This is a genomic window from Microbacterium sp. NPDC056234 (assembly GCF_042267585.1).
Taxonomy (GTDB): Bacteria; Actinomycetota; Actinomycetes; order Actinomycetales; family Microbacteriaceae; genus Microbacterium.
Map to the genome: position 1 here is coordinate 111549 of NZ_JBHJTE010000006.1, position 112382 is coordinate 223930.

The 112382-nt window shown below is 68.1% G+C and carries 113 protein-coding genes and 4 tRNA genes (2 of these 117 cut by a window edge); 80 read left to right on the plus strand and 37 right to left on the minus strand.

Annotation, left to right across the window (positions count from 1 at the left end; translation table 11 throughout):
- The 5 genes in view from glp to ACFCYE_RS16200 are tightly spaced (each overlapping or abutting the next) and all read left to right on the plus strand, a layout consistent with a single transcriptional unit that may run on beyond the window.
- On the plus strand, positions 1-884 hold the 3' portion of the coding sequence (gene glp / locus ACFCYE_RS16180; protein WP_376180378.1) for a gephyrin-like molybdotransferase Glp. Its footprint begins 349 nt before the window's first position; 884 of the gene's 1233 nt are visible here — the last part of the coding sequence; its start codon lies off the left edge, out of view; its stop codon occupies positions 882-884.
- Positions 881-1345, plus strand: coding sequence for a cyclic pyranopterin monophosphate synthase MoaC (gene moaC / locus ACFCYE_RS16185; RefSeq protein WP_376180380.1), 465 nt, complete (start codon positions 881-883; stop codon positions 1343-1345). Before glp ends, moaC begins: the two co-directional genes overlap by 4 nt.
- Positions 1342-1965, plus strand: coding sequence for a molybdenum cofactor guanylyltransferase (locus tag ACFCYE_RS16190; RefSeq protein ID WP_376180382.1), 624 nt, complete (start codon positions 1342-1344; stop codon positions 1963-1965). Before moaC ends, ACFCYE_RS16190 begins: the two co-directional genes overlap by 4 nt.
- Entirely contained in the window at positions 1962-2198 is a 237-nt protein-coding gene (locus ACFCYE_RS16195; protein WP_376180384.1) for a DUF6457 domain-containing protein, read from the plus strand. Before ACFCYE_RS16190 ends, ACFCYE_RS16195 begins: the two co-directional genes overlap by 4 nt.
- Positions 2195-2431, plus strand: a complete 237-nt coding sequence (locus tag ACFCYE_RS16200) for a MoaD/ThiS family protein (RefSeq protein ID WP_376180386.1) — start codon at positions 2195-2197, stop codon at positions 2429-2431. The genes ACFCYE_RS16195 and ACFCYE_RS16200 overlap by 4 nt, the downstream gene beginning before the upstream one ends.
- Before the next feature lie 44 nt (positions 2432-2475).
- On the opposite strand, the gene moaA is transcribed toward ACFCYE_RS16200, so the two are convergent.
- The 3 genes from moaA to ACFCYE_RS16215 are packed head-to-tail and all read right to left on the minus strand — an operon-like array spanning position 2476 to position 4366.
- Positions 2476-3483 (minus strand): GTP 3',8-cyclase MoaA, encoded by a 1008-nt coding sequence (gene moaA, locus ACFCYE_RS16205; RefSeq protein WP_376180388.1) that lies wholly within the window; start codon positions 3481-3483, stop codon positions 2476-2478.
- On the minus strand, positions 3480-3893 hold the full coding sequence (locus tag ACFCYE_RS16210) for a molybdenum cofactor biosynthesis protein MoaE (RefSeq protein WP_376180390.1): 414 nt from the start codon (positions 3891-3893) through the stop codon (positions 3480-3482). The genes moaA and ACFCYE_RS16210 overlap by 4 nt, the downstream gene beginning before the upstream one ends.
- Positions 3890-4366, minus strand: coding sequence for a molybdenum cofactor biosynthesis protein B (locus ACFCYE_RS16215; protein ID WP_376180392.1), 477 nt, complete (start codon positions 4364-4366; stop codon positions 3890-3892). Before ACFCYE_RS16215 ends, ACFCYE_RS16210 begins: the two co-directional genes overlap by 4 nt.
- A 159-nt stretch (positions 4367-4525) precedes the next feature.
- On the opposite strand from ACFCYE_RS16215, the gene coaE reads away from it, so the two are divergent.
- A complete protein-coding gene (gene coaE, locus ACFCYE_RS16220; RefSeq protein WP_376180394.1) occupies positions 4526-5125 on the plus strand; it encodes a dephospho-CoA kinase in 600 nt (199 codons plus the stop codon).
- A 3-nt stretch (positions 5126-5128) separates the two neighbouring features.
- Here coaE and ACFCYE_RS16225 read toward each other — a convergent pair whose 3' ends face one another.
- A complete protein-coding gene (locus ACFCYE_RS16225; protein ID WP_376180396.1) occupies positions 5129-5749 on the minus strand; it encodes a DUF4126 domain-containing protein in 621 nt (206 codons plus the stop codon).
- Positions 5750-5840: 91 nt separating this feature from the next.
- On the opposite strand from ACFCYE_RS16225, the gene uvrB reads away from it, so the two are divergent.
- Positions 5841-7919 carry an excinuclease ABC subunit UvrB gene (uvrB, locus tag ACFCYE_RS16230; RefSeq protein WP_376180398.1) on the plus strand — a complete coding sequence of 693 codons (2079 nt, stop codon included), beginning with the start codon at positions 5841-5843 and terminating at the stop codon, positions 7917-7919.
- 39 nt (positions 7920-7958) lie between these two features.
- On the opposite strand, the gene ACFCYE_RS16235 is transcribed toward uvrB, so the two are convergent.
- Positions 7959-8201: a hypothetical protein gene (locus tag ACFCYE_RS16235; protein ID WP_376180400.1), complete on the minus strand. Its 243-nt coding sequence runs from the start codon at positions 8199-8201 to the stop codon at positions 7959-7961.
- Positions 8202-8245: 44 nt separating this feature from the next.
- Between ACFCYE_RS16235 and ACFCYE_RS16240 the strand changes: the two genes are divergently transcribed.
- From ACFCYE_RS16240 to ACFCYE_RS16315, 16 genes are all read left to right on the plus strand, one after another.
- A complete protein-coding gene (locus tag ACFCYE_RS16240; protein WP_376180402.1) occupies positions 8246-8680 on the plus strand; it encodes a MarR family winged helix-turn-helix transcriptional regulator in 435 nt (144 codons plus the stop codon).
- A gap of 108 nt (positions 8681-8788) precedes the next feature.
- Positions 8789-9475, plus strand: coding sequence for a DUF4129 domain-containing protein (locus ACFCYE_RS16245; RefSeq protein ID WP_376180404.1), 687 nt, complete (start codon positions 8789-8791; stop codon positions 9473-9475).
- The gene (locus ACFCYE_RS16250) at positions 9472-9990 is read left to right on the plus strand and encodes a hypothetical protein (protein ID WP_376180406.1); all 519 of its coding nucleotides are present in this window, start codon (positions 9472-9474) and stop codon (positions 9988-9990) included. The genes ACFCYE_RS16245 and ACFCYE_RS16250 overlap by 4 nt, the downstream gene beginning before the upstream one ends.
- Positions 9987-10952, plus strand: coding sequence for an AAA family ATPase (locus ACFCYE_RS16255; protein ID WP_376180408.1), 966 nt, complete (start codon positions 9987-9989; stop codon positions 10950-10952). Before ACFCYE_RS16250 ends, ACFCYE_RS16255 begins: the two co-directional genes overlap by 4 nt.
- Positions 10949-12241 carry a DUF58 domain-containing protein gene (locus ACFCYE_RS16260; RefSeq protein WP_376180410.1) on the plus strand — a complete coding sequence of 431 codons (1293 nt, stop codon included), beginning with the start codon at positions 10949-10951 and terminating at the stop codon, positions 12239-12241. The genes ACFCYE_RS16255 and ACFCYE_RS16260 overlap by 4 nt, the downstream gene beginning before the upstream one ends.
- On the plus strand, positions 12238-12738 hold the full coding sequence (locus ACFCYE_RS16265; RefSeq protein ID WP_376180412.1) for a hypothetical protein: 501 nt from the start codon (positions 12238-12240) through the stop codon (positions 12736-12738). Before ACFCYE_RS16260 ends, ACFCYE_RS16265 begins: the two co-directional genes overlap by 4 nt.
- Positions 12739-12809: 71 nt before the next feature.
- The gene (gene uvrA / locus ACFCYE_RS16270) at positions 12810-15698 is read left to right on the plus strand and encodes an excinuclease ABC subunit UvrA (RefSeq protein WP_376180415.1); all 2889 of its coding nucleotides are present in this window, start codon (positions 12810-12812) and stop codon (positions 15696-15698) included.
- The gene (uvrC, locus tag ACFCYE_RS16275) at positions 15698-17593 is read left to right on the plus strand and encodes an excinuclease ABC subunit UvrC (protein WP_376180417.1); all 1896 of its coding nucleotides are present in this window, start codon (positions 15698-15700) and stop codon (positions 17591-17593) included. The genes uvrA and uvrC overlap by 1 nt, the downstream gene beginning before the upstream one ends.
- A gap of 25 nt (positions 17594-17618) precedes the next feature.
- Complete coding sequence (rapZ, locus tag ACFCYE_RS16280) at positions 17619-18491, plus strand: RNase adapter RapZ (protein ID WP_376180419.1); 873 nt, start codon at positions 17619-17621, stop codon at positions 18489-18491.
- A 68-nt stretch (positions 18492-18559) separates the two neighbouring features.
- A complete protein-coding gene (whiA, locus tag ACFCYE_RS16285) occupies positions 18560-19537 on the plus strand; it encodes a DNA-binding protein WhiA (protein ID WP_264155052.1) in 978 nt (325 codons plus the stop codon).
- Between the two features lie 142 nt (positions 19538-19679).
- A complete protein-coding gene (locus tag ACFCYE_RS16290) occupies positions 19680-20306 on the plus strand; it encodes a superoxide dismutase (RefSeq protein ID WP_376180422.1) in 627 nt (208 codons plus the stop codon).
- A 104-nt stretch (positions 20307-20410) separates the two neighbouring features.
- Positions 20411-21421: a type I glyceraldehyde-3-phosphate dehydrogenase gene (gene gap / locus ACFCYE_RS16295; RefSeq protein WP_376180424.1), complete on the plus strand. Its 1011-nt coding sequence runs from the start codon at positions 20411-20413 to the stop codon at positions 21419-21421.
- 9 nt (positions 21422-21430) lie between these two features.
- Complete coding sequence (locus ACFCYE_RS16300) at positions 21431-22645, plus strand: phosphoglycerate kinase (RefSeq protein ID WP_376180425.1); 1215 nt, start codon at positions 21431-21433, stop codon at positions 22643-22645.
- Complete coding sequence (tpiA, locus tag ACFCYE_RS16305) at positions 22636-23427, plus strand: triose-phosphate isomerase (protein ID WP_376180427.1); 792 nt, start codon at positions 22636-22638, stop codon at positions 23425-23427. The genes ACFCYE_RS16300 and tpiA overlap by 10 nt, the downstream gene beginning before the upstream one ends.
- 82 nt (positions 23428-23509) lie before the next feature.
- Entirely contained in the window at positions 23510-23758 is a 249-nt protein-coding gene (gene secG, locus ACFCYE_RS16310) for a preprotein translocase subunit SecG (RefSeq protein ID WP_376180429.1), read from the plus strand.
- Positions 23758-24111, plus strand: a complete 354-nt coding sequence (locus ACFCYE_RS16315) for an RNA polymerase-binding protein RbpA (RefSeq protein ID WP_376180431.1) — start codon at positions 23758-23760, stop codon at positions 24109-24111. Before secG ends, ACFCYE_RS16315 begins: the two co-directional genes overlap by 1 nt.
- A 36-nt stretch (positions 24112-24147) precedes the next feature.
- On the opposite strand, the gene ACFCYE_RS16320 is transcribed toward ACFCYE_RS16315, so the two are convergent.
- From ACFCYE_RS16320 to ACFCYE_RS16375, 12 genes are all read right to left on the minus strand, one after another.
- The gene (locus ACFCYE_RS16320; protein WP_376180433.1) at positions 24148-25296 is read right to left on the minus strand and encodes a signal peptidase I; all 1149 of its coding nucleotides are present in this window, start codon (positions 25294-25296) and stop codon (positions 24148-24150) included.
- On the minus strand, positions 25293-25787 hold the full coding sequence (locus ACFCYE_RS16325) for a hypothetical protein (protein WP_376180435.1): 495 nt from the start codon (positions 25785-25787) through the stop codon (positions 25293-25295). The genes ACFCYE_RS16320 and ACFCYE_RS16325 overlap by 4 nt, the downstream gene beginning before the upstream one ends.
- Positions 25784-26284 carry a hypothetical protein gene (locus ACFCYE_RS16330; RefSeq protein WP_376180436.1) on the minus strand — a complete coding sequence of 167 codons (501 nt, stop codon included), beginning with the start codon at positions 26282-26284 and terminating at the stop codon, positions 25784-25786. Before ACFCYE_RS16330 ends, ACFCYE_RS16325 begins: the two co-directional genes overlap by 4 nt.
- A 24-nt stretch (positions 26285-26308) precedes the next feature.
- Positions 26309-26881 carry an alternate-type signal peptide domain-containing protein gene (locus ACFCYE_RS16335; RefSeq protein ID WP_376180438.1) on the minus strand — a complete coding sequence of 191 codons (573 nt, stop codon included), beginning with the start codon at positions 26879-26881 and terminating at the stop codon, positions 26309-26311.
- A gap of 100 nt (positions 26882-26981) precedes the next feature.
- Positions 26982-28166, minus strand: coding sequence for a hypothetical protein (locus ACFCYE_RS16340; RefSeq protein WP_376180440.1), 1185 nt, complete (start codon positions 28164-28166; stop codon positions 26982-26984).
- Between the two features lie 27 nt (positions 28167-28193).
- Positions 28194-28252, minus strand: a tRNA-OTHER gene (locus tag ACFCYE_RS16345).
- A 541-nt stretch (positions 28253-28793) separates the two neighbouring features.
- Positions 28794-29117, minus strand: coding sequence for an HNH endonuclease (locus ACFCYE_RS16350; RefSeq protein ID WP_376180441.1), 324 nt, complete (start codon positions 29115-29117; stop codon positions 28794-28796).
- Positions 29110-29697, minus strand: a complete 588-nt coding sequence (locus ACFCYE_RS16355) for an HK97 family phage prohead protease (protein WP_376180442.1) — start codon at positions 29695-29697, stop codon at positions 29110-29112. The genes ACFCYE_RS16350 and ACFCYE_RS16355 overlap by 8 nt, the downstream gene beginning before the upstream one ends.
- Before the next feature lie 205 nt (positions 29698-29902).
- Positions 29903-30736 carry a hypothetical protein gene (locus ACFCYE_RS16360; RefSeq protein ID WP_376180443.1) on the minus strand — a complete coding sequence of 278 codons (834 nt, stop codon included), beginning with the start codon at positions 30734-30736 and terminating at the stop codon, positions 29903-29905.
- 13 nt (positions 30737-30749) lie between these two features.
- Positions 30750-31289 carry a hypothetical protein gene (locus ACFCYE_RS16365; RefSeq protein ID WP_376180444.1) on the minus strand — a complete coding sequence of 180 codons (540 nt, stop codon included), beginning with the start codon at positions 31287-31289 and terminating at the stop codon, positions 30750-30752.
- A 2174-nt stretch (positions 31290-33463) separates the two neighbouring features.
- Positions 33464-33670, minus strand: coding sequence for a helix-turn-helix domain-containing protein (locus ACFCYE_RS16370; RefSeq protein ID WP_376180445.1), 207 nt, complete (start codon positions 33668-33670; stop codon positions 33464-33466).
- The gene (locus ACFCYE_RS16375; RefSeq protein WP_376180447.1) at positions 33667-34092 is read right to left on the minus strand and encodes a helix-turn-helix transcriptional regulator; all 426 of its coding nucleotides are present in this window, start codon (positions 34090-34092) and stop codon (positions 33667-33669) included. Before ACFCYE_RS16375 ends, ACFCYE_RS16370 begins: the two co-directional genes overlap by 4 nt.
- A gap of 122 nt (positions 34093-34214) precedes the next feature.
- Here ACFCYE_RS16375 and ACFCYE_RS16380 point away from each other — a divergent pair, with 122 nt between their 5' ends.
- A complete protein-coding gene (locus ACFCYE_RS16380; protein ID WP_376180449.1) occupies positions 34215-34910 on the plus strand; it encodes a helix-turn-helix transcriptional regulator in 696 nt (231 codons plus the stop codon).
- Here the strand turns inward: ACFCYE_RS16380 and ACFCYE_RS16385 are convergent.
- Both ACFCYE_RS16385 and ACFCYE_RS16390 read right to left on the minus strand, forming a co-directional pair.
- The gene (locus ACFCYE_RS16385) at positions 34907-36352 is read right to left on the minus strand and encodes a tyrosine-type recombinase/integrase (protein WP_376180450.1); all 1446 of its coding nucleotides are present in this window, start codon (positions 36350-36352) and stop codon (positions 34907-34909) included. The two genes, ACFCYE_RS16380 and ACFCYE_RS16385, sit on opposite strands and share 4 nt — an antisense overlap.
- Positions 36353-36458: 106 nt before the next feature.
- A tRNA-Gly gene (locus ACFCYE_RS16390) sits at positions 36459-36529 on the minus strand.
- 109 nt (positions 36530-36638) lie between these two features.
- Between ACFCYE_RS16390 and ACFCYE_RS16395 the strand changes: the two genes are divergently transcribed.
- From ACFCYE_RS16395 to ACFCYE_RS16460, 14 genes are all read left to right on the plus strand, one after another.
- Positions 36639-36712 (plus strand) — tRNA-Pro (locus ACFCYE_RS16395).
- 59 nt (positions 36713-36771) lie between these two features.
- Positions 36772-38256, plus strand: coding sequence for a trigger factor (gene tig / locus ACFCYE_RS16400; protein ID WP_376180452.1), 1485 nt, complete (start codon positions 36772-36774; stop codon positions 38254-38256).
- Between the two features lie 67 nt (positions 38257-38323).
- Positions 38324-38818 carry a tetratricopeptide repeat protein gene (locus ACFCYE_RS16405; protein WP_376180453.1) on the plus strand — a complete coding sequence of 165 codons (495 nt, stop codon included), beginning with the start codon at positions 38324-38326 and terminating at the stop codon, positions 38816-38818.
- An 80-nt stretch (positions 38819-38898) separates the two neighbouring features.
- The gene (locus ACFCYE_RS16410; RefSeq protein WP_376180455.1) at positions 38899-39495 is read left to right on the plus strand and encodes an ATP-dependent Clp protease proteolytic subunit; all 597 of its coding nucleotides are present in this window, start codon (positions 38899-38901) and stop codon (positions 39493-39495) included.
- A 21-nt stretch (positions 39496-39516) separates the two neighbouring features.
- On the plus strand, positions 39517-40158 hold the full coding sequence (locus tag ACFCYE_RS16415) for an ATP-dependent Clp protease proteolytic subunit (RefSeq protein WP_376180456.1): 642 nt from the start codon (positions 39517-39519) through the stop codon (positions 40156-40158).
- Between the two features lie 103 nt (positions 40159-40261).
- On the plus strand, positions 40262-41257 hold the full coding sequence (locus tag ACFCYE_RS16420; RefSeq protein ID WP_376180457.1) for a sugar-binding transcriptional regulator: 996 nt from the start codon (positions 40262-40264) through the stop codon (positions 41255-41257).
- Between the two features lie 2 nt (positions 41258-41259).
- Positions 41260-42255 carry a deoxyribose-phosphate aldolase gene (deoC, locus tag ACFCYE_RS16425; RefSeq protein WP_376180459.1) on the plus strand — a complete coding sequence of 332 codons (996 nt, stop codon included), beginning with the start codon at positions 41260-41262 and terminating at the stop codon, positions 42253-42255.
- 14 nt (positions 42256-42269) lie between these two features.
- Positions 42270-43712 carry an aldehyde dehydrogenase family protein gene (locus tag ACFCYE_RS16430; protein WP_376180461.1) on the plus strand — a complete coding sequence of 481 codons (1443 nt, stop codon included), beginning with the start codon at positions 42270-42272 and terminating at the stop codon, positions 43710-43712.
- Positions 43709-44560 (plus strand): aldehyde dehydrogenase family protein, encoded by an 852-nt coding sequence (locus tag ACFCYE_RS16435; RefSeq protein WP_376180462.1) that lies wholly within the window; start codon positions 43709-43711, stop codon positions 44558-44560. Before ACFCYE_RS16430 ends, ACFCYE_RS16435 begins: the two co-directional genes overlap by 4 nt.
- A 97-nt stretch (positions 44561-44657) precedes the next feature.
- The gene (gene clpX, locus ACFCYE_RS16440) at positions 44658-45926 is read left to right on the plus strand and encodes an ATP-dependent Clp protease ATP-binding subunit ClpX (protein ID WP_376180464.1); all 1269 of its coding nucleotides are present in this window, start codon (positions 44658-44660) and stop codon (positions 45924-45926) included.
- A gap of 40 nt (positions 45927-45966) precedes the next feature.
- A complete protein-coding gene (locus tag ACFCYE_RS16445) occupies positions 45967-46770 on the plus strand; it encodes a hypothetical protein (protein ID WP_376180466.1) in 804 nt (267 codons plus the stop codon).
- A gap of 54 nt (positions 46771-46824) precedes the next feature.
- A complete protein-coding gene (locus ACFCYE_RS16450; protein ID WP_376180467.1) occupies positions 46825-47958 on the plus strand; it encodes an epoxide hydrolase family protein in 1134 nt (377 codons plus the stop codon).
- Between the two features lie 111 nt (positions 47959-48069).
- Positions 48070-49212 (plus strand): serine hydrolase domain-containing protein, encoded by a 1143-nt coding sequence (locus tag ACFCYE_RS16455; protein WP_376180468.1) that lies wholly within the window; start codon positions 48070-48072, stop codon positions 49210-49212.
- Between the two features lie 73 nt (positions 49213-49285).
- Positions 49286-50059 carry a MerR family transcriptional regulator gene (locus tag ACFCYE_RS16460; protein WP_376180470.1) on the plus strand — a complete coding sequence of 258 codons (774 nt, stop codon included), beginning with the start codon at positions 49286-49288 and terminating at the stop codon, positions 50057-50059.
- A gap of 36 nt (positions 50060-50095) precedes the next feature.
- Here ACFCYE_RS16460 and ACFCYE_RS16465 read toward each other — a convergent pair whose 3' ends face one another.
- Genes ACFCYE_RS16465 through ACFCYE_RS16475 form a run of 3 tightly spaced genes read right to left on the minus strand, consistent with a single transcriptional unit; the run spans position 50096 to position 53348 of the window.
- Positions 50096-50590, minus strand: coding sequence for a GyrI-like domain-containing protein (locus ACFCYE_RS16465; protein WP_376180472.1), 495 nt, complete (start codon positions 50588-50590; stop codon positions 50096-50098).
- Between the two features lie 38 nt (positions 50591-50628).
- Complete coding sequence (locus tag ACFCYE_RS16470; RefSeq protein ID WP_376180473.1) at positions 50629-51303, minus strand: class I SAM-dependent methyltransferase; 675 nt, start codon at positions 51301-51303, stop codon at positions 50629-50631.
- On the minus strand, positions 51300-53348 hold the full coding sequence (locus ACFCYE_RS16475; RefSeq protein ID WP_376180475.1) for a M3 family metallopeptidase: 2049 nt from the start codon (positions 53346-53348) through the stop codon (positions 51300-51302). The genes ACFCYE_RS16470 and ACFCYE_RS16475 overlap by 4 nt, the downstream gene beginning before the upstream one ends.
- A gap of 114 nt (positions 53349-53462) precedes the next feature.
- Between ACFCYE_RS16475 and ACFCYE_RS16480 the strand changes: the two genes are divergently transcribed.
- The 10 genes from ACFCYE_RS16480 to ACFCYE_RS16525 all read left to right on the plus strand — a co-directional run bounded on the left by ACFCYE_RS16480 (position 53463) and on the right by ACFCYE_RS16525 (position 64467).
- Complete coding sequence (locus ACFCYE_RS16480) at positions 53463-55811, plus strand: ROK family protein (RefSeq protein ID WP_376180477.1); 2349 nt, start codon at positions 53463-53465, stop codon at positions 55809-55811.
- Entirely contained in the window at positions 55811-56740 is a 930-nt protein-coding gene (locus tag ACFCYE_RS16485) for an ABC transporter permease (protein WP_376180478.1), read from the plus strand. Before ACFCYE_RS16480 ends, ACFCYE_RS16485 begins: the two co-directional genes overlap by 1 nt.
- A complete protein-coding gene (locus ACFCYE_RS16490; RefSeq protein ID WP_376180480.1) occupies positions 56733-57623 on the plus strand; it encodes an ABC transporter permease in 891 nt (296 codons plus the stop codon). Before ACFCYE_RS16485 ends, ACFCYE_RS16490 begins: the two co-directional genes overlap by 8 nt.
- The gene (locus ACFCYE_RS16495; protein ID WP_376180482.1) at positions 57620-58618 is read left to right on the plus strand and encodes an ABC transporter ATP-binding protein; all 999 of its coding nucleotides are present in this window, start codon (positions 57620-57622) and stop codon (positions 58616-58618) included. The genes ACFCYE_RS16490 and ACFCYE_RS16495 overlap by 4 nt, the downstream gene beginning before the upstream one ends.
- Entirely contained in the window at positions 58599-59651 is a 1053-nt protein-coding gene (locus ACFCYE_RS16500; protein ID WP_376180483.1) for an ABC transporter ATP-binding protein, read from the plus strand. Before ACFCYE_RS16495 ends, ACFCYE_RS16500 begins: the two co-directional genes overlap by 20 nt.
- A complete protein-coding gene (locus tag ACFCYE_RS16505) occupies positions 59651-61237 on the plus strand; it encodes an ABC transporter substrate-binding protein (protein WP_376180484.1) in 1587 nt (528 codons plus the stop codon). The genes ACFCYE_RS16500 and ACFCYE_RS16505 overlap by 1 nt, the downstream gene beginning before the upstream one ends.
- Positions 61238-61352: 115 nt before the next feature.
- Positions 61353-62396, plus strand: coding sequence for an L-threonine 3-dehydrogenase (tdh, locus tag ACFCYE_RS16510; RefSeq protein ID WP_376180486.1), 1044 nt, complete (start codon positions 61353-61355; stop codon positions 62394-62396).
- A gap of 22 nt (positions 62397-62418) precedes the next feature.
- Positions 62419-63597, plus strand: a complete 1179-nt coding sequence (locus tag ACFCYE_RS16515; RefSeq protein ID WP_376180487.1) for a glycine C-acetyltransferase — start codon at positions 62419-62421, stop codon at positions 63595-63597.
- A 49-nt stretch (positions 63598-63646) separates the two neighbouring features.
- Positions 63647-64255, plus strand: coding sequence for a helix-turn-helix domain-containing protein (locus ACFCYE_RS16520; RefSeq protein WP_376180489.1), 609 nt, complete (start codon positions 63647-63649; stop codon positions 64253-64255).
- A complete protein-coding gene (locus ACFCYE_RS16525) occupies positions 64252-64467 on the plus strand; it encodes a hypothetical protein (RefSeq protein ID WP_376180490.1) in 216 nt (71 codons plus the stop codon). Before ACFCYE_RS16520 ends, ACFCYE_RS16525 begins: the two co-directional genes overlap by 4 nt.
- A gap of 21 nt (positions 64468-64488) precedes the next feature.
- Here ACFCYE_RS16525 and ACFCYE_RS16530 read toward each other — a convergent pair whose 3' ends face one another.
- Complete coding sequence (locus tag ACFCYE_RS16530; RefSeq protein WP_376180491.1) at positions 64489-64704, minus strand: hypothetical protein; 216 nt, start codon at positions 64702-64704, stop codon at positions 64489-64491.
- Positions 64704-67277 carry a valine--tRNA ligase gene (gene valS / locus ACFCYE_RS16535; RefSeq protein ID WP_376180493.1) on the minus strand — a complete coding sequence of 858 codons (2574 nt, stop codon included), beginning with the start codon at positions 67275-67277 and terminating at the stop codon, positions 64704-64706. The genes ACFCYE_RS16530 and valS overlap by 1 nt, the downstream gene beginning before the upstream one ends.
- A 170-nt stretch (positions 67278-67447) precedes the next feature.
- On the opposite strand from valS, the gene ACFCYE_RS16540 reads away from it, so the two are divergent.
- From ACFCYE_RS16540 to ACFCYE_RS16555, 4 genes are read left to right on the plus strand one after another with little or no spacing between them, the layout of a single operon-like run.
- Positions 67448-69061 carry an ABC transporter substrate-binding protein gene (locus tag ACFCYE_RS16540; RefSeq protein WP_376180494.1) on the plus strand — a complete coding sequence of 538 codons (1614 nt, stop codon included), beginning with the start codon at positions 67448-67450 and terminating at the stop codon, positions 69059-69061.
- Between the two features lie 12 nt (positions 69062-69073).
- Positions 69074-70030 (plus strand): ABC transporter permease, encoded by a 957-nt coding sequence (locus tag ACFCYE_RS16545; protein WP_376180496.1) that lies wholly within the window; start codon positions 69074-69076, stop codon positions 70028-70030.
- Positions 70027-70839 carry an ABC transporter permease gene (locus ACFCYE_RS16550; RefSeq protein ID WP_376180498.1) on the plus strand — a complete coding sequence of 271 codons (813 nt, stop codon included), beginning with the start codon at positions 70027-70029 and terminating at the stop codon, positions 70837-70839. Before ACFCYE_RS16545 ends, ACFCYE_RS16550 begins: the two co-directional genes overlap by 4 nt.
- Positions 70836-72335: an ATP-binding cassette domain-containing protein gene (locus ACFCYE_RS16555; RefSeq protein WP_376180500.1), complete on the plus strand. Its 1500-nt coding sequence runs from the start codon at positions 70836-70838 to the stop codon at positions 72333-72335. The genes ACFCYE_RS16550 and ACFCYE_RS16555 overlap by 4 nt, the downstream gene beginning before the upstream one ends.
- Before the next feature lie 17 nt (positions 72336-72352).
- Here the strand turns inward: ACFCYE_RS16555 and ACFCYE_RS16560 are convergent, their stop codons facing one another.
- Entirely contained in the window at positions 72353-73003 is a 651-nt protein-coding gene (locus ACFCYE_RS16560) for a pentapeptide repeat-containing protein (RefSeq protein ID WP_376180502.1), read from the minus strand.
- Between the two features lie 65 nt (positions 73004-73068).
- On the opposite strand from ACFCYE_RS16560, the gene ACFCYE_RS16565 reads away from it, so the two are divergent.
- The 6 genes from ACFCYE_RS16565 (at position 73069) to ndk (ending at position 79642) form a co-directional block, all read left to right on the plus strand.
- Positions 73069-73218, plus strand: a complete 150-nt coding sequence (locus tag ACFCYE_RS16565) for a CopG family transcriptional regulator (RefSeq protein WP_376180504.1) — start codon at positions 73069-73071, stop codon at positions 73216-73218.
- Positions 73215-73898, plus strand: a complete 684-nt coding sequence (locus ACFCYE_RS16570) for a hypothetical protein (protein WP_376180506.1) — start codon at positions 73215-73217, stop codon at positions 73896-73898. The genes ACFCYE_RS16565 and ACFCYE_RS16570 overlap by 4 nt, the downstream gene beginning before the upstream one ends.
- Before the next feature lie 255 nt (positions 73899-74153).
- Positions 74154-77459 (plus strand): isoleucine--tRNA ligase, encoded by a 3306-nt coding sequence (gene ileS / locus ACFCYE_RS16575; RefSeq protein ID WP_376180508.1) that lies wholly within the window; start codon positions 74154-74156, stop codon positions 77457-77459.
- A gap of 2 nt (positions 77460-77461) precedes the next feature.
- Positions 77462-78814: a bifunctional folylpolyglutamate synthase/dihydrofolate synthase gene (locus ACFCYE_RS16580; protein WP_376180510.1), complete on the plus strand. Its 1353-nt coding sequence runs from the start codon at positions 77462-77464 to the stop codon at positions 78812-78814.
- On the plus strand, positions 78811-79224 hold the full coding sequence (locus ACFCYE_RS16585; protein WP_376180512.1) for a DUF4233 domain-containing protein: 414 nt from the start codon (positions 78811-78813) through the stop codon (positions 79222-79224). Before ACFCYE_RS16580 ends, ACFCYE_RS16585 begins: the two co-directional genes overlap by 4 nt.
- Position 79225: 1 nt before the next feature.
- Positions 79226-79642, plus strand: coding sequence for a nucleoside-diphosphate kinase (ndk, locus tag ACFCYE_RS16590; RefSeq protein ID WP_376180514.1), 417 nt, complete (start codon positions 79226-79228; stop codon positions 79640-79642).
- Between the two features lie 63 nt (positions 79643-79705).
- Here ndk and ACFCYE_RS16595 read toward each other — a convergent pair whose 3' ends face one another.
- Entirely contained in the window at positions 79706-80317 is a 612-nt protein-coding gene (locus tag ACFCYE_RS16595; RefSeq protein ID WP_376180516.1) for a vitamin K epoxide reductase family protein, read from the minus strand.
- A gap of 269 nt (positions 80318-80586) precedes the next feature.
- On the opposite strand from ACFCYE_RS16595, the gene ACFCYE_RS16600 reads away from it, so the two are divergent.
- Positions 80587-83214 (plus strand): Rne/Rng family ribonuclease, encoded by a 2628-nt coding sequence (locus ACFCYE_RS16600; RefSeq protein WP_376180518.1) that lies wholly within the window; start codon positions 80587-80589, stop codon positions 83212-83214.
- Here the strand turns inward: ACFCYE_RS16600 and ACFCYE_RS16605 are convergent.
- The gene (locus ACFCYE_RS16605; RefSeq protein WP_376180520.1) at positions 83170-83445 is read right to left on the minus strand and encodes a DUF4031 domain-containing protein; all 276 of its coding nucleotides are present in this window, start codon (positions 83443-83445) and stop codon (positions 83170-83172) included. The two genes, ACFCYE_RS16600 and ACFCYE_RS16605, sit on opposite strands and share 45 nt — an antisense overlap.
- A 226-nt stretch (positions 83446-83671) precedes the next feature.
- Here ACFCYE_RS16605 and rplU point away from each other — a divergent pair, with 226 nt between their 5' ends.
- The 12 genes from rplU (at position 83672) to ACFCYE_RS16665 (ending at position 93445) form a co-directional block, all read left to right on the plus strand.
- Positions 83672-83980 carry a 50S ribosomal protein L21 gene (rplU, locus tag ACFCYE_RS16610; protein ID WP_264155001.1) on the plus strand — a complete coding sequence of 103 codons (309 nt, stop codon included), beginning with the start codon at positions 83672-83674 and terminating at the stop codon, positions 83978-83980.
- 20 nt (positions 83981-84000) lie between these two features.
- Positions 84001-84258 carry a 50S ribosomal protein L27 gene (gene rpmA, locus ACFCYE_RS16615; RefSeq protein ID WP_243225898.1) on the plus strand — a complete coding sequence of 86 codons (258 nt, stop codon included), beginning with the start codon at positions 84001-84003 and terminating at the stop codon, positions 84256-84258.
- A 93-nt stretch (positions 84259-84351) separates the two neighbouring features.
- A complete protein-coding gene (gene obgE, locus ACFCYE_RS16620) occupies positions 84352-85863 on the plus strand; it encodes a GTPase ObgE (protein WP_376180522.1) in 1512 nt (503 codons plus the stop codon).
- The gene (gene proB / locus ACFCYE_RS16625) at positions 85860-86648 is read left to right on the plus strand and encodes a glutamate 5-kinase (protein WP_376180523.1); all 789 of its coding nucleotides are present in this window, start codon (positions 85860-85862) and stop codon (positions 86646-86648) included. Before obgE ends, proB begins: the two co-directional genes overlap by 4 nt.
- A 63-nt stretch (positions 86649-86711) precedes the next feature.
- Positions 86712-88007, plus strand: coding sequence for a glutamate-5-semialdehyde dehydrogenase (locus tag ACFCYE_RS16630; RefSeq protein WP_376180525.1), 1296 nt, complete (start codon positions 86712-86714; stop codon positions 88005-88007).
- Between the two features lie 52 nt (positions 88008-88059).
- On the plus strand, positions 88060-88284 hold the full coding sequence (locus tag ACFCYE_RS16635) for a hypothetical protein (RefSeq protein ID WP_376180527.1): 225 nt from the start codon (positions 88060-88062) through the stop codon (positions 88282-88284).
- A 7-nt stretch (positions 88285-88291) separates the two neighbouring features.
- Positions 88292-88894, plus strand: coding sequence for a nicotinate-nucleotide adenylyltransferase (nadD, locus tag ACFCYE_RS16640; RefSeq protein WP_376180529.1), 603 nt, complete (start codon positions 88292-88294; stop codon positions 88892-88894).
- Positions 88891-90090: a hypothetical protein gene (locus tag ACFCYE_RS16645; RefSeq protein ID WP_376180530.1), complete on the plus strand. Its 1200-nt coding sequence runs from the start codon at positions 88891-88893 to the stop codon at positions 90088-90090. Before nadD ends, ACFCYE_RS16645 begins: the two co-directional genes overlap by 4 nt.
- Positions 90090-90467 carry a ribosome silencing factor gene (rsfS, locus tag ACFCYE_RS16650; protein ID WP_376180532.1) on the plus strand — a complete coding sequence of 126 codons (378 nt, stop codon included), beginning with the start codon at positions 90090-90092 and terminating at the stop codon, positions 90465-90467. Before ACFCYE_RS16645 ends, rsfS begins: the two co-directional genes overlap by 1 nt.
- 1 nt (position 90468) lies before the next feature.
- Positions 90469-91158 (plus strand): SDR family oxidoreductase, encoded by a 690-nt coding sequence (locus ACFCYE_RS16655; RefSeq protein ID WP_376180534.1) that lies wholly within the window; start codon positions 90469-90471, stop codon positions 91156-91158.
- Positions 91159-91355: 197 nt separating this feature from the next.
- On the plus strand, positions 91356-92396 hold the full coding sequence (locus tag ACFCYE_RS16660; RefSeq protein ID WP_376180535.1) for an aromatic acid exporter family protein: 1041 nt from the start codon (positions 91356-91358) through the stop codon (positions 92394-92396).
- Between the two features lie 2 nt (positions 92397-92398).
- On the plus strand, positions 92399-93445 hold the full coding sequence (locus ACFCYE_RS16665; protein ID WP_376180536.1) for a YihY/virulence factor BrkB family protein: 1047 nt from the start codon (positions 92399-92401) through the stop codon (positions 93443-93445).
- On the opposite strand, the gene ACFCYE_RS16670 is transcribed toward ACFCYE_RS16665, so the two are convergent.
- Positions 93427-94110, minus strand: a complete 684-nt coding sequence (locus tag ACFCYE_RS16670) for a response regulator (protein ID WP_376180538.1) — start codon at positions 94108-94110, stop codon at positions 93427-93429. The genes ACFCYE_RS16665 and ACFCYE_RS16670 overlap by 19 nt on opposite strands.
- Entirely contained in the window at positions 94107-95699 is a 1593-nt protein-coding gene (locus tag ACFCYE_RS16675) for an ATP-binding protein (RefSeq protein WP_376180540.1), read from the minus strand. Before ACFCYE_RS16675 ends, ACFCYE_RS16670 begins: the two co-directional genes overlap by 4 nt.
- 158 nt (positions 95700-95857) lie before the next feature.
- Between ACFCYE_RS16675 and ACFCYE_RS16680 the strand changes: the two genes are divergently transcribed.
- The 3 genes from ACFCYE_RS16680 to ACFCYE_RS16690 are packed head-to-tail and all read left to right on the plus strand — an operon-like array spanning position 95858 to position 98998.
- On the plus strand, positions 95858-96886 hold the full coding sequence (locus ACFCYE_RS16680) for a Bug family tripartite tricarboxylate transporter substrate binding protein (RefSeq protein ID WP_376180542.1): 1029 nt from the start codon (positions 95858-95860) through the stop codon (positions 96884-96886).
- Positions 96883-97428, plus strand: a complete 546-nt coding sequence (locus tag ACFCYE_RS16685) for a tripartite tricarboxylate transporter TctB family protein (protein WP_376180543.1) — start codon at positions 96883-96885, stop codon at positions 97426-97428. The genes ACFCYE_RS16680 and ACFCYE_RS16685 overlap by 4 nt, the downstream gene beginning before the upstream one ends.
- Positions 97421-98998: a tripartite tricarboxylate transporter permease gene (locus ACFCYE_RS16690; protein ID WP_376180545.1), complete on the plus strand. Its 1578-nt coding sequence runs from the start codon at positions 97421-97423 to the stop codon at positions 98996-98998. The genes ACFCYE_RS16685 and ACFCYE_RS16690 overlap by 8 nt, the downstream gene beginning before the upstream one ends.
- A 12-nt stretch (positions 98999-99010) precedes the next feature.
- On the opposite strand, the gene ACFCYE_RS16695 is transcribed toward ACFCYE_RS16690, so the two are convergent.
- Positions 99011-99544, minus strand: a complete 534-nt coding sequence (locus ACFCYE_RS16695) for a hypothetical protein (RefSeq protein ID WP_376180546.1) — start codon at positions 99542-99544, stop codon at positions 99011-99013.
- Positions 99545-99618: 74 nt separating this feature from the next.
- Here ACFCYE_RS16695 and ACFCYE_RS16700 point away from each other — a divergent pair, with 74 nt between their 5' ends.
- Positions 99619-100458 (plus strand): transposase, encoded by an 840-nt coding sequence (locus ACFCYE_RS16700; RefSeq protein ID WP_376180548.1) that lies wholly within the window; start codon positions 99619-99621, stop codon positions 100456-100458.
- A gap of 1 nt (position 100459) precedes the next feature.
- Here ACFCYE_RS16700 and ACFCYE_RS16705 read toward each other — a convergent pair whose 3' ends face one another.
- Complete coding sequence (locus ACFCYE_RS16705; protein WP_376180550.1) at positions 100460-100816, minus strand: winged helix-turn-helix transcriptional regulator; 357 nt, start codon at positions 100814-100816, stop codon at positions 100460-100462.
- 90 nt (positions 100817-100906) lie between these two features.
- On the opposite strand from ACFCYE_RS16705, the gene ACFCYE_RS16710 reads away from it, so the two are divergent.
- Positions 100907-102253 (plus strand): MFS transporter, encoded by a 1347-nt coding sequence (locus ACFCYE_RS16710; protein ID WP_376180551.1) that lies wholly within the window; start codon positions 100907-100909, stop codon positions 102251-102253.
- A gap of 57 nt (positions 102254-102310) precedes the next feature.
- Here ACFCYE_RS16710 and ACFCYE_RS16715 read toward each other — a convergent pair whose 3' ends face one another.
- The 3 genes from ACFCYE_RS16715 to ACFCYE_RS16725 form a co-directional block, all read right to left on the minus strand.
- Positions 102311-103441 (minus strand): DUF4232 domain-containing protein, encoded by a 1131-nt coding sequence (locus tag ACFCYE_RS16715; RefSeq protein WP_376180553.1) that lies wholly within the window; start codon positions 103439-103441, stop codon positions 102311-102313.
- A gap of 180 nt (positions 103442-103621) precedes the next feature.
- Positions 103622-103697, minus strand: a tRNA-Ala gene (locus tag ACFCYE_RS16720).
- 97 nt (positions 103698-103794) lie between these two features.
- Positions 103795-104292, minus strand: a complete 498-nt coding sequence (locus ACFCYE_RS16725; protein WP_376180555.1) for a hypothetical protein — start codon at positions 104290-104292, stop codon at positions 103795-103797.
- An 85-nt stretch (positions 104293-104377) separates the two neighbouring features.
- Here ACFCYE_RS16725 and ACFCYE_RS16730 point away from each other — a divergent pair, with 85 nt between their 5' ends.
- On the plus strand, positions 104378-105445 hold the full coding sequence (locus ACFCYE_RS16730; RefSeq protein WP_376180557.1) for a flavin-containing monooxygenase: 1068 nt from the start codon (positions 104378-104380) through the stop codon (positions 105443-105445).
- Between the two features lie 87 nt (positions 105446-105532).
- The gene (locus ACFCYE_RS16735) at positions 105533-106189 is read left to right on the plus strand and encodes an SDR family oxidoreductase (protein ID WP_376180559.1); all 657 of its coding nucleotides are present in this window, start codon (positions 105533-105535) and stop codon (positions 106187-106189) included.
- 21 nt (positions 106190-106210) lie between these two features.
- Here ACFCYE_RS16735 and ACFCYE_RS16740 read toward each other — a convergent pair whose 3' ends face one another.
- From ACFCYE_RS16740 to ACFCYE_RS16750, 3 genes are read right to left on the minus strand one after another with little or no spacing between them, the layout of a single operon-like run.
- Positions 106211-107068, minus strand: a complete 858-nt coding sequence (locus tag ACFCYE_RS16740) for a 3-methyladenine DNA glycosylase (RefSeq protein WP_376180561.1) — start codon at positions 107066-107068, stop codon at positions 106211-106213.
- Positions 107068-108096 carry an App1 family protein gene (locus ACFCYE_RS16745; protein ID WP_376180563.1) on the minus strand — a complete coding sequence of 343 codons (1029 nt, stop codon included), beginning with the start codon at positions 108094-108096 and terminating at the stop codon, positions 107068-107070. The genes ACFCYE_RS16740 and ACFCYE_RS16745 overlap by 1 nt, the downstream gene beginning before the upstream one ends.
- 5 nt (positions 108097-108101) lie before the next feature.
- Positions 108102-108836 carry a DedA family protein gene (locus tag ACFCYE_RS16750; protein ID WP_376180564.1) on the minus strand — a complete coding sequence of 245 codons (735 nt, stop codon included), beginning with the start codon at positions 108834-108836 and terminating at the stop codon, positions 108102-108104.
- Between the two features lie 43 nt (positions 108837-108879).
- Between ACFCYE_RS16750 and ACFCYE_RS16755 the strand changes: the two genes are divergently transcribed.
- Both ACFCYE_RS16755 and leuS read left to right on the plus strand, forming a co-directional pair.
- A complete protein-coding gene (locus ACFCYE_RS16755; RefSeq protein ID WP_376180566.1) occupies positions 108880-110202 on the plus strand; it encodes an anthranilate synthase component I family protein in 1323 nt (440 codons plus the stop codon).
- A 62-nt stretch (positions 110203-110264) separates the two neighbouring features.
- A protein-coding gene (leuS, locus tag ACFCYE_RS16760; RefSeq protein WP_376180568.1) for a leucine--tRNA ligase crosses the window boundary here: on the plus strand, positions 110265-112382 show its 5' portion. The gene runs 453 nt beyond the window's last position; only the first 2118 of its 2571 coding nucleotides appear in the window; it begins with the start codon at positions 110265-110267; its stop codon lies beyond the right edge, outside the window.

Genomic DNA, 112382 nt, shown 5'->3' on the forward strand with positions numbered 1-112382 from the left:
GAGCCGTCCCGCCAGAGCGCATCACGATCACGCGCGCGCCCGCGCCGGCTGCGCACGTCCGGAGGCGCGGCGAGGACGCCGTCGCTGGCGCTGTCGTCGTCCGGGCCGGTGCGGTGCTCGGGCCATGGCAGCTAGCCACGATCGCCTCGGCCGGGCACGACCGCGTCCAGGCGCACCCGGCACCGCGGGCGGCCGTGATCTCCACGGGTTCCGAGCTCGTGGCCGCAGGAGACGAACCGCAGCGCGGCCAGATTCCCGAGTCGAACTCGCGGCTGATCGCGGCGGCGCTGCGAGATGCCGGGGCGATCGTCGTCCGAACGAGCACCGTCGCGGATGATGAGGCCGCGCTGCGAGCCGAGCTCGCGGTGATCGACGCGGATCTCGTGGTGATGTCCGGCGGTGCGAGCGTGGGGGCCTTCGACGTCGTGAAGGCGGTGCTGGACGCATCAGGGCCCGGCGGCGGGCCGGTGCGTTTCGACTCCGTGGCCATGCAGCCGGGCAAGCCCCAGGGCTTCGGCGTCGCGTCGGACGGGACACTGCTGTTCTGCCTGCCGGGGAACCCGGTCAGCGTCGCGGTTTCTTTCGAGATGTTCGTGCGGCCAGCCGTCAGGTCGTTGGCGGCGCGCACAGATCTGGATCGACCGCGGACGACGATGCGCGCTGCACAGGGCTGGCGATGTCCCCCCGGGCGCGTCCAGGTGCTTCCGGTCGTGATCGAGCGCGGCGAGGTCATCCCGGCATCCTCGGGCGGCAGCGGATCGCACCTGGTCGCGTCGCTCGCGCAGGCGACCGACTTCGCCATCGTTCCCGCCGACATCGAGCGAGTGGAGACCGGAGACGTCGTCGACGTGATGCTGGTCGCGACAGAGAGGGAGTGCTCGTGAGCTTCACACATCTGGATGAGCGGGGACACGCCCGCATGGTCGACGTCACCGAGAAGCAGCCGACGGTCAGGGGTGCGACGGCGACGGGGCTCGTGCGCTGCCCCGCGCACGTCGTCGCCGCCCTCAGAGACGGCGCCACGTCCAAGGGCGATGTGCTCGCGGTGGCCCGGATCGCCGGCATCCAAGGGGCGAAACGGACGGCCGAGCTCATCCCGCTCGCGCACATCATCGGCGTGCACGGGGCTGTGGTGGATCTTGAGGTCGTCGATGGGGGCGTCGAGATCACCGCGACCGTCCGCACGGCCGACCGCACCGGCGTCGAGATGGAGGCGCTCACGGCCGTCAGCGTCGCGGCGCTCACCGTGATCGACATGGTCAAGGGCTTGGACAAGACCGTCGAGATCGCGAACGTGCGCCTCGTGCGCAAGACCGGTGGGAAGAGCGGGGAGTGGGTGCGGTGACCGCGCACGTACCCCGTGCGGCCGTCGTGCTCGCCGGTGGACGGGCGACGCGGCTGGGCGGTGCGGAGAAGGCGCGGGTGGAGGTCGACGGGCGGATGCTGCTCGACGCCGTGCTCGACGCCGTCGCCGTGTGCGAGCCCGTCATCGTGGTGGGCCCTGCGCATCTCGCCAGGCCCGGTGTGCGCGTTGTGCGCGAAGAGCCGGCCTTCGGTGGTCCGGTCGCAGCGATCGAGGCCGCGCTGGCCGCACTGCCGGAAGCGACGGCGGAGACATGGGTGCTGGCGTGCGATCTTCCCCGCGCCGCAGGCGTCGTCGATGCGCTCGAAGGCGTGCGCATGCCGGACGACGCGGACGCTGTCGTGCTCCGCGATGCCGATGGTCGCAGCCAGCCGCTTGCCGGACGCTACCGCGTCGAGACCCTGCGTCGGGCGATCGGTGCGTTGTCGGTCGTCGAGGGCGTTGCGATGCGGCGGCTCACGGCGGCACTGCGCATGCACGAGATCGAGGATGCGCACGGCGTCTCGATCGATCTGGACACCTGGGAGGACGTTGCCGCCTATCGTGCGGCATCACGCCGCACGAGAGATGATGCCGATGCAGGACGAGAGGAGATGTCATGACCGAGACACCGCAGGAACTCGAGGACTGGACGACCGGACTGGCCGCTGCACTGGGCGTGCAGGACGACGTTCCCGTCGCGGAGCTGCTGAATGTGACGCGCGAGGTCGCCCACGGGGTGACTCGGCCGGCCGGTCCGATCACCACGTACCTGATCGGACGCGCCGTCGCCCAAGGTCTGCCGTTCGACCAGGCCGTCGCGGCGGTCCACGCGCGGATCGCGGACCACGCGTGAAGGTCCGCTACTTCGCCGCAGCCGCGGAGGCCGCGGGACGCGACGACCAGGATATGGTCATCGCGGGCACCCTCGGAGACCTGCTCGTGGCGCTTCGGCGGGAGCACGGCGCCACGTTCTCGAAGGTGCTCGATCGCTGTGCCATCCGGGTGGACGGTGCTGCGGTCGGTGACGATCATGCGCTCGCCGACACGGCGACCGTCGATGTGCTGCCGCCGTTCGCCGGAGGGTGAGCCGCCGGGCCTAGTGCCGATCGCGGCCGGGGCGTGGAGTGCGTTCAGCCGCCGATGGCGGACATCGGGCGCTGAGGCTGGAGGAATCCAGGGTCGTCGATGCCGTGTCCGGCGCGTTTCCCTTCGATGTTCTGACGCAGCATCCTGGCGATGGCCTCATCATCCGCGCCGCCGCGCAGCAGAGCCGTGAGATCCGACTCCTCGCGCGCGAAGAGGCAGTTGCGCACCTGTCCGTCGGCGGTGACGCGCACGCGATCGCACGAGCCGCAGAACGGGGCGGACACGGAGGCGATCACACCGACAGTCGTGGGTCCGCCGTCCACCGTGTAGATCTCGGCCGGACTCGACCCGCGGCCTGCGACCGGAGCCAGCGTGAACTCCGCGGACAGCTTCTCCAGGATCTCTTCGGCGGGAACCATGCTCTGGCGCGACCAGATGCGGCCGGCGTCCAGCGGCATCTGTTCGATGAAGCGCAGCTCCGCGTCGTGCGCCTGCGCGAAGCGCAGCAGCTCGCAGAACTCGTCATCGTTGACATCGCGCATCGCCACCGTGTTGAGCTTGAGCGGCCGAAGCGGACTCGCCTGGGCCGCGCGGATGCCGCGCACCACGTCCTCGAACTTGTCGCGCCGTGTGAGTTCCGAGAATCGGTCGGGTCGGACGGTGTCCAGACTGATGTTGAGTCGCTCGAGACCGGCGGCGACCAGGTCGTCGATGACGCGCTCGAGGCGGATCCCGTTCGTGGTGAGCGAGACCTGCAACGGCCCGTTCGCGCCCTCGATGAGGGCGAGGCGGCGGACGACGTCGACGAGGTCGGGACGCAGCAGCGGCTCGCCTCCCGTGAGACGCACCTCGACGATGCCGAGTCGGGCGAGCACACCGGCGACCCGTGCGATCTCATCGGTGGTGAGGATGTTCTGCTTGGCCAGCCACGGCACGCCCTCCGCGGGCATGCAGTACGTGCAGCGCAGATTGCATCGGTCGGTCAACGAGATGCGCAGGTCGCGGTGCACGCGTCCGAACCGGTCGACCAGGGGGCCGTCGAACGCCGTCACAGTCCGACCCAGTTCGTCGTGCCGTCGGCCGTGATCTGACGTTTCCATACCGGAAGCTCGGCCTTGACCTTCTCGACCAGGGCACGCGCGATGTCGAACGCCTCCGCGCGATGTGCGCTGGATACGGCGCACACGATCGCGATCTCGCCGACACTGAGTGCGCCGATGCGATGAGTTATCGCGATGCGCAGGTCATCGGCGTCGACCGCCTCGGCGAGCGAACGAAGGGTGTCTGCAGCATCCGGGTGCGCGCTGTACTCGAGCCGGGTCACCTCACCGTCAGCGCCCGGATCATGATCGCGGACCGTGCCCACGAACAGTGCCGTCGCTCCCGCCGCATCATGGGCGACGGCGTCGAGGTGAGCGGTTGCGTCGAGGTCCTCTTCGGAGATGGCGGCGAGCAGGATCATGCGTGATCGCCCCCTGCGTGCTGGGAGAGCACATGATCGACGAGGCCGAGGATCACCGGGATGCCGTCGCGGACCGCGCCGGGAGAGCCGGCCAGGTTGACGACCAGCGCGCCGTCGAGGATACCGGCGACACCGCGCGACAGCAGAGCGGTGGGCACCTTGACCGCCCCGATGCGCCGCAGCTCCTCCGCGATACCGGGGATCACGGTGCCGAGCAGCGGCAGCGTCGCCTCAGGGGTGACGTCGCGAGGGCCGATCCCGGTTCCGCCGGTGGTGACGATGAGCCGGGAGCCGTCTGCGATGGCGGCGCGCACCGCGGAGGCGATCTCCTCCGGTTCATCGGGAACGATGGTGACGCCTGTGCTCCACCCCGCGGCGATCAGCAGGTCGGCGCCGGTCGGACCGGACAGATCCTCTCGGACGCCGGCTGCGGCGCGGTCGGAGACCGTGATCACGTGCGCCGTTCTACTCACCCGAGGCTCCTGTCGTCGCGCCGTCCGTGCGCTCGGCCAGTCTAGGCCGCTGCATGTTACGGGCGGATCTCACAGCGTGCGACAGATCCGGAGGCAGCGGTCGGTACTCGCGCCGTCTGCACGCTCCGACCCGCAGGTCCGCATGCCAGGATGGGACCCATGCCTCTCATCGCGCTCACCGGCGGTATCGCCTCCGGCAAGTCGACGATCGCCGGACGGCTCGCTGAGCATGGCGCGGTCGTGGTCGATGCGGACCAGATCGTCAAGGACGTCCAGTCGGCCGGATCGCCGGTGCTGCGCGCGATCGCCCGCGAGTTCGGCACAGCGGTCATCGCGGGCGACGGCTCGCTGGATCGGGCGGGCCTCGGCGCACGGGTCTTCGGTGATCCCGATGCCCTCGCGCGGCTCAATGCCATCGTGCATCCGGCGGTGCGTGCTGAATCGCAGCGTCGTTTCGATGCCGCGTTCGCCGCGGATCCGGACGCCGTCGTGGTCTATGACGTCCCGTTGCTCGTGGAGGCGCGCGTCGACGACCCGTGGGACCTCATCGTCGTCGCGCATGCGCCGGCCGAGGTGCGGCTCGCCCGACTGATCGAGTTGCGCGGTATGGCGCCTGACGCGGCGCAGGCGCGCATCGATGCGCAGGTGTCGGACGCGCAGCGGCTCGCGATCGCGGACGTCGTCATCGACACGGCGTCCACGTGGGAGCGCACGCGCGAGCAGGTCGACGCGCTGTGGGCGCGGCTGCGATCCGCCTGACGCTCAGGCGACCGGAGCCGCGGGCGCTCCGCTGACGACCTGCGCCTGCTTCCGTCGACGGCGTCGTCGGAAGAACAGCACGACCAGCACGACCAGCCCGACCAGCAGGAGCGCCGCGATGATCGGGACGACGATCGCGAGCGCTGCCAGCGCGAACGAGGCGCCGTCTTCCGCCGTGCTCAGCAAAGGGGCCGCGAGCCCGCCGGTCATGGTGTTGGCGGCGATGCGCGCCGTCGCCTTGGTCGCGTGGACGATGAGCGCGATCACCACGCCCGAGAGGATCGGGATCCAGGTGCGCTCGCTGAAGAACACGGATGGGTCCTCCACCGCGATCGTCTGAGCGCTCGCGCCGGCTCCGAAGGCGATGCCGCCGGACGCGGGGCGCAGCACGCTCTGGACGACATCGTTGATCGAATCCAGCGCGGGGATCTTGTCGGCGATGATCTCGAGGACGAGCAATCCGCCGAGAACCCACAGTGCGATGTCGCTGGACAGCCAGGACCAGCCGGCCGGGAGCACGACGGCGGGCAGGAGGCGATCCGACAGGCCCAGCAGGAACAGTGGCATCCAGGCGTTCAGGCCTGCCGACGCCGCCAGGCTGGAGCCGACCAGGAATTCGATCACGGCTCAACTCTAGGCCGCGATTCGGAGAGCACCAGGGCGGGGGATGCGCTCGGCCGGCCCTGATGTCGGAGGGGCGTCCTACGCTGGAGACATGCAACCTACGCGCAGCGTCCGTCCCTTCGAGGTCGTCAGCGAATACGTGCCGGCCGGCGACCAGCCGCAGGCGATCGCCGATCTCGCGGCGCGCATCAACGCCGGTGAGACCGACGTCGTGCTGCTCGGCGCCACAGGTACCGGAAAGTCGGCGACGACCGCCTGGCTGATCGAGCAGGTGCAGCGTCCGACGCTCGTGCTCTCGCACAACAAGACGCTTGCCGCGCAGCTGGCGAACGAGTTCCGCGACCTCATGCCGAACAACGCGGTCGAGTACTTCGTCTCGTATTACGACTACTACCAGCCGGAGGCGTACGTCCCGCAGACCGACACCTTCATCGAGAAGGACTCGTCGATCAACGCCGAGGTCGAGAGGCTGCGGCACTCCACGACGAATTCGCTGCTGTCGCGCCGCGATGTGGTCGTGGTCTCGACGGTCTCCTGCATCTACGGTCTCGGCGCTCCCGAGGAGTACCTGCGAGCGATGGTGGCGCTGCAGGTGGGGGAGCGCTACGACCGCGATGCGCTGATCCGCCAGTTCATCGCGATGCAGTACAACCGCAACGACGTCGACTTCTCCCGCGGCAACTTCCGTGTGCGGGGGGACACGATCGAGATCATCCCCGTGTACGAAGAGCACGCGATCCGCATCGAGCTGTTCGGCGATGAGATCGAGGGGCTGTACTCGCTGCACCCGCTCACCGGTGAAGTGATCGAACGGCTCGATTCCGTGCCGATCTTTCCGGCATCCCACTACGTCGCCGGCACCGACGTGATCCAGCGCTCGATCGGGACGATCGAGAAGGAACTGGAAGAACGACTGGCCGAGTTCGAGCGACAGGGCAAGCTGCTCGAGGCGCAGCGGCTGCGGATGCGGACGACCTTCGACCTGGAGATGCTCCAGCAGCTCGGGTTCTGCTCCGGAATCGAGAACTACTCCCGGCACATGGACAATCGGGAGCCCGGCGAGCCGCCGCACACGCTGCTGGACTTCTTCCCCGACGACTTCCTGCTCGTGATCGACGAGTCGCACGTCACCGTGCCGCAGATCGGGGCGATGTACGAGGGGGACGCCTCGCGCAAACGCACTCTCGTCGAGCACGGATTCCGCCTGCCGAGCGCGATGGACAATCGGCCGCTGCGGTGGGACGAGTTCAAGAACAGGATCGGCCAGACGGTGTACCTGTCGGCCACCCCCGGCAAATACGAGATGGGCATCGCGGACGGCGTGGTCGAGCAGATCATCCGCCCGACCGGGCTCATCGATCCGCAGATCGTCGTCAAGCCCTCCAAGGGCCAGATCGACGATCTCCTCGAGGAGATCCGGGTGCGCGTCGAACGCGACGAGCGCGTGCTCGTGACGACGCTCACGAAGAAGATGGCCGAAGAGCTCACCGACTTCCTCGGTGAGCACGGCGTGCGGGTCCGCTACCTGCACTCCGACGTCGACACGCTGCGACGCGTGGAACTGCTCAGCGAGCTGCGTGCGGGGGTGTACGACGTGCTCGTCGGCATCAACCTCCTCCGCGAGGGCCTCGACCTGCCCGAGGTATCGCTGGTGGCGATCCTGGATGCCGACAAGGAAGGGTTCCTGCGTTCCGGGACGTCCCTCATCCAGACGATCGGTCGTGCCGCGCGAAACGTGTCCGGCCAGGTGCACATGTACGCCGATCGCATCACGGACTCGATGGCGAAGGCGATCGACGAGACCGATCGACGGCGCGAGAAGCAGATCGCATACAACACCGCCAACGGCATCGATCCGCAACCGCTGCGCAAGCGCATCGCCGACATCACCGAGGTGCTCGCGCGCGAAGCCGCAGACACCGCAGACATGCGATCCAGTCGCAACAAGGCGGGCAAGAGCGGCAGAGGGAAGTCGCCGACGCCGAACCTGCGCCGCGAAGGCATCGCCGCCGAGGGAGCCGAACAGCTCGAGGCGATGATCGAGGATCTCTCGAACCAGATGCTCGCCGCGGCGGAAGAACTGAAGTTCGAGCTCGCGGGGCGCTTGCGCGACGAAGTGCAGGACTTGAAGAAGGAACTGCGTGCGATGGAGAACGCCGGGCACGCGTGACCTGGCGTAACCTCGTCCGCCCTTGGGAGTGCGGGCAGTCTAGGGGCAGTGCACGAGCGGCTTGGGGCCCGATCGATCGATCTGGTGCTGCATCATGGGCGCACCGCACAGGGGACAGGCCCGTTCGGCGCGCTCGGCCGCGGTCGGCGGCGGGGTGGCTTCATACGGGCCGACGGACGCGGGGCCCGCGTAGCGGATGAGGTTCGTGTTCACCCATGCATAGAGCCCGCCGGCCTCGCTGATGCGAGTGCGAAGCGGCGCGCGGTCCGGGTTCTTCGACATGTTGCTTAGTGTACTAATCATTTGTGCCCTCGTATAATCGGATCGTGACCGATGCCGATGATCTCCTCGCACTCGACAACCAGCTCTGCTTCGCGCTGGTGACCGCGGCGCGCAACATCGTCGCGATCTATCGTCCGATCCTCGAACCGCTCGGACTCACGCACCCGCAGTATCTCGTCATGCTCGCCCTCTGGGAGCGTGCGCCACGCACGCTGAACGATCTGGCGGCCGATCTGGCGCTCGACCCTGCGACGGCATCTCCGCTCGTCAAGCGCTTGGAGGCCGACGGTCTCGTCGCTCGCCGCCGCAGCGCCGAGGACGAGCGCCGTCTGGACATCGACCTCACCGAGGCCGGACGCGGTCTGCGCGAACGCGCGCTGGACGTTCCGACGCAGGTCATGGCGGCGGTCGGAATGGATGTCGCCCAGGTCGCCGACCTGCGCGACGCCCTGCAGCCGTTCGCCGGGAGGCGTGCCTAGGGACTCGGCCGCCGCCGCGCTATCCGATCTCTCCACAGCGCCGATCGGAGGCCTCGAGTTCTCCTAGTGTGGAAGCATGCACTGTCGCCGTCCACGCACCGAGCACGCATGAGGCGTCTGCTCGGAGCGGGGGCGGTGGTCGCACTGCTGCTGATCGTCATGGTCGTCGCGTCGGTCCAGGGGCCCGCGCGCTTCGAGCCGCCGGAATTCGAGGCCTCATCCGCGCCGGCACCCGTCGTCACCGACGCGCAGTCGCCGCTGCCCATGCCGACGCCTACGGCGCTGCCGACGAACGAGACGGCAGTCACCGTGGTCTCGCTGATCCTCCTGATCATCAGCGCCGTGGTCGTCGCGGTGCTCCTGTTCTTCCTGATCAGGGCGATCGTGCGGGCGTGGGGCGCGCGGATCCCGCGTCGTGAAATCGATCAGGCCGGCGACGAGACCTTCGCCGTGTCGCCGGAGCCGGACCCCGAGACGGCCGCGCCGACGATCCGGCGCGGTATCGCGGCGGCTCTGCGCATCATCGACGAGCACGCCGCGCCCTCTGACGCCATCATCGCGGCCTGGGTCGGCTTGGAGGAGAGCGCCGCGGAGGCGGGGATCACCCGCGCACGCACCGAGACGCCGGCCGAATTCACGTTGCGTGTCATCACCTATCGTTCGGATGCGGCAGACGACGCGAAGACCCTGCTGCGGTTGTACGAGCGCGTCCGCTTCGCAGGGCACACGGCAGACGAGGCGGATCGCGCCGAAGCGCGACAGACCCTCGCGGCGATCCAGGAGGGCTGGCGATGACGCTTCGACGAGGAATCGCGGCCGCGGTCGCACTCATCGCGGTCACGGTCGCGCTGCTGCTGCTCGGTCTGGAACCGATGTTCGCCCTGAGCGGCGGGGCACTCGCTGCTGCCGTCGCCCTGCTCGCAGTCCTGCGCGGCGCGGAGGCGGTCGTCGAAGACGGCCCGCAGGCCGATGAGGACCTGACGATCCGCGGCACCGAGATCTCCCGGTTGGCCTGGGCGTTCAACCCGCGTACCGGTGTCGCCGGCGAGATCGTCAGCCGACGGGTGCGCGCTCTGCTGCGCCGCCGCATCGCGCGGCAGGGCATCGACGTCGATGATCCGTCGCAGGCCGGGCGCCTCGATGAGATCCTCGGGACCGGCCTCTGGCAGCGCATCAACGGTCGCCAGGTGCAGAACATCGACATCCGAAGGGCGCTGGACGCCGCCGACCGATTGGCCTCAGCGCCCGCCGGTTCCCCGGAACAGACTTCGACCTCGCAGTCACCCATCAGGAAGCAGGAGCGCGCATGACGAACACCACCGAGATCGCGAACACCGGGCGCCGCATCCTCGACGCGGTCCGCACGGTCGTCGTCGGGATGGACGACACCCTGGAGATCGCGCTCGCGACGATCCTGGCCGGTGGACACGTGCTGTTCGAGGATGTGCCGGGGCTCGGGAAGACGCTCGCCGCTCGCAGCCTCGCCTCAGCGCTCGGACTCGACTTCCGCAGACTGCAGTGCACGCCGGACATGCTCCCGGGCGATGTGACAGGTTCGTACGTCTATGCGCCGGATTCGGGTGACTTCGTCTTCCGCCCCGGTCCGATCTTCACGGGCCTGCTGCTCGCCGACGAGATCAACCGCACGACGCCGAAGACCCAGTCGGCGATGCTCGAGGCCATGGCCGAGCGGCAGGTCACGGTCGAGGGCAACAGCTACCAGCTGGCCCGTCCGTTCCACGTGATCGCCACCGCCAACCCGATCGAGTACGAGGGCACCTACGCCCTCCCGGAAGCCCAGCTCGATCGCTTCATGGTGCGGTTGTCGGTCGGATACCCCGAGCCGGAAGGCGAGACCGAGATCCTGCTCGGAAGAGTGCGCCGTCAGCGCGAGGAGACGAGCGTGGATGCCGTGATCGATGCCGCGCAGCTGCGCGAGGTGCAGGCAGCCGTCGAAGCCATCCACGTCGACCCGGATGTCGCCCGGTACTGCGTGGACCTCGCTCGCGGAACGCGCGCCGCTCAGAACGTCTCGGTCGGCGCCTCGCCACGTGGATCGCAGTCGCTGCTGCTGCTCGGTCGTGCGCTCGCGGCCCTCGACGGTCGTGATTACGTGCGTCCCGACGACATCAAGCGCATCGCAGTTCCCGTGCTCGCCCATCGGCTCACACTGACGCCGCAGGCCTGGGCGCAGGGCGTCGATCCGGCTCGGATCGTGGCGGGGGTGCTCTCCGAGGTCGCGGTTCCCCCGACGGTCGGCGCCGCACGGTGACGTGGGAACGCACGTCGTCGCGTCGCTGGAGTCGCACGCCGGCCGTCCTGATCGCGATCGGTGCGGCGATCGTCCTCGCCGGGGCAGGTCTGGCGCTGTCCCGTCCGGACGTCGTGGCCATCGCAGCACCGCTGGCGATCTGGGCGCTGCTGGTCGTGGATGCCGAGCGCGTCAGACCCGGCGCCATCGAGGACAGTGCGATCACAGTGCGAGCGGCTCCGGAGACGACTCACGGCACTCTGGACGATGAGATCTCCGTCGACACCGACGCCGAGATCGCCGAGCTGTTCATCGTGCAGTCCGCACGACGCGACCGGCGCGTGTTCGTGCCGGGCCGCTCGACGATCCGGGCGCGCAGCCGAAGCAGGCATTCCGGCCCGATCGACTCTCTGCGGATCAAGGGCCGGAGCATCGGAGGGGACGGCGCACTCACCGGTGGAGCGCTGGGCGTCTTCGTCCAGCGCAGGGCAGTGGCCCCGGCATCCAGAGACCTGCACGCTCTTCCGCTGGCTCCGCGCCTGACGGGTCTGCACGGCGCACACGAAGGATCGCGGCCAGGGCAGGGCGGCGACTTCCGGGACATCCATCCGTTCGCGCCGGGCGACGAGCTTCGGCGGGTCGACTGGCGTGCGACGGCGCGCGCCGCCCGTCGGCCGGGCGAGCTGTTCGTGCGACGCACCAACTCGCTCAGCGACGCGTCCGTCGTGATCGCCGTCGACGCGGTGGACGACCTCGGCGAGGTCGTCGCGACGTGGGGGAGCGGAGACCTCGAGCGCAGCGGCACGACGTCGTTGGACAATGCGCGCGAGGCGGCACGGTCGCTCGCGACCGCTGCTGTCTCGGCCGGGGACCGCGTGGCCTATCACGTGCTCGTGCAGAGCGGTCGCTCGTTGCGCAGCGGGACCGGCGCGCGCCATCTTGCCCGCGTCGTGGCGGCCATCGCCGGCACAGGTCAGGCCGGAGACGACAGCCGCTACCGGCGCACGCCGCCGGTGCCGCACGGCTCCGTCATCGCTGTGCTGTCGACGTTCTTCGACGGCGCAGCAGCCGAGCTGGCGCTGATGTGGCGCGCGTCCGGTCATCGCGTGCTCGCGATAGACACCCTCCCGGATCTCGACAGCTCCCGGTTGTCGGCCGAGCAGCGCCTCGCACTGCGCATCGTGCTCGCCGAACGCGAGGACATGTTCCACGACCTCGCCGCCGCCGGGGTCGAGATCGTGCGGTGGGATGCCGGCGCGGTCGGAGCGATCGGCGCACTCGCGCGGTCCAGAACAGGGGGAGTGCGGTGAAGGACGACACGCTCGACATCGGTGCATCCGTGCCAGGGCTGCTCGTCCGGGTGGCGCTCGTCGGCGTGGTCGGCGGGGGCGCGTGGCTGCTGCAGCCGGGTATCGGATGGCAGATCATCGCGGTCGTCGCGGTCGTCGGGGGAGCCGTATGGCCGCAGACAGGGCTCGCCTGGTTCGCGATGATCGTCGTGCCGTTCGCGCTGATCACGCAGCCGGTCGACCTGGGGCGCGCCTGTCTCGCGGTGCTGGTCGTGCATCTGGGACACGTCCTGGCGACGCTGAGCCTGACCGTGCCGATCCGGTCGCGGATCGCGCTGCGAGCGCTGCGGCCGACCGCGGTGCGCGTGCTCACCGTCCAGCTGACGGCACAGGTCATCGCGATCATCGCGGTGCTGCTGCCCTCTGCCGACGGTCGCGGGATCGCCTGGCTGGCACCGATCGGGGCCCTCGCGGTCGTCGGCGCGGCGGTACTGCTGCTGCGACGCGTGCGGCGCTGATCGACCGGCATCCGCGCGAGCCTGGGAACGCTATCGGGACCAATGTCCGTGGTCCCTCGTAGACTTGTTCGGTGCCCATCGTCCCCGTCCCCAGCCCAGGAAAACTCAGTGTCCGCGGTGCCCGCGTGCACAATCTCAAGAACGTCGACCTCGATATCCCTCGCGACTCACTGGTCGTCTTCACGGGCCTGTCCGGCTCCGGCAAGTCCAGCCTCGCCTTCGACACGATCTTCGCCGAGGGTCAGCGTCGCTACGTCGAGTCGCTGAGCGCCTACGCGCGTCAGTTCCTCGGTCAGGTGGATCGCCCGGATGTGGACTTCATCGAAGGGCTGAGCCCCGCGGTGTCGATCGATCAGAAGTCGACCAACCGCAACCCGCGTTCCACGGTCGGAACCATCACTGAGATCTACGACTACATGCGTCTGCTCTGGGCGCGCATCGGCATTCCGCACTGCCCGGAATGCGGTGAGCGCATCCAGCGTCAGACGGTGCAGCAGATCGCCGATCAGCTCATGGAGCTCCCGGACCGCACCCGGTACCAGATCGTCGCCCCGGTGGTGTCGCAGAAGAAGGGCGAGTTCGTCGACCTGTTCCGCGAGCTCGGCGCGAAGGGGTACTCCCGCGCCATCGTCGACGGCGATCTCATCCAGCTCGCAGAGCCGCCGACACTGAAGAAGAGCTACAAGCACGACATCGCGGTGGTGGTGGACCGGCTGGTCGCCTCGGATGACATCCTCGGTCGCGTGACCGACTCGGTCGAGACCGCGCTCGGTCTGGCCGGCGGCGTCATGCAGATCAACTTCGTCGACGAAGAGGGCGATGCCGCGTGGCAGTCCTTCTCCGAGAAGCTCGCCTGCCCCAACGGTCACTCCATCACACTCACCGAGATCGAGCCGCGCACCTTCTCGTTCAACGCGCCGTTCGGCGCCTGCCCGTCGTGCTCCGGCCTGGGTACGCGGATGTCCGTGGACGTCGACCTGATGCTCGGCGACGAGGACCTGTCGATCCGAGAAGGCGCGATCATCCCGTGGACCACGCAGGGCAAGGGCCTGTTCCAGTACTACGAGAGGCTCCTCGAAGGACTCGCGCGCGACCTCAACTTCGATCTCGACACCCCGTGGCGTGATCTGCGCGTCGACGTGCAGGATGCGATCCTGCGCGGAGACAACTACAAGGTCACGGTGAAGTGGAAGAACCGCTACGGCCGCGAGATGCGCTACGCGTCCGGTTTCGAGGGCGTCGTCCCCTACATCGAGCGGCAGTACGCGCAGGCCGAGAGCGACACGCAGCGTGCACGCTGGGCCGAGTACCTCCGCGAGGTGCCGTGCCCGGTCTGCGACGGCAACCGGCTCAAGCCGGAGGTCCTCGCGGTCAAGGTGCACGGGCACTCGATCGCCGAGGTCTCGCACCTCAGCCTCGCCGAGGCCCGCTCCTTCATGGAGCAGCTGACCCTGACCGATCGCGAGGCGAAGATCGCCGCGCAGGTGCTGCGCGAGATCCGTCTGCGGCTCGACTTCCTGCTGCAGGTCGGCCTGGCGTATCTGAATCTGAGTCGCTCCGCAGGATCCCTGTCCGGCGGCGAGGCGCAGCGCATTCGCCTGGCCACGCAGATCGGCTCGGGTCTGACCGGCGTGCTGTACGTGCTCGACGAGCCGTCGATCGGTCTGCATCAGCGCGACAACAGGCGCCTCATCGAGACCCTGCTCACGCTGCGAGACCTCGGCAACACGCTCATCGTCGTCGAGCACGACGAGGAGACCATCCAGGCGTCCGACTGGGTCGTCGACATCGGCCCCGGCGCTGGTGTCAACGGCGGCGACGTCGTGCACTCCGGGCCGTACGCGGCGCTGCTCGGCGAGAAGAACTCGATGACGGGCGATTACCTCGCAGGTCGACGGGAGATCCCGACCCCGCACAAGCGGCGCAAGCTCGACAAGCGACGCATGCTCAAGGTCGTCGGCGCGCGCGAGAACAATCTCAAGGACGTCGACGTCGAGTTCCCTCTCGGCGTGCTGACCGCTGTGACCGGTGTGAGCGGCTCCGGCAAGTCCTCGCTCGTCAACGACATCCTGTACCGGGTGCTGGCATCCAAGCTCAACGGGGCGCGGTCGCTCGCAGGCAAGCACAAGCGTGTGACCGGCCTCGACAACCTCGACAAGGTGATCCACGTCGACCAGGCGCCGATCGGTCGCACGCCGCGGTCGAACCCCGCCACCTACACCGGCGTCTTCGATCGCATCCGCACCCTCTTCAGCGAGACGCCGGAGGCGAAGGTGCGGGGCTATCAGCCCGGCCGATTCAGCTTCAACGTCAAGGGTGGACGCTGCGAGGCCTGCTCGGGTGACGGCACGATCAAGATCGAGATGAACTTCCTGCCGGATGTGTACGTCGACTGCGAGGTGTGCCACGGCAAGCGGTACAACCGCGACACGCTCGCCGTGCACTACAAGGGCAAGAACATCGCCGAGGTCCTCGAGATGCCGATCGAGGAGGCTGCGGAGTTCTTCGAGCCGATCCAGGCGATTCACCGCTACATGAAGACCCTCGTCGACGTGGGGCTCGGGTACGTCCGCCTCGGTCAGTCCGCGACCACGCTCTCCGGCGGAGAGGCTCAGCGCGTCAAGCTCGCGACCGAGCTCCAGCGTCGCAGCAACGGCCGCAGCATCTACGTGCTCGACGAACCGACCACTGGCCTGCATTTCGAGGACGTCCGCAAGCTCCTCGAGGTTCTGAACGGTCTGGTCGACAAGGGCAACACCGTCATCGTCATCGAGCACAACCTCGACGTCATCAAGTCGGCGGACTGGGTGATCGATCTCGGGCCGGAGGGCGGCTCCGGCGGCGGCGAGATCCTGGCGACCGGTACGCCGGAGCACATCGCAGCCATCGAGGACAGCCACACCGGGCAGTTCCTCGCCGAGATCCTCGGTGGAGGGCGCCAGGCGCGGAAGGCCGGCTGATGGCGGACGTGCTGCCGTACAAGCCGAAGCAGGGCGAGATCCCGACCGATCCCGGTGTGTATCGATTCCGCGACGCTCAGGGGCGCGTGCTCTACGTCGGCAAGGCCAAGAACCTGCGCCAGCGGCTTTCGAACTACTTCGCCCCGCTTCGCACGCTGCACGAGCGCACGCGGCGGATGGTGACGACCGCCGCATCCGTCGAGTGGACGGTCGTGCGGACCGACGTGGATTCGCTGCAGCTGGAGTACATGTGGATCAAGGAGTTCGATCCGCCGTTCAACGTGCGATACAAGGACGACAAGTCGTACCCGTTCATGGCGATCACGCTGGCGGACGAGGCCCCACGGGTCATCGTGACACGCAACCGCAGGATCCCCGGCGCCCGTTATTTCGGCCCGTATCCCAAGGTCTGGGCGGTGCACGAGACGATCGATCTGATGGTCAAGGCGTTCCCGATCCGCACGTGCAGCGACGCCAGCTACAAGCGCGCGATGCAGACCGGCCGACCGTGCTTCCCCGGCCAGATCGGCAAATGCGGCGGTCCCTGCTCGATGACCTGCACGATCGAGGAGCATCGGGCGATGGTGAACGATTTCGTCGCTTTCATGGCGGGCGGCGATGAGCGCTTCACGCGCGAGTTGACGCGTCGCATGCGCGAGGCGTCAGCGGCGATGAACTACGAGGACGCCGCGAAATATCGCGACAAGCTGTCCGCGATCGATGCCGTTCTCGGCAAGAGCGCGCTCGTGCTTCCGGCCGACGAGGACGCCGACCTGTTCGGGATCGCCGAGGACGAGCTTTCCGCCGCGGTGCAGCACTTCGTGATCCGTGGCGGGCGCGTGCGCGGTGTACGCGCCTCGACGATCGAGAAGGAGCTCGACGTTTCCTCCGGCGACCTCGTCGATCAGGTGCTGCAGCGCGTGTACGGCGAGGCGGCGGACGGCGAGATCCCTCGACGCATCCTCGTCCCGACGCTTCCGGACGACGCAGCCGAGCTCGAGGTGTGGCTGCGCGGCCGCCGAGCGCGCAAGGTCGATATCGCAGTCGCCCAACGCGGGCAGCGCGCCGAGCTCATGCGCACGGCGACCCTCAACGCGCAGCAGGCGCTGATCCGCCACAAGACCAAGCGCACCAGCGACTACGTCGCGCGGACTCAGGCCCTCACGGACCTGCAGGAGGCACTGGGGCTCGATGAGGCACCGCTGCGCATCGAGTGCTACGACATCTCGCACCTGCAGGGCACGAACGTCGTCGGGTCGATGGTGGTCTTCGAGGACGGCCTGCCGCGCAAGGATCAGTACCGCTCGTTCAATGTCGCCGAGACGACCGACGACACGGATTCGATGTATCAGGTGCTGCGGCGGCGCCTGGCATATCTGGACGCGCCCGAGGACGAGGCCGCTCCCGTCGATCCGCTCGCCGACGGCGAGGTCACCACGATCCGCAGCCGCCCGCGCTTCGCGTATCCGCCGCAACTGCTGCTCGTCGACGGCGGACAGCCGCAGGTCGCGGCCGCGGCCCGTGCGCTGCGGGATTCGGGACACCCCGAGATCGCCCTGTGCGGAATCGCGAAGCGGCTGGAGGAGATCTGGCTCCCCGGTGACGACTTCCCCGTGATCCTCCCGCGCACGAGCGAGGCCCTGTACCTGCTGCAGCGTCTGCGTGATGAGGCGCATCGGTTCGCGATCTCGCATCAGCGTCGGCGCCGCAAACGTGACATCACGACGGTCCTCGCCGAGGTTCCCGGGCTCGGCGCGGCCCGCATCAAGGTGCTGCTCAAGCACTTCGGCTCCGTGTCGCGCCTTCGCGCGGCGAGCCCGGCCGAGATCCAGGAAGTGCAGGGCATCGGACCCGCACTCGCCCAGGGGATCCATTCGCACCTCTCCAGTCGATAGGGTTGAGCGACGGGAGGGAGAACCGATGACAGGCGAGGACGAGGGCCAGTTCCTCATCGTCACCGGCATGTCCGGCGCTGGACGCACGACGGTCGGGAACGCACTCGAGGACCTCGGCTGGTACGTCGTCGACAATCTGCCTCCGCAGATGCTGCGGCCGTTGCTGGATCTGACGGATCTCGGCGGGGGAGCGCTGCCCAAGGTGGCGGCGGTCGTCGACGTCCGGGGGCGCAACCTCTTCGACGATCTGCCGGATGTGGCCAGGGCGCTGCGTTCTCGCGGATCCGTGCAGGTGCTCTTCCTGGATGCCTCGGATGACGTGCTCGTTCGTCGCTTCGAGGCGGTTCGCCGCCCCCATCCCCTGCAGGAGGACGGGACGCTGCTGGACGGCATCCGGCTGGAGCGTTCCCGGCTGATGCTGGTGCGCGAGGCCGCCGACCTCGTGATCGACACGTCGAGCCTGAACATCCACCAGCTCGCGACCAAGACGACTGAGCTCTTCTCCGAGGAGGGCGCTGCCCGTCATCGTCTGACACTGCTCAGCTTCGGATTCAAGTACGGGCTTCCCACCGATGTCGACCTCGTCGCCGACATGAGATTCCTGCCGAATCCGTTCTGGAACGATGAGCTGAGGGGTCTCACCGGGAAGGACGAAGCCGTGCGCGACTACGTCCTCTCGCGCGAAGGCGCACAGGAGTTCCTGGACGCCTACGCGAAGGCGCTCGTCCCGGTCCTCGAGGGATATCAGCGCGAGAACAAGAGCCACTCGACCGTCGCGATCGGCTGCACAGGAGGCAAGCACCGTTCGGTGGCGATGTCGGAGGAACTCGCCAAACGGCTCTCACAGGTGCCCGGGGTGGCCGTGAACGTGCGTCACCGCGACCTCGGTCGTGAGTAGAGATCGGCGGAGCCGAGTAGGCTAGTCCTTCGCGCCGCGATCCGGTGCGAGGAGCAAGAAGGAGTGTCGTGGCACTAACCACCGACGTCAAGGCTGAGCTGGTCAGCATCCGCAACGCACCCCCCACGGTGCGCGTCGCGGAGGTCACCGCGATCCTCCGGTTCGCCGGTGGGCTGCACTCGATCGCAGGCCGCGTGGCCGTCGAGGCAGAGGTGGATGCCGAACTGCTGGCGCGTCGCGTCGCCAGGGACCTCGCCGAGATCTACGGTGTCCGCCCCGAGATCGCCCAGGTGCAGTCTTCCAGCTCCAGCGACGGAGCGCGCTGGGCCGTCCGCGTCATCGGCGCGGGGGAGACACTCGCACGTCAGACGGGGCTGCTCGATCAGCGCCGTCGTCCGGTCCGCGGACTGCCCAACCGTTTGACCACCGGCTCGCGTGAGGAGATCGCCGGCCTGTGGCGCGGCGCATTCCTCGCCGCCGGTTCGCTGTCCGAACCGGGGCGCTCCGCGATGCTCGAGGTGGCCTGCCCGTCTTCCGAGGCGGCGATGGCGCTCGTAGGCGCTGCGCACCGACTCGGCGTCGCGGCCAAGGCCCGCGAAGTCCGCGGGATGCCGCGCGTCGTCGTCCGCGAGGGCGAGGCGATCCGATCCGTCCTCACGCAGATGGGCGCCGCCGGCACCGCTGCCGCGTGGGAGGAGATGCGTCAGCGCCGCGAGGTGCGCGCCGGCGTCAATCGTCTCGTCAACTTCGACGATGCCAACCTCCGCCGATCCGCACAGGCCGCTGTCGCCGCCTGCGCCCGGGTGGAGCGTGCATTGGAGATCCTCGGCGAGGACGTGCCAGACCACCTCAAGGTCGCCGGGGAGCTGCGCCTGTCGCACCGCGACGCCAGCCTGGATGAGCTGGGTCATCATGCAGACCCGCCCCTGACCAAGGATGCTGTCGCAGGCCGCATCCGTCGCCTGCTCGCGATGGCGGACAAGCGTGCTCAGGTCGAAGGCATCCCTGGGACCGAAGCGGCGGTTCCCGCCGGTCTCGACGTCTAGGAAATCTTCGTCATTTCGGGAAGGAAGCCCCGCCGGGCGACGTTGCCGTCAGTAGGATGGAAACCGTCTGCTCCGCACCGCATCTCGGCGTTGCGGAGGACCGGAAAGCGCCGCGGCGCGGCGCGGATTGGATGAAATCGACATGGCGACCTATACGCTCCCCGACCTCCCCTACGACTTCGCGGCACTCGAGCCGCACATCAGCGGCAAGATCATGGAGCTGCACCATGACAAGCACCACGCGACCTACGTCGCCGGCGCGAACGCAGCGCTCGACGGTCTCGCAGAGGCGCGCGAGACGGGCAACCTGGCGAATGTCAACAAGCTCGAGAAGGACCTCGCGTTCAACCTCGGCGGCCACGTCAACCACTCCATCTTCTGGACCAACCTGTCGCCGAACGGCGGAGGCGAGCCCGAGGGCGAGCTGAAGGCGGCCATCGACGAGTTCTTCGGCTCGTTCGAGAAGTTCCAGGCGCACTTCACGGCGAACGCCCTCGGCATCCAGGGCTCCGGCTGGTCGGTGCTCAGCTGGGACTCGATCGGTCAGCGGCTGATCATCCAGCAGCTGTTCGACCAGCAGTCCAACACCGCTCAGGGCACCATCCCGCTGTTCCAGCTGGACATGTGGGAGCACGCTTTCTACCTCGACTACCTCAACGTCAAGGCTGACTACGTGAAGGCCGCCTGGAACATCGCCAACTGGGAGAACGTGGCGCAGCGCCTCGACGTCGCCCGTAAGCAGACGAACGGCCTGCTGGTACTGTCGTAAGCAAGACGGGTGTCCCGACGGACAATCTGCCCGTCGGGACGCCGTCGTCCACGAACTTCTCCATCAATACAGCGCGCGAGCGCACGAGAAACAGGGAGACCTGAGTGTCTGTCAAGATCGGCATCAACGGCTTCGGCCGCATCGGACGCAACTACTTCCGCGCGGCCCTCGCGCAGGGCGCAGACATCGAGATCGTCGCTGTCAACGACCTCACCGACAACAAGACTCTGGCGCACCTGCTGAAGTACGACTCGGTCGGAGGCGTCCTGGACGCCGACATCAGCTACGACGACGAGAGCATCACGGTCAACGGCAAGGCCATCAAGGCCTTCGCCGAGCGCGACCCCGCCGGTCTGCCGTGGGGCGAACTCGGCGTCGACATCGTCATCGAGTCGACCGGCTTCTTCACCAAGGCGGAGCTCGCCAAGAAGCACATCGAGGCGGGCGCCAAGAAGGTCCTCATCTCGGCACCGGGCACCGGCGTCGACGCCACGTTCGTCATGGGCGTGAACGAGGACAGCTACGACCCGGCTGCGCACCACATCATCTCCAACGCCTCCTGCACCACCAACTGCCTCGCGCCGCTGGCTCAGGTCTTCAACGAGGCGTTCGGCATCGAGCGCGGCTTCATGATGACCGCGCACGCCTACACGGCCGACCAGAACCTGCAGGACGGTCCGCACGGCGACCTGCGTCGCGCACGTGCAGCGGCCATCAACATCACCCCGGCTTCCACCGGTGCAGCCAAGGCGATCGGCGAGGTCCTGCCGGAGCTGAACGGCAAGCTGTCCGGCTCGTCGTACCGCGTTCCGGTTCCCACCGGCTCGATCGTCGACCTCACGCTGATCACCACGCGTGACGACCTGACCGTCGACGAGGTCAACGCCGCGTACCAGAAGGCCGCGGCCGAGGGCCGGCTCAAGGGATTCCTGCAGTACAACGAAGACCAGATCGTCTCGAGCGACATCGTGCACAACGCGCACTCGTCGATCTTCGACTCCACCCTGACCAACGTCAGCGGCAACCTGGTCAAGGTCTCGAGCTGGTACGACAACGAGTGGGGCTACTCCAACCGTCTCGTCGACCTGACCGAGTACGTCGCAGAGCGTCTCTGAGAACCGAACATGTCTCTGCGCACCCTGGAATCCCTGGGGTCGCTCGAGGGCAAGCGCGTCATCGTCCGTTGTGACCTCAACGTTCCCCTTCGGGACGGCGTCATAACGGACGATGGCCGTGTTCGCGCCTCGTTGCCGACCTTGAACGCGCTGCTCAACGCCGGCGCCCGCGTGATCGTCTGCTCGCACCTCGGGCGCCCGGACGGCGCACCCGACTCGAAGTACAGCCTGGCGCCGGTCGCCCAGCGCCTGTCCGAGCTGCTCGGCAAGCCCGTCGCGTTCGCGCGCGACACGGTCGGCGAGTCGGCTTCGGAGGCTGTCGGCGCGCTCGAGGACGGCGGTATCGCCGTGATCGAGAACCTGCGCTTCAACCCGGGGGAGACCTCGAAGGACGACGCCGAACGCCAGGCGTTCGCGCAGCAGCTCGCCGATCTCGGCGACGTGCTCGTGTCGGACGGCTTCGGCGTCGTGCACCGCAAGCAGGCCAGCGTCTATGAGCTGGCTCAGATCCTGCCCTCTGCGGCAGGGCTGCTGATCGCCACCGAGCTCGGTGTCCTCGATCGGCTCACCGAGAACCCCGAGCGCCCGTACTCGGTCGTTCTCGGCGGCTCGAAGGTGAGCGACAAGCTCGGCGTGATCTCGCATCTGCTTCCGCGGGTGGACCGCCTGCTCATCGGCGGCGGCATGCTCTTCACCTTCCTCAAGGCGCAGGGCCACGCGGTCGGATCGAGCCTTCTCGAGGAGGACCAGCTCGACACGGTCCGCGGTTACATCGCCGAGGCCGCCGAGCGCGGCGTCGAGATCGTGCTGCCCACGGACGTCGTCGTCGCGGCCTCGTTCGCCGCGGATGCTGCTCACGAGACCGTCTCGATCGACGCGATCGAGGAGACGGCTGCCGGAGCTTCCGGTATCGGCCTGGACATCGGCCCGGCGACCGCCGCATCGTTCGCAGAGGCGATCCGAGGCTCGAAGACGGTGTTCTGGAACGGCCCGATGGGCGTGTTCGAGTTCCCGGCGTTCGCCAACGGTACGAAGGCCGTGGCGCAGGCGCTCACCGAGGTCGACGGCCTGGGTGTCGTCGGAGGCGGCGATTCCGCCGCCGCCGTTCGTCAGCTCGGTTTCGCGGATGACCAGTTCGGCCACATCTCCACCGGCGGTGGGGCCAGCCTCGAGTTCCTCGAGGGAAAGAAGCTCCCCGGCTTGGAGGTACTCGGATGGGCGTGAACTCGCGCACCCCGCTGATCGCGGGCAATTGGAAGATGAACCTCGACCACCTGCAGGCGGTCGCGACGGTGCAGAAGCTGCACTGGACGCTGAAGGATGCCGGACACGAGGGGGACTCGGTCGAGGTGGCCGTGTTCCCGCCGTTCACCGACATCCGCAGCGTGCAGACGCTGATCGACGCCGACAAGATCCCGTTCGCCCTCGGCGCGCAGGATGTCTCGGCGCACGACTCGGGCGCGTACACCGGCGAGGTGTCCGGAGCGTTCCTGGCCAAGCTCGACGCGAAGTACGTCATCATCGGGCATTCGGAGCGGCGCGAGTACCACGCCGAGTCCGACGACGTCGTCGCGGGCAAGGTCAAGGCCGCGCTCAAGCACGGACTCGTCCCGGTGATCTGCGTCGGTGAGACGGCGGAGGACCTGGAGAAGTTCGGTGCCAGCGCCGTTCCGGCCGGTCAGCTCAAGGCTGCGCTCGACGGCGTCCCGGCATCCGCCGACATCGTCGTGGCGTACGAGCCGGTCTGGGCCATCGGCTCCGGCCAGGCCGCGACGCCGCAGCAGGCGCAGGACGTCTGCGCCGCCCTGCGCGGCGTGCTCGCCGAAACGCTCGATGCGGATGCCGCGGCACGCACGCGCGTCCTGTACGGCGGTTCGGTGAAGTCCTCGAACATCGCCAGCTTCATGCGCGAGCCCGATGTCGACGGCGCCCTCGTCGGAGGTGCGAGCCTCGTGGTCGACGAGTTCGCGGCGATCATCCGGTTCCAGAAGCACGTCGGAGTGTGAGTGTGCGGCGGGGCTTCGGCCCCGCCGCACCGTATACTTGACCGTTACGCGGGCATTTCGGCCCGAGCGAAAGGCTTTTCACGTGCAAGTTCTTGAGTTCGTCCTGCAGGTCGTGCTGGGCATCACCAGCGTCCTGCTGACTCTCCTCATCCTTCTTCACAAGGGTCGTGGCGGCGGTCTGTCCGACATGTTCGGTGGCGGGATGTCGACGGCCGTCGGCTCATCCGGCCTCGCCGAGCGAAACCTGAACCGCTTCACGGTGGTTCTCGCACTGGCCTGGTTCGTCTCCATCGTCGCACTGGGTCTCATTACGAAGTTCGAGGTGATGTGATGGCAACCGGCGGCAATGCGATCCGAGGAACCCGCGTCGGTTCCGGCCCGATGGGCGAGCAGGACCACGGCTATCATGCCGACCGCATCGCGGTGTCCTACTGGGATGGTCTGGGCAACGAGACCGTGCGCTACTTCGCTGCGGGACTCCCCGAAGAGGAGATCCCGGACACGATCGATCACCCGCACTCCGGGCTTCCGGCCGGACGCGACCGGGAGAACCCGCCGGCGCTGTCGAAGACGGAACCCTATAAGACGCATCTCGCGTACGTGAAGGAGCGCCGCACGGACGTCGAGGCGGAGCAGCTTCTCGAGGACGCGCTCACGCAGCTGCGTGAGCGGCGGGGTCAGTAACGCTCCACAGCATTTCGGAAAGGCCTTCGCGACTGCTCAGTCGCGGGGGCCTTTCCGCATTCGTCGGACGATGAGCACGACCGCTCCCGCCAGGATCAGCACCGAGGCGCCGACGAGCGCGAGGATCGGAGGCTCGGCTCCCGTCGCCGGTAGCGTGTCGCCTCCCGCGGGCGGGGAGTCCGAAGCAGCCGAAGCCTGCGAGAGTGTGACAGTGATCTCGAGCGCGGCCGATGCGTCGCGGAGGTCGTTGCTCCCTGCGGCGGGGAGAGCGACGCGCAGGGGAACCTGAATGCTGGCGCCGGCGCGCAGGTCGCGTTCGGTGCGCCACGGGGCGGCTTCGGTGAGCGCCTCCGCGAGTTCGACGTCGGCCGCGGATGCCGGGTCCGTCGGCACCCAGGCGGTCTCGATCCGGGCCCCCGCGACGTCGGGGGAGGCGTTGCGCACCCAGAGCGGGACGTCGAGCGTGTCGCCGGGGATGAGGGCACGCGTGCCTTCGAGTAGGCGAAGAGTTCCGTCCTGCGTCCAGGTGACGCCGTCGTGACTGAGGAAGAGCGGGGACGCCTCCGCGGAGGTCGCCTGTGCCGGCGGCGCGGCAGTGAGCACGCCGGCGAGCGCGGCGACGACGGCGACGGCCGCAGCGGCCGTGGCCGAGAGGCGCCGTCGGCGCACGACGTCGCCGGCGAGAGCCATGACCCCCCATGCGATCGCGAGGATCCCGATGATCGCGACGACCACGGACTTGACCGATGGTGTCGCCCAGATGTTGATCCAGCCCAACCATGGAATGGCGTAGACGAGGATGCCGCGGATCTGGACTTCTCGCACCGGCGCGGCGTCGGCGACGTTGTTGGCGTCGCCCTGCGTGGTCAGGATGCGTTCGCCCGTGCCGTCCACGCCGACCGCGACGACGCGATGCGTCACGACCTCCGGCTGGCCGGAATGCAGCTGGTAGGTGACGACGTCGCCGACGCGGATGTCGGCGATCGGCGTGGGGCGAACAGCGATCAGATGGCCCTGTTCGAGGGCAGGGTGCATGCTGCCGGTGAGCACCGTGTAGCTCTGCCCGCCCAGCAGGAACGGGACGACGACCGTGAAGAGGGCGAGCGCGCAGACGATCGCGAGCAGAGCACCGAGGAGGATGCCGCGGACTCGGCGGGCAGGAGAGCGGTGCGTCGCAGGGGTCATGGGACCGCCGCTCCGCAGGTCGTTCCGATCGGCAGGAGCACGGATGTCGCCGTGTAGGCCCGGGAGTTCGGCGAGATCCACAGCCCGCTGCTGCCGTTGACGTACGCGGGGAAGACCCGCACGGTGAGCGTCGTCGGAGCGAGGAGGCCGGTGAGCAGGTTCCCGAGCAGTCCGCTATCCAGCCTGGCTGAGGTCGTGCTGACCACGTTCGTGGTCGAAGCCCCGCCCGTGCGCGAGATGACGACGTTGTACCGGTTGGCGCCGGCCACGGTGCTCCAGCTCACCGTCGCCGTCTGCGTCAGCGGCGGCAGACCTGAATTCGCGCACGTCATCGTCGCGGGTGCAGGTGCGGTGTATCCCGCGACCGACGTGCCGGTGTGCGTATTCGATGCGGACCAGTACGCGCTCGCGGTGGACGAGCCGGCGAGCACGACGCCGGCGAGCAGCCCGGCGAGCATGATCCGCGAGCGGCTGCGGCGTCGAGTCCTCATCCGCCGCTCCTCTGCGTGAGTTCGAATGTGATGTTCGGCGCGAGATCCTGTCCCTGCAGGGTCGAGGGTGCGCTGGCGGACAGCGTGTACCGCACGCACACGGTGACCTGAGATCCGGGAGCGAGTCCGCCCGCGTCTGGATATCCCGAAGCCGGCAGCACGACACCCTGGGCGCCGGAGCAGTCGTCGAGTCGCACCGAACGCGTCACGTACGGGTCGAAGGCGACGGCGTTCGTCGCCGTCGCCGTCAGGCGAGTGCTGAGCGACGTCCCCGCTCCGAGCACCGTGATCGTGGCGCGCTTCGAAATCGTCGCACCCGGACTGATGGCGCCCCACGCGTTGCCGCCGTTCCAGCCGACCTGGATATCGAGGTCGCCGCTGGACGCGACGCCTCCGGGCAGCGTCTGCTGCGCCTGCCAGTAGGCGGACACGCCGGAGGCCGCCGCGAGAGCCAGCACGGCTCCCGCGGCGACTCCGATGAGAGCTCGCCGCTTCACGGCATCCTGCGGATGGCTGAGAGGTTACGGCGCCGGGTCGACCTGGGTGAGCGTCAGCGCGACGTCCTCGAAGACGAAGTCCGTCACCTGCAGGTCCGTCCCGCTCGTGGCCGGGTCGAACTGGAACGCCACCTCGACGCTGATGACTTCGCCGTTGAGCGAATCCGTGAGCCCCGTGCCAGGGAACGTCGCGCCGCCGTCGTCGGTGACGCTCACGGCCGGCGGCAGAATGCCCGTGGGAAGGCTGGCCACGTCGGCGACGACGAGATCGGCGACGAGATTGTCTCCGACGAGTGTGATGGTGAAGTCTCCTGCGAGCGTGAGCGTATCGCCCGGCACGATGTCGACCGTGCTGAGGTCGGTCACCGGCACTGCGGTTCCGCCCTCCGGCGTCAGCGTCCACGAACTCGCACCGGCCGGCTGGAGGTCCAGATCACCGCTGACGACGGTTCCGCCGCCGAGCGTGGCGGTGGTGGACCAGTAGGCCAACGTCCCCCCTCCGCCGAGCACGAGCACCGCTCCTGCCGCGATCGCGATGATCGCCATCGTCCGTTTGCCTGAACGCTGCTCCGTGCGCGACTCCACTGGTTCGTCCATGATGAGTGCCCCTCTCCATCGGGCACTTGGGGATGCGCCCGTCCTCTTCCGCGCAAGCGTAATCGGCTTCGGAAGAATTGGATACCGGAATATCGGTTCCTCAGCGGCACCCGGCGGCCGCGTCGATCAGCGACCTCGGCGGGGCACCGTATACGTCGGTGCCGTTCGCCGGGTCGTTGAAGCCCATGCTGATGGCCCACGCTGTCGCCCACGCCTCGATGGTGTCCTGGTCCGACGCGTCGTACAGTGCCTCGCATTTGACGCTGATCGCGTGGCCAACCTCGTGCGCGACGAGTGCCTTCGCCCACTCCGCCGGCCAGGAATCGGCGATGTAGTCCGACAGTGCGATGGTCGAGTAGCCCGGATCGCCGTACCACCACGTCGTCCAGCCACCGTGCGACGGCCCGTCGTAGCCGGGAACCGTCGGCGCCCAATCGAAGTCGAGCAGGACGTCCGGCGCGAGCGAGCGCGCGAACGCCTCGATCTCGACGCGGGAGTCGTAGAGCGGGCCGGCCTTCTCGGCCAGTTCGGCTCGTTCGCTCTCGAGCATGGCCGCGGCCGCCGACTCCAGCTCCGTGTATCGTACCGTCGCCTCGTCATCGAGTTCTGCAATCCCGGCGACGACGGCGGCTGCCGTGCGCATCGCGATGATCTCGGGATTGCGCGCGTTCACATGTGCTGCTTCGAGATCGGCTGCCGCGGCTGCCGCTGCCTGCGCGGCAGCGATGGCGGTCTCCTCGACGCTCTCTCGGGCATCCGTCACGTCTTGGCTGAGCGACTCGAGGCGGTCGGTCCGCTCCTGCAGGGCCGCCTTCTCGTCGGCCAGGCGTGCGCTCTCGGCGAACAGCTCCCACGTCCATGTCGGCTTGACGCCCGCGTCGGGGAAGGATGCCGCCGTCGCGGCATCCGCGTCGGAGGCCGTCGTCTCGATCTCTGCGATCGTGGCGTCCAGAGCCTGTCGAACCTCGACGGTCATCAGCGTTCCGCTGTCGGCGGCGGCGATGCCGGCCGCGGCATCCGCTGCGGTGTCGAGCTCATCGGCATCCGACGCAAGGGCCGTCCGGCGATTCTCGGCGACCGTTCCCGCGTCTTGGAATGCCACCAGTGAGTCGTCGTAGTGCAGGTTCGCGGCCGCATGGATTCCGGCGCCGACGATCAGGATCAACGCGCTGGCGACGACCACCCAGATCGCGCGCCGTCGGCGCGACCGAGGCCGCACCAGCGGCATAGCGCTGGAGAAGGTCGCGGGGAGGTCGTGTTCGCCGTCGAGGTGCTGTCCGGTCACAGCGCCTCCTCACGATGAACTCAGGAGTGGAGGGGCTGACGAGAATCGAACTCGCGTCATCTGTTTGGAAGCTCGGTTCCAGCCCCATGCGTGCAACCGCGTGATTCCGCGGATTTGTACTCTTACCTGTGGTTTAGAGCTTAACACGTGTCGTCCGTGCGGTCCGTCAACGTCGCTGAAATCTGTCTCCGAAGGCCATTTTCGGGGGGTCAAGTTGCACGAAGTTGCACGCCGGTTGCACGCCTACACACCCGAGGCGGCGCGGATCGTGGACCGTCAGGCGAGGGGCGACTCGGTGCGCATGTTGCACGCCGGGCTGGGTGGGCGCGAGCCGATTCCGAAAACAGAGGACGCACGTTCGCGCCCCGGCGCAGGACGCAGACCCGACCGCTGAAAGTCGGTATCCGTTTGGCTTCATAATGGCCAAACTGGCCCCGCGGCGTCCTCTAGCATCGTTTCCGATGCAACCTCCAGACGCGTCAACCGACGCCCCCACCTGAATGGATACCAGGTGGGGGCGTCTTTGGTTCATGATGCACAAGCGCCCCCCGCTCGGCGTGATGACGCGGAGCGGGGGGCGCGGTGCTGGCAGGCGATGACAGCCTACGTGGCCCACGGGCGGTGGGCCTAGCGCCGCCAGCGGGGGGAGAGGGTCACCCCGGCGGGCTGGACTGGTTCTTCTGCCGTGAAGGGGTTCTGGCGCGCGCCGCGGGCGCTGTTGCACGGTCCGCAGGCGGGGCGCAGGTTCTCCGGCTGGTCATCGCCGCCGCGGGACCGGGCCAGGATGTGATCTGCGGTGGTGGCTGTTCCTCGGCATATCCAGCAGGTGCGCGATTCGCGGAGCACCATGGCGGTCACCATGTCTCGGTGCTTGCCTTTCCAGCAGGGCAGGTCTGGGCGGTGTCGCCGTTTGCAGCGTAGGCACCGGGGTTGCTCGGTTCCGTCAGTCATGGCGCAGGCGGGCGACGGCGGCGACCAGGCCGCCCTCTGGCATGCTCGGTGTCGGCGTGTAACGCGGCGGGGTGAGCAGTCGCCGGTAGGGTTCCGGGTCGAAGCGCGCGCCGCGGACGGCGAGGATTTCCGCTTCGGCGTAGGCGGGCGTCTCCACCAGGGACACGTGGTCTAGGCGGGCTTTGAGGACGTGCCGGACGCCGGATCGGATTTCGTGCTGTCGGGCGACGAACCCGACCGACAGGCCCCGGTAGACGCCTTCCACGGCGTTGGCGTGGGCGGAATCGCCCTCGGGTGTGCGGTTGAGCCGGAATCGCGCCCAGAGGCCCGTGGGGCGTTCTTCGAACGCTTCCGAGTAGCCGACCGGGACCCGTTCCCGGGAGTGGTTGTAGTCGGTCAGCTTCACTCGGGCGCGGCTGGCCAACAGGTCGGAGAACGCGCCCGGTTCGAACTGCTCCGGGACGGGTCCGGCGCTGTGGGTGATGCGCTGGTAGGGGACGCAGATTCCTTCGATGTAGTGGCGACCATCGGCTGACCGAGTGTGCAGGGCGTTGGGGTCGATATAGGTGGCGGTGTCCATCAGCTAGCTCCGGGATCGGTGGGCGGGGTGGTGCGGGGTGGTGCTCCGGTTTCGGTGGCAGGGTCCAGGGCTATGGCCGGTCCGTCATCGTGCCGATTGGCCAGATGCCATTCCAGGACGCGGGAGGACACGACGCCGCCGCAGATCGGGCAAGCGACCTGCGGGCGGTGTCGGGTGCGGGCGGTCGGCATCGCGTCACCACTTGTCAGCTAACCCAGCCGAACGGGACCACGGGGCCGATCTGGACGTTCTCGCCACGGTTGTTCACGTAGTCCTGAACACCGCGGGGACGCTCCAGACTGGTCGGCGGCGGTGGATATAGGCGTTCCATCTGCCAGGTGGACGCACCAGCGGCCCGACCGGTGCTCAACTGCCAGGACACCGGTTCGATGCGTCCGGCGGCGGTCGCGCGGTCTTCCAATCGCATGATGTCGGAGTGATCGATTTGGCCGCTCCGGTGCACCACTTCCCCGATGCCCGGATGAAAGGAATAGAGGCTCTCAGGGCCGACCACGGCGGCGACGCGACAGCCAGGGAAAGCGGGCCGGTCCACCAGGGCGACCCCGGTGGGGGCCACCGCGCTAACGCGATTGGCCATCCGGTCGGGATCCTCCGGGTCCAGCGCCTCCCATTCGACCCGGCGCGCCCGGTTGTCCTCTAGAGACAGCCCGGTGATGCCTTCCCGCAGCGCGTAGCGGAGGCGATGCAGCGCGGTGGCGTTCGCATCGACTCGCCAGACCACATCGAACCCGTACCGCGTGGCTATCGCGGCCTCACACGTCCCGACCTGGGCAGAGGCGCGGTCGCCTTCCTCCGGGTCGCCGGATTGCCCGGCGTGGCCGAAGAACAGATCGGGGCGCGCGTCGGCGGGTACGGCGTGCGAGAACACGTAGCTGCCTTTTCCCACCAGCCCGCGTTCCCCGAATACGACCGCCCGACCAATGACAGCAACCCCGCCATGCTGGGCGATGTGCTCAGCGGCGATGGCCAACGCGGGCGGCATCCCAGTGAACAGGTGTCGCCGGATTTTCGCGAACATCACATCCGCCCGGTCAGTCCGAACGCTCCGCGGCGACCAGCTGGGACACGTACTGCGCCGCACGCTCGGCGCGCGTCTGACCGCCGTCCACGGTCGGCAGGGCCGCCCAGTAGGCGTGGGACAGAACCGCCGCGCACTGGTCGGAGCAGACCGGTATCGAGATGTCGTAGCGCAGCTTGGCGCGCTTCAGCCAGACCGTCCCGCCCGCGGTGCCGCAGGCCGGGCACACCAGCTTGGGCGTCGGTGGCCGCGACGCTTCCGCGTACCGGCGCTGCGCGTCCTGGGAGCGGACTTCATGTGCCCAAATCTCGTAGGGCAGTGGGGCGTCCGCTTGCACGGTGCCTTCATCCGTCCGCTTGCCGTCGACCTTGGTCATCCGGCGCACCGGATGACGGGTGTAGTAGTCGACGTCGCCGACCCCGGATGCCGCCGCAGCCGCGTAGTGCGTCCGAAGCTCGGGGGTGACGTAGAAGGGGCTGTCGGGGTCTTCTATCCAGTCACGGGCGGCATACCCGGAGGGGGCGACCGGCGTGCCCGCGTCGGTCGTGGTCATCGGAGACCATTCCCGTGCCGCGCAGCGGATGCGGCGGCCCAGTGTCCCCGCAGGTCGGGGGCCACATAGAACGGACTGTCGGGATCCTCAACCCAGTCCACGTCGGTCGCCTTCGAGCCGGACCACCGCCCGGACAGGGTGGGCAGGGTCGGGGATTGGTTCTGGGGGTCGTGGGTGCCGTCTGGGCGGGTGATGTCGGACATTGGCGATCAATCCTCGGAAGTCGTGCGACCAAGACGGCCCGGTGAGCCTGGGATATCTGGGGTGCGCCTGTGCCCGGCCCCGCTGCGTGGAGCACCGCAGCGGGGCCGGGCGCAGGCTATCCCCACGCCGCCACTTGGTCTGGCGAGACCCGCGCCGAACGGGGCAGGTCATCCGGCGATTCGGCTAGGCACCCAAACGGCGCACCAGCACCCGCAGCCAGAGGCGGGCGTCCGAACGACTCTCAACCCGGTGCCGTCCTACGACTACTCAACGGGTCGATGCCCCCAGCATCCACCGTCGCCGCCGGGCCGTCAAGGTAAAAGCCTGAAATGCGGCGGCTGACGCTCAGGCAGACCGCAGGCGGTCGCGGGTGTTTGCGGTCTCGCGCTGGCAGATATGGCAGATCACGACTCGGTGCACCCGGGTGGCGTAGCGGTAGACGTACTCGGTGAAATCGTCGGGGCTGTTCCATTCGTGACCAGCACGATTGCACCGGCCAACCTCGGTCTGCTTGGCCGGGCGCTTCCGCGGAGGCAGTCCCAGGTCCCGGCGGACCTGCGACTGGTGCGCGCATTCACGGCACCGCACACTGGCCCCGCGACGGATCACGGAAGCTTCGCCCACGATCAGGTGCCCCGCCTGACAGCGGCCAAGCTCCAACATGGATGATCCCGGCTTTCGTCCCATGGCGGCGACGATACCCCCGGGTGGTCAGACACCGGGCCGGGAGGGGTCAGGCTTGCGGCATGGCGTCGCGGTGACCGTGGAGCACATGCACCCGCCAGGCCGCTACCGCCAGGCCGGTGCTCCGGCGGGCGGGGCTATACCAGCCGCATTTAGGACAGCGAATCACGTACCACATTGCTGCAATGGCCTTTGCCTTTCAAATGTGCGTTGATTCGGAATGGTGGCACGAATTCCGAAATGCATTTCTTTGTCGCGGTCGCATTCCCGAATTGTTTCTGAGGTCCCGGGTAAACTTCCAGCACTGAAGTCAACGGAGACGATTCCGTGCCAGAAAAACGCGCCCATTCGCACGAGTGTGCAATGAATGCATTTCCGCGTGAATGTCCATTGTTGTTCAACATTTACTTAGAGATCTGCGGTGGGGGACTACAGGGGGTTAGTTCTGTTCTGTTTTCTTCCGTTCTTAAGTGGGGGTGTTGCAGCCCCGTCACAGTGCCCGTCACAGTGCCCGTCAGATGCCCCGTCACAGTGCCCGTCAGACTCCGGCGGCCAGCCCGTCAGAACTGTGACGGGCTGGCCCGTCACAGTTCTGACAGCTGCGGCGCGTTCAACCGCCACCGCGTGGCGTTCCGCACGCGCCCCACATCGGTAATCAATCCGTCCTCACGTAATAGTCGCCACGCCGTCTGCACATCCCGCGGTGACAGCAGTGGGCAGTATTCAACGATTCGGTCTCGCCCGGGCCACGCCAGCCCTTCCGTGTTCACGAACAAGCACATTGTGATCAGGACGAAACGCACCTTATATTGGCCGGTGCTTTTCACTCCGCGTACTGGAATCGCCAATGCCCACGCCATATAGTCGCGGCCCGCATCCGAGTGCCGCGCCACCATTAGCTATCCCCACCGGCGACGCCCTGCGCTGGCGCGGCGATCACCCCGGACGGGCCGGGGCGGATCACCACGCCTGCGCGACTCACGATGCGGCCATCATCGCGGTTGCCGCACCCGTGGTCGCACCAGCCGGACACGGGGGAGAACCGGTGACGCCTGCCCGGGCGGCAGGCGTTGGGGTCGATCCATGCGCGGTCCATCAGTCCGCCCCGTGATTCTGTGCGTCACCTACCGCACGGCCCAGGGCGCGCAGTTCGCGGCGGGTCAGCAGGCAGGCAGGGGGGCAGGTGCGGCGCAGTTCGTTGCGGAACTGCCGGGACCCCGGATGCTGTCGAACTTCAGTCGGCAGGGCGGCGGCGGCCCGCCAGACTGCCGCCGCCGTTTCGGGGGTCATGTGCGCAGCCCTTCGATATAGGCGTCCACGTCCGCGGCGCGGAAGCGCAGGTGCCTGCCGACGCGGTATGCCTTCAACTCTCCGCGGGCCACGGCTTCGGACACGAATGTGCGGGAGCACTGCAACCGCGCCATGACGTATTCGGTCTTCTCCAGGACCTCGCCCGGTTCGATCTGGGGCAGGTCACCCGCCGCCGCGCTCACTGACGCACCCCTGTTGGGGTGGGGGTCGCGGTGGGCGCGTACAGCCGCGAACGGTAGTCCACGAATGCCGACACATCGTCGGCGCGGAACAGCAACTGGCCCCCGACGACGGCACCCCGCGGCGCGTCACCTGCCGCCCGCATATGGCGGATCGTGCGCGTGGATCGTCCGATGGCCGCCGCGGTCTCTGCGAGGGTGAGCAGCGGGACGCCTGCCACCCACTCGGCAGCGTCGGACGGGCCGACCGGCTCGGCGGCGTAGATGCCCGCCAGCCAGGATTCAATATCGTCGTCCCGCCAGCCCAACCGACCAGCGAGCAGCGCGGCGGGCGGCAACCCGCCGCGCTTGCGGAGACCGTAGACAGCTGTGTCCGTTCGGCGGATGCGCTCGGCAAGCTCCGAGACGCTGAGCAACTTGACCATGCGGTGAGGACCCTTCTCATTCGGCAAGCCCGACCGGCGAGCGGTGCGAGCGATGACGGAATGATCCTCACGCGAGAAATAGCCCTATTGAAAGAGGCGGAATCGTCCCCTAGGGTGGGGCTATGTCAACCGACGAATTCAAGGGCGCGACGGACAAGGCGATAGGCGCACGCCTGCGGCAGGAACTGAACCTGGCAGGCATGACCCAGGCGGAACTGGTCCGGGGTCTTCAGGCAGCCGGGGCCAGCTGGCACCCCAAGACGATCCGGGAGATTATCGCCGGGCGGCGCACGCTGACGTTCGCGGAAGCGATGGAAATTGCCGATGTCCTCAGCATTGACGTGCAGCAGCTCTACCGCGGCCCGCTGGACCCGGAGTTACAGGGCATCATCGGTCATGTGCGGGACGGCATCCGCCTGCGGCAGCGGATTCTGGATGCCGTCTCGGAGATGGAAGCACTGCGCCTCAAAGTCGCGGCGGACCTGGACGCACTTTCGCCTGACCACCGGGCCAGCGAAACCGCGTCTCGCGCCCGCCGGTCGTTCATCGAGAACAACAGTCTGAATGATGCGGTGTTCGCGTTCGGTCTGGCGCTCGGCGGCAAGGACACGGAGACAAGCGGCGCGGGCGGGATGAACGTTCGGCGCGTCAAAGCGGACCGGTCGGCGTTCCGCGGCATCGACCCGCTGGAGTGGCGGGAGGACGCTCCACCGGCCACCTACCGCCTTCGCGACGGCCTGACGATCACCTCAGACGGCGTCGATGCCGCCCCCAACCAGGCGGTTCAGGGGGCGGCATCGACGGGGGAGCGGGACTAGCTGGCCAGCGGGTCGTACAACTCGGACAGGCGAGCGGCCAGGGCCTGATCCCGACCGGCGTAGGTGTGCTGGTAGATGCGGGCGGCGGCATCCGTGCTGTGGCCCAGTCTCTGCTGGACGTCGGGGACGGACCCGCCCGCGGCGTAGGCGAGCGTCGCCCCGGTGTGGCGCAGGTCGTGCCAGGTCAGATCCTCCCGACCGATGGCCCTGCGGGCGTGGTGCATCAGGCGGCTGGTGCAGGACGGGCTTACCGCCCCGCCGCGCGTGGTCGTGAAGATCAGGGCATCCGGGCCGGGGGCGGTGTGGTGCTCCAGGTGGTCGCGCACGGCGTCCACCACGAATCCCGGCAGGTGCACGGTCCGGTAGGACCCTTCGGACTTCGGGGTGCCGAAATCGACGGGCTGGCCGCTCACCCGCAGCAGGGCGCGTTCCACGGTCACGGTCCCCGCGTCCAGGTTCACATGGCGGCGGGCCAGCCCGAACAGTTCCGCATGACGCAGGCCCGACCAGGCCGCCAGCAGAACGGCGGTTTGCAGGTGCTCGGGGAAGTGTGCCGCCAGCGCCCGGACCTCGGCCACGGTGGCCACGCCACGGCGGCGGCGCTTCGGCTTGCCGGTGCCCTCCACGGACAGCGCCGGGTTCCGCGGCAGGATGTCCTGCCGCACGGCGGTGTTCAGGATGGCGCGGAGCAGACCGAACGCGCGAGAGGTTGCCGTCCGGCCCGCCTGCATCACCGCTGGGGCGGGGGCCGGTGCCGGTGCCGCTTTCGGGGACCCTGCCGCCTCCCAGGCGCGCACCACGTCGGGACTGATCCGGCCCGTGGCGGCCACGTCGATGCCCTGCGCTTTCGCCCACGTGCGCACCGGGTGCGGGGCGCGGGCACGGTGCGGGGTGTACTTGGCCACCGACGATTGCCGGGCGGCTACGAGGACGGCGGCGTGCCAGCGCGTCAGTAGTTGCACGGACAGGTCCGCCAGGCGGACGGTGCCCAGTTCGATGCTCCCGCCGTCCGGGGTGGGGATGGCGGGCAGAATCCAGCGCCGCAGGCTCAGTTCGTATAGCTCCAGCGTCTTGGGGGAAAGGTCCGGGCGTGACGCTACCCAGCCGCGGGCGAACGTCTCCAGGGTGATGTTCTCGGCCTTGCGGGTGTCGTGCCAGCGGCCCCGGCGGCGGTCGCTGGCCTGATCGTCCAGCCAGGCGCGGGCATCGTCCGCGGTCGCGAACGTGCCGGGCGCGGTGACCCGGTGGCCTTCGGATGTGAAGAATGCCTGATACCTGCCGGACGGCAGCGGGCGGACGGTCCCGAATCCGTTGGATTTCAGGGCACCGCTGGCACGCAAACTGGTTGCGTCCGTTTTCCGCGTGCGCGGGGCCGCGGGGGAGTCGCGGGGCGTGCGCCGATTGGAGCGAGCGGGGCGGGCGGGTGTGGTGGTGCTGGGCATCTCAGATACCTTCCGTGCCGTGCGGTTGCACGATGTTGCACGCGAGGGTCTGAACTCACTCACAGAGCCGCTTGGAAAACCCGGGCTGACCAGGTGTTTCTAGGCGAGGGGCTGACGAGAATCGAACTCGCGTCATCTGTTTGGAAGACAGAGGCTTTACCATTAAGCTACAGCCCCGGATCCGGCCCGGCTGGCGGGTCGGGAACCGACTGGATAAGCATAGCGGACAGTTCGGGCCGCTCTTGTCCGTTAGACTTCCCAGGGCTGAATCTGCGTGCGGATTCCCCGGGGCGTAGCTCAGCTTGGTAGAGCGCCCGCTTTGGGAGCGGGAGGTCGCAGGTTCAAATCCTGTCGCCCCGACTGTCCCACACGCGTCACGCCGCGCTTCTGCGCGGGAACCACAAGGAGAACACACCAGCATGGCGAACAGCACCGTCGAGAAGCTGACCCCGACCCGGGTCAAGCTCAGCATCACGGTCACCCCCGAGGACCTCAAGCCCAGCATCAAGCACGCCTACGAGCACATCGCTCAGGACGTTCAGATCCCCGGCTTCCGCAAGGGCAAGGTCCCCGCGCCGATCATCGACCAGCGCATCGGGCGTGGCGCGGTCATCGAGCACGCCGTGAACGAGGGCCTGGACGGCTTCTTCCGCGCAGCCGCCACGGAGCACAAGCTGCGCATCGTCGGCCGTCCCGCCGCTGAGATCATCGAATGGCCGAACGAGAAGGACTTCACGGGCGACCTGCTCGTCGACATCGAGGTCGACGTCCGTCCCGAGATCGAGATCCCTTCGTTCGACGGCATCACGCTGACGGTCGACGCCATCGAGACCGATGAGGCAGCCGTCGACGAAGAGCTCGACCGCCTGCGCGCCCGCTTCGGCACGCTGATCCCGGTCGACCGTCCCGCTGCGAAGGGCGACTTCGTCGAACTGGACCTGGTCGCCACGATCGACGGCGCCGAGATCGATCGTGCCGAGGGCGTCTCCTACGAGGTCGGCTCCGGCGAGCTGCTCGAGGGCATCGACGACGCGATCGAGTCCCTCACCGCCGGTGAGGACACCACGTTCCGCTCCAAGCTCGTCGGCGGCGACCATGCCGGAAGCGAGGCCGAGGTCTCCGTGACCGTCAAGGCCGTCAAGGAGCGCGAGCTGCCCGAGGCTGACGACGACTTCGCTCAGATCGCGAGCGAGTTCGACACGATCGCCGAGCTGCGCGAGAGCGTCGCCGAGCGCGTCAACCAGCAGGGCGTGTTCACGCAGGGATCCTCAGCGCGCGACCAGCTCGTCGATGCGCTGCTCGAGAAGATCGAGATCCCGGTGCCGCCGCAGCTCATCGAGGACGAGGTGCACAACCACCTCGAGTCCGAGAACCGTCTCGAGGACGACGAGCACCGCGCCGAGGTCACCGAGGCCAGCGAGAAGCAGTTCCGCACCCAGGTCCTGCTCGACACCATCGCCGAGCAGGCCGACGTTCAGGTCTCGCAGGATGAGCTGACGCAGTACCTCATCCAGTCCGCAGCGCAGTACGGAATGGCTCCGCAGGAGTTCGTCGAGGCACTGCAGTCGTCGAACCAGATCCCCGCTCTCGTCGGCGAGGTCGCCCGCAACAAGGCTCTCGCCATCGCGCTGGGCAAGGTCACGGTCGTGGACACCGACGGAAAGGCCGTCGACCTGAGCGACTTCATCGCCGTCGAAGACGAGGACGACGCCGAAGCCGAGGCCCCGGCCGAGGAGAAGCCGGCCAAGAAGGCACCGGCCAAGAAGCCCGCGGCGAAGAAGGCTCCTGCCAAGAAGGCGGACGAGCCCGAGGCTGAGAAGCCGGCCGCGAAGAAGCCCGCCGCGAAGAAGGCTCCTGCCAAGAAGCCGGCTGCGAAGAAGGACGAGGCCGAGAAGGCCGAGTGATCGCAACGCGATACTGACGAGAAGGCGGATGCTTCGGCATCCGCCTTCTTGCATGGAGGGGAGACAGATGAGCACCTGGGAAGAACGCATCGAGGCGGTCTGGGCGGCGGCGAGCGGCGAAGTCGTCGGCGCCGAGATCATCGCCCGCATCGACGCCATCGCCGCCGAACGGGGACCCGATGACGGCAGAGCCGTTTTCGAACGAGCAGGGGCGAGGGACTCGGCGGGGCGCGAGGCGGAGGCAGTGGACCTGTACCGGCGCGCGCTCGCACTCGGACTCGATGAGGAGCACCGGCCGCAGGCCGTGATCCAGCTCGCCAGTTCACTGCGCAACGTCGGCGAGCTCGACGAAGCACTGGCGTTGGTCGTCGCTGAGGCGCAGGAGCATCCCGACTCTCCGTACCGAGACGCGGTCGCGGTGGTGCACGCACTCGTGCTGGCCAGCTCCGGCCTCCCGGCGCGCGGGCTGTCGGTCGCGCTGCTGGCATTGGTCCCGCACCTGCCGAGATATCACCGATCGATGACCGCCTACGCGCATGAGATCGCCGACCACGACACCTGATATGCCGACGGCGAACACGACCTGAGCGTTGTGTCGACGCCGGTAGATTCGAATCATCGAACACGGAAACAGGAGCTGAAATGGCTGCAGAACCACTTGTCGCGACCAGCGTCTTCGACAGGCTGCTGAAGGACCGCATCATCTGGCTTGGTTCAGAGGTGCGCGACGCCAACGCCAACGAGATCTGCGCGAAGATCCTTCTTCTCGCCGCGGAGGACTCTGAGAAGGACATCTACCTCTACATCAACTCGCCCGGCGGCTCGATCACGGCAGGCATGGCCATCTACGACACCATGCAGTTCGTGCCGAACGACATCGTCACTGTCGGCATCGGCATGGCGGCCTCGATGGGCCAGCTCCTGCTGACAGCGGGCACCAAGGGCAAGCGGTACATCACGCCCAACGCCCGCGTGCTGCTGCACCAGCCGCACGGCGGCTTCGGCGGAACCGCGAGCGACATCCAGACCCAGGCGCAGCTCATCCTGTCGATGAAGAAGCGCCTCGCCGAGATCACGGCCGCGCAGACCGGCAAGTCCGTCGAGCAGATCAACGAGGACGGCGACCGCGACCGCTGGTTCACCGCCGACGAGGCGCTCGAATACGGCTTCGTCGACCACATCCGCGAATCGGCCAGCGACGTCATCGGCGGCGGCGGCACCGAGCCGGACAACAAGTAAGCGGAAAGCGAAAGGATTCCCATGCACACTCCCACTTTCCGCGCCGCAGGCAACCTGCCCTCCAGCCGCTACGTGCTGCCGCAGTTCGAGGAGCGCACCGCCTACGGCTTCAAGCGCCAGGATCCGTACAACAAGCTGTTCGAAGATCGCGTGATCTTCCTCGGCGTGCAGGTCGACGACGCTTCTGCCGATGATGTCATGGCGCAGCTGCTCGTGCTCGAGAGCCAGGACGCCGAGCGAGACATCACGATGTACATCAACTCGCCCGGTGGCTCGTTCACCGCGATGACGGCGATCTACGACACGATGCAGTACGTCGCGCCGCAGATCCAGACTGTCGTGCTCGGCCAGGCGGCCTCGGCCGCCTCGGTGCTTCTCGCGGCCGGTGCACCCGGCAAGCGCCTCGCACTTCCCAATGCCCGCGTGCTCATGCACCAGCCGGCGATGGGGGAGGCCGGTCAGGGCCAGGCATCCGACATCGAGATCCAGGCCGCGGAGATCCTCCGCATGCGCACCTGGCTCGAGGAGACCATGGCGCATCACACCGGTCAGCCGGTCGAGAAGGTGAACCGCGACATCGATCGCGACAACATCCTCTCCGCCGCGCAGGCGAAGGACTACGGCATCGTCGACCAGGTGCTGACCACGCGCAAGCGCGCCTGAGTCTCGCATCCGACCAAGAGGGCGATCCGGCATGATGCCGGATCGCCCTCTTCGTGTGTCCACGCACTGCGAATGCGCATCGGTGCACCCACCCGCTGCTCATATGAGCACGCGGATGCGCATGCGTCGCACGCTCGGTACGCTGGAGACGAAGGAGGATGCCGTGGACGACGATCTGCTCACCGTACGTGTGGCCGAGCTCTACTACGACGAGAGCAAGACGCAGGACGAGATCGGCGCCCTCCTGAAGATCTCCCGCTGGAAGGTGGGCCGACTGCTGACCCAGGCGCGCGAGCGCGGCATCGTGCGCATCGAGATCGTGCATCCTCGCGCCAGGCGGCTCGGCGTCGAGCGCCTGCTCACCGAACGCTTCGATCTGACGGATGCGGTCGTGGTCCCGGCCTCCGATGATGAAGCCACCACGCTCGAGCGCGTCGCCCAGGGCGCCGCCGATCATCTGGCGGCGTTGCGCCCGGTGCCGCGCGTCCTCGGCGTCAGCTGGGGGCGTACGCTGACCGCCGTCGCCGAATCACTCGTCGACGGATGGGCGCACGGCGTCACCGTCGTGCAGCTCAACGGAGGCGTGAGCCTGAACCGGCGATCCGGGGGAGCCGCTCAACTCGCCGCGACCATCGCGCAGCGAGCCGCCGGGCAGGTCGCGCTGCTGCCGAGTCCCGCGATCCTCGAGCGCATCGAGACCAAGCAGGCGATCGAGTCCGATCGGACCGTCGCCGGCGTGCTGGAGCAGGCGGCGAAGGCCAACGCGTTCCTTTTCAGCGCCGGGCCCTGCGACCGCACATCCGCGCACGTCGAGAACGGGTACCTCGACGTCGAGGATGTCGCCGAGCTCGCCCGTCGGGGAGCCGTCGGCGACGTTCTCGGTCGGTATGTGGATGCCGACGGCAACGTCGTCGACCCCGAGCTGGACGCCCGAACGGTCGGCGTGTCCCTCGACCGACTGCGCACCGCAGAGCACACCGTCTTCGTCACCGCGGGTGCCGCCAAGCACGACATCGCGCGTACAGTCGTGACCAGCGGCCTGTGCCGCGTCCTGGTGACCGACGAGCCCACAGCCCGAGCATTGTTGGAGGAACAGTGACCATGAAAGAACTCACCCGCAGAACTGCGGTCGATGTGCTGGGCGGTGACCCGGACGACGCGACACTGCGCCGCTTCCTGCACGGGTTGCCCGGCGTCGATGCCGTCGGGTTGGAGCAGCGGGCTGCCGGACTCGGCACCCGATCGATCAAGACCACGTCAAAGGCGTGGGCGCTCGACAAGATCATCTCTCTCATCGACCTCACCACGCTCGAGGGGGCCGACACCCCGGGCAAGGTGCGATCGCTGGTCGCCAAGGCGAAGACGCCGGATGCCGCGGATCCGTCGACGCCGCTGGTCGCCGCCGTCTGCGTGTACGGCGACATGGTGCCGCACGCCGTCGAGGCGCTCGGCGCGCTTCACGGTGACCCGGACGACGGCAGGATCTCGGTCGCGGCGGTCGCCACGGCGTTCCCCAGCGGACGCGCGTCGCTGGAGATCAAGCTCGCCGACACCGCCGAGGCGGTCGCTGCCGGCGCGGACGAGATCGACATGGTCATCGATCGCGGGGCGTTCCTGTCCGGGCGATACGGCCTGGTCTTCGATCAGATCGCCCGGGTGAAGGAAGCCTGCCGCCGTGAGGACGGCACGTACGCCTCGCTCAAGGTGATCCTGGAGACCGGCGAGCTCAACACCTACGACAACATCAAGCGCGCATCGTGGCTCGGCATCCTGGCCGGCGGCGACTTCATCAAGACCTCCACCGGCAAGGTGCAGCCGGCGGCGACCCTGCCGACGACGCTCCTGATGCTCGAGACCGTCCGCGACTGGCACCGCGCCACCGGCGAGCGGATCGGCGTCAAGCCGGCCGGCGGCATCCGCTCGTCGAAGGATGCCATCAAGTACGTGGTCACGGTCGCGGAGACGGCGGGGGAGGAATGGCTGCAGCCGCATCTGTTCCGCTTCGGCGCATCCAGCCTGCTCAACGACGTGCTGCTGCAGCGTCAGAAACTCGCCACCGGCCACTACTCCGGCCCCGACTACGTCACGATCGACTGAGAAGGAGCGAAAGCATGTCATTCCTGGAATACGCTCCGGCTCCGGAGTCGAAGTCCGTCCTGAACCTCAAGGACAGCTACGGGCTGTTCATCGACGGCGAGTTCGTCGATGGCTCCGGCCCGAGCTTCACGACCATCTCCCCGGCTGACGAATCGCGCATCGCCGAGATCGCCGGTGCCGGCGATGACGATGTCGATCGCGCCGTCGCTGCTGCGCGTCGCGCCTACGAGAAGACCTGGTCGAAGATGAGCGGGCGGGATCGGGGCAAGTACCTGTTCCGCATCGCGCGGCTCGTGCAGGAGCGTGCTCGCGAGCTCGCGGTGGCCGAGAGTCTCGACAACGGCAAGCCGATCAAGGAGAGCCGCGACGTCGACGTGCCGATGGTCGCCGCCTGGTTCTTCTACTACGCCGGTTGGGCGGACAAGCTCGACCATGCAGGGCTCGGTGCGGATCCGCGATCGCTCGGCGTGGCCGGTCAGGTCATCCCGTGGAACTTCCCCCTGCTGATGCTGGCGTGGAAGATCGCGCCGGCACTGGCTGCGGGCAACACCGTCGTGCTCAAGCCCGCGGAGACCACGCCGCTCACGGCGCTCATCTTCGCCGAGATCCTGCAGCAGGCTGATCTCCCGGCCGGTGTCGTGAACATCATCACCGGGGCGGGTTCGACCGGGGCGCAACTGGTGCGGCATCCGGATGTCGACAAGGTCGCCTTCACCGGCTCGACCGGAGTCGGCCGCGACATCGCCCGCGCCGTGGCGGGCAGCGGGAAGAAGCTGACGCTGGAGCTCGGCGGCAAGGCGGCGAACATCGTCTTCGACGACGCACCGATCGATCAGGCCGTCGAAGGCATCGTGAACGGCATCTTCTTCAATCAGGGGCACGTCTGCTGCGCCGGCAGTCGCCTGCTGGTGCAGGAGTCGATCCACGACGAGGTCATCGACCGGCTCAAGGACCGGCTGTCCACTCTGCGTCTCGGGGATCCCCTGGACAAGAACACCGACATCGGTGCGATCAACTCCGCGGCGCAGCTCGCTCGCATCCGCGAGCTCAGCGACATCGGCGAGGCCGAAGGCGCCGAGAGGTGGACCGCCGACTGCGCCATCCCGGAGAAGGGCTTCTGGTTCGCCCCGACGATCTTCACCGGCGTCGAGGCGTCCCACCGGATCGCCAGGGACGAGGTCTTCGGACCCGTTCTCTCGGTGCTGACGTTCCGCACTCCGGCCGAGGCGATCGCAAAGGCGAACAACACGCCGTACGGGCTCTCCGCCGGAATCTGGAGTGACAAGGGCTCTCGCATCCTGGCCGTCGCGGATCGCCTGCGCGCCGGTGTCGTGTGGGCGAACACGTTCAACCGATTCGATCCGTCCAGCCCGTTCGGCGGATACAAGGAGTCCGGATACGGCCGCGAGGGCGGCCGTCATGGGCTCACGTCCTACCTGAAGGGAGCTTCCGCATGAGCAAGCGTCTGTCCGTCCCCAAGACCTACAAGCTCGCGATCGGCGGAGCGTTCCCGCGCAGCGAGTCCGGTCGCACCTACGAAGTCGTCTCCGCCAAGGGCGCTTTCCTCGCGAATGCGGCCAAGGCGTCGCGCAAGGATGCTCGGGATGCCGTCGTCGCCGCGCGAGCGGCGGTGAAGGGCTGGTCGAGCGCGACCGCGTACAACCGCGGTCAGGTGCTGTACCGCGTCGCCGAGGTGCTGGAAGGGCGTCGGGCGCAGTTCATCGACGAGATCGTCGCGCAGCAGGGCATCTCGGCAGGTGCTGCTGCGACCCAGGTCGACGACGCGATCGATCTGTGGGTCTGGTACGCGGGCTGGTGCGACAAGTACGCCCAGGTCGCCGGCAATGCCAACCCGGTCGCCGGTCCGTACTTCAACATCTCGGTCCCTGAGCCCACCGGCGTGGTCGCGATCGTCGCTCCACAGGATTCGGCGCTGCTCGGCTTCGTCTCCGTCGTCGCCCCTGCGCTGGTCGCGGGGAACACCGTCGTCGTGCTCGCCAGCGAGCGCTTCCCGCTGTCGGCGATCAGCTTCGCCGAGGTGCTGGCCACCAGCGATCTCCCCGGCGGCGTGGTGAACGTCCTCACCGGATCCTCGGCGGAGGTCGCTCCATGGCTCGCATCGCACGCCGACGTCAACGCCCTCGACCTCGCCGGTGCGGGGGAGCTGGAGTGGGTCGATCTCGAGATCGCGGCGGCCGACACGCTCAAGCGCGTGCTGCCCCCGGGGGCCGTGGAAGCGTCACCCGCACGGATCGCGGCATTCACCGAGACGAAGACGGTCTGGCACACCAAGAGCATGGTGTGACGTGCATCGCGGATGCCGAGTCGTGCCAATGCGGCTCGGTGTCCGATGCACGGGTTAGGCTCGTCAGGAAGATCTCAGGATCCTGAGGAGGATGCGCATGGCTCGTATCGGTGAGAGCGCCGACCTGTTCAAATGCTCGTTCTGCGGAAAGAGCCAGAAACAAGTCCAGCAGCTCATCGCTGGCCCCGGCGTGTACATCTGCGACGAGTGCGTCGAGTTGTGCAACGAGATCATCGAAGAGCGCATGGCCGAGTCCGAGGCGTCAGGTGTCGCCGAGTTCGATCTGCCGAAGCCGCGCGAGATCTTCTCCTTCCTCGAGGAGTACGTCGTCGGACAGGAACCGGCGAAGAAGGCGCTGTCGGTCGCGGTCTACAACCACTACAAGCGCGTACGCGCCCGCAGCACCCTGCAGTCGGCCGAGCAGCGCGCCGAGGACATCGAGATCGCCAAGAGCAACATCTTGATGATCGGTCCCACCGGTTGCGGCAAGACCTACCTCGCCCAGACTCTCGCGAAGCGGCTCAACGTGCCGTTCGCGGTCGCGGATGCCACTGCTCTGACCGAGGCGGGCTACGTCGGCGAGGACGTCGAGAACATCCTGCTCAAGCTCATCCAGGCCGCCGACTACGACGTGAAACGCGCCGAGCAGGGCATCATCTACATCGACGAGATCGACAAGATCGCGCGCAAGGCCGAGAACCCGTCCATCACGCGTGATGTGTCGGGCGAGGGCGTTCAGCAGGCGCTGCTGAAGATCCTCGAGGGCACGGTCGCTTCGGTGCCGCCACAGGGCGGACGCAAGCACCCGCACCAGGAGTTCCTGCAGATCGACACGACGAACGTGCTGTTCATCGTCGCCGGCGCGTTCGCCGGACTCGAGGACATCGTGTCGTCGCGTGTCGGCAAGCACGGCGTCGGCTTCGGCGCACCGTTGCACGATAAGACCAAGGACCTCGATCTGTTCAGCGAGGTGCTGCCGGAAGACCTGCACAAGTTCGGACTGATCCCCGAGTTCATCGGCCGTCTGCCGGTCGTCGCCTCGGTGTCCCCGCTGGATCAGAGCGCGCTCATCGACATCCTGACCGGCCCGCGAAACGCCCTGGTGAAGCAGTATCAGCGCATGTTCGAGCTCGACGGAGTGCAGCTCGAGTTCGAAGAGGACGCGCTGCGTTCGATCGCGGACCTCGCGGTGGAGCGCAAGACGGGTGCACGCGGCCTCCGTGCGATCCTCGAAGACGTGCTGGGCCCGATCATGTTCGAGATCCCCTCCACAGAGGACGTCGCGAAGGTCATCGTGACACGCGCCGCGGTCGACGAGGGTGCGCCGCCGACGGTGATCATGGAGCGCAAGCGCAAGAGCGCCTGATCCGCGTGAGATGATCGTGCCCCTCGCGACACTCGAGGGTATGACGACGACGCAGAAGCGATGGACGAGAAGCGGACTGGCCGTGGTTTCGGCCCTGCTGCTGGCGGGCTGTTCGGGAGCACCAGCGCCGAGCTCCACGGCAGAGCCGGGCAGCGCCGCGGGGGCTGACAGCGCTTCGCAGGCAGAAGCCGAAGCCTACGAGTGCAACGGTCGGTTCATCGACCCTGAGACATACCACGCAGGCGTCCGAGCCGACCGATTGCCGGAAGCGGATGCTGCGGGCATCGCCGCCGCCGTCGAGGATGTCGGCGGCGCGGCCATGGACGGCGATCTGTCCGCGTGGATCATCGCCGTGCAGGCGACCGACAGTGTCACGATGCTTCACCCGCTCGAGGCCGAAGGGGACTACGAGGTCGTCATCGTCGACAGGATGGACGAGCTGCCCGCCACCGGAGAGCCCGGCTGGATTCTGACCAGCAGTGCATCGTGCACGCTCGCGCTCGACCCCTCGCCGCTCACGTCGGCAGAGGTCGCGCTCGACCCGGCGGCTGCGCCTGACGCCGACAGCACCCGGCTGGCGCTGCTCGTCACGGAGCGGGATTGCAACAGCGGTCGCGATGCCGAGGGGCGGATCGAGGTGGTGTCTCTCGAGGAGACCGAGGACGCCGTGCTCATCCGTGTCGCCGTCCGACCGCACGAGGGCGAGGGTGCGTTCACCTGCCAGAGCAATCCGCCGACGCCGTTCACCGTGGAGCTCTCCGAACCGCTCGGGGACCGCGAGCTGCTCGACGGATCGCTCGTCATCCCGCAGCCGATTCCGGTGCAGCCAGAACTCGGCCTCTGAGCGCGCGACGAACGCCGCAGAAGGGATGTCCGAGGCCAGGTCTACCGTGACGGCATGCACCCTTTCGAGATCGCCGTGCCCGATGATGTCCTCGATGATCTGAGCGACCGCCTCGCACGGTCCCGCCTGCTGAACGACTCTCCACGTCGGCCGGCTACGGGGATGACAGCGGCCTACCTCGCCGAGCTCGTCGAGGCGTGGCGAGTCTTCGATTGGCGCACTCGCGAGAAGCAGCTCAACAGGGAGCCCCAGTTCCTCGCGGACGTGGACGGTACGCGACTGCATTTCGTGCATCGACGCGCGCAGGGCGCTGACGCGCCGGCAGTCCTGCTCATGCACGGATGGCCGCACACGTTCGCGTTGCAGCTCGATCTCGCGCGACTCCTGCCGGATTTCCACGTCGTGGCGCCGAGCTTTCCGGGCTTCGCCTTCTCGGAGCCGTACGACGGCACGATGACCGAGAAGGTCATGGCGGACATGATGCATGCGCTGATGACCGACGTCCTGGGTTACGAACGGTACCTCGTATACGGCGAGGACATCTCGGCCAATGTCAGCGACCTCATCGCGTCCGAACATCCGGACCAGATCGCCGGAATTCTCGTGACGCACGCGCATTTCGGCACTGACGAGGAGCGCGAGGCGCTCGACGACCCCGAGGCACGCGCCTTCTTCGACCGACTCGCGGCGACCGGCGGTCCCGATGGTGCGTACGCGCATCTGCAGGCCACAAGGCCGGACACCTTGGCGGCTGCGTTGAACGACTCTCCGGTCGGGCTGCTGGCATGGATCACGGAGAAGCTCGCCGAGTGGAGCGACACGCCCGCGGGCGAGCCCGCCGGCGTCGAACGGCGCATCGCCCGCGAGCGCATCCTGACGGAGGCGACGATCTACTGGGCGACGCAGACGATCGCCTCCTCGTTCCGGCCTTATTTCGATCGGGGTGTCGACGCGGTCATCGCGCCGGTGGAAGTGCCGGCGGTCGTGGCGATCCAGCGACACGAGCATGATTACCCGGAAGTGCTCGCGCGCGCGTTCTACCGGGACCTGCGGTCGTTCGAGCGGCTCAGTGAGGGAGGTCACTTCGCCGCAGCGGAGGTGCCGCAGGCGCTTTCGGAACGACTGCGCCTCCTCGCGGACGAGGCCGGTCTGATGGCGGCCGAGGTCGCAGAACGACCGGTGCGATGACCTGCTGTTGAATCCGCGAATCGGGTGTTGACCTTGACCCGGGGTCAGGGTTCACACTCGGCGCAGCGACACCGGATCGGGTCGCAGCACATGGATACGAAGGAGCAGATCATGACTCTCGCCGCCGCGCAGAACCAGCAGAACACCACCCCGGATCGCCCCGAACTGCAGGAGATCCTCGATGCCATCGTCGAGTCGGGAGTCACGGGGATCACTCTCCGCGTCCGCGATGAGCGGGGCGAATGGATCGGAGCGGCCGGACGCGGTGAGCTCGGTTCCGATGCGCTTCCACCGATCGACGGCCACGTCCGCATCGGGAGCAACACCAAGACGTTCACGGCCGTCCTGGCGCTGCGCCTCGTGGCCGAGGGGAAGATCGCACTGGACGCGCCCGCAGCCGATTACCTCCCTGAGTTCGGGATCGACCGGCGCATCACCGTGCGGATGCTGCTGCAGCACACCAGCGGCGTGTTCAACTTCACCGGCGAGTACTACCCGGACGGGACGATCGTCCCTGGCATCCCGTCGACGATCGCGGGCAAGCAGTGGGTGGACAACCGCTTCGCCTCTTACGCCCCGGAAGATCTCGTGCGCCTGGCCCTGTCGAAGCCGGCACGCTTCGAACCGGGCACGGACTGGAGCTACTCCAACACCAACTTCGCGATCGTCCGGCTCATCATCGAAGCGGTCACCGCACGCTCGATCGCCGAAGAGATGCAGCGCGTGATCATCGAGCCCTTGGGCCTGTCCGGCACGGTCCAGCCGACGTACGAGACGGAGATCGCCGAACCGCACGCGCACGCGTATTACCGGTTCGACGATGACGGCGAGGCGCGGACGGTCGATGTCACCGAGCAGAATCCGTCGTGGATCTCCAGCGGTGGCGACATGATCTCCACGTCGCAGGATCTGCAGACGTTCATCACGGCGATCGCCACGGGGACGATGCTTCCGGATGACCTCCGCGACGAGATGTGCGCGACCCGTGAGACTCCCGTTCCCGGGATGGGGTACGGCCTCGGGCTGTTCGTCCAGGACCTGGGCGAGTCCGGCACGGTGCTCACCCACAACGGCGGGGCGGCGGGGCATGCCGCGCTCATGTACGCCACCCCGGACGCGCGCACGACGATGACCGCGACGCTGAACTACATCGACGACGCGGCGATGACGCTGGCGATTCCGTTCCAGGTGGGATCGCAGCGTCTCGTCGATGCCGTGTTCCGCACTGCTGCTGCCAGCTCGCCGAACGTGTGAGATCGCGAGTGATCGCAGCTGTCGGGCGGCGTGGATCACGTCGCCCGACGGCCGCAGGCAGGAAGCTGGACCGATGAGCAGTGGAGTGACGATCGGCCAGGCAGCAGCATTCGTCCGCGTCACGGTGAAGACGGTCCGGCACTACCACAAGCTCGGCCTGGTGGCGGAGCCCGAGCGCGACGGCTCAGGCTACCGGCGCTACACCCCGGACGATCTGCTCCGCCTCGTTCAGGTGCGCGCGCTCGCGGGCGCGGGCGTACCCCTGGCCGAGATCGCTCCGCTGCTCGACGCCGAAGACGAGGATTTCGCCGAGACCATCGGAGCCGTCGAGCAGCGGCTCGCCGCACAGATCGACGAACTCCTCGCCCGGCGCGAGACCCTGCGTCGTCTCGTGGATGGCAATCGTGCTCTGCTTCCCGAACGCGCAGCGGCCCTTCTGGAGCGGATGCCGGAGCACGGTTTCAGCGTCGAGGACGTCGAGTTGTCGCGCCAGGGACTCATCCTCGCGAAGGCCATGGTGCCTGAGCGCTTCGACGACCATCTGGCGGCGATCGAGGATGCGCTGCTCGATCCCGATTTCGTCGCGCTCAGTCGATTGGGCGCGGAGTCGGCGACATGGGCGCGCGACGACCCCCGGATCCCCGAGTTCGCGCAGGCCATGGCCGATCACTATCTCGCACACCCTCAGCACCTGCGGATCGTCACCGGCATGCAGGCGCGAACCGACACGACCGCGCGCTACCGGGTGGTGCGAGACTTCGGATCCGAAGAGGGGACGGCGTCCGAGCGGCTGCTCGCGCTCGTCGAGGCGCATCTGCGCGAGGCAGGAGTGCGCATCCCGCGCTAGAGCGCTTCGAGCGAGGAGCCGAATCGGCTCGGCCGCTCAGTCGATCGGAAGGATGAGATCGGTGCGCAGTCGCTCGGCCGGCTCCGTCGGATCGGACACGTACACCTCGATCGAGATGCCGCGCAGGGTCTTTCCGGCGGCATCCGCATGCTCGACGAGCGCGGACCAGGCGTTGCCCAGCGTGTCGTACGAGCCGAAGACCGTCGTGGCGAGCGCGGAGCCCGCCGGAAGCGCCGCGGCGACGACGGTCTCACCCGCCGATTCGATCGGCTGCGTCGGTGCTTCTGCTACCGGGAAGCCCAGTTCGAGGTCGAACGCCTCCATGGGGTTTCCTCGGTAGATCGCGAGCGCCGGCCCGACCGGCGAGAGCCGACCCTCGCCGAAAAGACGACCGATCGCGGCGAAGCCCGTGTCGAAGGCATCGCGCAGATCTTCGATGCGGATGCCGTCGTGCCGAACGACGGCGAGGGGCTGAGCATCGAGCTCCAGCAGGTCGGCCGGACCGAAGGCGCTTTCGGGGAAGGCGGTCATTCGAACTCCTTTGCGTCAGGTGGGGCGCTGGGGCCAGCTTAGGTGCCGTCGGGTGCCTGCGCGACGGCCGCGGCGCTGTTCGCTCGTGATCCTTCGTCGGTGCCGATCGGACGCCACTGCGCGATGATCAGCCGGTCGTATCCATCCGACCAGATCGTGCTGCGTTCGATGCGGAATCCCGCGTCTTCAGCGGTGCGTTCGAGGCGTCCGATGGAGGAGAACGGCGCGTGGTCGCTCGGGTATGCGGAACGTCCGGGCATCGAGCGGTCGGGCTCGCGTTCCTGGAACGTCGCGGTGAGCGCTCGACCCTCGGGCCTGAGTATCCGTCGCCACTCCGCAAGTGCCGAGCGCGTGTCCGGGATCGCATGCAGCGCCGTCACGCACGTGATGAGATCCGTCGAACGGTCCGGAACAGGCAGGGCAGCCGCGTCTGCCTCGAGCCACACCGCATCGGGGTGGGCATCGCGAGCGACGTCGAGCATCTCGGTGGAGATGTCGGCTCCGGTCATCCGCAGGTCGACGGCGCGATCATGCAGGGCTCGCAGCACCAGCCCCGTGCCCGTGGCGACGTCGAGCACATCGACGACGCCGTCGAGATCGGCGTAGGCCGCGACGGCAGCGGCCAGGCTGCGGTGCATTCGACTCTCGTCGTAGGTCGCAGCCCTCGCGTCGAATGCCCGCCTCACCGCGTCGAGGCGCTCGTGACTGCTCATCCCTCCAGCCCGCGGCGTGTCAGCAGCGGCTCGATCTCGGCATCCCTGCCACGGAAGTCGCGGTAGGCGTCCAGCGGATCCTTGGAACCGCCGACGCCCAGCAGACGCTCACGGAATCGGGCGCCGGCTGCGCGCGTCAGGCCGCCGTTCTCGCGGAACCACTCGACGGTGTCGGCATCCAGCACCTCGCTCCAGATGTAGGAGTAGTACCCGGCGCTGTAGCCCCCCGCGAACACATGGGCGAAGTAGGTCGACGAGTATCGCGTCGGCACGGCCGGGTTGTCGAGCCCGATCTCGGCGAGAGCGGCGGCTTCGAAATCCGCCACGTCGGCGACGGCATCCTGAACACCGAGCCGATGCCAGGCCTGATCGAGCCAGGCCGCGGCGAGGTACTCGCTCGTCGCGTGGCCCTGATCGAAGGTCTCGGTCGCCTTCAGCCGCTGGACGATTCCGGTGTCGAGCGGCTCGTTCGAGTCCACGTGGCGGGCGTAGTTGTCCAAGACCTCGGTCCACATGATCCACATCTCGTTCACCTGGCTGGGGAACTCGACGAAATCGCGGAACACGTTCGTCCCGGCGAAATGCGGGTAGGTGACCGTGGCGAACAGGCCGTGCAGGGCGTGACCGAACTCATGGAAGAGCGTCGTCACCTCATCGAGGGTGAGGAGCGTGGGCTGTCCGTCCGCCGGCTGGGCGACGTTGAGGTTGTTGACGACCACGGGGGACGTGCCCCGCAGGCGGGACTGGCTGACGATGGGGTTCATCCAGGCCCCTCCGCGCTTGGAGTCGCGCGTGTACAGGTCCAGGATGTACAGCCCGAGCGCGCTGCCGTCCTCGTTCGACACTTCGAAGACGCGTGCGCCGGGGTGGTAGGCGACCAGGTCGGTGCGCTCGACGAACGTGATGCCGTACAACTGCGTCGCGGCGAAGAACACGCCGTCCTGAAGAACCCGCTCGGCCTCGAACCACGGACGCAGGGCCGCCGTGTCGATGTCGAACTCGGCGGAGCGCACCTTCTCGGTGTAGAACGCCCAGTCGTGCGCTTCGAGGGCGAATGGCGCTGCCTCGGTGGCGTCGATGATCCGCTGCAACGCGGCCTGCTCCCGGTGCGCGTTCACAGCGGCGGGGGCGGCCAGCCGATGCAACAGGTCGGAGACCGCTCCGGGACTGCCGGCGGTCTCGTCCGAGGTCACGTACGCCGCGTGCGAGGCGTGGCCGAGCAGTGCTGCGCGCTCTGCGCGCAGGCGGACGATCTCGGTCAGCACGGCACGGTTGTCGTTCGCGTTCCCACGGGACCCTCGGGATCGCGACGCGGTCATGATGCGGCGACGCGTGTCCCGCTTCGTCAGAGAGGCCAGGTACGGGTGCCCGGTGAACAGGGGGAGCGTGATCAGGTACCCCTCCAGACCGCGATCCGATGCGGCGCGGGATGCCGCGGACAGCTCGCCCGGGGCCAGACCGTCGAGCTCCGCCGAGTCGTCGAAGTGCACGGCGAGATCGTTGGTGTCGGCCAGGAGGTTCTTCTCGAAGGCCGTCGTCAGTGTGGACAGCTGCTGGTTCAGTGCGGTGAGGTGCGTTTTCGCATCGTCGTCGAGCGCGGCGCCGGCGTGCGTCATCTCGCGGTGGTGCCGCTCGACGAGATACCGGTCCTCTCCCTCGAGACCGAGCTCGTCCCGCCGTTCGTGCAGGTCGCGGATCCGCTCGTAGAGCGCGGCATCCAGGCTGACGGCATCCTGATGCGCAGCCATGAGGGGTGCGAGCTCCTCATCGATGGCCTGGATGTCGGCCGTCGCGTCCGCCGAACTGACCGTGTAGAACGCGTGCGCGACGTTCTCGAGCAGGCGACCGGCCTGCTCGAGCGGCACCATCGTGTTCTCGAAGGTCGGTGCGGCGCTGGATGCCGTGATCTCGCGGATCTCGGCCAGATGCTCGGCGAATGCGGCCGTGAATGCCGGCAGGTAGTGCTCCGGACGGATCGCCGAGTAGTCGGGCAGACCGTAGGGGAGAGCGGACGGCGAGAGCAGCGGATTGGCGTCGGCGGTCATGTCACGAGCCTATGGGGTGCGAAGCCGTGGTTGACAGCGCGGGCTACGGACCTCACAATAATGAAAGCTGTTTCGAAACGGCGGTGAAAGTCGATTAGAAAATGGAGTTCGAGGATGTCCGCCATCGATGTGAAGCTCGTCGCATTGTGTCTGTCGACCCTGCGGATGCAAGACCGCGTGACCATCTCCGATCTCGCCGAGAGCACCGGTCTGTCTCGTCCGACCGTCACGGCCGCGCTCAGCGCGCTGATCGACTCCGGTCTTGCCGTCGAGCATGAGGCCCGTGGCGCGGCCGGTCGCCCGGCCAGGACGTTCTCGCCGATCGCCGGTTCCCCGGTGATCGTCGGGTTGGATCTCACCCGCAGCACGGTGCGTATCGTCGTCGCGGACCGCACCGGACGGCTGCTGTACCGCCGGGATGCGGAGATCGCGCCACCGGCGACCGCACGCCCGAGCCTCGCCCCGGTGCGTTCGCTGCTGCAGCAGACGATCGAGCGGGTCGGGCGTCGGCCCTCCGACGTCGTCGCCATCGGCATCGCCGTGGCCGGACTCATCGATGAGGACGGGCTCCTGGTCTCGGCTCCGCAGGTCTCCGAGTGGTCCGGCAGGAACCTGTCCACGATGTTCTCGGACTATTTCGGTGCTCCGGTCGTCGTCGACAACGACCTGTCGCTCGCGGCAGAGGCCGAGTCCCACGGCGGTGCACTGTCCGACGCGGAGGCAGGCGTTTACGCGCTGACCTGGCATCACGTCTCAGCGCGCGTCACCGCGGCGGGACACGTGCTGCGGGGCCGCCGCGGCCGGGCCGGTGAGGTCGGCCTCCTCCGCGCCTTCAGCGATGTCGAAGTACCGCACGGTCCGTTCCTCGAAGCGGTGCCGAGAGTGGGCGCCGAACTTCGTCGGCTGCGCGACGATCCTGCGGATTCGCGGGGCAAGGCGGCGCTTGAAGCCCTGAGCGCGGCGATGACGCCCGCCATGGCCGCGCTGCTGCTCACGGTCGACCCCGACGTGATCGTCCTGGGCGGCGAGCTCGGCGAGTTCGCCGACCTGGTGGCAGGTCCCCTCGCCGAAGGCATCCGCACCGCGGTGACGGGTATCGAAGCAGGACCGTGGCTGATCCGCGGCGGAGACCTCGGCGCCGACGCAGCCGCGCTCGGTGCGCTGGGCCTTGCATTCGAGAAGCATTCCACTCGCATCTACGGGTTCCCCGGCGTACCGGCCCCGACCCTCACCACCACCGATCTGGAGCCCGAAGAGATGACCCCTGAGACCCCGGCCGCCGAGACGACCGAGTTCCGAGCCGCCGTCATCGGGGTCGGGGCCCGCGCGGGGGTGGCGATGCACGTGAAGGGGGCCGGCGGTGTCGTGGTCGCGGCGGTCGACCCGGACCCGAGCACGCACGAGCGCGCGGCACGTCTCTTCGGCGACATCCCGGTGTTCGCGTCCGTCGCCGACCTGATCGCCTCGGGGATCGAAGTGGACGGCGCCTTCATCACCACGCCGGACTTCACCCACGCCGATGTCGCCGTCGAGCTGCTGGAAGCAGGGATCGCCACCTATATCGAGAAGCCGCTCGCGATCTCGATCGAGGATGCGGACCGCATCCTCGAGACCGGTCACCGTACCGGCACGAAGGTGTACGTCGGGCACAACATGCGGCACATGCAGGTCGTGAAGATGATGAAGGACATCGTCGACCGCGGGGAGATCGGTGAGGTCAAGGCCATCTGGTGCCGTCACTTCGTCGGTCATGGCGGCGACTACTACTTCAAGGACTGGCATGCCGAGCGCGACAAGGCGATGAGCCTTCTGCTGCAGAAGGGCGCGCACGACATCGACGTCATGCACTGGATCGCTGGCACCTCGACCCGCTCCGTGGTCGGCGTCGGCGACCTCGCGGTGTACGGGGAGGTCGACTCCCGGCGCGACAACTCGGATCGCCGCATGGGCGATTGGTTCTCCATGACCAACTATCCGCCGCTGGCGCAGCAGGATCTGAACCCCGTGATCGACGTCGAGGACATCTCGATGATCATGATGCGCACAGATTCCGGGGTGCTGATGAGCTACCAGCAGTGCCACTTCACCCCCGACTACTGGCGCAACTACACCGTGATCGGCACCGAAGGCCGGATCGAGAACTTCGATGACGACGCGGGCGGCGAAGTCCGGCTGTGGAATGCGCGAAGCGACTACCTCGAGAAGGGGCACGTGCGCTACCCGATCGAGGACGGCGGCGACGGGGGTCACGGGGGAGCGGACCCGCTCACGGTCGCCGAGTTCGTCGACTTCGTCCGCAACGGCAGCCCGACCCAGACCAGCCCGGTCGCCGCGCGTGATGCCGTCGCTGCGGGTGTCGGCGGCGCCTTGTCGATCCGCTCCGGCTCTCAGCCGTACGAGATCCCGGAGCTCTCCGAGGATCTGCTGAACTACTACGCCGCGCACCAGCCGACGAGGCACTGATGCTGCGGTACTCCCTGCGCCGCATCCTGATGATGGTCCCGACCCTGATCGGGTCGACCTTCCTCGTCTATCTGCTGGTGTTCCTCATCCCGGGTGATCCTGTGACGCGCCTGGCCGGCGGGGAGAAGCGGCTGTCCGATTCCACGATCGCGGCGATCCGCGACCAGTACAACCTGGACGACCCGTTCTTCCTGCAGTACGCGAAGTATCTCGGAAACGTGCTGCAGGGCGACTTCGGCCACGACTTCAACGGAAACTCCGTCTCGACGCTGATCGCCACGGCGCTGCCCTATACGGTGGTGCTCGCCCTGTCCGCGTTCGTACTGAAGCTCATCATCGGAATCTGCCTCGGTGTATGGGCCGGTCTTCGACAGGGCAAGTTCCCGGACAAGCTGAATCTGCTCTTCACGATCTTCTTCCTGGCTGTACCGGGATTCATCATCGCCTATTTCTGTCAGTACGTGTTCGGCATCAAACTGCACTGGCTGCCCATCTCGGGGGTGCAGGCCGGATTCCCACTGGCGTTCATCATGCCGGCGATGGTGCTGGCGCTGGAGACGGCATCTCCGCTCGCACGGCTCAGCCGGACGAGCCTCGTGGACGTGCTGCGCTCCGACTTCATCGTGACTGCCACGGCGAAGGGCCTCGCGCCACGACGCATCATGTGGGTGCACGCGCTGCGAAACGCCTTCATGCCGGTCGTCACCTACCTCGGCCTGAGCCTTGCCGCGCTGCTCGGCGGCTCGGTCCTCATCGAGACGATCTTCAACCTTCCGGGGCTGGGCGGCACGCTGGCCAGGGCGATCGACACGCAGAACGGTCCGGTCGTCGTCGGCGTCTCGATCTTCCTGCTGCTGTTCTACCTGGTCGCGGCGCTGGTCGTCGACCTGCTGTATCCGATCATCGACCCGCGGGTGCGCCATGTCTGAATCCACCACCACCCTCATCGCCGCGCGCGTGCGCCGGTCGCGTCCGCGCAGCGGACTGCGCGGACTGTGGAAGAGCCCGTTCTTCGACATCGCGGTGCTGATCATCGTGACCGTGAGTCTGATGGCCGTCTTCCCCGCGCTGTTCACCCAGATCGACCCTCGAGACTGCGACCTCTCCAAGTCGCGCGTCGGTCCGGAGCCCGGGCACATCATGGGATACGACATCCAGGGATGCGACTACTGGTCGAACATCGTGCACGGCGCTCGCACCTCACTCGAGGTCGGAGTGTTCACGGCGGTCATCACGTTCATCGTCGCGCTGATCGCCGGATCGCTCGCCGGGTACTTCGGCGGAGTCGTCGATTCCGTGATCTCGTGGACCTCGAACGTGATCCTCGGAATCCCGGTCGGGATCGCGAGCCTCGTGATCCTCTACCAGTTCCAGTCCAGGACCGTGTGGACGATCGTGTTCGTCCTGGTGCTGTTCAGCTGGGCGGGGACGATGCGCTACATGCGCAGTTCCGTGATGCAGGTGCGCAACCTGGAGTACATCCAGGCGGCGCGTGGACTGGGTGTCGGGCCGTGGCGCATTCTCGGTTCGCACGTCATCCCGAACGCCGTGACGCCGCTGATCGTCATGACGACGCTCTCCGTGGGCGCCGGGATGGCTGCGGAGGCCGGTTTCTCGATCCTCGGTGTCGGGTTGAAGCTGCCCGCGTACTCCTGGGGGATCCAGATCGCGCTGGCGAGCCAGGACGGCAACTGGCAGATCGCACCTCTTCTGATGTTCTTCCCCGCGCTCATGCTGGGCCTGACCACGCTCGCCTTCGTCGTCCTCGGCGAGAGCCTGCGCGACGCCCTCGACCCGAAGGCCCGCCGATGACCGCGTTGCTGGACGTCCAGAATCTGTCGCTCGAGTTTCGGTCTCCGGGCAACCCGCCGATCGCGGCGCTGGAGGACGTCAACTTCACGCTCGACAGGGGAGAGACGCTCGCCGTCCTCGGTGAATCAGGATCGGGTAAGAGCATCACGGCGAAGGCGATCATGGGCATCCTGCCCAAACAGGCCTCGCGCGTGACAGCGGGTCGGATTCTGTTCGACGGCGATGACCTGCTCACGGTCTCGCCCGCCCGGCTCCGCACGGTGCAGGGCGCTCGCATCGCCATGGTCTTCCAGGACGCGCTGAGCGCGCTCAACCCCGTGCAGACCGTCGCCACGCAGATCGCGGAGCTGTATCGAGTGCATCGTGGGATGTCCAAGCAGCAGTCGCACGCCGCGGCGATCGAGATGATGCGCACCGTTCGCATCCCGGATGCGGCGAGGCGGGCGGACGACTATCCGTTCCAGTTCTCGGGCGGAATGCGCCAGCGCATCATGATGGCGATGGCGCTGGCGCTGGATCCAGACGTCCTCATCGCCGATGAGCCGACGACCGCTCTGGATGCCACGGTGCAGGCCCAGATCCTGGAGCTGCTCGCCGACATCACGCGGGAACGTCGGATGGCGCTGCTCATGATCACTCACGATCTGGGCGTGGCCGGTCAGCTCGCCGATCGCGCTCTGATCATGTACGCCGGTCGGGTCGCCGAGGCCGGACCGATCGGCAGCCTGTTCGCCAGTCCGGCGCACCCGTACACGAAGGGCCTGCTCGGGTCGATCCCCAGCGCCGCACACCGCGGAGGCGATCTTCCGACAATCCAGGGAATGCCGCCGGACATCGCCCGCCGTCCACCAGGATGCAGCTTCAACCCGCGCTGCGTGTATGCGACGGACGAATGCCGTACCGTCATCCCCGCGCTGGAGCTGCTCGCCCCCGATCGCGCCGCCGCGTGCCACCACAAGGAGGAGGTGATCGCCGATGCCGTTGTTGGAGCTTGAATCGGTGCGCCGTTTCTACAAGCAGAAGCACACGATGTTCTCCCGCGCGGCGCATGCACCGGTACGCGCGGTGGACGGCGTGGACTTCACCGTCGAACCGGGGGAGACCGTCGGCCTCGTCGGCGAGTCCGGGTGCGGGAAGTCGACGCTGGCGCGCATCATCTGTGGTCTCGAGGATCCCGATGAGGGCGGAGTGCGTTGGAACGGGTCCGACGTCGGCGCAATGACGCGGGCCGAGCGCAAGACCCTGCTGCACCGCGAAGTGCAGATGGTGTTCCAGGATCCGCACGCCTCGCTGGACCCGCGCCGGTCGATCGGACAGTCGATAGCGGAGGGCATCATCACTCATGCGCTGCTGCCGGCAGCGCAGGTGGAGCGACGCGTGCAGGAACTGCTCGCTCAGGTCGGCCTCAACCCCGACCACGCGCACAGGTACCCCCACGAGTTCTCCGGCGGGCAGCTGCAACGCATCGGAATCGCCAGGGCACTGGCCGTGGAGCCGAAACTGCTGGTCTGCGATGAGCCCGTGTCAGCGCTGGACATCTCCGTGCGGGCGCAGGTCCTCAACCTGTTGAATCGGCTCAAGCGCGAACTCGGCCTGTCGATGATCTTCATCGCGCACGACCTCGATGTCGTGCAGCACATGTCGGACCGCATCGTCACGATGTATCTCGGCAAAGTGGTCGAGCAGGGCTCCTGCGATGAGGTGTACGGAGCCACCGCGCATCCCTACACCCGCGCCCTGCTCTCGGCGATCCCGCGCACGCTGGCACCGGATGAGCGACTGGAGCGCGTCGTGCTCGAGGGCGACCCGCCGTCGCCGATCGATCCGCCTGCGGGGTGTCCGTTCCACACGCGCTGCTACACGGCGATCGACCGCTGCGCGACCGACGTCCCCGGGCTCCTCCCCGTTCCCGACGGCGCCGCCACGCACCGAGCCTCCTGTCACCTCGCCGACCAGGTCACCGTGTCGCTGATCGGCATGGTCACGACCGTCGGGTCCTCCCCAACCCCCTCCGAAAGGAACAACTGATGAATCGAACGAGTAGTCGCATCGCGGCCGGCATCGTCGCCGCCGCAGCGACCGCAACCCTGCTGACGGGCTGTCTCGGGCAGCCGGCCGGCGGCAGCGAAGGCTCGACCTCCCTGGTCGCCGTGAACAACGGCGAGATCGGCAGGATCACGGGCGCCCAGAATCCCGGCTCGCAGATCGCCATGGCGCTGTGCGAGCCGTTGACCGGGATCGAGGAGGACGGCACGGTCTTCATGCGCGGTGCGGAGTCGGTGGAGAGCGAGGATCAGATCACCTGGACCGTTACGGTCGCCGACGGACACACGTTCTCGGATGGCACCGAGATCACCGCGCAGACCTATGTCGACACCTTCAACTTCGTCGGCGCCGGCGCGAACGCGATGCCCTCGAACTATGCCTATGGCCCGATCAAGGGGTACGACGAGCTGAACCCGTCCGAGGGCGAGGCGACGGCGACGGAGTTCTCCGGAATCACGCTCGTCGACGAGAGCACCTTCACGATAGAGATGAAGTCCCCGAACAACGATGTTCCCTACATCCTGTCGCAGCTCGCCTTCTGCCCCATGCCGGAGAGCGCCTTCGCGGACCCGATCGCGTACGACAAGAAGCCGATCGGCAACGGCGTCTACACCCTCGAGAAGCTCGATCCGCAGGTCGAGGCCGTACTCAAGAAGGACCCGGACTATCAGGGCTGGGTGCCGGACGGTGCAGCCGACGAGATCACCTTCCGGGTCTACACCGACACGAACACGGCTTACCAGGACGTCGTTGCCGGCAACGCCGACGTGCTGCGCAGCCTCCCACCCGGGCTCATCGCGCAGGGCCGCAATGCACTCGGCGAAGAGGGCCTGACCGCCATCGATCGCAACACCCTGGAGACCTACTTCACGTGGCCGACGTACCTGGATGCGACGTTCCCGATCGAGGTGCGACAGGCGTTCTCGATGATCGTGGACCGCGAGAGCATCTCGGCCGACCTGTTCAAGGATGCGACGGTTCCAGCGCCATCGCTGATGCCGAACTCGGTCTCAGGGTTCCGTGATGAGGCGTGCGGGCAGTACTGCACGTTCGATCCGGATGCGGCGAAGGCGCTGATCGAGCAGTCCGGCTTCACCGGTACGATCCCGCTGAACTACTCGTCCGAGAACACCACGGACGCAGCCACCGCGCTTGCGGTGTCGAACTCTGCGAAGGAGATCGGCCTGACGGTCGAGCCGAAGCCGGTCCCGGCGGCTGCGCTGTCCGAGACCATCAACTCCTACGCTCTGGACGGCCCCGTCATCCAGCTGTGGGGGTCGTCGTTCCCCGCCGCATCCGAGTGGATCGCGTCGGTCTACGTCGATGCGAACTACCGCCTGCAGTACACCGATCCCGAAGGACAGGCGCTCGTCGCCGAGGCGCTCGCCGCCTCGACGCAGGAGGATGCCGATGCGCTCTGGCAGCAGGCGGAGGACCGCATCCTGGCCGACCAGGTGATCCAGCCGCTGTACCAGCAGGTGATGTACATCGCCCACACCACCTGCATGACGCCGCACGCAGCGGGCGGCGACATGCAGATTTACCGCACCGAAGTCGCCTGCTCCTGAGCAGCGCTCACCCGGGGTCGGGACGGGGTGATGCTCCGTCCCGACCCTTGTTCGGCGCGCCTGCGCACCGGGTGCCGGGCGCTGCCACGTGCGAGATGGAAGGAGATATCGAGACATGAAGGCTCTGTACAAAAGCGGACCACACGCCGGACTCGAGCTCGTCGAGCGCCCCGATCCGGTGGCGGGCGCTGACGAAGTGGTGATCAGGGTGCTGCGCACCGGGATCTGCGGGACCGATCTGCACATCCGCCGCTGGGACGACTGGGCGGCGTCGGAGGTGCGGGCGCCGCTCATCCCCGGCCATGAGTTCTACGGCGAAGTGGTCGAGGTCGGAGATCTCGCCCATGACATCCAGGTCGGTGACCGGGTGTCGGGTGAAGGGCACATCGTCTGCGGCATGTGCCGCAACTGCCGCGCGGGTCGTCGTCAGATGTGCATCCGCACGGTCGGACTGGGGGTGCACAGAGACGGCGCGTTCGCCGAGTACCTCTCGCTGCCTGCGGCGAACGTATGGGTGCACCACTCCGATGTCGAGCCGGAGATCGGGGCGATCTTCGACCCGTTGGGCAACGCCGTGCACACCGCGCTCGCGTTCCCGCTGATCGGCGAAGACGTTCTGGTCACCGGCTGCGGGCCGATCGGCCTCATGGCCATCGCGGTCGCACGCCACGCCGGTGCGCGCTTCATCGCCGCCACCGACGTGAGCGCGCCCCGCCTCGAACTGGCGACCATCATGGGAGCCGACCGCGTCGTCGACGTCTCCTCTGAGGACGTGCGCGATTCGCAGCGGGCGCTCGGCATGAAGGAGGGGTTCGATGTCGGCTTCGAGATGAGCGGGGCTGCATCCGCTCTTCCGACCATGATCGACAACATGAATCACGGTGGTCGGATCGCGATGCTGGGGCTGCCCAGCGCGCCGTTCGGTGTCGACTGGGGAAAGCTCGTCACGCACATGCTGACGATCAAGGGGATCTACGGTCGCGAGATGTTCGAGACGTGGAACGCGATGGGGGCGATGCTGCAGACCAGCACGGCGTTGCGTGCGTCGATCGGGCGGATCGTGGCCGACGTGCTCCCCGCATCGGAGTGGGAGCAGGCCTTCGAAGCGGCGGCATCGGCGGGCACCGGGAAGATCATCCTCGACTGGACGCGGCTCTGAAGCCGCACGAACGGAGAACCACATGTACGGCGTTTTTCAGGAGCATCTCAGGGCCGAGCTCGATCAGATCGAGCGAGCCGGTCTGACCAAGCACGAGCGCGGGATCACCGGTCCGCAGCGGACCGGGATCGTGGCCGACGGCGTCGAGGTGCTGAATTTCTGCGCGAACAACTATCTGGGACTCGCGGATGATCCTCGGATTCTGGATGCCGCCAGGAGCGCCTTGGAGCACTGGGGCTACGGCCTGGCCAGCGTACGGTTCATCTGCGGCACGCAGGAGCAGCATCTCGAACTCGAACGCCGCGTCGCCGCTTTCCTCGGCACGGAGGACGCCATCCTGTTCTCGTCCTGCTTCGACGCGAACGGAGGCGTCTTCGAAACGCTGTTCTCGGCCGAGGACGCGATCATCTCGGACGAACTGAATCACGCGTCGATCATCGACGGTATCCGGCTCTCCAAGGCGCGGCGGCTGCGCTACCGCAACCGCGACATGTCCGACCTCGAGGCGCAGCTGGCGGCGGCGCAGGACGCGCGCTTCCGAGTGATCGTCACGGACGGCGTCTTCTCGATGGACGGCTACATCGCTCCGCTCGCTGAGATCTGCGAACTCGCCGAACGGTACGACGCGCTCGTCTTCGTGGACGACTCGCACGCCATCGGCTTCGTCGGGGAGAACGGGCGGGGGACACCAGAGCTGTGCGGCGTCGAGGGGCGCGTCGACATCTACACGGGAACATTCGGCAAAGCGCTCGGCGGAGCGTCGGGTGGTTACGTCGCCGCGCATCGGGACATCGTGGCGCTTCTGCGTCAGCGCGCTCGGCCGTACCTGTTCTCGAACACCCTCGCCCCCTCGATCGTCGCCGGAACACTGCGGGCACTCGATCTGGTCGAGGAATCGGACGCTCTGCGCGGGCGGCTGCGAGAGAACTCGGCTCTGTTCCGCCGCTTGATGACGCAGGCCGGGTTCGACCTGCTGCCGGGGGAGCACCCGATCGTCCCTGTGATGTTCGGCGACGCGTCGCTGACCGCGCGCATGGCCGCGGAGATGCAGCGGCGGGGCGTGTTCGTCACGGCGTTCAGCTTCCCCGTGGTGCCGCGCGAGAAGGCTCGGATTCGAGTGCAGCTCTCCGCAGCGCACACACGCGAGCAGATCGAGCAGTGCGCGGCGGCGTTCGTCGCGGCGCGGGACGCAGTGGGCTGAATGCAAAGAAATACTTGCAAAGAATAGCTTGCAAGGATATCTTTGCATTATGACGGAGAACGAACAGGGGAGAACCCTCGATGCAGGGGCGCTGAAGGCGCTGGCGCACCCGTTGCGCGTGCGGATCTACGACATCCTCAGTGAGCGCGGCCCGCAGACCGCGAGCACGCTGGCCAAGCTGATCGGCGAGACCTCGGGCGCCACGAGCTATCACCTCCGGGCGCTGGCCGCGCACGATCTCATCCAGGAGGTCTCGGGGCGCGGCACCGCACGGGAGCGCTGGTGGGAGCGTCCCAAGGGGCGCATCAACCTGCCCGGCCCCGACCAGGCGGCGACCCCGGCGGGCCGGGCTGCCGCGCAGATCGTCACGTCCGAGTTCTTCCTGCTGCGCCATCGCGCTCTCATGGACTACCTGAACCGGCCGGCGTCCGAGACGCCGTCGGGATGGGAGGACGCCGGACTCGTGACGACCACGATGCTCGATCTCACGCCGGAGCAGATGGCTGAGCTGAAAGACGAGATCACGGCGTTCGTCGACACCGTCGTCGAGCGCTACAGCGGGCAGGAGAGCCTCGCCGGCACGCGGCGCGTCTCGATGCGCACCGACATCTTCGACATCGCGACGCGATCCGACGCCGTCACAGAGGGGGAATCATGACCGCTGTCAGCCTGCATCACGTCGGGCCCACTCGCGTCGAGAGCGCGCTGCTGCGCGTCGCCGATGCGTTGACGGCCTATGTCGCGCATCGCCGCGATATCCGTGCAGAACGCCGCGAACGGGAACTCGCGCTGCTGAGGGGACATCGCACAGCGCAGGATCCGCGCGCACTCGACATCGCCCTGCTCTCGCTGGGTTCCCGCCCGCGCTGAACGCGGGACGGCTTTCGGCACTCAGTCCTCGAACGGCCTGACGATGACACCGCCGGAGGCGGTCGCGAGGACCTCCCACCCGGCATCCAATTCCGCGATCGGACGGCCTTCGAGCCAGGTCAGGGTCCAGGATCCCGTGTGCCCGTCGGCTTCGACCGCGGCGATGCCGGGCCGCAGGGATGCCGGAACCGAAGCCGGAGGTTCGGTCCTGGCGGTCCACCGCGTGCCCAGCTGCATCAGCTCTCCTCCACCGGCGCCAGCTCGATCTCCGTGACCGCGAGCTCCTCGCCTTCGACGAGCGACAGCTCAGCGATGCGACCGACGGCCTGCAGGTCGCCGGATGCCGCACGAAGCGCGTCCAGAGCCGAAGCGGGTGCGGCGATCACCGCGCGGGCCACCGGCGTCTTCTGCGACGCCTTTGCCTCCGTTTTGGCGCGGCGGATGCCGATGAGCGCTGCGCTGGCGGCTGCGAGCACAGCGGGGTCCCCGCTGCCGCCGCGCGGCTCCGGCCAGGCTGCCGTGTGGATCGAGCCCTCTTCGAACCAGCTCCACGCCTCCTCGGTCGCGAACGAGACGACCGGTGCGAGCAGGCGCAGCAGCGTGGAAAGGGCGATGCGGAGCGCGAGCGCAGCGGACGGCTGCCCGACGTCCGTCTGGTTGTAGGCGCGTTCCTTGACGAGCTCGAGATAGTCGTCGCAGAACGTCCAGAAGAAGGCTTCCGTGAGTTCCAGGGCGCGGGCGTGATCGAACGCGTCGAATGCCTTCGTCGCGTCGCGCACCACGTCGTCCAGGGCGGCGAGCATCGAGGCGTCCAGCGCGTGCGTCACCTCGGCATCCTCCGGTACGGGGAACCCGAGAACGAACTTCGCGGCGTTGAGGATCTTGATCGCCAGGCGGCGGCCGATCTTCATCTGCGTCGGGTTCTGCGGGTCGAACGCGGCATCCACCCCGAGGCGGCTGGAGGCCGCCCAGTAGCGCACGGCGTCTGAGCCGTGCTTTTCGAGGATGTCGGCGGGTGTGACCACATTGCCCTTGGACTTGGACATCTTCTTGCGGTCGGGGTCGACGATGAAGCCCGAGATCGACGCATTCGCCCAGGGGGAGCGCGCGTCCTCGAGCGTCGACCGAAGCATCGTGGAGAACAGCCAGGTGCGGATGATGTCCTGACCCTGCGGGCGCACGTCGAACGGAGCCACGAGGCTCCACAGCTCCTCGTCGCGCTGCCACCCGCCGGCGAGCTGCGGTGTCAGCGACGACGTCGCCCACGTGTCGAGGATGTCGACCTCGGCCTCGAAACCGCCGGGCACTCCGCGCTGCTCCGCGGTGTAGCCCGCGGGCACGTCGGTGGTCGGATCGATCGGCAGGGATGCCTCGTCCGGCACCAGCACGCGGCCGAAGTCACGCTGGCCGTCGGCATCCAGTCCATACCAGACCGGGATCGGAACGCCGAAGAACCGCTGCCGCGAGATCAGCCAGTCGCCGGTGAGCCCGCCGACCCAGTTCTCGTAGCGGACGCGCATGAAGTCGGGGTGCCAGGTCAGCTCGCGACCGTTCGCGATGAGCTGGTCGCGCAGCTCGCCGTCCCGTGCACCGTTGCGGATGTACCACTGACGCGTCGAGACGATCTCGAGCGGCCGGTCGCCCTTCTCGAAGAACTTGACGGCGTGATTGAAGGGCTTGGAAACGTTCAGCAGCTCGCCGGATGCTTCGAGGAGTTCGACGATCTGCTTGCGCGCGCTGAACACGGTCTTGCCCGCGAGCTCCGCGTATGCGGCCCTGCCGGCGTCGGTCGTGATCGCCTCGGGTGCCTCGGGGATGACGCGACCGTCCTGGCCGAGGATCGTGCGGTTCGGAAGGTCCAGCTCGCGCCACCAGATGATGTCGGTCACGTCGCCGAACGTGCAGACCATGGCGATGCCGGATCCCTTGTCCTGCTGCGCGAGGTGATGCGCCAGCACGGGCACCTCGACGTCGAAGACGGGGGTGCGCACTGTCTTGCCGAAGTAGGCGCGGTAGCGCTCGTCATCGGGGTGCGCGACGAGAGCCACGCACGCCGCGAGCAACTCGGGCCGAGTGGTCTCGATCTCGATGTCCCCGGAGCCGTCGGTCTTGTGGAAGGCCAGGCGGTGGAAGGAAGCCGGCTGCTCGCGATCCTCGAGCTCGGCCTGGGCGATCGCGGAGCGGAAGTCCACGTCCCACAGGGTCGGTGCGAGCGCCTGATAGGCCTCGCCGCGCTCGACGTTGCGCAGGAAGCCCAGCTGGCTCTGTCGGATCGTCTCGTCCGAGATGGTGCGATACGTCTGGGTCCAGTCCACGCTGAGGCCCATCTGACGGAAGACGTCCTCGAACTGCTTCTCGTCCTCGACCGTGAGCTTCTCGCACAGTTCGATGAAGTTGCGACGGCTCACGGGCAGCTGGTCGGCGGCCTTGAGGCTCTTCGCGTCCCCCTGGAAGGGCGGGACGAACTCGGCGTCGTAGGGCAGCGAGGGGTCGCAGCGCACGCCGTAGTAGTTCTGCACGCGGCGCTCGGTGGGCAGACCGTTGTCATCCCAGCCGATCGGGTAGAACACGGCCTTGCCGCGCATGCGCTCGTATCGCGCCTTCACGTCGGTGTGCGTGTAGGAGAAGACGTGCCCGATGTGCAGGGAGCCGGAAGCCGTCGGGGGAGGCGTGTCGATCGAATAGACGCCGGTGCGGCCGAGCTCGGCGGCGCGAAGGCGGTCGAACAGGTAGGTTCCCTGCTCGGCCCAGACGCCGTCCCACTTCGCTTCGAGACCTTCGAGTGCGGGTTTGTCGGGAATCACGGACATAGGAGGTCTCCTCGAGCGATGTATACGGCACGGTGTGTGCGTGCCTGAGTGTGGGTGGGTGCAGACAGTCTACCGATTGCCCGCGGATGGTGCGCGGCGGCGTAGATCGACCCTGTCCAAAAATCGGACGTAGACTGAAACGTCCCCCTTCGCCCGTTCTGAGGATCCGCATGCCCGCCGCATTCACCCGCCGAATCCTGCCCGTTGCCGCACTCGCAATGGCCACTGCTCTGGCGCTGAGCGCCTGCGCCGCTCCCGGTGAGGAGGGCGCGGACGGCGGAGAGGTCGTGTGGGCGATCGAGGGTGCGAATCTCTCGGCCGGGCACATGGATCCCCAGACCAGCCAACTGGACGTCGCGAGCATGGTGCAGCGCGTCGTCCTCGACTCCCTCGTGTTCCAGGAGGCCGACGGATCGTTCAGTCCATGGCTGGCCACCGACTGGACGGTGGCCGAGGATGCCACCAGCTATACGTTCCAGCTCCGCACGGACGTGACCTTCCACGACGGCGAGCCGTTCGACGCCGAGGCCGTGAAGGCGAACTTCGATCGCATCGCGGACCCCGAGACGGCATCCGCCCAGGCGGCGAGCATGCTGGGCGGCGAGTGGTACGCCGGGACGGAGGTGCTGGGCGAGTACGAGGTGCAGGTGAGCTTCTCGCAGCCGTATGCGCCGTTCCTGCAGGCCGCGAGCACTCCGCTGCTCGGTTTCTACTCGCCGGCGGTGCTGGAGTCCTCGGCCGACCAGCTGAAAGCGGGGGGTCCGGACATCACCGTCGGCACCGGTCCGTTCGTGCTCACCGACTACACACCGGACCAGGAGATCGTCTACACCCGCAACGACGACTACGCCTGGGGGCCCGACGATGCGGGTGCCGCGCAGTTCGAGACCCTGCGCGTCGAGATCCTTCCCGAGGCCTCCGTCCGAGCCGGTGTCGTCGAGAGCGGCGAGGCCGATCTCGCCAGCCAGCTGCCGCCGAACATCGCGTCAGATCTCTCCGACGCACTCACCGTCGAGTCGCTCGAGTACCCCGGGCTGCCTTACTCGCTGTACCTCAACGAGAAGTACGGTGTGTTCGCGGATGAGAAGGTGCGTCAGGCGTTCGCCCGAGGCATCGATGTCGACGCGGCGGTCGAGGAGATCTTCTTCGGCCAGTTCCCGCGAGCGTGGAGCATCCTCGGCTCGACCACGCCGACCTACGACGCGTCGCTCGAAGGCAGCTGGCCCTTCGACCAGGAGGAGGCGAACCGTCTCCTGGACGAGGCCGGATGGACACAGCGCGACAGCGACGGCATCCGGATGAAGGATGGCAAGCGCCTGTCCGTGCGCTGGATCGCCTGGACGCCGGTGCCGGACGACAGGGCCGCCCTCGGCAACGCCATCCAATCGGATCTCGCCGAGGTCGGCTTCGAGGTGAAGCGCGAGGTCCTCGAGCCGGGGGCCTACAACGAGCAGTACGGACCCAAGACCTTCGACCTGACCGATTGGGGCTTCTCGGGCGTCGACCCTGACCTGCTGCGCAGCCACCTGCACACCGACGGCTTCCAGAACGCCTCGCAGGTGTCGGATGCGGAGATCGACGCCCTGCTCGAGCAGGGCGTCGGCACGACGGATCGGGATGCCCGCACCGACGTCTACCAGCAGCTGCAGCAGTGGAATGCCGAGTACACCGCGATCGTCCCGCTGTACAGCCCGTCGCTGATCACCGCGGTGAACGACACCGTGCACGACCTCGCCTACGACCTGTACGGTCGTCCCCTGTTCTACGGCACGACCGTCGACTGACCGGCCCGATCGGTGGAAGAGAAGGCGGGGCGCAGAACGCTCCTGCTGCGCATCGTGGGGGTCGCGGCATCCGCGGTCCTGGTGCTCTGGGGAGCTGCGACGCTCGCCTTCCTCGCCTTTCGCGTGATCCCCGGAGACCCGGTATCGGTCATGCTCGGGCCTCAGGCGCAGGTGAGCGAGAGCGTCAAGGACACGATCCGCGCCGAGCTGGGGCTCGATCGACCGCCGTTCGAGCAGTACCTCGCGTATCTGGCCGGACTCCTGCGTGGAGACCTGGGGGAGTCGTACCAGCTGAGGATGCCGGTGACGGAGGTGATCGGCAGGCAACTCGGATCGACGCTGCAGTTGTCGGCGGCGGCACTGGTCATCGCGGTCGTCCTGGCGCTCGCGGTCGCGCTGCTGGCCCGAGGGCGCATCGCCGGGGCGATCGCGACGGGTATCGAGCTCGTCATCCTGTCCTCACCGGTCTTCTGGATCGGAATCGTGCTGCTCAGCGTCTTCGCCTTCGGCCTCGGGTGGTTCCCCGTGACGGGGTCGCGAAATCCGGCCACACTCGTGCTGCCGGCCATCACGCTCGCGCTGCCGGTGGCCGCACTGCTCGGACAGGTGCTGCGCGACGGCATCTCCGAGGCTGAGCGGCAGCCCTTCGCCGAGACCGTCCGCGCCCGCGGGGCAGGGCCGGTGTGGTTGACCCTGCGGCACAGTCTGCGTCACGGAGCGGCGGGGGCGCTCACGCTTGCCGCGTATCTGACCGGATCGGTCCTCGGCGGTGCCGTGCTCGTCGAGACCGTGTTCGCCCGTCCAGGGCTCGGCCGGGTGACGCTCGCCGCCATCACCGACCGCGACCTGCCTGTGATCACCGGGATCATCCTGCTGAGCGCTCTCGTCTTCGTGATCGTCAGCGTCATCGTCGAACTGGTGCATCCGATCCTGGACCCGCGGCTGCGCCGCGCGGGGAGCGCGCGATGAACGCCGCCCGCGGTGTGCTCCTGGCGGTCGCGCTCACGGTGCTCGCCGCGATCGCGCTCGCCGCGCTCGCACCGGGGCTGATCGCGAGCCATGATCCGCTGCAGGTGGACGTGCGCTCGACGCTGCTGCCGCCGAGCGCCGAGCATCTTTTCGGTACCGACCAGAGCGGCCGCGACGTCTACTCGCGCGTCGTGCACGGGACGGCGCGGTCGGTCGGGATCGGTCTGCTGGCCACGGCGATCGCCCTGGCAGTCGGGCTCGTGATCGGATCGCTCTCCGGTGCCTCGCCCCGCGCCGTCGATGCCGGTTTCATGCGGCTCAACGATGTGCTGATGGCGTTCCCCGAGTTCCTCATCGCGCTCGTCGTCGTGGCGATCCTGGGACCGGGGCCGGTGAACGTGGCGATCGCCGTGACGCTCGCGGCGATCCCGGTGTACGTTCGGCTGGCGCGGGTCCAGACCCGCACGCGGCGTCTCGCGGAGCACGTCGAAGCCGCGCGCCTGCTCGGGGTGGGTCCGGTCCGTGCGTTCGTCCGGCACGTCGTGCCCGGCGTGCTCGGTTCGCTCAGCGTGCTCGCGACGATCGGCGTCGGTTCCAGCATCCTGGCGGCAGCAGGACTCAGTTTCCTCGGTCTCGGTCCGACCGAGCCGACTCCGGAGTGGGGGCTGATGCTCTCCGGTGGCCGCAACGTGCTCGGCCAGGCCTGGTGGGTCTCGGTGTTCCCAGGGATCGCGATCACGCTCACCGTGATGGCGGTGACCGTCGTCGGTCGGATCCTGCGGGCCGGTGCGGAAGGACGGCGGGCATGACGGCGCTGGATGTTCGGGGATTGCGGATCTCGTTCGGCGACCAGGTCGTCGTCGACGGCGTCTCGTTCACGGTGGAGCCGGGACAATGCGTCGCGATCGTCGGAGAATCCGGTGCGGGAAAGACCCTCACCGCACGGGCGATGCTCGGGCTGACACCGTCGGAAGCCCGAGTGGACGCCGAGCGACGGGAAGTGGCCGGCACCGACGCCCGCCGCGTGGACGAGCGTTCCTGGCGCCGACTGCGCGGAGACACGATCGCCCTCGTCTCGCAGGACGCGCTCGTGTCGCTGGACCCGCTGCAGCGGATCAGGTCCGAGATCGCCGAGCCGCTGCGCCTGCACCAGCGCGGGCTGCGCGGGGAAGCGCTGCGCGACAGGGTGCGTGGTCTGCTGGAGCGGGTGTGGATGCCGGATCCCGAGCGCCGAGCCGGACAGTATCCGCACGAGCTGTCCGGCGGCCTGCGGCAGCGCGCGCTGATCGCATCCGCGCTCGCCGGGTCGCCGACGGTGCTGGTCGCCGATGAACCGACCACGGCGCTGGATGCGACGGTTCAGGCGCGCGTGCTCGACCTGCTGCGCGACATCGCCGACTCGGGTACTGCGGTGCTGTTCATCAGTCATGACTTCGCGGCCGTGCGCCGCGTCGCGGACCGGGTCATCGTGATGCGCGCAGGCCGTGTCGTCGAGGAGGGCACCACCGCCGAGATCCTCGATGCGCCGCGCGAGGAGTATACGAAGGCGCTGGTCGCCGCGACGCGCCACAGCCCCCGCGAATCGATGGCCGGCGCGCACGAGCCCGTGCTGTCGGCAGACGGACTGTCCAAGGCGTTCGGGGGCATCCCGGCGGTTGCGGATGCATCGTTCGCGGTGGGTCGGGGCCGGACGATCGGCATCGTCGGGGAATCGGGCTCCGGCAAGACGACGCTCGCGCGCATGATCATCGGTGTGGAGCGCGCTGATGCCGGCACCCTGACGTGGCATGGCGAGCATCGCGTGCAGTTCGTGCACCAGAACCCGCTCGGCGCCTTCGACCCGCGCTGGAGCGTCGGACGATCGCTGCGCGAAGCGCTCGAGGCCGCGGGGGTGCCGCGGAGCCATCGATCGGAGCACGTGGCCCAACTGCTTCAGGAGGTGGGCCTCGCCCCGACGCTCGCCGCTCGTCGCCCCGCGGCGCTGTCGGGTGGTCAGCGGCAGCGTGCCGCGATCGCGAGAGCGCTGGCGGCGGACCCGGATGTCCTCGTCCTGGACGAGCCGGTGTCAGCGCTCGATCCGACGGTCCGCGAGCGCGTGCTGGCCCTGCTGCTGCGCCTCCAGCGCGAACGAGGGATCACGATGGTGTTCATCTCGCACGATCTCGATGTCATCGCGGCCGTGGCGGATGACGTCCTCGTGATGAAGGACGGCATCGTCGTCGAGCAGGGGGTCGTCGCGGACGTGTTCGCGGCGCCGAGTCACCCGTTCACCCGGGAGCTGCTCGCGGCCTCTGTGCACCCCTGACAGCTCGCGCCTGCGGATCAGTCCCGCACCTGGATGCCCACACCGGCGGCCAGCGCCGGCGCGAGCTGCTGCACCTGGAACGTGGTCAGGGTCACGCCGCGGAGGCTGTTCGTGTCGATGAAGGCGAGCGCGTCGAGACCTCGGAGGTCGACGTCGGTCGCGCGAACGCCGCGCGGGTCCACTTCGTCGCTCCGGCAGTCGTCGAAACGCAGTCGGGTCAGCTGCGCCTGCGGCATGTCCAGTGCGCGGATGGTGCAGTCGGCGATGACGATGTCGGTCCCTTTCGCGGCGCCGAGGTTGAGATAGTCGATGCGCAGGTCCCGCAGCTCGAGTTCCGCGATCCGTGTGGTGCTGAGGTCGAGGGTGCCGATGCGCCCGCCGGTGATCCGCAGACGCCGGATACCGGCATCCCTGAGTTTCAGCGATGCTGCGCGGATACCCGTGATGTCGACGTCCATGACGTCGGCGCCCGTCATGTCGACGGTGCCGGCGTCGGCCGTCACCACGCACTGCTCGAGCGTCGAGTACGCCAGATCGACGTCGCCGGAGAGCGTGAGCCGCGATGCGAGCAGATCGGCGCTGCGTGCGGGCTCCGCGGGCGTCAGCGTGTCGGGGAGATCAGGGGGCGAGACGCGCGGAGCGGCGGGGGATTCGGGGGAGCGGGCCATGGGTCGAGCGTAGGCCGCGTCACGGACACTTGCGCGCGCCCGTGGCCGGAGGCTAAATTGCTAGCATGCAAGCATCTGAACCGAAGGTGCAGTTCAACGTCTACCTGCCGCCGGATCTCGTCCGAAGAGTCAAGCATCGAGCGATCGACGACTCCATGAGTCTGTCCGCCCTCGTCGAGACGGCGTTGCGCGCTTATCTCGAGGAGGCACGATGACCGTCGTCCAGCAGATCCTGTACACCGAGCATCCTGAGCGCTGGTGGGCGCTCGCAGAGGCGCTGGGGTTCGCGTCGCCGTTCGCGCCCACGCGAGAGTGGGGCGAGTTCCGCGCCGACGGAGTGCTCGCCCTCCACCACGCGACGCAAGAGCATGCGCCGGGCCGCGTCGATCTTCACCTCCTGGTCGACGATCTGGATGCCGCGGCATCCGCTCTGTCCGCCTTCGACGTCGTGCGGAGCACGATGGACGGGGTCGGAGAGATGCTGACCGTGCGGGCGTCGTCCGGACTGGCCGTCACCGTCTCGGCGGGAGCCGCAGCAGGCGCGGGGGAGATCTCCGTGCAGCCGATCTGGTTCCAGGACGATCTCGCCGAGCCGAGAGCGATTCTCGAGGCGCTCGGCCTGCGCGCCGGCATCGCTGCCGACCGCGGCGGATGGGTCGAACTGCGCGCCGAAGCCGGTGCGGTCGGGCTGCACACCGGAATGCCGCGCATCGCGCTGAGCTTCGAGGCGCGTGGCGATCTCGACGCGCTCGCACAGCGGGTGCGGGATGCCGGGTTCGACGCGGCGGTGATCGACGAGGCGTTCACCCGCACGATCCGGGTGACCGATCCGGACGCGGGCGATGAGATCTGGATCAATGGCGTCCAGGACGACCTGCACGGGTACCACCGCTGAGGGGTGAGCGCATACGGGCGCGCACGACCCGCGATCCCGCGTAGAATAGACCGCAAAGCATCGATCCGGCCATCACCGGGGAGCTCTCGGAAGAACGGTCGCGAGACTCAGTAGAACCGAGCGGGGCAGGCCCGTCATCGCCGCAGTGAGAGTGGCCCCGCCGTGAGGCGGTGCACGCGGGGTGGTACCGCGGTCCTTCGCACGACGGGATCGTCCTCGCAGCAGCATCCGCCACGACGAGCACTGCGAGACACGATGACCTATCCACGCCCTTCCTCCTTCGGCCCCGCCGCGGACTCCGTCACGCCCAGCCCTCGGCTGCCCGCGATCGAGCAGGAGATCTTGGAGTTCTGGAAGACGGACGACACCTTCCGGGCATCGATCGCGCAGCGCGAGGGCGCCGACGAGTGGGTGTTCTACGACGGTCCGCCGTTCGCGAACGGTCTGCCGCACTACGGGCACCTGCTGACCGGGTACGCCAAGGACGTCTTCCCCCGGTTCCAGACGATGATCGGCAAGAAGGTCGACCGCGTCTTCGGGTGGGACACCCACGGACTGCCGGCCGAGCTCGAGGCGATGAAGCAGCTCGGCATCACCGAGAAGAGCGAGATCGAGGACATGGGCATCGACGTCTTCAACGCGAAGGCGAAGAACTCGGTGCTGACGTATACACGCGAGTGGCAGGACTACGTCACTCGTCAGGCGCGCTGGGTCGACTTCGATCGCGGGTACAAGACGCTCGACCTCGGCTACATGGAGAGCGTCCTCTGGGCGTTCAAGACGCTGTACGACAAGGGCCTCGCATACGAGGGATACCGTGTCCTGCCGTACTGCTGGCGCGACGAGACGCCGCTGAGCGCGCACGAGCTGCGCATGGACGACGACGTCTACCAGATGCGCCAGGACCCGTCCGTGACGGTCGCGTTCCCCCTGACGGGGCCGGATGCCGAGGCGAAGGGCCTGAACGGGGTCCGCGTCCTCGCGTGGACGACCACCCCCTGGACCCTCCCGACCAACATGGCGCTCGCCGTGGGGCCGGAGATCGCCTATGCCGTCGTGCCGGCGGGCCCGAACGGTGCCGCCGACGGCAGCACCGGCCGCTTCCTGCTCGCCGCCGACCTGCTCGCCGGCTACGCGAAGGACCTCGGCTACGAGGACGCCGCCGCGGCATCCGAAGCCGTCGAGCGCACCATCGTCGGCAGCGAGCTCTCGGGGCTGGCGTACGAGCCGCCCTTCGACTACTACACCGACACGGCGACCTACGGCACCGAGAACGCCTGGCGCGTGCTCGCGGATGACTACGTGTCGACCTCGGACGGCACCGGTGTCGTCCATCAGGCCCCCGCCTACGGTGAGGACGACCAGCGCATCACAAACCTCGCCGGCATCCCGACGATCCTGTCTCTGGACGAGGGCGGTCGTTTCCTGCCGAATGTGACCGATGTCGCCGGTCAGCTCTGGATGGATGCCAACACTCCGCTCGTCCGCCTGCTCCGCGAAAGCGGCAAGCTGCTGCGCCTGCAGAGCTACGAGCACTCCTACCCGCACTGCTGGCGATGCAGGAACCCCCTGATCTACAAGGCCGTGTCGAGCTGGTTCATCAGGGTCACGGACATCAAGGACGATCTGCTCGCGAACAACGAGCAGATCACCTGGGTCCCCGAGAACGTCAAGCACGGCCAGTTCGGCAAGTGGCTCGAGGGCGCGCGCGACTGGTCGATCAGCCGCAACCGGTACTGGGGGTCGCCCATCCCGATCTGGAAGAGCGACGACCCGGAGTACCCGCGCGTCGACGCCTACGGCTCGCTGGAGGAGCTCGAGCGCGACTTCGGCGCACTGCCGCGCAACCCGGAGGGCGAGGTCGACCTGCACCGCCCGTACATCGACGACCTGACCCGCCCGAACCCGGACGACCCCACGGGCAGGAGCACGATGCGCCGCATCGAGGACGTCTTCGACGTGTGGTTCGACTCCGGTTCGATGCCGTACGCCCAGGTGCACTACCCGTTCGAGAACCAGGAGTGGTTCGACACGCACGCGCCGGCGGACTTCATCGTGGAGTACATCGGCCAGACGCGCGGCTGGTTCTACGTCATGCACGTCCTCTCGACCGCACTGTTCGATCGCCCAGCCTTCACCGGCGTGAGCTGTCACGGCATCGTCCTCGGCAGCGACGGCTACAAGATGTCGAAGTCGCTGCGCAATTACCCCGACGTCTCCGAGGTGCTCGACCGCGACGGCTCTGACGCCATGCGCTGGTTCCTGATGTCGAGCTCGGTGCTGCGCGGCGGCAACCTCGCCGTCACGGAGGAGGGGATCCGCGCCGGCGTGCGCGAATTCCTGCTGCCGCTGTGGAACTCGTGGTATTTCTTCGCGACGTACGCGAACGCGTCCGGTGACGGGTACGAGGCATCCTGGCGCACGGATTCGACGGACGTCCTCGACCGCTACATCCTCGCGCGACTCGGTGTCCTCGTGCGCGAGGTCCGCAGAGACCTGGAAGGACTGGATTCGACCACCGCGGCCGGCCGCCTGCGCGAGTTCGCCGAGGTGCTGACGAACTGGTACATCCGACGCTCGCGCGACCGCTTCTGGACCGGCGTCACCGAGGACCCGAAGAGCCGAGAGGCATTCGACACCCTCTACACCGTCCTCGAGACGCTGTGCCGCGTCGCGGCCCCGCTCGTCCCGTTGATCGGGGAACGCGTCTGGCAGGGTCTGACCGGCGGGCGCAGCGTCCATCTGCAGGACTGGCCGGATGCCGCGGCCTTCCCTGCTGCGGACGAGATCCGCGACGCGATGGATGCCGTCCGGGAACTGTCCAGCGTCGGCAACGCGCTGCGCAAGAAGGAGAAGCTGCGCGTTCGTCTGCCGCTCGCACGTCTGACCGTCGTCTCACCGCTGGCCGATTCGCTCGGGCAGTTCGAGGACATCCTGCGTGAGGAGCTCAACGTCAAGTCCGTCGAGCTCGTGCAGCTGACGGACACCGCTGCGGCGGAGTACGGCATCAGCCATCGGCTGAGCGTCAACGCGCGCGCCGCCGGTCCGCGCCTCGGCAAGGAGGTGCAGCGGGTGATCCGCGCGGCCAAGGACGGCTTCTGGACGGATGCCGACGGCGTCGTGACCGCGGACGGGGTCGTCCTGGAGCCGCACGAGTACGAGCTGGCGCTCGAGACCACGGGGCGCCCCGAGGGCGAGGCTCTCGCGATCGTGCCGACCGGTGGGTTCGTCCTGCTGGACACCACGACGACGGCGGAGCTCGAGGCCGAGGGGTTGGCCCGCGATGTCATCCGCGCCGTGCAGGAGACGCGGAAGAACGCCGGGTTCGACGTCAGCGATCGGATCCGTCTCGGTCTGCGCTTCGAGGATGCCGGCGACGCGGATGCCGTGGAGTCGGCCTTCGACGTGGCGGATGTCGCGGGGGAGACCCTCGCGGTCGAGCACCGCCTGTCACGCGCCGACGAGAGTCTGGACGGCGCCGAGTTCACCGCCGAGATCGAGAAGGGCACGTACGCCAACCGCGGAGCCTTCACGATCGCCGTTTCCCGGATCGGAGCCTGATCATGACTGATCGCGACCGCGCGGATGCCGTCTACGAGACGCTGCTCGCACGAGCGGGGGAGCGCTGGGTGCAGCCCCGCAAGGAGCGCACCGAGCGCATTCTGACGCTGCTGGACGATCCGCAGCGCACCTATCGCGTCGTGCACATCACCGGCACGAACGGGAAGACGTCGACGGCGCGCATGATCGAGAGCCTGCTCCGCGCGCACGGTCTGCGCACGGGCCTGTTCACGAGTCCGCACCTGGAGCGCTTCACCGAGCGCGTCATGATCGACGGCGAGCCCATCGACGACGGCGCGATCGCCGATGCCTGGGACGAGATCGAACCCTTCGTCGGCATCGTGGACGCCGAGCTGGAAGCGGCCGGCGACGCGCCGCTGACCTTCTTCGAACTGCTCACGGTGCTCGCCTTCGTCGCCGCAGCCGATGCGCCGGTCGACGTCCTGGTGCTCGAGGTCGGCATGGGCGGTGAGTGGGACTCCACGAACACCGCCGATGGCGATGTCGCGGTCTTCGCGCCGATCGACATCGACCACGCGGATCGCCTGGGCGACACGATCGCCGAGATCGCCGAGGTGAAGGCCGGGATCATCAAGGAGGGCGCCGCCGTCGTCTCGGCGCAGCAGCCGGAGGAAGCGGCGGCGGTGCTGCGCCGTGTCGCTGCGGAGAAGAGCGCGACGATCGCGTTCGACGGCGCAGACTTCGGCCTCGCCGAACAGAAGCTCGCCGTCGGCGGTCAGCTCCTCACCGTCCGCGGCATCGCCGGCCAGTACGTCGAGGAGTACCTGCCCCTCTACGGCGCCCACCAGGGGCACAACGCGGCTCTGGCCGTCGCGGCCGTCGAGTCGCTGATCGGCGGCGGTACGCAGGCGATCTCCGGCGACATCATCACGGAGGGCTTCCAGGGTGCCACCTCGCCCGGACGCCTGCAGCTGCTCGGCATCGCACCGACGGTGATCGTGGACGCCGCTCACAACCCGCACGGCGCCGTCGCCCTCGCGCAGGCGCTCGACGACAGCTTCGATTTCGACGAGTGGGGCGTCGTGCTCGGCATCCTGTCCGACAAGGATGCCGCAGGCATCGTCGCCGTGCTCGCACCGGCGGCAGCGCACGTCTTCGCCACCGCGCCGGAGTCCGAACGGGCCAGCGACGCCGATGCGATCGCGGATCTGGTCGAGCAGGCCGGTCATCGCGCGACCGTGCACCCGTCTCTCGCGGAGGCCGCCGATGCGGCACGCGAGTGGGCCGCATCGTCCGATCGCCGGGCGGTGGTGATCGCCGGTTCCGTGGTTCTCGCCGGTGAGGCGATCGCGCTGGCCGAAGAGGAGGACTGGAAGTCCGGGTGGCGCGCATGAGCGACGCTCAGCCGGTCTCGCGCAGGCCCCGTGCCCAGCGCACCCTCGTGCAGAAGCTCGCGCCCATCGTGCTGGGCTTCGAGGCGATCGTCGTGTTCCTCGGCGGGCTGACGATCTTCGGGCTCCGTGCGCTCCCGGATGCGATCCCCGACTGGTGGGCCATCGTGGGCGGTGTCGTGATGGCATTGGCCTGCATCGCGATCGCCGGACTCATCATGAAGCCGTGGGCGATCACCGCGGGGTGGATCGTGCAGGTGATCGTGGCGCTGTCCGCGATCCTGGTCCCGGCGATGCTGATGGTCGTGCTGGTTTTCGGTGGCATGTGGGCGTATGCGACGATCATGGGGGCCAAGTTGGATGCACGACGTCCGGCGGGGTCCGAAACCGATTCTTCGACAGAGAGTGAATGACATGGCCACCGAAGAAACCCTCGTCCTCGTCAAGCCGGACGGTGTCGCACGCGGCCTCACGGGTGCGATTCTCGCCCGCATCGAGGCCAAGGGATACGCCCTCGTCGACATCCGTCTGGTGGATCCGGACCGCGACCTGCTCGCCGAGCACTACGCCGAGCACGAGGGCAAGCCGTTCTACGAGCCGCTGCTCGAGTTCATGCTCTCCGGCCCGTCCGTCGCGATCCGCCTCGCGGGCAACCGCGTGATCGAGGGCTTCCGCTCGCTCGCCGGCACCACCGACCCGACCACGGCCGCCCCGGGAACGATCCGCGGCGACTTCGGCCGCGACTGGGGACTCGCCGTCCAGCAGAATCTCGTCCATGGCTCGGACAGCCCCGAGTCCGCGGCGCGCGAGCTCGGCATCTGGTTCGACTGACCGTTCCAGAGCGACGCAGACGGATGCCTGTTCCCTTCGGGAGCGGGCATCCGTCGTATCGCGTCAGAACAGGACGCCCGCCATCTCGCCCAGGAAGTCCAGCCCGTTCAGCTGCGCCATGGCGATGATGATCGCGTAGGCGACGATCGCTGCCAGAGGCACCCAGACCATCAGGCGATCGGCCGCGTGCTGCGCCTTCTCGGATCGAGTGAACGTGCCGTTGCGCACGAGATGCAGCATCGTCGCGAAGAACGTGGGGATCGTGACGGCCCAGGTCACCATGCACCACGGGCACAGCACGAGCAGGTCGTAGATGCTCTGCGAGATCAGCCAGCAGACGAATCCGAACGCGAACGCGATGCCGGCACCGAACGTCGCCCAGAACCACCGCGGGAAGCGCGCCCCGGCGATCAGGGCGACTCCGACGACGAGCGGCGCCATCCAGCCGGTGAGGCCGAGGATCGGATTGGCGAACCCGAAGACCGATCCCTGCCAGGAGTCCAGATTCTTGCTGCACTGGATGAACGGACTGATGTCGCATGCGAGCGCCTCGGTCGGGTTCTCGAGAAGCGAGATCTTCTCCACAGTGAGCTGGAAAGCCGCCCACCACCCGATCACGCTCGCGATGATCAACCAGATTCCGTACCCGACATAGCGGGGGCGCTGCTCCGTCATAGCGCCAGTATCTCAGCGATTGCTATGGGCACAGCGTGAGGCGGCCGGAACAATCGGGGCGTCGGATGCCGCGATATCTCGCGCATGATGCGATAATGGCGTGTGATGCTTCTCGCGGCGCCGCCGCAGACAGGCATCGACGAAGACTTCGGGGCACATGCCCCACGCGATCAGAGCAGAAGAGCCGATCGCACGCCGAGTGAGTTCGCGGCCCGTGCCGCATGAGATTTCGCGGAGCACACAGTGCCCGTGCAGGGAGTTCGCCAGAGATGGCCGATGACAACAATGACAACAACAACCCGACCCTCGACGAGAATGCAGAGCCCGCGCTAGACGCGATGCTGCAGACTCCGGATCCGGCTGAGGCGCCGGCGATCGACGTGCCAGCAGAGGATGCGGCGGTGGACGCGCCCGAGCAGACACCTGCCGAGGCCGACGCCGTCGATGAGGCCGCCGCCGAAAAGGACGAGGTCGTCGCGGAACCGTCTGAAGCAGCAGCCGCCGCTGAGGCGCCCGAGGCCGCTCGTGAGGACGACGAGTCGGCTGCAGCGGCAACCCAGGCTGTCCGCGGCGTGGACGGCTCAGCCGAAGAGTCCACGGAGCGCACCATCGCACACGAGGCGTCCGTCGCCGAGGCGACCGCGCCCGAAGCGGCGGCCGAGTCGACCGAGCACGCACCGGCGGCGACCGCCGACGGCGAGAAGGCCGAGTCGGATGCTGCGACATCCGAGCCAGTTCCCGCGGAGGCCGCGAAGGCCGCAGAGACCAAGACCGAGCCCGCGAAGACCGAGCCGGTCAAGGCTGCGCCCGAGCCGCTCACCGCGGTCGGCCTCGGGCTCATCCCCGAGACCTTCGTCTCCCGCGTGTCCACGCAGCTGCACTTCTACGCACCCGAGATCGTGCCGCTGCCGGCGCGCCCCGGCCGGGACCGCGATCGAGACCGCGACCGCGAACAGGAATCCGACGAGTCCGGTTCTTCCGCCCGTCGCGGACGTCGACGCCGCGGCGGCAATGGCGACGGCGAGGAGGAGCAGCGCTCCGAGCCGCGACAGCGCCAGCGCGTCGTCGAGTACATCACGGAGCCGAAGGCCATCAAGGGTTCCACGCGCCTCGAGGCCAAGAAGCAGCGTCGTCGCGACGGTCGCGACGCAGGACGTCGCCGGCCCGTGGTCACCGAGGCGGAGTTCCTGGCGCGCCGCGAGTCCGTGGACCGCAACATGGTGGTCCGCTCCAAGAACGGCCGCACCCAGATCGCCGTCCTCGAGGACCAGGTGCTCGTCGAGCACTACGTCGCCCGCAATCAGGATGCGTCGCTGATCGGGAACGTCTACCTCGGTCGCGTCCAGAACGTCCTTCCCAGCATGGAGGCGGCGTTCGTCGACATCGGCCGCGGTCGCAACGCGGTGCTGTACTCCGGTGAGGTGGATTGGGACGGCGTCGAGACCGGCAATCAGCCGCGACGCATCGAACTGGCGCTCAAGCCCGGTGACCGTGTGCTCGTGCAGGTCACGAAGGATCCGGTAGGGCACAAGGGCGCTCGCCTGACCAGCCAGATCTCGCTCCCCGGACGCTACCTCGTGTACGTGCCCAACGGATCGATGAACGGCATCTCGCGCAAGCTTCCCGACAACGAGCGAGCCCGCCTCAAGCGGATCCTCAAGGAGGTGCTGCCGGAATCCAGCGGCGTCATCGTCCGCACGGCCGCAGAGGGCGCGACGGAGGACCAGCTCACCCGCGATGTGCAGCGCCTCACCAACCAGTGGGAGCACATCCGCAAGCAGGTCGAGAACCAGCAGGCGCCTGCGCTTCTGCACGCCGAGCCCGACCTGCTCGTGAAGATCGTCCGCGATGTCTTCAACGAGGACTTCACGAAGATGCTCATCCAGGGCGAAGAGGCGCAGCGCACGATCCGCGCCTACCTCGAGAGCGTCGCACCCGACCTGCTCGAGCGGGTCGAGGAATACGAGGACGAGTCCGATCCGTTCGACGTCTTCCGCGTCACCGAGCAGATCGAGAAGGCTCTGGACCGCAAGGTCTGGCTGCCCTCCGGCGGTTCGCTCGTGATCGACCGGACAGAGGCCATGACCGTCGTCGACGTCAACACGGGCAAGTTCGTCGGCTCCGGCGGCAACCTCGAAGAGACGGTCACGAAGAACAACCTCGAAGCCGCGGAAGAGATCGTCCGACAGCTCCGCCTGCGCGATATCGGCGGCATCATCGTCGTCGACTTCATCGACATGGTGCTCGAGTCCAACCGCGATCTGGTCCTCCGCCGCCTGGTCGAGTGCCTGAGCCGTGATCGGACCAAGCACCAGGTGGCGGAGGTCACCTCGCTCGGACTCGTGCAGATGACTCGCAAGAAGCTCGGCCTCGGCCTGCTGGAGACCTTCAGCGAGGCGTGCGAGGTCTGCGCCGGCCGCGGTGTCATCGTGCACCACGACCCGGTCGTCAAGCACCGTTCGAACGGAAACGGCAGCACATCCAACCGTCGTCAGCGCGGCGGCAACCAGCCGAGCGCGCCGGCCCCCGCCGCCGGCGTGACCCACAGCATTCCCGAGGGCGCCAAGAGCGCGCTCGCGCAGATCGCGGCATCCACTCGGGTCGTCCCGGCCGAGACGCCGGACGAGACGCCCGTCGTCGAGATCGCGAGCACGGTCGAACGTCCGAAGAAGGCCCGCAAGAAGCGCTCCGAGCGTGCGAAGCCGGCGCCGCGCAGCGAGGCCGAGCAGTTGCTCGACTCGGTGCTGGATGCCCTGCCCGAGCCGAAGGCACCGGGTCAAGGACGCAATCGTCGTCGCGTGACCACTGCAGCGCTCACGGGCACACCGGTGTCGGTGAACGCGGATTCCGGGTCAGTGCCCTCCGCGCCGGTCGCGAGCGGGGACGCGCAGTCCTGACGCGATCAGCCGACGCGTGAGTTCTTTGCCGCCGACAGGTGCGGCGCCGGCAGCGACGAGCCGGGGGATGGCCTCCTCCGGCACGTCGTAGTGGTCCAGGTCGAACGCGCGCGCCGGAACGTCGTTGAGCCGTGCGAACGCGTGCAGCTCGTCGAGGTCCGCATCACTCACCAGATGCGCCCACAGCCGCCCGTGGGCCGGCCAGATCGGGTCATCGACGAGTACGGTCACCGTGCGATCCTACGGCGGGAAGGCTTTCGCGCGACACGGCATCGGCTCGCTTTGCCACATCGGCTCGGATCCGGTAAAGTGGACCCTTGGTGCGCGAGCTGAACCGTCCCCAGGGGTGGTCCGGATGAGCCCCGGTGCTCGCACCCGTCAGACCTGCGACGAACGCAGGCACAGTCTTCCCGTGAGATTTCCGGAGCCTTGAGCTCCCCGATGAAACAGGTATCAAGTGGTTTACGCAGTAGTGCGCGCCGGCGGACGGCAGGAGAAGGTCGAGGTCGGCACGATCGTTCAGCTCGACCGTGTTCAGGCTGCCCAGGGTGAGAAGATCGAGCTGGCCGCCGTGCTGCTCGTCGACGGCGCCACGGTGACCACCGACGCCGACAAGCTGGCGAAGGTCAAGGTCACCGCTGAGGTTCTCGGCAACCTCCGCGGCCCGAAGATCGTCATCCAGAAGTTCAAGAACAAGACCGGTTACAAGAAGCGTCAGGGCCACCGCCAGGAGCTCACGCGCGTCAAGATCACCGGCATCAAGTAAGCACGAAGGGGAGCTGAGAAATGGCACACAAAAAGGGCGCGAGCTCGACCCGTAACGGTCGTGACTCCAACGCACAGCGACTCGGCGTGAAGCGCTTCGGCGGTCAGACCGTCAACGCCGGCGAGATCCTCGTCCGTCAGCGCGGCACGCACTTCCACCCCGGCGTGAACGTCGGCCGTGGCGGCGACGACACGCTGTTCGCGCTTGCGGCCGGCTCGGTCGAGTTCGGCGCGAAGGGCGGCCGCAAGGTCGTCAACATCGTCGCAGCTGCTGAGTAATCCGCAGCACAGCAACCATCCGAACGGGGCGGGCATTTGCCCGTCCCGTTCGTGCATTCCGCCTTCTCTCAGCTCAGGAACCGAGGACATCACATGGTCACGTTCGTCGACACGGTGACGCTCCACCTGCGCGCAGGAAAGGGCGGCAACGGGTGCGTATCGGTGCACCGCGAGAAGTTCAAGCCGCTCGGCGGCCCGGACGGCGGCAACGGCGGTGACGGAGGCGATATCGTCCTCGTCGCCGACCCGCAGACCGGCACTCTGCTCTCCTACCACCACTCGCCCCACCGCTCCAGCGGCAATGGCGGGTTCGGTATGGGCGATCACCGCTCCGGCTACGCCGGCGAGACGCTCGAGCTGCCCGTTCCGGTCGGCACGGTGGTCAAGGATGCCGATGGCGAAGTCCTCGTCGACATGGTCGTACCGGGGGAACGCGTGGTCGTCGCCCAGGGCGGCCGCGGGGGCCTCGGGAACGCGGCTCTCGCGTCTCCGAAACGCAAGGCGCCCGGTTTCGCACTGCTGGGTACGCCGGGGTTCGAGGGCGATATCGTCCTGGAGCTCAAGACGGTCGCCGATGTGGCACTGGTCGGCTACCCGTCGGCCGGCAAGTCGAGCCTGATCGCCGCGATCTCGGCGGCTCGTCCCAAGATCGCCGACTACCCCTTCACCACGCTGCACCCGAACCTCGGTGTCGTACAGGCCGGTGACGCGCGTTACACCGTCGCCGACGTACCCGGTCTCATCGAGGGCGCGAGCGAAGGGCGAGGGCTCGGGCTCGAGTTCCTCCGCCACGTCGAGCGCTGTTCCGCGCTGCTGCACGTGCTCGACTGCGCCACGCTCGAGCCTGGCCGCGATCCGATCAGCGACCTGGACGTCATCATCGCGGAACTCGCCGCCTACGAGGTCCCCGAGGGGCAGATCCCCCTGCTCGAGCGACCGCAGCTCGTCGCTCTGAACAAGATCGACGTCCCTGAGGCGCGCGACCTCGCCGAGCTCGTGCGACCCGACCTCGAGGCGCGCGGCTTCCGCGTGTTCGAGATCTCCACGGTCTCGCACGAGGGGTTGCGTCCACTGACCTTCGCGCTCGGCGACATCGTCGAGAAGCATCGCGCCGAAGCGGCTGTCGCGGTCCCCAGTGAACGCGTCGTGATCCGACCCAGGGGCTCCAAGAAGGAGTTCACGGTGCGAGTCGAAGGCGGCACATACGGCAACGTCTACCGCGTGCTCGGCGAGAAGCCGGTGCGCTGGGTGCAGCAGACCGACTTCCAGAACGAAGAGGCCGTCGGCTACCTCGCCGACCGGCTCGAGCGTCTCGGCGTCGAGGACGAGCTGTTCCGTCTCGGCGCGACGCCGGGCGCCACGGTGGTCATCGGCGAAGGCGATGGTCTCGTCTTCGACTGGGAGCCGTCGATGTCCTCCGCAGCGGAGCTGATGGTCGCACCGCGCGGTACCGACCCGCGCTTCGCCGCGACGAACCCGCGCCGGACGACGACCCAGCGCCGCGAGCAGTACTACGAGCGGATGGACGCCAAAGCAGCGCTGCGCGCCGAGGCCGAGGAACGCCGCATCGTCACCGAGGAGGACCTCGACGGGGACGAGGCATGACAGCGCGCACCAGGGAAGAGCTCGCCACCGCGGCCCGCATCGTGGTGAAGGTCGGTTCATCGTCGATCAGCGGTGAGTCGTCATGGCGGATCCCGTTGATCGTGCACGCTCTGCAGAAGGCGCACGGCCGCGGCTGCGAGATCGTCCTCGTCTCATCCGGCGCGATCGCCACCGGCATCCCGTTCCTGAACCTCGAAGCCAGGCCGACCGACCTCGCCACCCAGCAGGCGGCCGCCGCCGTCGGGCAGAACATCCTCGTCTACCGCTACCAGGAGGCGCTGCGTCCGTTCGGGATCGTCGCCGGTCAGGTGCTGCTGACCACGGGCGATCTCGAGACTCCGACATCGCGCAGCAATGCGCGCCGCGCGATGGAGCGGCTGCTCGGTCTGCGCATCCTGCCGATCGTGAACGAGAACGACACGGTCGCCACGCAGGAGATCCGTTTCGGCGACAACGACCGTCTCGCAGCGCTGGTCGCCCAGCTCGTCCAGGCCGACGCCCTCGTGCTGCTCAGCGACGTCGAGGCGCTGTACACCAAGCCCCCGACGGACCCGGATGCCGAGCCGCTCGATGTGATCGGGGCGGACGAGGACCTCACGGGTCTCGAATTCGGAGCCACTGTCGTCAACAGCGTCGGCACGGGGGGAGCGGCGACCAAGGTGTCCGCCGCGCGGCTCGCCGCGGCATCCGGCATCGGCGTGCTGGTGACCGGAGCCGACCTCATCGACCGCGCTCTGTCCGGGGAGCACATCGGCACCTGGTTCGTGCCTGCGACCGCACCCTGACCGGCGACCCACGGCGCCCGTCACAGCGGCCCCGAGGGGAGCGTCGCTCGATACACTGGGCGGATGAGCGCCGACACCCTCACCGCCCCCGTCGACTCCGCAACCACGGACGTCGCAGGGCCGCAGCAGCGCCTCGCCCTCGCCAAGGATGCATCGCGCGTCACAGCGCAGCTGACCAGCGACGACAAGGCGCGGGCGCTGGAGTCGGTCGCGAAGGCGCTGGAGGCCGGCGCGGAGCGGATCATCGCGGCGAACGCGCACGACATCGCGCGCGGTGAAGCCGACGGCATCGGGGCCGCGCTCATCGACCGCCTGCGTCTGGATTCATCACGGGTCGCCGCGCTGGCAGCCGCCGTCCGCGAGGTCGCCGCGCTGGCCGACCCCGTGGGGCAGGTCGTCGGCGGACACCGGATGCCCAACGGCGTCGCGCTCCAGCAGGTGCGCGTGCCCTTCGGCGTGGTGGGTGCGATCTACGAAGCGAGACCGAACGTGACCGTCGACATCGCAGCCCTGGCGCTGCGGTCCGGCAACGCCGTCGTGCTCCGCGGCGGCAGCGCGGCGCGCGAGTCGAACACGGTCCTGGTCGCGGTCATGCGCGACGCGCTGTCCGCCGTCGGCATCACACCGGAGGCGATCCAGACCGTCGACGACTTCGGACGCGACGGCGCGAAGGCGCTCATGCACGGGCGGGGATTCATCGACGCGCTCGTGCCCCGCGGCAGCGCATCGCTCATCGAGGCCGTCGTCACCGAGTCCACCGTCCCGGTCATCGAGACCGGTGCGGGCAACGTGCACATCGTGCTCGACGAGACGGCGCCGGACGACTGGGCCACGGAGATCGTCGTCAACGCGAAGGTCCAGCGGCCCAGCGTCTGCAACGCCGTCGAGACCGTGCTCGTGCACCGTCAGGCCGCCCCGCGACTGATCCCGCTCGTGGCCAGCGCGCTGCAGAGCGAGGGCGTGGCCATCCACGGAGACGACATCGTCGCCGGTCTCGTCAGCAACGTGATCCCCGCCACGGAGGAGGACTGGGAGACCGAGTACCTCAGCCTCGACATCGCGATGAAAGTCGTGGATTCGCTCGATGATGCCCTCGCGCACATCCGCACCTACAGCACCGGCCACACCGAGGCGATCATCACGACGGATTCGCGCAGTGCCGAGCGCTTCCTGGCCGAGGTGGATTCCGCGGTCGTGATGGTGAACGCCTCGACGCGCTTCACGGATGGCGCGGAGTTCGGGTTCGGGGCCGAGGTCGGCATCTCGACGCAGAAGCTGCACGCAAGGGGCCCGATGGGGCTCGCTGAGCTGACCAGCACGAAGTGGCTCGCGCGTGGGGCGGGGCAGACGCGCGGCTGAGCGATAGGATGGGGGAGCGCGTTCGCGCCCCCGGTCACGAAACGGAGCAAGGATGAATCTCGTCGCACAGTTCGCGATGGCAGCCGCAGAGACCGAGCACCACGGAAATGTGGCGCTCGAGACGCTGATCTTCGGTGTCATCGCCGCGATCGTCTTCGCGCTGCTCGGGCTGGTGACCTTCTCGTACCGCCACGTCGCCAACCGCCACTCGGCGAAGGCCGAGGCCTGGGCGGCCCAGCATGGCAAGGACGGCCACGGGGCAGGGCACGGCCACTGAGCCGCGGATGGAGCACACGACTTCGCGGGCGCCGCGTATCGGGGTGATGGGCGGGACATTCGATCCGATCCATCACGGTCACCTCGTCGCTGCCAGCGAGGTCGCACACGAATTCGATCTCGATGAGGTCGTCTTCGTTCCGACGGGACGGCCGTGGCAGAAGCGGACGGTGACTCCCAGCGAGCACCGCTACCTGATGACGGTGATCGCCACGGCATCCAATCCGCGATTCACCGTCAGCCGGGTCGATATCGACCGCGAGGGCGACACCTTCACGATCGACACCCTGCGCGATCTGAAGAACGAACGGCCGAATGCCGAGCTGTACTTCATCAGCGGGGCGGATGCCGTGGCGCAGATTCTCAGCTGGAGGGACCATGATGAGTTGTGGGATCTGGCCCATTTCGTCGCGGTCTCTCGTCCAGGACACGTTCTGAGCACCGATGGACTCCCGAGCGACGACGTCAGCCAGTTGGAGGTGCCGGCACTGTCGATCTCCTCGACGGATTGCCGACAGCGCGTCCAGGAGGGCGAACCGGTGTGGTACTTGGTCCCCGACGGAGTCGTTCAGTACATCGCGAAGCATCACCTGTATCGGAGCAAGGCATGAGCACATCGGACAGTGAAGGGAAGGAACCGCTGACGCGCAAGCAGCTGCGGGAGATCCGCCTGACTGGCGCGACACCGGTGATCACCGAGGAAGAGGCGGCGGCGGCATCCGCGTCCGCTCCGACGCCTCAGCCGCCGGTGCCGCGTGCCGCTGAGCCGATCGAGGTGCCGCCAGCGCCTGTCGCCGATGAAGCCGTCGACCTCGGTGCGATGCCTCTGACGCGACGTCAGGCACGTGCGCAGGAGCGGATCCGCACCGCATCGGTGCCGGTGATCGGCGCGGAGGAAGCAGCCGCCGCCCAGACGGCTGCGGAAGAGGATGCTGCTGAGCAGGTTTCCGCGCAGCAGACCGATTCCGATGATCCCGCGCTCGTCTCCGCCGTCCCCGTCTTCGCTCCCGTTTCGGCGTCAGAGCCGGAACCGGAAGCCGAGGCGGACTCCAGCGACGACATCGAAGTCGAAGACGATCAAGCCCCCGATCTCGAAGACGAGACGGCCACTGAGGTCGAGGTCGAGCACGCGGAGGAGTCCGACGTCGCACCTGCTGTCGACGAGGACGCAGAAGACGCCGCCGTGCAGATCGGCAGCGAGAACGAGGACGACGAGCGCGCTGGCGCAGAAGCCGACCTTGCGGATCTCGGCGTCGACCCGGATGCGATCGAGCACGCCGACGACGCGGCCGAGCAGGGTGAGCGTCCCACGGTGAATCCGACGTTCGGGCAGAGCGTCCTCTCCGAGGACAAGACGAAGACGCCGTTCACGCCGTCATTCGACGAGCTCATCACGGTCGGCGATTCGACCGGATCGCAGCACGCCGCCCCCAGCGCCCTGATCTTCAACCCGCCTCCCGGAGAGGGATCCCTCTCCGGCCCGGTCGCCTCGACCGGCGAGGTGCTCATCACCGGATCCTACGATCTCCCGGAGGGCCTCGGTTCTCGGGGACACGCGAAGGGGACGACCGACGGCAAGGACGTCGACGCTGTCCTCATCGACGGTGAGTTGCCGCCGGCATCCTCTCCGACGCCGATCGCGGCAAGCTCCGCGGTCAGCACCATCAAACCCGCCGGCGAGGTCATCCGGCCACCAGCTCCCGAGAAGGGCAACAAGCTGATGCTGATCCTCGCGATCACCGCCGGCGGCCTCGCTCTCGCGCTGGCGGCCGCCTTGATCGCAGCCTTCACCATGAATGTGCTCTGATGCAATCACCTGAATCCGCGGAGCAGATGCTCCACATCGCCGCCGACGCGGCCGTTTCCAAGGGCGGCGAGGATCTCCTCGCGCTCAATGTCTCCGAGCCGCTGCCGCTCGTGGACATCTTCCTTCTCGTCACCGGCAACAGCGAGCGCAACGTCGCCGCGATCGCCGACGAGATCGAGGACAAGCTCATCGAAGCCGGGCACAAGCGCGTCCGCCGTGAAGGTCGCGCCGAGGCCCGCTGGGTCCTGATGGACTTCGGGGACCTCATCGTCCACGTGTTCCACGCCGAGGAGCGGGTCTACTACGGACTCGAGCGCCTCTGGAAGGACTGCCCTGTGGTCCCGATCGAGCTGGCGGAGTCCGCCGACCGCGCCTGACATGGCTGTTCATCTCCTCACCGGAGCCGGCTCAGGAATCGGCGCAGCGCTCGCGCAGCGTCTCCTGAGCCGCGGTGACGACGTCATCGTCCTCGCCCGCGATGTCGGCAGGGCGCGCGAGATCGCCGGGATGCTTCCCGGCGCGGCCACGCTCGTCGGCGATCTGGCGAATCCCGGTCGGCTGTCGTGGGCACTGTCCAAGCAGCATCTGCCCGATCGGATCGACGCCCTCGTGCATGTCGCTGGTGTCGTCGACCTCGGTCCCGTCGCGGACCTGCCCGCGTCCCTGTGGGAGCAGCAGCTCGCCGTCAACCTCGTGGCTCCCGCCGAGCTCACGCGGTTGCTGCTTCCTGTGCTGCGCGTCTCTCGAGGACAGGTCGTGTTCGTCAACTCCGGCGCCGGGCTGCACGCGCACGCCGGATGGTCGGCGTACGCGGCATCCAAGCACGGACTCAAGGCGCTGGCCGACTCGCTGCGGGCAGAGGAGACCGAGCACGGCATCCGTGTCACGTCGATCTATCCCGGCCGAACGGCGACGCCCATGCAGGCACGCGTGCACCAGCAGGAAGGGCGCGAGTACCAACCGGAGCGGTTCATCGATCCCGAGTCCGTCGCGACGACGATCCTCACGGCACTCGATCTTCCCAGGGACGCCGACATCACCGATCTCACGGTACGACCGGGCGCCTGACGGTCCTGGGGGTGCGGAAGCAGTCCGCGGGCCGTCGTGTCAACCCTCGTGCGCGCCGTGCTCTTGCAGGCCAGGATGGCTGACACGCCGATGCAGGAGGTTGCCATGCCCGTTCGTCCGTGGACGCGCGCGTGAACAGGGCGCGGACTTCCCTCGCACAGCGCTCCAGATCGATCGGGGCGTCCGCGCGAGAGGCCGTGACCGGGGCTCGGCTCCTTCTGGCGGCCAAGACCGCGCTGGCCGTCGGCATCGCGTGGACGCTGGCGCATTTCACGCCCGGCGTCACCGACGAGTATCCGTACTATGCGCCCCTCGGTGCGCTCATCAGCATGCATCCCACGCTGATGGATTCGGTGAGGTCGAGCGCGCAGACCCTCGCCGCTCTGGGAGCGGGCATGATTCTCGCGCTCCTCGTGGTGTTCACGGTCGGGCCGAACGTATGGACCCTCGCACTCGTCGCGGGCATCGGCGTGCTGCTGTCAGGCACCGGATGGTTCGGCGTCGGCCGGGAGTACGTCGCCGTCGCGGCGGTGTTCGTGCTCGTCATCGGAGGGCACGACGCCGAGGCGTACTCCCTCGGCTATCTCGTGCAGATGGCGGTCGGGTTCGGCGTCGGGCTGGCCGTGAATCTTCTCATCGCGCCCGGCACCTTCTCGGCCACGGCGAAAGCCAGAGTCGATGCATATCAGCACGATCTCGCCGAGCACCTCGCCGGGATCGGCGATGCGCTCGAGGCATCCTGGCCGCCGGAGCGGACGGAGTGGACGCGAGGCGCGGACGCCCTCGAGACGACCGCGCGCGATGTCCGTGCCGCCGTCACGGAAGCGGACCGGAGTCGACGCGGAAACCCGCGAGCGATCGGTGGCCGCCACGGGACGCAGTCCGCGCACCGGTTGCTCGAGACGCTCGAATCGATCGCGGTCAGGGTGCGCGACATCTCGGACGCGCTCGAAGACGTCGTCCGCGAGCGTCCAGGCGCGTTCCCGCTCGATCGCGAGCTGATCCCGGCCATCGCGCGCGGGTGCTCGTCGACCGCTCTGGCGGTAGCGGCCATCGGCTACGACGGTGCGGACGCGCACCGCGCGCGACAGGAGGCGGCACGCGCCGTGCGGCTGCTCGTGGTGGCGCTCGAAGCGGGCCAGGAATCCGAGCGGAGCATCTTGGGCCCTGGTGTTCTGGTGGCCACGCACCTCAGGCGGATCGTGGTTCTGCTGCACGCCCAAGCAGGTAAGGAGTGATGATGACATCACGCTCGCAGGGTGAGAAGTTCGATTCGCCGCCCCCGTGGCGTCTCGGCCGCGATGCGTGGGCACTGGCCGCGCGCCGCGCGGGCCGGAAATTCGTGACGGACCGTTGCCCCGACCGTGCGGCGGCGCTGACCTTCTACGCCGTGCTCGCGGTCGTGCCCGCCTCCATCGCTCTCATCTCGACGATCGCGTTGCTCGGCCGGGACGGCTCACGCCTGCAGAGCGTGATGCGCGCGGCCCAGGCCGTGCTGCCGGACAGCGCGGCGGCGGCGATGCGGCAGGTGCTGTCCGAACTGGCGGAGGCGACGACCACGGGATGGGTGCTCGTGCTCTCGCTCGTGGTGACGATCTGGTCGGCTGGGCGCTACGTGACGTCGTTCAGCCGTTCGGCGAACCACATCTACGGCGTCGAGGAGGGCCGACCGTTCTGGAAGTCGAAGCCGGCCCATCTCGTGCTCACGACCGTGATGATCGTGCTGGTCGCTGTCGCCGTCCTCATCGCGGTGATGGGCGAAGGCGTCTCGCGCGGCATTGGACAGCTGTGGGGCGTGGGGGAGGTCGGTCTGTTCGTGTGGTCGGTCGTGCGCTGGCCGGCCTTGGCGGTCGTGACGATCCTGCTGATCGCGATCCTCTACTACTTCGCCCCCAACGTGGCGCCGCGGAGTTTTCGGTGGATGAGCCTCGGTGCGGCGGCGGCGCTGATCGTCTTCGGCATCGCGTCGGCCGGTTTCGGCTTCTACCTGACCTCGATCGTGGATTACGAACGGCTGTACGGCCCGTTCGCGGGCATCCTCATCTTCCTGCTGTGGCTCTGGATCGCGAACATGGCGCTGCTGCTCGGCGTCGCGATCGATGTCGAACTCGAGCGCGCACGCGAACTGCGCGCCGGGGTGCCGGCCGAGCGGCAGGTGCAGGTCGAACTGCGCGACGCCGCGCTCATCGCCAGCGTTGCTCGCCGTGACGGCGCTGAAGAACGCAAAGCGGCGCAGCTACGACGGGTGCAGGGCGACCAGCAGGATCCTCACGCGAGCGAGCGATAGCGGAGCTCTGGACGCCCGACGCTGCCGTACGTCGGCGTGCGCTCGGCGATCCCGGATTCCACGAGCCGTTCGAGGTAGCGCCGCGCGCTGACCCTCGACATGCCCAGTGCATCGGCGACCTCCATCGCCGACATCGGCGCGGACTGAGCGTCCAGCGCTGCGGCGACGCGCTGAAGCGTCGCGGGGGAGACGCCTTTGCGCTGCGCGGCCATGGTGACCGCGTCGTGTCGCATCAGGGCGTCGACCGTGACCTGATCGAGCTCGACGGTTCCGGTGAGCTCGGCATCCCGCGAGACGACCCGCCAGATGTCATCGAGGCGTTCGTGCAGACTCTGCATCGGAAACGGCTTCACGACGTAGTGGTGAACGCCGTGGGTTCTGGCGCGCCTGACCGTCTCCAGGTCGCGCGCGGCGGTCACCGCGATCACCTCGAGGTGCGCGCCGGCGGCCCGAGCCCGGCGGAGCACGTCGATGCCGGACATGTCGGGGAGGTAGACGTCCAGAAGCATGACCTGCGGGTCCAACTCGTGCACGGCACGCAGTGCGTCCGCTCCCGTCGGTGCGACGCCGACGACCTCGAAGCGGGGATGGCGCTCGACGAAGCCGCGCGTCACGTGCGCGACCGCGAAGTCGTCCTCGACGATGAGGGTCCGAAGCCGCGTCATGCCGGCATCCCCGCGTTCTGCGCGATCGGAAGACGCACGGTGAAGCGCGCACCGCCCGCCGCGGACGGCCCGAGCTCGATCGTGCCGCCCCTGCGCTCGACGATGCGCGCGACGATGGTCAGTCCGTAACCGCGGCGGCGGTCAGCCGGTTTCGTCGAGAAGCCGAGACGGAAGACATCGCCGCGGCGCTCGAGAGGAACGCCCGGGCCGTCGTCCTCGACGACGATGCGGATGTCCCCGTTCCCGTCCTGCGTGAGCGCGATGCCCACATGCCCGCCCTGCCCTGCCGCATCCAGTGCGTTGTCGAGGAGGTTGCCGACCACGGTGCCGAGGTCCTCGCCTCCGCTGTCGGCCGGCAGCCGTGAATCGTCCGCGACCGTCAGCGCGATGCCGAGCTCGCGTGCTCTGGCGCGCTTGGCCAGCAGGATCGCCGACAGCTCGATGTCGTGCACACCGGTCGGGGCGTCCAGATGATTGAGTGCTCCGCCGTCGCCCGCGCGCTCGACGACGCGACGGGCGGCATCGACCTCGCCGAGTTCGATCAGCCCGCCGATCGTGTGCAGGGTGTTCGAGAACTCGTGCTGCTGAGCGCGCAGCCCCTCGGCAAGGCTCTGCGCGCCGGCGAGCTCGCGCAGAGCGTGATCGAGTTCGGTGCGGTCCATCAGGGTGACCACCGTTCCCACCCTCTGTCCTTTGACCCGCACCGATGCCGCTCGCGCGAGCAGGACGCGTTCTCCGGACAGCACGAGGCGCTGAGCAGGGGCGTCATCGGCATCCGCCTCGGCGACCACCAGCGTGAGATCGTCCAGCAGGTCGGACGCCGCGCGCCCCGTCGCCTCAGCCGGGGATGCCAGCCCGAGCAGGCGTGCCGCGGAGTCGTTGCAGAGTGAGACCCGTCCTTCTTCGTCCAAGGCCAGCATGCCCTCGCGGATGCCGTGCAGGGTCGCCTCCCGCGTCTCGAGGAGGCTGCGGATCTCCTCGGGTTCGAGGCCGAAGATGCGCCGCCGGACGATGCGGGCGACGCCGGTCGCGGCGACGACCCCGACGACAGTCGCGCCGCCGAGCGCGAGCAGGAAGCCGGTGATGTCGCCGAAGAAATCGGCGCGCAGGTCGGATTCCAGGATGCCGACCGAGACCTGCCCCATCACCGAGCCATCGGCATCGAACACCGGGACCTTCACGCGCCAGGATTCCCCGAGTGTGCCGGTCTGGGTGCCGGTGTACATCTCGCCCGACAGGGCGACGCTCGGGTCGGTGGAGACCGGCTCGCCGATCCGATCCGGATTCGGGTGGGAGAAGCGGATGCCGTCACCGTCCGTGACCACCACGTAGGCCACGTTCGACGAGTCCCTGATCAGTTCGGCGATCGGCTGGATCGTCGCGGCCGGGTCCTCGTCGTCGTAGGCCTCGACGACGGTCGGCAGCTGCGCGACCGACTGCGCCACAGCGATCATGCGCTCCTGGGAGGCCTCGCGGATCTGGCGCTCCTGCGTGAGCATCGCAGCGAGTCCGACGGTCAGCACGATCGCGAGCACGATGACGACCTGCAGCAGCACCAGCTGCGTGCGGAGCGTCATCGCCTTCACCACAGCTCCATGCTAGGCGTGTGCAGAAGATGCTCGCGTGCGACCAAAACGACCACAACCCCTCGTTTCGAACACAACCCGCGCTCGGCAGCGTGCGCATCTACGTTGGCCGGATACGCGCCCGGCGCTGCTGCCGGGCTTGAGGACTCGAGGAGGAGTTCATGACACAGCACAGCCGCATCCGCACCCGACTCGTCTGGGGAGCCGCCGCCGGCGTGGCAGCCCTGACGCTCGCCGCCTGCTCGGGCGAGCCCACATCCGGCGGTGGCGACGCCGGCGGCGGCGAGGTCACCGTCGACAGCGTCGCGGTGATCGCGCCGGCAGACCCCGGTGGCGGGTGGGATCAGACCGCGCGTGCCTTCGCGCAATCGCTGACCGCGGACAAGCTCGTCTCCTCAGCGCCGGTCAGCAACATCGGTGGTGCGGGCGGCACGGTCGGCCTCGCGTCGCTGGCGACCGAGACCGACCCGAACACGCTGATGATCACCGGCAGCGTCATGGTGGGAGCGGTCGAGACCAACGCATCCGATGTGCGCATCGAGGACACCACGCCGATCGCGAAGCTCACGGAGGAGCCGCTGGTCGTCGTGGTGCCCAAGGACAGCCCGTACGAGACGATCGAGGACTTCGTCGACGCCTGGGTCGATGAGGGAGCCGGCATGGCGGTGACAGGCGGCTCTGCGGGAGGGATCGACCACATCCTGGCCGGGCAGCTGCTCACCGAGGCCGGAGTGGACGCCGCCGACGTCCCCAGCACGTTGAACTACATCGCGAACTCCGGGGGCGGTGAGGCACTCACGTTGCTGCTGGGCGGTCAGGTGCAGGCCGGGATCTCCGGTGTCGGCGAATTCGCGCAGCAGGTCGAGGCCGGCGAGCTCAAGGCGCTCGCGGTGTCGTCGGACGAGCCGGCGGCTCTGCTTCCGGAGGTGCCCACCCTGACGGACGAGGGCATCGACATCGTCGTCACGAACTGGCGCGGCCTGATCGCGCCGGGCGACATCTCCGACGAGCAGAAGGCGGCGCTCGAGGAGCTCGTCACGACGGCCCACGACGGGGATGCCTGGGCTGAGGTGCTCGAGACGAACGGCTGGACCGACGCGTTCCTGGTCGGGGACGAGTTCTCCTCCTTCCTCGAGCAGGACATCACGACGACCCAGGACACGCTCAAGACCATCGGGCTCATCGAATGACGGACTCGATCACGACGGGAGCGCAGGCGGCCGTCGGCGCCACGCGATCCCGCAGGGCGGGTGAACTGGTCTTTCTCGCGGTGATCGCGGTGTTCTCCGCCGTCGCCCTGGTGATGACCGGCTTCATCCGCGAGCCGATGGGGTCCTCGAACGTCCTGGGCGCTCGGGTGCTGCCGTACGCGGTCACCGGGCTGATGCTGCTGGCCTCGCTGGGCGCGATCGTCGCCGTGCTGCGAGGAAACGTGGGACAGCCCGACGAGGCCGAGGACATCGACGCCGAAGCGCCCACGTCGTGGAAGACCGTGCTGCTGCTCGTGGTGTCGTTCGCCTCGCTGATGCTCGTCATCCCACTCCTCGGCTGGCCTGCCGCCGTCGTCGTGCTGTTCACGGGCGCGGCCCTCGCGCTGGGCGCGGCGCGCTGGTGGATGGCGCTGATCATCGGGGCGGGGCTCGGCATCCTCACCCAGCTGCTGTTCGGGACGCTTCTCGGCCTGTCGCTGCCGCCGTTCGGCACTGTCCTTCCGGGGGTGTTCGGTGGATAGCTGGCAGCTGCTCATGGAGGGGTTCGCGACGGCGCTCCAACCTCAGTACCTGCTGTTCGCGTTCATCGGCGTGCTGCTGGGAACGGCGATCGGCGTGCTGCCGGGCATCGGGCCGGCCATGACCGTGGCGCTGCTGCTCCCGTTGACCTACACGCTGGATGTGACGAGCGCGATCATCATGTTCGCCGGCATCTACTACGGCGGTATGTACGGCGGGTCGACGACGTCGATCCTGCTGAACACACCGGGGGAGTCCGCCTCCATCGTCACGGCGATGGAGGGCAACAAGATGGCCAGGATGGGCCGCGCGACCGCTGCGCTGGCCACCGCGGCGATCGGCTCGTTCATCGCGGGAACGATCGCCACTGCTCTGCTCACGCTGTTCGCCCCGTTCATCGCCGACTTCGCCGTCACGCTGGGCCCGGCGGACTACTTCGCGCTCATGATCGTGGCGTTCCTCACCGTCGGTGCTCTCCTCGGATCCAGTCCCGTCCGCGGCATCGTGTCGCTGTCGATCGGGCTGTTCCTGGGACTCGTCGGCACCGACACGCTGACCGGCCAGGCACGGTTCACCTTCGGCATCCCGAACCTCGGCGACGGGATCGACGTCGTGATCGTCGCCGTCGGACTGTTCGCCGTCGGGGAGGCGCTGTATGTCGGGTCGCGGCTGCGGCACGGGACCCTGCCGACCATTCCAGTCTCCGGAAGCTGGCGGACGTGGATGTCGAAGGCCGACTGGAAGCGATCGTGGAAGCCGTGGCTTCGCGGCACCGCGATCGGCTTCCCGATCGGATCGATTCCTGCCGGCGGCGCCGACGTCGCCACCTTCCTGTCGTACGCGACGGAGAAGCGGCTCGCGAAGGACCCGTACCGCAAGCAGTTCGGAAAAGGGGCGATCGAGGGCGTCGCGGGTCCGGAGGCGGCGAACAACGCCGCGGCCGCCGGGGTGCTCGTGCCGCTGCTGACACTGGGGCTGCCCACCACCGCGACCGCGGCGATCATCATCTCGGCATTCCAGACGTACGGCATCCGCCCTGGTCCGCTTCTGTTCGACAGCCAGCCGGCTCTCGTGTGGGCACTGATCGCGAGCCTGTACATCGGCAACGTCGTGCTGATCATCCTGAACCTGCCGCTGGTGGGGATGTGGGCGAAGCTGCTGCGGATTCCGCGTCCCTATCTGTACGCCGGCATCCTGGTGTTCGCCGGGCTCGGGGCGTATGCCGCGAACTTCACCGTCTTCGACATCGGTGTGCTGCTGCTGCTCGGTGTGATCGGGTTCTTCATGCGTCGACACGGGTATCCGGTGTCGCCGATGGTCGTCGGTGCGATCCTCGGACCGATGGCGGAGGAGCAGCTGCGCAAGGCGATGGCCATCAGCCAGGGCGATCCGCTGTACCTCGTGCAGAGTCCAGGCTCGATCGTCATCTACTCGGTCATGGTGGCACTGATCGTGCTCGGGCTGTGGCTCAAGCGCCGGCAGGCGCGCTTCGAGGCAGCGCTCCCGGATATCGACACGGCGACGATACGGACTGTGGATGCCGAGATCGCGGAGCAGCTGCGGGAGAGATGAGGCGAGCGGTCCTCAGTGCACGAATGCCTTCAGGATCACGAACACGATGCCGAAACAGGCTGTCCCGAGCGCACCGGCGAGCCGGACGAGCAGCGAGCTGCCACGACGGAAGAAGGCGACGTACCCCAGGAAGGCGAGGATGACGGTGCCGGACCAGAGGGCGGCATCGATCGCGAGGTCATCGGGGATCACTCTCGTCGTGCCCGCCAGCAGTATCGCGGCGGGCACTGTCGCCGACGTCAACAGCCCGAACGTGCGTTGGATCGAGGTTCGGAAGGCTGCCCCGACCCCGGTGAGCTGACCGGAGGCATCCGTCTCGCCGACACGAGCGACCGTTCCTGCGTAGACGTGCGCACCCCAGAACACCACGATCGTGATGGCGACGGTCAGCAGGACGACGAACGATGTCTCGCCGTGAGCGGAGGAGACCGCGATCAAGCCGCTCACGAGGATCGTCCCGTACACGGCCGCCTCGGTTCCGAATCCCGGTCTGAGGGCACGGTGGATCTTGAGGAGGCTGTGCTCGGGAGTGGCTGGTGACGACATGTCGCCAGTTTAGGGTCGGGGTGCAGACCCCGCATGACGGTGACGGCGCAGACCTCAGCGGCGACAATGGGCAGATGATCGAATCGCTCGAGGACATCGCAGCCGAACTGTATGGGCGCCCGCTCGATGAGTTCGTGGCGGCACGCAACGAGCGGGCCAAGGTCGTTGCGGACGACGACCTCGCCGCCGGCGTGAAGGCGCTGCGCAAGCCCCTCGCGCCGGCGTGGGTGGTCAACCTGTTCGCGCGCGAGCGACCAGACCAACTCGCACAGGCGCTGGAGCTGGGGGAGTCGTTGCGAGAAGCGCAGGAGGAGCTGGATGCGAAGACATTGACGGCCCTCACCCGCCAGCGCCGCACGCTCGTCGCGGAGCTCGCGCGGGCGGCGGCCGACCTCGCCGAACATTCCGGTGCGCACGTGACGGCGGCGACGACGGAGGCGGTCGAGCAGACGCTCAACGCCGCGATGCTCGATGCCGGCGCCGCCGACGCCGTCGCATCGGGGCGCTTGATCCGTCCGTTGGCACCGTCGGGCGGTGATGCGGTCGATCTCGTGGATGCGGTGGCGGGTGCCGTCTCGCCGCGATCGGTGCGCGTGACGCCGCCGGACGAGCTCGAGCAGCGGAGGGCGCGCAAGGCGGCAGAACAGGCCGTGCGCTCTGCCGAGCAGCAGTTCGCGAAGAGCGAGCGTCTGCTGAGCGATGTCGGTGGCGAGCGCGACAAGGCTGCGACGAGGCTGGACGAGCTGCGCCGGCAGGAGACCGAGCTCGTTTCCGAGCTCGAACGAGTCCGCAGGGATATCCGGAAGGCTCACGAGGCTGTGGAAGACGGCGACGAACGGCTTCGGAGCGCGGAACGCGAGGTGGACGCCGCGCGTTCCGCTTTGGACGAGGCGCGTGCGCGGGTGGCGGATTAGGTCAAGGACGCTCTCGATGAGGCTCGGCGTACCTGCGGCCCCAGAGCGTCAACTCGGCGAGCAGGGGGCTGACGCTTCGGCCGATCTCGCTGAGCTCATACTCGACCTTCGGGGGCACTTGCCGATGAACGGTGCGGGTGATCAGCTCGTCGGCCTCGAGCTCCCGCAACTGACGTGTCAGCACGCGGGGCGTCGTGCCAGGCAGCAGACGACTCAGCTCGCCGAAACGAAGGACACCGTGCTCCTCGAGCAGCGCCAGGATGCTGGGCTTCCATGCACCGCCCAGGACGGCGATGGCCACCTCGGCGTCGCAGGACGATGACCACTCCGTGATGATCCGTTCCGTCTTCTCGCGCATCGTCGCCCGTCTCCTTAGTATCCGAAGGGGTAGTACCTGACAAGAAAGTCAGTACTTGCCCGTTACGGCAGTACTTTACAGAATTGCGTTGTGACCGTCGATACCGCCCCCACACCCACCCGCTCCTCATACCGCAGTTGGTGGGCGATGCTCCCGCTTCTGCTCGGCGTCCTGATCGGCGCTCTCGCGATCAGCAGCGTTGCAACCGCGCTGCCGGCCATCCGCAGCGAGCTGCACTTCACCGACACTGAAGTTCTCTGGTTCGTCGACATCTATTCGCTCACTCTCGCGGCGACGCTCATCCTCGCCGCGCGCGTCGGCGACGCCTTCGGACGCAAACGGATCATCCTGATCGGCCTGGTCGGGTTCGCGGTGCTCAATGCGGTGGGTGGGTTCGCGTCCAGCGGTCTGGTGCTGATCGTCGTTCGAGCTCTGCTGGGCACGGCAGAGGCGTTCGTGATCGCGGGTGTCGTCGCCACCATCGGCTCGCACTACCAGGCGCGGGAGCGCGTGATCGCCTACGGACTGTGGACCGCGACTTTCGGGGCGGGCAGTGCGCTCGGGCCCGTGCTCGGCGGCTTGCTCGCGGACGGTCCCGGCTGGCGGTGGCTTCTGCTCGGGGCGGTGCCGCTCGCCGTCGCAGCGGTGGTGCTGACCCTCTGGCTGGTTCCGGAATCGCGGAGCGCGCGCGTGCAGACCTGGGATGTCGTGAGCATCGTGACCTCGATCGTGGCGCTCGGGTCGCTCGTCTACGCTTTGCACGAAGCTCTCGCGGCGCCGCTGGCAGCGGCGGTCGCGGGTGCCGTTGCGGCGATCGGGCTCGTCTTCTTCGTCGCGCGCCAGAGGCGGCTCATCGATCCGCTCATCGACGTCGGCCTGTTCGCCGTGCGCAGCTTCAGCCCGGCGATAATGCGGATACTGGTCAGCAGCGGTGCCTCTGCGGCATCCGTGGTTCTCGTCAGTCTGCACCTGCAGGATGCTCGTGGCATGGCTGCGTCGGAAGCAGGGGTCATGCTCCTTCCGCAGGCGATCTTCATCGTCGTCGGCGGTGTTCTGGCGCCGGTGGTGCTGCGCCGTCTGAGCTCGAGCGCCGCGACCACGTCGGCACTGCTGCTGCAGAGCGTGGGGCTGGGCGGTCTTGCGTTCGACTTCGACTCGGTGGTGGTGCCGCTCGCACTGGTCGGACTGGGCTTCGGCGTCGCCGGCACCCTCGCGGCGACGACACTGTTCGATGTGACGACGCTCGAACACGCGGGTCAGGTCGGTGCGATCCAGGAAGTGGGCTTCGCGCTCGGCGGCGGACTCGGAATCGCCGTGCTCGGCACGCTCGCCGCGCTCATTTCCCCGCAGGGCTTCGTGATCGCTATCGCCACCGGCGCGGTCGTCGTGTTCGTCGCGGCCGTCGGTCCGTTGATCCGCCGAGGCGGCGCTGCCTGAGCGCCTGACTCCACCGGGTCAGCGCTGCCGGTCGCTCTCCGAGAGCTGAGGGCGGCGTCAGCTACCCGCCGGGGCTTCGGCCTGCCACGCCGTCACATGCACGGTCGCGCCGGGCACGATGTCCAGGGAGATGTCCCAGGAGAGCCGTTCCTCTCCTGGGGTGACCGCGATCCACACGCTGCTCGCGGCAAGCTGCTCGTTCACGGAGTTCGCATCCCACCCGATCACAGCTGAGGCGGCCTCGCCGGGCTGAAGAGTCACCGGCGTGACCCCGGGGTCCTGCGCCATGAAGGACCCGCCGTGCTCGACGGCCACGTCCAGTGCGTGCCCGTTCTGGTCCCCGTACGCAACGTCCGGGTAGCCTTCGACGACGCACGGCTCCTCGGACACGTTCACGAGCGAGATCCACTGGCCACGATGTCCGGTCGCGGCTTCCGGCGCCGGAGCCAGGATCGTCGTGTTCGCCGACGTGCACGCGCCCTCAGCGGCCCGCCCGTCGGAGGGCGCTGCGGTCTTGACCGCTTCCCCGGTCGCATCCGGGTCGGGGAAGGCCGGACCGTTCGGATCCGCCAGCTCCTGCGCTGCCGCTGCCTCGTCGCGCAGGCGTTCCTGGGTTGCGTTGTCGCCGGCCAAGGACGCGAACGGCAGGCCGATCAGCGCGACGACCGCGATCAGCGCCGATACCGCCACCGCGTTCCTTCCCGGACGACGGGGAGTCGGTGTCGCAGAGGAATCGTGCGAGTGGACCCGGCGTGCGGACACGAGTGCGGGGATCCAGCCCACGAGCACTGCCCACAGCGTCGTGAGCGGCGCGGCTCCCATGGTGCCGGCAGCACCCCGAACCCCGAAGCTGCCGACCCAGGAGGAGAAGTTCCCGAGGTCCAGTGCAGCTCCGATGGCGAACGCCGTCAGGATCGCGGCGAGCCAGTTCGCTGCGAAGCCGAACCGGCCGGCGGAGAGCTGGGAAGCGAGCGCTCCGAACCCGGCGATGAGCGCGACACCCATCAGAACCTGCACGATGACCGCCCACACGACCGGGCTGCCGAAGACTCCGCGAGCCAGGGGAGATGGAACGAACTGTCCCAGAGTGGCCAGGCTCCCGCCGGCCGAAGACAGGGCGTACGGCACCCAACCGCAGATGAACCAGAACACGGCGAGCACGACGCCGCCGATCAGACCACGTCGCATCGCACTTCCTCCGTTGACCCGCACAGTCGCGGAGTCTCGACCATATCGCGGAGGGCGCCGGCGCCCCGCGAGGGCGAGTGAAGATCACCGGTATTCCGACACGGCGTCGCGAGGCGTGGCTCAGTGCGAACGAAACGACATCAGAATGCGAAAAATCCCGCGATCTCTCGCGGGATTCTCTGGTGGACCTGAGGGGACTCGAACCCCTGACCCCCTGCATGCCATGCAGGTGCGCTACCAGCTGCGCCACAGGCCCAGAAGCTGTCCCGTACCGGCCGGGGCAACTCGAAAAGAATACAACAGGATCGGCGCCCGGCGCGAATCCGCGCGCGATCTCGGGAGTGTTCGGTCTGTCACGAACTCATCGGGCTCACGTCCACGTCGATGGTCGCGAACGGGAAAGGCGAGAAGATTGTGAAGCTCGAGCCGGGTTCGGGGATCGGAGTCAGCGCGAACCACATGTAAGAGATCACGATGCCGGCCGCGGCCACGATCGCGATGACGGCGGCCGTGCGGTCGATCGTTCGGATCGCCTCGGCCTCGCCCGCCGCCGAGCGGATGATCCGGCCGAGGACCCAAAGCACCACGACGGCGATGACGACGGGCATGACACCATTCGGGCGCAGATTCAGCGTCGCGCACAACGGCTCGTCGAGGGCGGGCTGGCCCGCGGCATCCAGATACCCGCCGTCGGCATCGATGGAACCACCGCACTGCCCCTTGCTCCCGCTAATGAGGAACCAGCTTCCGATCGCCGCCAGGAGACCGACGATGATGAGCCTGCGCAGTCTCATCAGAATCTCGGCACCAGGCAGCTGCGTGGTCTTCGGCCTCATCGATGTGTCCGTCATGTCCGACCCTCCGTCCGGCCCATCTTGGCACGCGGGACCGGTCGCGCGAGGAACATCCGCACCGCCTGCGGCGTTCACATCAAGCGTGGACATCTTCGACAGCATCGTGATCGGCGCGGGTCAGGCAGGACTGTCGACCTCGTACCATCTGCAACGGCTCGGCGTCCGACACATCGTCCTGGATGCTGATCGCGAGCCGGGTGGAGCATGGCAGCACCGATGGGACGCCCTCACGATGCGCGATGTCCACGGCGTCGCCGAGTTGCCGGGTTCGACGCCGCCGCCTCGCGACGCACAGCGTGCGAACCAGGCGGTGCCGGCGTCCTTCGCGGCCTATGAGCGCGAGCACGACCTGCCGATCGTTCGGCCCGTCGCCGTCGACCGCGTCACCGATGACGACGGCATCCTCGTCGTCCATGCCGGCGGGCGCGAGTGGCGCAGTCGCACGATCGTGAACGCGACAGGGACGTGGAGCCACCCGTTCCTTCCGCACTATCCCGGTATGGAGACCTTCCTCGGCGAGCAGATGCACACGGTCGACTACCCTGGGCCCGAGCACTTCCGCGGAAAGCGCGTTCTCGTCGTCGGCGGGGGAGCGTCGGCGGTGCAGTTCCTCGGCGCGCTCGCGCCGATCACCGACACGCTCTGGGCGACCCGTCGCGAGCCGGTCTGGCGCACGGATGACTTCACCCCGGAGGCAGGCGCTGCGGCGGTCGCACTCGTCGAGCAGCGCGTCGCTCAAGGTCTGCCGCCGCAGAGCGTGGTGAGTGTCACCGGCCTCATGCTGCGCCCGCAGGAGCGCGAGGCCGAGCGGCTCGGCGCCTATGACGCGCGTCGTCCCATGTTCGCCCGCATCGAGCCCGATGGGGTGCGCTGGGCCGACGGCACGTTCGAGCGCGTCGACGCGATCCTCTGGGCGACCGGATTCCGGCCGGCGATCGCCCACCTCGCGCCGCTGCATCTGCGCAGCGCGGCGGGTGGCATCCAGCTGGATCGGAACGGCCGCGGCACCACTGCCGTCGCGGATCCGCGCGTGCAACTCGTCGGATACGGACCCTCGGCCAGCACCATCGGGGCGAACCGCGCCGGCCGTACAGCGGCGAGGGGCGTGCAACGCGCGCTCCGCTCGAGCGCGGCGACCACCGTCGTGTGATCGCGTGCGTGTCCGCGGCATCGCAGGTCCCTGTGATCGCCACGTCACAACTGCCAGACTGAAACCACACCGAGCCAGGGAGATCCCATGTCGCGCATCATCGTGTTCGGCGGCCACGGCCGCATCGCCCTCCTGCTCGCGCCGCTGCTGGTCGCGCGCGGGGACGAGGTCACGGCGGTGATCCGCAATCCGGACCACGCGGATGATGTCGCGGCGACGGGAGCGCGTCCCGTCGTCGCGGACATCGAGAACGCGGATGCCGACGCACTCGCGGAGCTCGTCTCCGGCCACGACGCGGTCGTCTGGTCCGCGGGCGCGGGCGGCGGGGACGCGGAGCGGACGTACGCGGTCGACCGGGACGCGGCGATCCGATCGATGGGCGCGGCAGACAGCGCCGGCGTCACCCGCTACGCCATGGTGTCGTGGATCGGCTCCCACGCCGATCACGGAGTCGATCCGGACAGCAGCTTCTTCGCGTACGCGGATGCGAAATGGCAGGCGGATGCGCATCTGACCGGCACGGACCTGGACTGGACGATCCTCGGTCCGGGGGCCCTCACGTTCGACGCACCCACCGGGCGGATCCAGCTCGACGAATCCGGCCGCGCCGCCGTCTCCAGGGCCGACGTCGCCGCGGTCATCGCTCAGACGCTCGTCGAGCCGGCCACGGTCCGCCGGACGATCCGCTTCGGCAACGGCCTCGAAGGCGCGCCCGAGGCGATCGAGGTGGCGCTGCGCGCCTGACGGAGACGGTCTGACGGCGGATCAGGCCGCCGTGCCCAGCCAGGCTTCCAGGATCCGCTCCCGCAGCGCGTTGCCCCGCTGGGCGAATCCGCGCTGGCGCCGCACGTACTCGGCCTTGCCGTCGACCGTCTCGATCGGCACCGGCACGACGCCCCACCCGCTCAGGTCGTACGGGGCGGCCTGCATGTCGAGTTCGCGGATGTCGCGGGCGAGTTCGAAGCAGTCCAGGAGCAGTTCGCCCGGCACGAGCGGGCCCAGCTTCATCGCCCACTTGTAGACGTCCATGCCGGCGTGCAGGCACCCTGGCTGCTCGAACACCGGTTGGCCCTCGCGCGTCAGCGGTGAACGATTGCGCGGCACGGCATCCGGTGTGAAGAACCGGAAGGCGTCGAAATGCGTGCATCGCAGCTCGTGCGTCTCGACCACGGCATCGGTGCCGGCCTGCCCGAGTCGCAACGGCACGGGATGCCGGTGCTCCGGCTCGCGGTACACCATCGCCCATTCGTGCAGGCCGAAGCATCCGAACTGCCCTGGGCGCGATGCGGTGCGCCGCAGCATCCGTTCGACGAGCCCGGCGAGCTCGGGTTTTCCGGCGGCGAATGCGGCAGCGTCCGGAGCGGCCGAATCGACGGACGGACCGGGGGAGTACCAGCGCCAGGTCACCCGCTCCGGCGCATCTTCGAGCACGACGCCTGCGCCGGGGTGCCATCGCCGAAGCTGCGCCGGCTTGTAGCTGTAGTAGGTGTACAGGAAGTCCTGGACCGGATGCTTCTCCCGCCGTGCCGCCCGCGCGCGATGCGCCGCGGTGAGCGCGTCCGCGCGATCATGGTGCGCCTGCTCGCGTGCGCGCCACTGCATCGAGCTGAGCGCGGCGGTCATCAGTGCAGGATCCCCACATCGCCGAGGCGCTCGCGCAGCCCTGCGCCGTCCGAAGCGGTCACCCACGGGGCTGCGTCGTCGGAGTGATCGTCGGACGGGGCGCGACCACCGGCCAGCATGGCCTCGGTCGTGGAGAGCTGGCGGATCGCGACGCCGGCCACGGATCCGGGATGCTCCTGCTGGAATGCGGTGTAGATCGCCTCATCGTGCTGTCCGTCGTCGCCGATCAGCAGCCACCGCACGTGCGGGAACTCCGCCGCGAGCCGGCGCAGATTGGTCAGCTTGTGCTCACGACCGCTGCGGAACCAACGGTCGTGCGTCGGGCCCCAATCGGTGAGCAGCATCGAACCGGACGGGAACAGATGGCGTGTCAGGAAGCGGCTCAGCGTCGGTGCGATGTTCCATGCGCCCGTGGAGAGGTAGACCATCGGGCATCCGGGGTGCTGGCGCATGATCTGCTCCAGCAGAACTGCCATCCCCGGAACCGGCAGGCGCGCGTGCTCGTCTACGACGAACGAGTTCCAGGCCGCCACGAACGGCCGGGGGAGCGCCGTGACCATGACGGTGTCATCCACGTCGCACACGACGCCGAAATCGACTTTCTCGTCGACCACGAAGACGGTGCCTTCGACGGCAGGCTGTCCTTCCACCGACATCGAGACGGACTGCCATCCGGGCTCGAGATCCGCCTTGACGACGGTGTCGATGACGCCGCCGCGGTCGGCGGGCACGACCTGGGTGCGTCCGCCGATCGTGACCTCGACGTTCGCGAAGCCGACCGGGATGCCGACGAAGCTGCGCCACCCGCGGATGCTCGCGTACTCGCCGTTCTCGTCCTGTCGCTGCGGCGGCACGATCAGCACACGTCCGACGACGCGTACCCAGCCGGCTCCGCCGTACCCGGGGAAGGGGAGGATCGTCGCTGTGCGGCCGCGCCGGCGGGCGCGGCCCTCGCGCCAGACATGGAGACGGTGCTCCAGACGGGCGAACCAGTGGATCCTGGCCGGAGTGGCGGGCTGATCGGGCATCCTGATCAGTCTTTCATGCCTGGGCCGGTGCCCTCGCTCCCGTTCGGCAGAATTCGGTCGGACGGGCGCTCGGTCGGCTGGTCCGTCGTGTCGCCGTCTGCGTGCTCGTGCATGTGACGGCTCTCCCACGCCGCGAGCGCCTTCTTGCCCACCAGGAGCACCACGAGGAAGAGGACGATCACACCGACGAAGATGTAGCCGGCGAAGTGCACACGGTCGACGAGCTCACGGAAACTGCCGGCGGCGAGCGACGTCACGCTGACGTACGCGGCGGCCCACAGGATGCACGCCGGAGCGGTCCACGCCAGGAAACGGCGATACGAGTACCCGCTCATTCCCACGGTCAGCGGCACGAGCGAGTGCAGCACCGGAAGGAAGCGCGAGAGGAAGATGGCGAGCCCGCCGCGGCGTCGCAGATAGATCTCGGCACGTGCCCAGTGGGCCTCGCCGATGCGTCGGCCGAGCCACGAGTGCCGGATGTGCGGTCCGAGCCAGCGCCCGAGCGCGAACCCGATGCTCTCCCCGATGAGCGCACCGATGACGACGGCGATGCCGAGCGCGATGCCCTCCGCGAGGCTGGTGACACCCATGGCGGCGATGATGACGATCGTGTCGCCGGGGACGATGAGTCCGATCAGAATGCTGGTCTCCAGCAGCACGGCGACGCCCGCGATCAGCGTGCGCGCGATCGGATCGACCGACTGCACGGCATCCAGCAACCACAGCAGGAAGTCGTCCACGATCACGAGAATACGCCGAGCCGGTCGGCCCTACGCTGGGAGCGTGCCGCACATCTCCGCCCTCCGCGCCCGAGCTCTGACGGTCTCCGCGACGCCGGAGCAGCTGTTCTTGCGCGAGCAGACCGATCAGGAGTCCGTGTTCTGGTTGGACGCCGGCTCCGGCACGCGCCAGGGGTGGAGCATCGTCGGCTCCGGCGACGTGGAATCGGATGCCGAGGCGCCTCGCGCCATCCGGATCGATGCGGTGCCGTCCCGCGATCGATCCCGCCCCCCATTCGCAGGCGGCTGGATCGGCTGGAACGATTACGAGTCCGGTGCCGCGGCGGCCGGGGCGCCGGTCGACGGTGATGGTCGCTCGAGCGGTGCGTGGCTGCGGGTGCGCAGAGCTGTCGCGTTCGACCACGCGGACGGCGTGCTCTGGGCGCTCGCTCCCGAAGCCGATCTCGACGCCTGGGCGCTCGAGGTCGCGGAGCGATGCGCTGCGCCCGCTGTGCCCGTCATCCCTGACGACGCCGCCCCGTCGCTCGCGCGGGGGCGGCACGCACCGGACGAATATGCGGCGCTCATCGCGCGCTGCCGGGATGCGATTCGCGCAGGCGAGGCCTATCAGCTGTGCCTGACGACTCGATTCGATGTGCCGGGGGAGCATGATCCGATTCAGACGTACCTGCGACTGCGGCGGGCGACGCCGGCGCACCACGGCGGGTTCATCCGGATCGGAGGACGGTCGCTGCTCAGCGCCAGCCCCGAGCAGTTCCTGTTCACCGATGACGGCCGGATCGTGACGCGTCCGATCAAGGGGACGAGGCCGCGTTCGGTGGACCCCGCGGAGGACGCCGCCCTCGCGGCCGAGCTGCTCGCCAGCGTCAAGGAACGTGCGGAGAACGTCATGATCGTCGACCTCATGCGCAACGACCTGTCGCAGGTCTGCACCCCGGGCACGATCCGGGTCGACGGACTGTGGGACGTGGAGAGCTACCCCGCAGTGCACCAGCTGGTGAGCACGGTGAGCGGCGTGCCCGCGCCGTCGACGACCGTCTCGGATCTCTTCGCCGCGGCGTTCCCTGCCGGGAGCATGACCGGAGCGCCGAAGCTGTCGGCGATGACGATCCTGCACGCTCTCGAGCGCGGACCGCGGGGTGTCTACAGCGGATGCTTCGGATACATCGGCCTCGACGGTGCGCTCGATCTGGCGATGGTGATCCGCAGCATCCTGATCGACGAGCGCGGTGCCCACATCGGTGCCGGTGGCGGGATCACCTGGGGGTCCCAGCCGGATGCCGAGGTGGCAGAGGTCGCGATCAAGGCGAGGGCGCCGTTGGCGGCCCTCGGTGCCCGGCTGCCGGACGCCTGGATCGCAGGATGATCCGATAACCTGGAACTTCGCGATCTCCGCGTTCCCCTGCTTTCCAGATTGGCCGTTCGCTCTTGTCCGAGAACACGTTTGAAGAAGCATCCGCTCTGCCGTCCCCGCACGCCCTGCAGGCGAAGTGGCAGAAGTATTGGGCAGAGAACGAGACCTTCCTCACGGGCGGGACCGAAGACACCCGCCCGCGCAAGTACGTGCTGGCCATGTTCCCGTACCCGTCCGGCGACCTGCACATGGGGCACGCCGAGAACTACCTGTACTCCGACATCGTGGCGCGGTTCTGGCGCCATCGCGGGCACAACGTCCTCAACCCGATCGGATGGGACTCCTTCGGGCTGCCGGCGGAGAACGCAGCCATCCGCCGTGGCGCCGACCCGCGCGAGTGGACGTACGCGAACATCGCGCAGCAGAAGGCGGCGTTCCAGTCCTACGGGGTGTCGTTCGACTGGTCCCGGGTGCTGCACACCTCCGACCCCGATTACTACCGCTGGAACCAGTGGCTGTTCCTCAAGCTGCACGAACGCGGTCTGGCGTACCGCAAGAAGAGCGCCGTGAACTGGTGCCCGAACGACCAGACGGTGCTCGCCAACGAACAGGTCGTCGACGGCCGCTGCGAGCGCTGCGGCGCCGAGGTCGTGAAGAAGAAGCTGACCCAGTGGTACTTCAAGATCACTGAATACGCCGACCGCCTGCTGGACGATCTGAACCAGCTCGAGGGCTCCTGGCCGCACAAGGTGCTGCAGATGCAGCGCAACTGGATCGGCCGGTCGGTCGGTGCGGACATCGACTTCGTCATCGAAGGTCGCGACGAGCCGGTCACCGTCTTCTCGACGCGCCCTGACACCTTGCATGGTGCGACCTTCTTCGTCGTCGCTCCGGACTCCGACCTGGCTTCCGAGCTGGCAGCCGACGCGCCCTCGGAGGTGCGCGAGCGCTTCGCGGAGTATCTGGCCGACGTCCAGAAGACCACCGACATCGACCGGCAGGCGACCGACCGTCCGAAGACGGGTGTGTTCCTGGAGCGCTTCGCGATCAACCCGGTCAACGGGGAGAAGCTGCCGATCTGGGCGGCCGACTACGTGCTGGCCGACTACGGGCACGGTGCCGTCATGGCCGTGCCGGCGCACGACCAGCGCGACCTCGACTTCGCCAGGACGTTCGATCTGCCGGTCAAGGTCGTCGTCGACACCACTGCGCCGGTGACGGGCGCGATGCCGGTGATCGAGGTCGACGAGGACGGCGTCCCCGTCGACACGCTGCCGAGCCTGGATGACCAGCACCCGTCCGTCACCGGAACCGCCCTGACGGGCGAGGGGCGACTCATCAACTCGGGCGAGCTGAACGGCCTGTCCAAGCGCCACGCGATCGCCCGCACGATCGAGAAGCTCGAGGCCGCAGGCACCGGACGCGCAGCGAAGAACTATCGTCTGCGCGACTGGCTGATCTCCCGTCAGCGCTTCTGGGGCACTCCGATCCCGATGCTGCACGCCGAGGACGGCCGGATCATTCCGGTGCCCGAGGACCAGCTGCCGGTGAAGCTGCCCAGCGTCGACGGTCTGGACCTGTCGCCCAAGGGGGCATCCCCGCTGGGCGCGGCAGAGACCTGGGTGCGCACGACGGACCCGGCCACCGGCGACCCGGTGCTGCGCGACCCGGACACGATGGACACGTTCGTCGACAGCTCGTGGTACTTCCTGCGCTTCCTGTCGCCCGGCAACGACAAGGTCGCGTTCGACGTGGCCGAGGCGGACCGCTGGGCTCCGGTCGACAGCTACATCGGCGGTGTCGAGCATGCGATCCTGCACCTGCTGTACGCACGCTTCATCACCAAGGTGCTGTTCGACATGGGGCTGATCGACTTCACCGAGCCGTTCAGCAGCCTGATCAACCAGGGCATGGTGATCCTGAACGGTCAGAAGATGTCCAAGAGCAAGGGCAACCTCGTCCTCTTCGAACAGGAGCTCGACGCTCACGGTGCCGATGCGCTGCGCGTCGGTATGGCCTTCGCCGGGCCGGTCGAGGACGACAAGGACTGGGCCGACGTCTCCACGACCGGTGCCCAGAAGTTCCTCGCGCGGGCGCTGCGCGTCGCGCATGATGTCGCCAGCCCCGTTGACGTCATCTTCGCCGGAGGCGACGCTGCGCTGCGCCGTGGTACCCACCGGCTGCTGGCCGAT

Coding starts and splice junctions, on each gene's coding strand:
- rapZ (WP_376180419.1), top strand. CDS start 17,619: ATGACAGGCGAGGACGAGGGCCAGTTCCTCATCGTCACCGGCATGTCC.
- valS (WP_376180493.1), bottom strand. CDS start 67,277: ATGTCCGTGATTCCCGACAAACCCGCACTCGAAGGTCTCGAAGCGAAG.
- tpiA (WP_376180427.1), top strand. CDS start 22,636: ATGGGCGTGAACTCGCGCACCCCGCTGATCGCGGGCAATTGGAAGATG.
- ACFCYE_RS16255 (WP_376180408.1), top strand. CDS start 9,987: ATGACGAACACCACCGAGATCGCGAACACCGGGCGCCGCATCCTCGAC.
- ACFCYE_RS16360 (WP_376180443.1), bottom strand. CDS start 30,736: ATGTTCGCGAAAATCCGGCGACACCTGTTCACTGGGATGCCGCCCGCG.
- ACFCYE_RS16430 (WP_376180461.1), top strand. CDS start 42,270: ATGTCATTCCTGGAATACGCTCCGGCTCCGGAGTCGAAGTCCGTCCTG.
- ACFCYE_RS16420 (WP_376180457.1), top strand. CDS start 40,262: ATGAGCACGCGGATGCGCATGCGTCGCACGCTCGGTACGCTGGAGACG.
- ndk (WP_376180514.1), top strand. CDS start 79,226: ATGGCCACCGAAGAAACCCTCGTCCTCGTCAAGCCGGACGGTGTCGCA.
- ACFCYE_RS16560 (WP_376180502.1), bottom strand. CDS start 73,003: ATGGCCCGCTCCCCCGAATCCCCCGCCGCTCCGCGCGTCTCGCCCCCT.
- ACFCYE_RS16415 (WP_376180456.1), top strand. CDS start 39,517: ATGCACACTCCCACTTTCCGCGCCGCAGGCAACCTGCCCTCCAGCCGC.
- ACFCYE_RS16405 (WP_376180453.1), top strand. CDS start 38,324: ATGAGCACCTGGGAAGAACGCATCGAGGCGGTCTGGGCGGCGGCGAGC.
- ACFCYE_RS16495 (WP_376180482.1), top strand. CDS start 57,620: ATGACCGCGTTGCTGGACGTCCAGAATCTGTCGCTCGAGTTTCGGTCT.
- ACFCYE_RS16700 (WP_376180548.1), top strand. CDS start 99,619: ATGATCGAATCGCTCGAGGACATCGCAGCCGAACTGTATGGGCGCCCG.
- ACFCYE_RS16655 (WP_376180534.1), top strand. CDS start 90,469: ATGGCTGTTCATCTCCTCACCGGAGCCGGCTCAGGAATCGGCGCAGCG.
- ACFCYE_RS16685 (WP_376180543.1), top strand. CDS start 96,883: ATGACGGACTCGATCACGACGGGAGCGCAGGCGGCCGTCGGCGCCACG.
- ACFCYE_RS16290 (WP_376180422.1), top strand. CDS start 19,680: ATGGCGACCTATACGCTCCCCGACCTCCCCTACGACTTCGCGGCACTC.
- ACFCYE_RS16460 (WP_376180470.1), top strand. CDS start 49,286: ATGAGCAGTGGAGTGACGATCGGCCAGGCAGCAGCATTCGTCCGCGTC.
- ACFCYE_RS16325 (WP_376180435.1), bottom strand. CDS start 25,787: ATGAGGACTCGACGCCGCAGCCGCTCGCGGATCATGCTCGCCGGGCTG.
- clpX (WP_376180464.1), top strand. CDS start 44,658: ATGGCTCGTATCGGTGAGAGCGCCGACCTGTTCAAATGCTCGTTCTGC.
- ACFCYE_RS16435 (WP_376180462.1), top strand. CDS start 43,709: ATGAGCAAGCGTCTGTCCGTCCCCAAGACCTACAAGCTCGCGATCGGC.
- ACFCYE_RS16480 (WP_376180477.1), top strand. CDS start 53,463: ATGTCCGCCATCGATGTGAAGCTCGTCGCATTGTGTCTGTCGACCCTG.
- tdh (WP_376180486.1), top strand. CDS start 61,353: ATGAAGGCTCTGTACAAAAGCGGACCACACGCCGGACTCGAGCTCGTC.
- ACFCYE_RS16635 (WP_376180527.1), top strand. CDS start 88,060: ATGAATCTCGTCGCACAGTTCGCGATGGCAGCCGCAGAGACCGAGCAC.
- ACFCYE_RS16455 (WP_376180468.1), top strand. CDS start 48,070: ATGACTCTCGCCGCCGCGCAGAACCAGCAGAACACCACCCCGGATCGC.
- nadD (WP_376180529.1), top strand. CDS start 88,292: ATGGAGCACACGACTTCGCGGGCGCCGCGTATCGGGGTGATGGGCGGG.
- obgE (WP_376180522.1), top strand. CDS start 84,352: ATGGTCACGTTCGTCGACACGGTGACGCTCCACCTGCGCGCAGGAAAG.
- ACFCYE_RS16445 (WP_376180466.1), top strand. CDS start 45,967: ATGACGACGACGCAGAAGCGATGGACGAGAAGCGGACTGGCCGTGGTT.
- ileS (WP_376180508.1), top strand. CDS start 74,154: ATGACCTATCCACGCCCTTCCTCCTTCGGCCCCGCCGCGGACTCCGTC.
- ACFCYE_RS16525 (WP_376180490.1), top strand. CDS start 64,252: ATGACCGCTGTCAGCCTGCATCACGTCGGGCCCACTCGCGTCGAGAGC.
- ACFCYE_RS16520 (WP_376180489.1), top strand. CDS start 63,647: ATGACGGAGAACGAACAGGGGAGAACCCTCGATGCAGGGGCGCTGAAG.
- coaE (WP_376180394.1), top strand. CDS start 4,526: ATGCCTCTCATCGCGCTCACCGGCGGTATCGCCTCCGGCAAGTCGACG.
- tig (WP_376180452.1), top strand. CDS start 36,772: ATGGCGAACAGCACCGTCGAGAAGCTGACCCCGACCCGGGTCAAGCTC.
- ACFCYE_RS16570 (WP_376180506.1), top strand. CDS start 73,215: ATGACCGTCGTCCAGCAGATCCTGTACACCGAGCATCCTGAGCGCTGG.
- ACFCYE_RS16380 (WP_376180449.1), top strand. CDS start 34,215: ATGTCAACCGACGAATTCAAGGGCGCGACGGACAAGGCGATAGGCGCA.
- ACFCYE_RS16555 (WP_376180500.1), top strand. CDS start 70,836: ATGACGGCGCTGGATGTTCGGGGATTGCGGATCTCGTTCGGCGACCAG.
- ACFCYE_RS16235 (WP_376180400.1), bottom strand. CDS start 8,201: ATGTCGAAGAACCCGGACCGCGCGCCGCTTCGCACTCGCATCAGCGAG.
- ACFCYE_RS16365 (WP_376180444.1), bottom strand. CDS start 31,289: ATGACCACGACCGACGCGGGCACGCCGGTCGCCCCCTCCGGGTATGCC.
- ACFCYE_RS16470 (WP_376180473.1), bottom strand. CDS start 51,303: ATGAGCAGTCACGAGCGCCTCGACGCGGTGAGGCGGGCATTCGACGCG.
- ACFCYE_RS16515 (WP_376180487.1), top strand. CDS start 62,419: ATGTACGGCGTTTTTCAGGAGCATCTCAGGGCCGAGCTCGATCAGATC.
- proB (WP_376180523.1), top strand. CDS start 85,860: ATGACAGCGCGCACCAGGGAAGAGCTCGCCACCGCGGCCCGCATCGTG.
- ACFCYE_RS16410 (WP_376180455.1), top strand. CDS start 38,899: ATGGCTGCAGAACCACTTGTCGCGACCAGCGTCTTCGACAGGCTGCTG.
- ACFCYE_RS16315 (WP_376180431.1), top strand. CDS start 23,758: ATGGCAACCGGCGGCAATGCGATCCGAGGAACCCGCGTCGGTTCCGGC.
- ACFCYE_RS16725 (WP_376180555.1), bottom strand. CDS start 104,292: ATGACGGACACATCGATGAGGCCGAAGACCACGCAGCTGCCTGGTGCC.
- ACFCYE_RS16645 (WP_376180530.1), top strand. CDS start 88,891: ATGAGCACATCGGACAGTGAAGGGAAGGAACCGCTGACGCGCAAGCAG.
- ACFCYE_RS16745 (WP_376180563.1), bottom strand. CDS start 108,096: ATGCCCGATCAGCCCGCCACTCCGGCCAGGATCCACTGGTTCGCCCGT.
- rsfS (WP_376180532.1), top strand. CDS start 90,090: ATGCAATCACCTGAATCCGCGGAGCAGATGCTCCACATCGCCGCCGAC.
- ACFCYE_RS16320 (WP_376180433.1), bottom strand. CDS start 25,296: ATGACCCCTGCGACGCACCGCTCTCCTGCCCGCCGAGTCCGCGGCATC.
- ACFCYE_RS16565 (WP_376180504.1), top strand. CDS start 73,069: ATGCAAGCATCTGAACCGAAGGTGCAGTTCAACGTCTACCTGCCGCCG.
- ACFCYE_RS16385 (WP_376180450.1), bottom strand. CDS start 36,352: ATGCCCAGCACCACCACACCCGCCCGCCCCGCTCGCTCCAATCGGCGC.
- ACFCYE_RS16600 (WP_376180518.1), top strand. CDS start 80,587: ATGGCCGATGACAACAATGACAACAACAACCCGACCCTCGACGAGAAT.
- ACFCYE_RS16465 (WP_376180472.1), bottom strand. CDS start 50,590: ATGACCGCCTTCCCCGAAAGCGCCTTCGGTCCGGCCGACCTGCTGGAG.
- uvrC (WP_376180417.1), top strand. CDS start 15,698: ATGGCGGACGTGCTGCCGTACAAGCCGAAGCAGGGCGAGATCCCGACC.
- ACFCYE_RS16680 (WP_376180542.1), top strand. CDS start 95,858: ATGACACAGCACAGCCGCATCCGCACCCGACTCGTCTGGGGAGCCGCC.
- ACFCYE_RS16450 (WP_376180467.1), top strand. CDS start 46,825: ATGCACCCTTTCGAGATCGCCGTGCCCGATGATGTCCTCGATGATCTG.
- ACFCYE_RS16475 (WP_376180475.1), bottom strand. CDS start 53,348: ATGACCGCCGACGCCAATCCGCTGCTCTCGCCGTCCGCTCTCCCCTAC.
- uvrB (WP_376180398.1), top strand. CDS start 5,841: ATGCAACCTACGCGCAGCGTCCGTCCCTTCGAGGTCGTCAGCGAATAC.
- ACFCYE_RS16375 (WP_376180447.1), bottom strand. CDS start 34,092: ATGGTCAAGTTGCTCAGCGTCTCGGAGCTTGCCGAGCGCATCCGCCGA.
- ACFCYE_RS16245 (WP_376180404.1), top strand. CDS start 8,789: ATGAGGCGTCTGCTCGGAGCGGGGGCGGTGGTCGCACTGCTGCTGATC.
- ACFCYE_RS16740 (WP_376180561.1), bottom strand. CDS start 107,068: ATGACCGCCGCGCTCAGCTCGATGCAGTGGCGCGCACGCGAGCAGGCG.
- ACFCYE_RS16735 (WP_376180559.1), top strand. CDS start 105,533: ATGTCGCGCATCATCGTGTTCGGCGGCCACGGCCGCATCGCCCTCCTG.
- ACFCYE_RS16300 (WP_376180425.1), top strand. CDS start 21,431: ATGTCTCTGCGCACCCTGGAATCCCTGGGGTCGCTCGAGGGCAAGCGC.
- ACFCYE_RS16695 (WP_376180546.1), bottom strand. CDS start 99,544: ATGTCGTCACCAGCCACTCCCGAGCACAGCCTCCTCAAGATCCACCGT.
- ACFCYE_RS16715 (WP_376180553.1), bottom strand. CDS start 103,441: ATGCGACGTGGTCTGATCGGCGGCGTCGTGCTCGCCGTGTTCTGGTTC.
- rpmA (WP_243225898.1), top strand. CDS start 84,001: ATGGCACACAAAAAGGGCGCGAGCTCGACCCGTAACGGTCGTGACTCC.
- ACFCYE_RS16580 (WP_376180510.1), top strand. CDS start 77,462: ATGACTGATCGCGACCGCGCGGATGCCGTCTACGAGACGCTGCTCGCA.
- ACFCYE_RS16705 (WP_376180550.1), bottom strand. CDS start 100,816: ATGCGCGAGAAGACGGAACGGATCATCACGGAGTGGTCATCGTCCTGC.
- ACFCYE_RS16350 (WP_376180441.1), bottom strand. CDS start 29,117: ATGACTGACGGAACCGAGCAACCCCGGTGCCTACGCTGCAAACGGCGA.
- ACFCYE_RS16195 (WP_376180384.1), top strand. CDS start 1,962: ATGACCGAGACACCGCAGGAACTCGAGGACTGGACGACCGGACTGGCC.
- ACFCYE_RS16500 (WP_376180483.1), top strand. CDS start 58,599: ATGCCGTTGTTGGAGCTTGAATCGGTGCGCCGTTTCTACAAGCAGAAG.
- ACFCYE_RS16335 (WP_376180438.1), bottom strand. CDS start 26,881: ATGGACGAACCAGTGGAGTCGCGCACGGAGCAGCGTTCAGGCAAACGG.
- ACFCYE_RS16250 (WP_376180406.1), top strand. CDS start 9,472: ATGACGCTTCGACGAGGAATCGCGGCCGCGGTCGCACTCATCGCGGTC.
- deoC (WP_376180459.1), top strand. CDS start 41,260: ATGAAAGAACTCACCCGCAGAACTGCGGTCGATGTGCTGGGCGGTGAC.
- ACFCYE_RS16585 (WP_376180512.1), top strand. CDS start 78,811: ATGAGCGACGCTCAGCCGGTCTCGCGCAGGCCCCGTGCCCAGCGCACC.
- ACFCYE_RS16670 (WP_376180538.1), bottom strand. CDS start 94,110: ATGACGCGGCTTCGGACCCTCATCGTCGAGGACGACTTCGCGGTCGCG.
- ACFCYE_RS16595 (WP_376180516.1), bottom strand. CDS start 80,317: ATGACGGAGCAGCGCCCCCGCTATGTCGGGTACGGAATCTGGTTGATC.
- ACFCYE_RS16540 (WP_376180494.1), top strand. CDS start 67,448: ATGCCCGCCGCATTCACCCGCCGAATCCTGCCCGTTGCCGCACTCGCA.
- ACFCYE_RS16490 (WP_376180480.1), top strand. CDS start 56,733: ATGTCTGAATCCACCACCACCCTCATCGCCGCGCGCGTGCGCCGGTCG.
- ACFCYE_RS16665 (WP_376180536.1), top strand. CDS start 92,399: ATGACATCACGCTCGCAGGGTGAGAAGTTCGATTCGCCGCCCCCGTGG.
- ACFCYE_RS16630 (WP_376180525.1), top strand. CDS start 86,712: ATGAGCGCCGACACCCTCACCGCCCCCGTCGACTCCGCAACCACGGAC.
- ACFCYE_RS16550 (WP_376180498.1), top strand. CDS start 70,027: ATGAACGCCGCCCGCGGTGTGCTCCTGGCGGTCGCGCTCACGGTGCTC.
- ACFCYE_RS16505 (WP_376180484.1), top strand. CDS start 59,651: ATGAATCGAACGAGTAGTCGCATCGCGGCCGGCATCGTCGCCGCCGCA.
- ACFCYE_RS16210 (WP_376180390.1), bottom strand. CDS start 3,893: ATGATCCTGCTCGCCGCCATCTCCGAAGAGGACCTCGACGCAACCGCT.
- ACFCYE_RS16530 (WP_376180491.1), bottom strand. CDS start 64,704: ATGCAGCTGGGCACGCGGTGGACCGCCAGGACCGAACCTCCGGCTTCG.
- ACFCYE_RS16355 (WP_376180442.1), bottom strand. CDS start 29,697: ATGGACACCGCCACCTATATCGACCCCAACGCCCTGCACACTCGGTCA.
- ACFCYE_RS16485 (WP_376180478.1), top strand. CDS start 55,811: ATGCTGCGGTACTCCCTGCGCCGCATCCTGATGATGGTCCCGACCCTG.